The sequence below is a fragment of the Priestia sp. TRM10 genome, from assembly GCF_057808375.1.
Window position 1 is genome coordinate 1 of sequence record NZ_JBJZOT010000010.1, and the last position, 92,030, is coordinate 92,030.

The 92,030-nt window shown below is 38.6% G+C and carries 97 protein-coding genes, 1 rRNA gene and 2 other annotated features; of the genes, 88 read left to right on the forward strand and 10 right to left on the reverse strand.

Annotation, left to right across the window (positions count from 1 at the left end; translation table 11 throughout):
- Positions 1-134: 134 nt before the first annotated feature.
- The 67 genes from rrf to rpsI all read left to right on the forward strand — a co-directional run bounded on the left by rrf (position 135) and on the right by rpsI (position 52,879).
- Positions 135-250, forward strand: a 5S ribosomal RNA gene (rrf, locus tag ACK3CR_RS07950).
- A gap of 198 nt (positions 251-448) precedes the next feature.
- Positions 449-910 carry a CtsR family transcriptional regulator gene (locus ACK3CR_RS07955; protein WP_243515955.1) on the forward strand — a complete coding sequence of 154 codons (462 nt, stop codon included), beginning with the start codon at positions 449-451 and terminating at the stop codon, positions 908-910.
- A gap of 75 nt (positions 911-985) precedes the next feature.
- On the forward strand, positions 986-1,525 hold the full coding sequence (gene mcsA, locus ACK3CR_RS07960) for a protein-arginine kinase activator protein McsA (RefSeq protein ID WP_040056366.1): 540 nt from the start codon (positions 986-988) through the stop codon (positions 1,523-1,525).
- 3 nt (positions 1,526-1,528) lie between these two features.
- Entirely contained in the window at positions 1,529-2,617 is a 1,089-nt protein-coding gene (gene mcsB, locus ACK3CR_RS07965) for a protein-arginine kinase McsB (RefSeq protein ID WP_019394099.1), read from the forward strand.
- Positions 2,614-5,049 carry an ATP-dependent protease ATP-binding subunit ClpC gene (clpC, locus tag ACK3CR_RS07970; RefSeq protein WP_243515952.1) on the forward strand — a complete coding sequence of 812 codons (2,436 nt, stop codon included), beginning with the start codon at positions 2,614-2,616 and terminating at the stop codon, positions 5,047-5,049. Before mcsB ends, clpC begins: the two co-directional genes overlap by 4 nt.
- A gap of 86 nt (positions 5,050-5,135) precedes the next feature.
- Positions 5,136-6,515, forward strand: a complete 1,380-nt coding sequence (radA, locus tag ACK3CR_RS07975; RefSeq protein WP_040056365.1) for a DNA repair protein RadA — start codon at positions 5,136-5,138, stop codon at positions 6,513-6,515.
- A gap of 8 nt (positions 6,516-6,523) precedes the next feature.
- Complete coding sequence (gene disA / locus ACK3CR_RS07980; RefSeq protein WP_243515949.1) at positions 6,524-7,597, forward strand: DNA integrity scanning diadenylate cyclase DisA; 1,074 nt, start codon at positions 6,524-6,526, stop codon at positions 7,595-7,597.
- Between the two features lie 123 nt (positions 7,598-7,720).
- Positions 7,721-8,812: a PIN/TRAM domain-containing protein gene (locus ACK3CR_RS07985; RefSeq protein ID WP_019394095.1), complete on the forward strand. Its 1,092-nt coding sequence runs from the start codon at positions 7,721-7,723 to the stop codon at positions 8,810-8,812.
- Positions 8,813-8,840: 28 nt separating this feature from the next.
- Positions 8,841-9,545, forward strand: coding sequence for a 2-C-methyl-D-erythritol 4-phosphate cytidylyltransferase (gene ispD, locus ACK3CR_RS07990; RefSeq protein WP_243515947.1), 705 nt, complete (start codon positions 8,841-8,843; stop codon positions 9,543-9,545).
- Positions 9,542-10,021, forward strand: coding sequence for a 2-C-methyl-D-erythritol 2,4-cyclodiphosphate synthase (gene ispF / locus ACK3CR_RS07995; protein WP_243515945.1), 480 nt, complete (start codon positions 9,542-9,544; stop codon positions 10,019-10,021). The genes ispD and ispF overlap by 4 nt, the downstream gene beginning before the upstream one ends.
- A gap of 124 nt (positions 10,022-10,145) precedes the next feature.
- Positions 10,146-11,603, forward strand: coding sequence for a glutamate--tRNA ligase (gene gltX / locus ACK3CR_RS08000; RefSeq protein ID WP_488975217.1), 1,458 nt, complete (start codon positions 10,146-10,148; stop codon positions 11,601-11,603).
- Between the two features lie 66 nt (positions 11,604-11,669).
- Positions 11,670-11,894 (forward strand) — a binding site (T-box leader).
- A 54-nt stretch (positions 11,895-11,948) separates the two neighbouring features.
- Positions 11,949-12,617, forward strand: coding sequence for a serine O-acetyltransferase (gene cysE / locus ACK3CR_RS08005; protein ID WP_019394091.1), 669 nt, complete (start codon positions 11,949-11,951; stop codon positions 12,615-12,617).
- Positions 12,598-14,001, forward strand: a complete 1,404-nt coding sequence (gene cysS, locus ACK3CR_RS08010; protein ID WP_243515940.1) for a cysteine--tRNA ligase — start codon at positions 12,598-12,600, stop codon at positions 13,999-14,001. The genes cysE and cysS overlap by 20 nt, the downstream gene beginning before the upstream one ends.
- 2 nt (positions 14,002-14,003) lie before the next feature.
- Positions 14,004-14,420: a Mini-ribonuclease 3 gene (locus tag ACK3CR_RS08015; RefSeq protein ID WP_243515938.1), complete on the forward strand. Its 417-nt coding sequence runs from the start codon at positions 14,004-14,006 to the stop codon at positions 14,418-14,420.
- Positions 14,413-15,162: a 23S rRNA (guanosine(2251)-2'-O)-methyltransferase RlmB gene (gene rlmB, locus ACK3CR_RS08020; RefSeq protein ID WP_019394088.1), complete on the forward strand. Its 750-nt coding sequence runs from the start codon at positions 14,413-14,415 to the stop codon at positions 15,160-15,162. The genes ACK3CR_RS08015 and rlmB overlap by 8 nt, the downstream gene beginning before the upstream one ends.
- A 2-nt stretch (positions 15,163-15,164) precedes the next feature.
- Positions 15,165-15,677: an NYN domain-containing protein gene (locus tag ACK3CR_RS08025; protein ID WP_019394087.1), complete on the forward strand. Its 513-nt coding sequence runs from the start codon at positions 15,165-15,167 to the stop codon at positions 15,675-15,677.
- A 104-nt stretch (positions 15,678-15,781) separates the two neighbouring features.
- The gene (gene sigH / locus ACK3CR_RS08030) at positions 15,782-16,432 is read left to right on the forward strand and encodes an RNA polymerase sporulation sigma factor SigH (protein WP_243515936.1); all 651 of its coding nucleotides are present in this window, start codon (positions 15,782-15,784) and stop codon (positions 16,430-16,432) included.
- A 117-nt stretch (positions 16,433-16,549) separates the two neighbouring features.
- Positions 16,550-16,699: a 50S ribosomal protein L33 gene (rpmG, locus tag ACK3CR_RS08035; protein WP_243515934.1), complete on the forward strand. Its 150-nt coding sequence runs from the start codon at positions 16,550-16,552 to the stop codon at positions 16,697-16,699.
- A gap of 38 nt (positions 16,700-16,737) precedes the next feature.
- Complete coding sequence (gene secE, locus ACK3CR_RS08040; protein ID WP_019394084.1) at positions 16,738-16,917, forward strand: preprotein translocase subunit SecE; 180 nt, start codon at positions 16,738-16,740, stop codon at positions 16,915-16,917.
- 133 nt (positions 16,918-17,050) lie between these two features.
- Complete coding sequence (gene nusG, locus ACK3CR_RS08045) at positions 17,051-17,587, forward strand: transcription termination/antitermination protein NusG (protein ID WP_019394083.1); 537 nt, start codon at positions 17,051-17,053, stop codon at positions 17,585-17,587.
- Positions 17,588-17,806: 219 nt separating this feature from the next.
- Complete coding sequence (gene rplK / locus ACK3CR_RS08050; protein ID WP_019394082.1) at positions 17,807-18,232, forward strand: 50S ribosomal protein L11; 426 nt, start codon at positions 17,807-17,809, stop codon at positions 18,230-18,232.
- A 114-nt stretch (positions 18,233-18,346) separates the two neighbouring features.
- Positions 18,347-19,045 (forward strand): 50S ribosomal protein L1, encoded by a 699-nt coding sequence (gene rplA, locus ACK3CR_RS08055; RefSeq protein ID WP_040056359.1) that lies wholly within the window; start codon positions 18,347-18,349, stop codon positions 19,043-19,045.
- A gap of 47 nt (positions 19,046-19,092) precedes the next feature.
- Positions 19,093-19,247, forward strand: a sequence feature (ribosomal protein L10 leader region).
- A gap of 50 nt (positions 19,248-19,297) precedes the next feature.
- On the forward strand, positions 19,298-19,798 hold the full coding sequence (rplJ, locus tag ACK3CR_RS08060; protein WP_019394080.1) for a 50S ribosomal protein L10: 501 nt from the start codon (positions 19,298-19,300) through the stop codon (positions 19,796-19,798).
- Positions 19,799-19,851: 53 nt separating this feature from the next.
- Positions 19,852-20,214: a 50S ribosomal protein L7/L12 gene (gene rplL / locus ACK3CR_RS08065; RefSeq protein WP_243515932.1), complete on the forward strand. Its 363-nt coding sequence runs from the start codon at positions 19,852-19,854 to the stop codon at positions 20,212-20,214.
- Positions 20,215-20,425: 211 nt separating this feature from the next.
- Positions 20,426-21,028: a class I SAM-dependent methyltransferase gene (locus ACK3CR_RS08070; RefSeq protein WP_410914188.1), complete on the forward strand. Its 603-nt coding sequence runs from the start codon at positions 20,426-20,428 to the stop codon at positions 21,026-21,028.
- A gap of 249 nt (positions 21,029-21,277) precedes the next feature.
- Positions 21,278-24,844: a DNA-directed RNA polymerase subunit beta gene (rpoB, locus tag ACK3CR_RS08075; RefSeq protein WP_328123616.1), complete on the forward strand. Its 3,567-nt coding sequence runs from the start codon at positions 21,278-21,280 to the stop codon at positions 24,842-24,844.
- A gap of 44 nt (positions 24,845-24,888) precedes the next feature.
- Entirely contained in the window at positions 24,889-28,482 is a 3,594-nt protein-coding gene (gene rpoC / locus ACK3CR_RS08080) for a DNA-directed RNA polymerase subunit beta' (protein WP_243515926.1), read from the forward strand.
- Between the two features lie 437 nt (positions 28,483-28,919).
- The gene (rpsL, locus tag ACK3CR_RS08085; RefSeq protein ID WP_019394075.1) at positions 28,920-29,333 is read left to right on the forward strand and encodes a 30S ribosomal protein S12; all 414 of its coding nucleotides are present in this window, start codon (positions 28,920-28,922) and stop codon (positions 29,331-29,333) included.
- 39 nt (positions 29,334-29,372) lie between these two features.
- Entirely contained in the window at positions 29,373-29,843 is a 471-nt protein-coding gene (rpsG, locus tag ACK3CR_RS08090; RefSeq protein WP_019394074.1) for a 30S ribosomal protein S7, read from the forward strand.
- Positions 29,844-29,896: 53 nt separating this feature from the next.
- On the forward strand, positions 29,897-31,975 hold the full coding sequence (gene fusA, locus ACK3CR_RS08095) for an elongation factor G (RefSeq protein ID WP_061802639.1): 2,079 nt from the start codon (positions 29,897-29,899) through the stop codon (positions 31,973-31,975).
- Positions 31,976-32,095: 120 nt separating this feature from the next.
- On the forward strand, positions 32,096-33,286 hold the full coding sequence (gene tuf / locus ACK3CR_RS08100) for an elongation factor Tu (RefSeq protein ID WP_040056353.1): 1,191 nt from the start codon (positions 32,096-32,098) through the stop codon (positions 33,284-33,286).
- Between the two features lie 356 nt (positions 33,287-33,642).
- Positions 33,643-33,951 (forward strand): 30S ribosomal protein S10, encoded by a 309-nt coding sequence (gene rpsJ, locus ACK3CR_RS08105; protein WP_019394071.1) that lies wholly within the window; start codon positions 33,643-33,645, stop codon positions 33,949-33,951.
- 35 nt (positions 33,952-33,986) lie between these two features.
- Entirely contained in the window at positions 33,987-34,616 is a 630-nt protein-coding gene (gene rplC / locus ACK3CR_RS08110; protein WP_019394070.1) for a 50S ribosomal protein L3, read from the forward strand.
- A gap of 30 nt (positions 34,617-34,646) precedes the next feature.
- A complete protein-coding gene (rplD, locus tag ACK3CR_RS08115; protein WP_019394069.1) occupies positions 34,647-35,270 on the forward strand; it encodes a 50S ribosomal protein L4 in 624 nt (207 codons plus the stop codon).
- Positions 35,270-35,557, forward strand: a complete 288-nt coding sequence (rplW, locus tag ACK3CR_RS08120) for a 50S ribosomal protein L23 (protein ID WP_019394068.1) — start codon at positions 35,270-35,272, stop codon at positions 35,555-35,557. Before rplD ends, rplW begins: the two co-directional genes overlap by 1 nt.
- Positions 35,558-35,584: 27 nt before the next feature.
- Entirely contained in the window at positions 35,585-36,415 is an 831-nt protein-coding gene (rplB, locus tag ACK3CR_RS08125) for a 50S ribosomal protein L2 (RefSeq protein WP_040056351.1), read from the forward strand.
- Positions 36,416-36,472: 57 nt separating this feature from the next.
- Positions 36,473-36,751, forward strand: coding sequence for a 30S ribosomal protein S19 (gene rpsS / locus ACK3CR_RS08130; protein ID WP_019394066.1), 279 nt, complete (start codon positions 36,473-36,475; stop codon positions 36,749-36,751).
- A gap of 20 nt (positions 36,752-36,771) precedes the next feature.
- Positions 36,772-37,113, forward strand: coding sequence for a 50S ribosomal protein L22 (rplV, locus tag ACK3CR_RS08135; RefSeq protein ID WP_019394065.1), 342 nt, complete (start codon positions 36,772-36,774; stop codon positions 37,111-37,113).
- A gap of 3 nt (positions 37,114-37,116) precedes the next feature.
- Entirely contained in the window at positions 37,117-37,773 is a 657-nt protein-coding gene (rpsC, locus tag ACK3CR_RS08140) for a 30S ribosomal protein S3 (RefSeq protein ID WP_019394064.1), read from the forward strand.
- A gap of 2 nt (positions 37,774-37,775) precedes the next feature.
- Positions 37,776-38,210: a 50S ribosomal protein L16 gene (gene rplP, locus ACK3CR_RS08145; RefSeq protein WP_040056350.1), complete on the forward strand. Its 435-nt coding sequence runs from the start codon at positions 37,776-37,778 to the stop codon at positions 38,208-38,210.
- On the forward strand, positions 38,200-38,400 hold the full coding sequence (rpmC, locus tag ACK3CR_RS08150; protein ID WP_019394062.1) for a 50S ribosomal protein L29: 201 nt from the start codon (positions 38,200-38,202) through the stop codon (positions 38,398-38,400). The genes rplP and rpmC overlap by 11 nt, the downstream gene beginning before the upstream one ends.
- Before the next feature lie 25 nt (positions 38,401-38,425).
- Positions 38,426-38,689, forward strand: coding sequence for a 30S ribosomal protein S17 (gene rpsQ / locus ACK3CR_RS08155; RefSeq protein WP_019394061.1), 264 nt, complete (start codon positions 38,426-38,428; stop codon positions 38,687-38,689).
- A 42-nt stretch (positions 38,690-38,731) separates the two neighbouring features.
- Positions 38,732-39,100 carry a 50S ribosomal protein L14 gene (gene rplN / locus ACK3CR_RS08160; RefSeq protein WP_019394060.1) on the forward strand — a complete coding sequence of 123 codons (369 nt, stop codon included), beginning with the start codon at positions 38,732-38,734 and terminating at the stop codon, positions 39,098-39,100.
- Between the two features lie 39 nt (positions 39,101-39,139).
- Complete coding sequence (rplX, locus tag ACK3CR_RS08165; RefSeq protein WP_019394059.1) at positions 39,140-39,451, forward strand: 50S ribosomal protein L24; 312 nt, start codon at positions 39,140-39,142, stop codon at positions 39,449-39,451.
- A gap of 29 nt (positions 39,452-39,480) precedes the next feature.
- Complete coding sequence (gene rplE / locus ACK3CR_RS08170; protein ID WP_019394058.1) at positions 39,481-40,020, forward strand: 50S ribosomal protein L5; 540 nt, start codon at positions 39,481-39,483, stop codon at positions 40,018-40,020.
- Positions 40,021-40,053: 33 nt separating this feature from the next.
- Positions 40,054-40,239 carry a type Z 30S ribosomal protein S14 gene (locus tag ACK3CR_RS08175; protein WP_019394057.1) on the forward strand — a complete coding sequence of 62 codons (186 nt, stop codon included), beginning with the start codon at positions 40,054-40,056 and terminating at the stop codon, positions 40,237-40,239.
- Between the two features lie 29 nt (positions 40,240-40,268).
- Complete coding sequence (gene rpsH, locus ACK3CR_RS08180; protein ID WP_019394056.1) at positions 40,269-40,667, forward strand: 30S ribosomal protein S8; 399 nt, start codon at positions 40,269-40,271, stop codon at positions 40,665-40,667.
- Between the two features lie 31 nt (positions 40,668-40,698).
- The gene (gene rplF / locus ACK3CR_RS08185) at positions 40,699-41,235 is read left to right on the forward strand and encodes a 50S ribosomal protein L6 (protein WP_061802642.1); all 537 of its coding nucleotides are present in this window, start codon (positions 40,699-40,701) and stop codon (positions 41,233-41,235) included.
- A 40-nt stretch (positions 41,236-41,275) separates the two neighbouring features.
- Positions 41,276-41,638 carry a 50S ribosomal protein L18 gene (gene rplR, locus ACK3CR_RS08190; RefSeq protein ID WP_040056348.1) on the forward strand — a complete coding sequence of 121 codons (363 nt, stop codon included), beginning with the start codon at positions 41,276-41,278 and terminating at the stop codon, positions 41,636-41,638.
- 20 nt (positions 41,639-41,658) lie between these two features.
- Positions 41,659-42,159 (forward strand): 30S ribosomal protein S5, encoded by a 501-nt coding sequence (gene rpsE / locus ACK3CR_RS08195; RefSeq protein ID WP_019394053.1) that lies wholly within the window; start codon positions 41,659-41,661, stop codon positions 42,157-42,159.
- Between the two features lie 13 nt (positions 42,160-42,172).
- On the forward strand, positions 42,173-42,355 hold the full coding sequence (rpmD, locus tag ACK3CR_RS08200) for a 50S ribosomal protein L30 (protein ID WP_019394052.1): 183 nt from the start codon (positions 42,173-42,175) through the stop codon (positions 42,353-42,355).
- A gap of 29 nt (positions 42,356-42,384) precedes the next feature.
- On the forward strand, positions 42,385-42,825 hold the full coding sequence (gene rplO / locus ACK3CR_RS08205) for a 50S ribosomal protein L15 (RefSeq protein WP_019394051.1): 441 nt from the start codon (positions 42,385-42,387) through the stop codon (positions 42,823-42,825).
- Positions 42,825-44,117 (forward strand): preprotein translocase subunit SecY, encoded by a 1,293-nt coding sequence (gene secY, locus ACK3CR_RS08210; protein ID WP_019394050.1) that lies wholly within the window; start codon positions 42,825-42,827, stop codon positions 44,115-44,117. The genes rplO and secY overlap by 1 nt, the downstream gene beginning before the upstream one ends.
- Positions 44,118-44,166: 49 nt before the next feature.
- The gene (locus ACK3CR_RS08215) at positions 44,167-44,820 is read left to right on the forward strand and encodes an adenylate kinase (RefSeq protein ID WP_111924233.1); all 654 of its coding nucleotides are present in this window, start codon (positions 44,167-44,169) and stop codon (positions 44,818-44,820) included.
- The gene (gene map / locus ACK3CR_RS08220) at positions 44,817-45,563 is read left to right on the forward strand and encodes a type I methionyl aminopeptidase (RefSeq protein ID WP_243515923.1); all 747 of its coding nucleotides are present in this window, start codon (positions 44,817-44,819) and stop codon (positions 45,561-45,563) included. The genes ACK3CR_RS08215 and map overlap by 4 nt, the downstream gene beginning before the upstream one ends.
- A 228-nt stretch (positions 45,564-45,791) precedes the next feature.
- On the forward strand, positions 45,792-46,010 hold the full coding sequence (gene infA / locus ACK3CR_RS08225; protein WP_010191517.1) for a translation initiation factor IF-1: 219 nt from the start codon (positions 45,792-45,794) through the stop codon (positions 46,008-46,010).
- 36 nt (positions 46,011-46,046) lie between these two features.
- Entirely contained in the window at positions 46,047-46,160 is a 114-nt protein-coding gene (gene rpmJ / locus ACK3CR_RS08230) for a 50S ribosomal protein L36 (RefSeq protein WP_003156543.1), read from the forward strand.
- A gap of 24 nt (positions 46,161-46,184) precedes the next feature.
- Positions 46,185-46,550: a 30S ribosomal protein S13 gene (rpsM, locus tag ACK3CR_RS08235; RefSeq protein WP_019394047.1), complete on the forward strand. Its 366-nt coding sequence runs from the start codon at positions 46,185-46,187 to the stop codon at positions 46,548-46,550.
- Positions 46,551-46,572: 22 nt separating this feature from the next.
- Positions 46,573-46,962, forward strand: a complete 390-nt coding sequence (rpsK, locus tag ACK3CR_RS08240; RefSeq protein WP_019394046.1) for a 30S ribosomal protein S11 — start codon at positions 46,573-46,575, stop codon at positions 46,960-46,962.
- Between the two features lie 174 nt (positions 46,963-47,136).
- Positions 47,137-48,081 carry a DNA-directed RNA polymerase subunit alpha gene (locus tag ACK3CR_RS08245; RefSeq protein ID WP_019394045.1) on the forward strand — a complete coding sequence of 315 codons (945 nt, stop codon included), beginning with the start codon at positions 47,137-47,139 and terminating at the stop codon, positions 48,079-48,081.
- A gap of 36 nt (positions 48,082-48,117) precedes the next feature.
- Positions 48,118-48,480, forward strand: a complete 363-nt coding sequence (gene rplQ / locus ACK3CR_RS08250) for a 50S ribosomal protein L17 (RefSeq protein ID WP_040056346.1) — start codon at positions 48,118-48,120, stop codon at positions 48,478-48,480.
- Between the two features lie 174 nt (positions 48,481-48,654).
- Positions 48,655-49,494, forward strand: coding sequence for an energy-coupling factor ABC transporter ATP-binding protein (locus ACK3CR_RS08255; protein WP_243515913.1), 840 nt, complete (start codon positions 48,655-48,657; stop codon positions 49,492-49,494).
- Positions 49,470-50,342, forward strand: coding sequence for an energy-coupling factor ABC transporter ATP-binding protein (locus tag ACK3CR_RS08260; protein ID WP_488975218.1), 873 nt, complete (start codon positions 49,470-49,472; stop codon positions 50,340-50,342). The genes ACK3CR_RS08255 and ACK3CR_RS08260 overlap by 25 nt, the downstream gene beginning before the upstream one ends.
- Positions 50,332-51,129 (forward strand): energy-coupling factor transporter transmembrane component T family protein, encoded by a 798-nt coding sequence (locus ACK3CR_RS08265; RefSeq protein WP_243515903.1) that lies wholly within the window; start codon positions 50,332-50,334, stop codon positions 51,127-51,129. The genes ACK3CR_RS08260 and ACK3CR_RS08265 overlap by 11 nt, the downstream gene beginning before the upstream one ends.
- A 12-nt stretch (positions 51,130-51,141) precedes the next feature.
- Positions 51,142-51,885, forward strand: coding sequence for a tRNA pseudouridine(38-40) synthase TruA (gene truA / locus ACK3CR_RS08270; protein ID WP_243515901.1), 744 nt, complete (start codon positions 51,142-51,144; stop codon positions 51,883-51,885).
- A gap of 143 nt (positions 51,886-52,028) precedes the next feature.
- Positions 52,029-52,466, forward strand: coding sequence for a 50S ribosomal protein L13 (gene rplM, locus ACK3CR_RS08275; RefSeq protein ID WP_019394039.1), 438 nt, complete (start codon positions 52,029-52,031; stop codon positions 52,464-52,466).
- A gap of 20 nt (positions 52,467-52,486) precedes the next feature.
- A complete protein-coding gene (rpsI, locus tag ACK3CR_RS08280) occupies positions 52,487-52,879 on the forward strand; it encodes a 30S ribosomal protein S9 (protein WP_019394038.1) in 393 nt (130 codons plus the stop codon).
- A 100-nt stretch (positions 52,880-52,979) separates the two neighbouring features.
- Here rpsI and ACK3CR_RS08285 read toward each other — a convergent pair whose 3' ends face one another.
- Complete coding sequence (locus ACK3CR_RS08285) at positions 52,980-53,222, reverse strand: helix-turn-helix domain-containing protein (protein ID WP_488975228.1); 243 nt, start codon at positions 53,220-53,222, stop codon at positions 52,980-52,982.
- A gap of 609 nt (positions 53,223-53,831) precedes the next feature.
- Here ACK3CR_RS08285 and ACK3CR_RS08290 point away from each other — a divergent pair.
- The 6 genes from ACK3CR_RS08290 to ACK3CR_RS08315 all read left to right on the forward strand — a co-directional run bounded on the left by ACK3CR_RS08290 (position 53,832) and on the right by ACK3CR_RS08315 (position 61,841).
- Positions 53,832-54,086, forward strand: coding sequence for a heterocycloanthracin/sonorensin family bacteriocin (locus ACK3CR_RS08290; RefSeq protein WP_480381037.1), 255 nt, complete (start codon positions 53,832-53,834; stop codon positions 54,084-54,086).
- Positions 54,087-54,244: 158 nt separating this feature from the next.
- Positions 54,245-56,200 carry a putative thiazole-containing bacteriocin maturation protein gene (locus ACK3CR_RS08295; RefSeq protein WP_243515897.1) on the forward strand — a complete coding sequence of 652 codons (1,956 nt, stop codon included), beginning with the start codon at positions 54,245-54,247 and terminating at the stop codon, positions 56,198-56,200.
- A complete protein-coding gene (locus ACK3CR_RS08300) occupies positions 56,197-58,143 on the forward strand; it encodes a TOMM precursor leader peptide-binding protein (RefSeq protein ID WP_243515895.1) in 1,947 nt (648 codons plus the stop codon). The genes ACK3CR_RS08295 and ACK3CR_RS08300 overlap by 4 nt, the downstream gene beginning before the upstream one ends.
- A 21-nt stretch (positions 58,144-58,164) precedes the next feature.
- A complete protein-coding gene (locus ACK3CR_RS08305; protein ID WP_243515893.1) occupies positions 58,165-59,742 on the forward strand; it encodes a SagB family peptide dehydrogenase in 1,578 nt (525 codons plus the stop codon).
- Between the two features lie 671 nt (positions 59,743-60,413).
- Positions 60,414-60,761, forward strand: coding sequence for a hypothetical protein (locus tag ACK3CR_RS08310; RefSeq protein WP_243515891.1), 348 nt, complete (start codon positions 60,414-60,416; stop codon positions 60,759-60,761).
- A gap of 30 nt (positions 60,762-60,791) precedes the next feature.
- Positions 60,792-61,841, forward strand: a complete 1,050-nt coding sequence (locus ACK3CR_RS08315; protein WP_488975219.1) for an LLM class flavin-dependent oxidoreductase — start codon at positions 60,792-60,794, stop codon at positions 61,839-61,841.
- Positions 61,842-61,872: 31 nt separating this feature from the next.
- Here ACK3CR_RS08315 and ACK3CR_RS08320 read toward each other — a convergent pair whose 3' ends face one another.
- On the reverse strand, positions 61,873-64,413 hold the full coding sequence (locus tag ACK3CR_RS08320) for a tetratricopeptide repeat protein (RefSeq protein ID WP_243515886.1): 2,541 nt from the start codon (positions 64,411-64,413) through the stop codon (positions 61,873-61,875).
- Positions 64,414-64,654: 241 nt separating this feature from the next.
- Here ACK3CR_RS08320 and ACK3CR_RS08325 point away from each other — a divergent pair, with 241 nt between their 5' ends.
- The 4 genes from ACK3CR_RS08325 to ACK3CR_RS08340 all read left to right on the forward strand — a co-directional run bounded on the left by ACK3CR_RS08325 (position 64,655) and on the right by ACK3CR_RS08340 (position 69,228).
- Positions 64,655-65,716, forward strand: coding sequence for an NAD(P)-dependent alcohol dehydrogenase (locus tag ACK3CR_RS08325; protein WP_488975229.1), 1,062 nt, complete (start codon positions 64,655-64,657; stop codon positions 65,714-65,716).
- 88 nt (positions 65,717-65,804) lie between these two features.
- Positions 65,805-67,205 carry a glycoside-pentoside-hexuronide (GPH):cation symporter gene (locus ACK3CR_RS08330; protein WP_243515882.1) on the forward strand — a complete coding sequence of 467 codons (1,401 nt, stop codon included), beginning with the start codon at positions 65,805-65,807 and terminating at the stop codon, positions 67,203-67,205.
- Positions 67,206-67,260: 55 nt separating this feature from the next.
- Positions 67,261-68,244, forward strand: a complete 984-nt coding sequence (locus tag ACK3CR_RS08335) for a carbohydrate kinase family protein (protein WP_328123620.1) — start codon at positions 67,261-67,263, stop codon at positions 68,242-68,244.
- A gap of 213 nt (positions 68,245-68,457) precedes the next feature.
- Entirely contained in the window at positions 68,458-69,228 is a 771-nt protein-coding gene (locus ACK3CR_RS08340) for an SDR family NAD(P)-dependent oxidoreductase (RefSeq protein ID WP_488975220.1), read from the forward strand.
- Between the two features lie 314 nt (positions 69,229-69,542).
- Here ACK3CR_RS08340 and ACK3CR_RS08345 read toward each other — a convergent pair whose 3' ends face one another.
- Positions 69,543-69,995 (reverse strand): Lrp/AsnC family transcriptional regulator, encoded by a 453-nt coding sequence (locus tag ACK3CR_RS08345; protein WP_019394023.1) that lies wholly within the window; start codon positions 69,993-69,995, stop codon positions 69,543-69,545.
- A gap of 278 nt (positions 69,996-70,273) precedes the next feature.
- On the opposite strand from ACK3CR_RS08345, the gene ACK3CR_RS08350 reads away from it, so the two are divergent.
- The 6 genes from ACK3CR_RS08350 (at position 70,274) to ACK3CR_RS08375 (ending at position 77,016) form a co-directional block, all read left to right on the forward strand.
- Positions 70,274-70,666, forward strand: a complete 393-nt coding sequence (locus ACK3CR_RS08350) for a thioesterase family protein (RefSeq protein WP_488975221.1) — start codon at positions 70,274-70,276, stop codon at positions 70,664-70,666.
- Between the two features lie 68 nt (positions 70,667-70,734).
- On the forward strand, positions 70,735-71,874 hold the full coding sequence (locus tag ACK3CR_RS08355; protein ID WP_243515873.1) for a Leu/Phe/Val dehydrogenase: 1,140 nt from the start codon (positions 70,735-70,737) through the stop codon (positions 71,872-71,874).
- 28 nt (positions 71,875-71,902) lie between these two features.
- Positions 71,903-72,970, forward strand: coding sequence for a pyruvate dehydrogenase (acetyl-transferring) E1 component subunit alpha (gene pdhA / locus ACK3CR_RS08360; protein ID WP_488975222.1), 1,068 nt, complete (start codon positions 71,903-71,905; stop codon positions 72,968-72,970).
- Positions 72,970-73,992: an alpha-ketoacid dehydrogenase subunit beta gene (locus ACK3CR_RS08365; RefSeq protein ID WP_268584151.1), complete on the forward strand. Its 1,023-nt coding sequence runs from the start codon at positions 72,970-72,972 to the stop codon at positions 73,990-73,992. The genes pdhA and ACK3CR_RS08365 overlap by 1 nt, the downstream gene beginning before the upstream one ends.
- 12 nt (positions 73,993-74,004) lie before the next feature.
- Entirely contained in the window at positions 74,005-75,288 is a 1,284-nt protein-coding gene (locus ACK3CR_RS08370) for a dihydrolipoamide acetyltransferase family protein (protein WP_243515867.1), read from the forward strand.
- Positions 75,289-75,639: 351 nt separating this feature from the next.
- Positions 75,640-77,016: an amino acid permease gene (locus ACK3CR_RS08375; protein ID WP_243515859.1), complete on the forward strand. Its 1,377-nt coding sequence runs from the start codon at positions 75,640-75,642 to the stop codon at positions 77,014-77,016.
- 360 nt (positions 77,017-77,376) lie between these two features.
- On the opposite strand, the gene ACK3CR_RS08380 is transcribed toward ACK3CR_RS08375, so the two are convergent.
- From ACK3CR_RS08380 to ACK3CR_RS08400, 5 genes are all read right to left on the reverse strand, one after another.
- Entirely contained in the window at positions 77,377-78,957 is a 1,581-nt protein-coding gene (locus tag ACK3CR_RS08380; protein ID WP_488975223.1) for a glycoside hydrolase family 32 protein, read from the reverse strand.
- A gap of 82 nt (positions 78,958-79,039) precedes the next feature.
- Positions 79,040-80,509: a glycoside hydrolase family 68 protein gene (locus tag ACK3CR_RS08385; RefSeq protein WP_243515857.1), complete on the reverse strand. Its 1,470-nt coding sequence runs from the start codon at positions 80,507-80,509 to the stop codon at positions 79,040-79,042.
- A 184-nt stretch (positions 80,510-80,693) separates the two neighbouring features.
- On the reverse strand, positions 80,694-81,968 hold the full coding sequence (locus ACK3CR_RS08390; RefSeq protein WP_243515855.1) for an ABC transporter substrate-binding protein: 1,275 nt from the start codon (positions 81,966-81,968) through the stop codon (positions 80,694-80,696).
- Between the two features lie 31 nt (positions 81,969-81,999).
- Positions 82,000-83,169 carry a response regulator gene (locus ACK3CR_RS08395; RefSeq protein ID WP_488975224.1) on the reverse strand — a complete coding sequence of 390 codons (1,170 nt, stop codon included), beginning with the start codon at positions 83,167-83,169 and terminating at the stop codon, positions 82,000-82,002.
- Positions 83,170-83,198: 29 nt separating this feature from the next.
- Entirely contained in the window at positions 83,199-84,962 is a 1,764-nt protein-coding gene (locus tag ACK3CR_RS08400) for a cache domain-containing sensor histidine kinase (protein WP_488975225.1), read from the reverse strand.
- Between the two features lie 489 nt (positions 84,963-85,451).
- On the opposite strand from ACK3CR_RS08400, the gene ACK3CR_RS08405 reads away from it, so the two are divergent.
- From ACK3CR_RS08405 to ACK3CR_RS08420, 4 genes are all read left to right on the forward strand, one after another.
- The gene (locus ACK3CR_RS08405) at positions 85,452-86,981 is read left to right on the forward strand and encodes an MDR family MFS transporter (protein WP_276517213.1); all 1,530 of its coding nucleotides are present in this window, start codon (positions 85,452-85,454) and stop codon (positions 86,979-86,981) included.
- An 87-nt stretch (positions 86,982-87,068) separates the two neighbouring features.
- Complete coding sequence (locus tag ACK3CR_RS08410) at positions 87,069-87,512, forward strand: DUF2521 family protein (protein ID WP_243515849.1); 444 nt, start codon at positions 87,069-87,071, stop codon at positions 87,510-87,512.
- Positions 87,513-87,578: 66 nt separating this feature from the next.
- Positions 87,579-88,292 carry an N-acetylmuramoyl-L-alanine amidase CwlD gene (cwlD, locus tag ACK3CR_RS08415; protein WP_243515847.1) on the forward strand — a complete coding sequence of 238 codons (714 nt, stop codon included), beginning with the start codon at positions 87,579-87,581 and terminating at the stop codon, positions 88,290-88,292.
- Between the two features lie 85 nt (positions 88,293-88,377).
- The gene (locus ACK3CR_RS08420; protein WP_488975226.1) at positions 88,378-89,430 is read left to right on the forward strand and encodes an Mrp/NBP35 family ATP-binding protein; all 1,053 of its coding nucleotides are present in this window, start codon (positions 88,378-88,380) and stop codon (positions 89,428-89,430) included.
- A 42-nt stretch (positions 89,431-89,472) separates the two neighbouring features.
- Here ACK3CR_RS08420 and gerD read toward each other — a convergent pair whose 3' ends face one another.
- Entirely contained in the window at positions 89,473-90,042 is a 570-nt protein-coding gene (gene gerD / locus ACK3CR_RS08425; RefSeq protein ID WP_243515843.1) for a spore germination lipoprotein GerD, read from the reverse strand.
- Between the two features lie 175 nt (positions 90,043-90,217).
- On the opposite strand from gerD, the gene ACK3CR_RS08430 reads away from it, so the two are divergent.
- A complete protein-coding gene (locus ACK3CR_RS08430; RefSeq protein WP_488975227.1) occupies positions 90,218-90,847 on the forward strand; it encodes a KinB-signaling pathway activation protein in 630 nt (209 codons plus the stop codon).
- Between the two features lie 37 nt (positions 90,848-90,884).
- Here the strand turns inward: ACK3CR_RS08430 and pdaB are convergent, their stop codons facing one another.
- The gene (pdaB, locus tag ACK3CR_RS08435; RefSeq protein ID WP_328123624.1) at positions 90,885-91,649 is read right to left on the reverse strand and encodes a polysaccharide deacetylase family sporulation protein PdaB; all 765 of its coding nucleotides are present in this window, start codon (positions 91,647-91,649) and stop codon (positions 90,885-90,887) included.
- Positions 91,650-92,030: the final 381 nt, after the last annotated feature.

The following is a 92,030-nucleotide window of genomic DNA, read 5'->3' on the forward strand; positions in this document are numbered from 1 at the left end:
TTAGAGGTGGAAGCATGGCGACATGTGGAGCTGACTAATACTAATCGATCGAGGACTTAACCTAAGAATTGATCATAATCGGATATGTTTTTCCTTGCCTTGTTATTTAGTTTTGAGTGAACAACTCTATATAGTCTGGTAACCATAGCCAAGAGGTCACACCTGTTCCCATGCCGAACACAGAAGTTAAGCTCTTGAACGCCGATGGTAGTTGGGACTTTGTCCCTGTGAGAGTAGGACGTTGCCAGGCACCATATAAAAAGGCTGATCTATAATAGATCAGCCTTTTTTGCATTCTATACAATAATTGTTATAAAGAACGTTTTGAAGTAATGAAAAGTGGAAACTATAGAAGTAGTACCTTGCGTTCGATTTTATTGCAATTTTACATAAAAAGCATTACTATTATTATAAAAGTCAAATATAGTCAAAGTCAGGAGGGGAAAGGGTGCGAAATATTTCTGACATTATTGAACAGTATCTAAAAGAAGTTCTAGATGTGAGTGACCAAGATATTGTAGAAATTAAACGTAGTGAAATTGCTCATAAGTTTCAATGTGTCCCTTCCCAAATTAACTACGTAATCAACACACGCTTTACCGTTGAACGCGGGTATGTAGTGGAAAGTAAACGTGGTGGTGGAGGCTTTATTAGAATTATCAAGGTACAATCTAATGACTACTTAGATCTTTTTAATCAAGTACTTGCAATGGTAAATGAACGAGTATCTCAATCAACTGCCGAAAGTTTGATTATTCGCCTAGTTGAAGAGGAGTTCATCACAAAGAGAGAGGCAAAAGTCATGTTAAGCGTTATTGATAATTCTGTTCTTAATGTTGATCCTCATCATCGTGATCAGCTTCGTGCTAGAATGTTAAAAGCTATGCTGCTAGCTTTACAGCATCGATAAGAAAATATGTTAATAAGATTAGAGATAGGTTAATGTATTTTTACAAAGTGACAAGAAGTGTGAGGTGAGTAAGGATTGATTTGTCAACAATGTCATATGAGAGAAGCTGCTATTCATTTTACTGAAGTATCAAATGGACAACAGCAGAAGATTCACCTTTGCGAAAAGTGTGCAAAAGAGCGAGGAGACTTGTTTATGCTCTCAGATCATGAAAACTTTTCTATGAATGATTTGCTTGCAGGGTTGTTAAACTTTGATTCTGCTTTTAAAGAAGCTGAAAAATCATTTCAACAAGCTCCATTACACTGTCCTCATTGTAAAATGACATATAAACAGTTTGCTAAGGTTGGACGTTTTGGTTGTGCTCATTGCTACCAAGCATTTCAACAAAAATTAACCCCTTTTCTAAAACGTTTGCAGGGGGGGAATTCTCTTCATCGTGGAAAGATTCCACAAAGAGCAGGCGAAAATATTCAATTAAAAAAGGAATTGGAAAATTTAAAAGCGAAGTTAAAACAATACGTAGAAGCAGAGGAGTTTGAAGAGGCTGCAAAATTACGTGATGAAATTAGGGAACTGAATCGTCAGCTAGATCAAAAGAGAGGAGAGTCTTAATCAATGTCATTACATCATTTCTTAAATCAGGCCATCAGTCCATGGATGAACAGTGATGGACCGGATTCTGACATTGTATTAAGCACAAGAATTCGGTTAGCACGTAACTTTGAAGACTATGTTTTTCCGTTAATTGCTCAAGAAGAAGGAGACAGTGTTGTAACCTTTGTAAAAGAAAAAATTATGAATCGTCCTACGAGATGGGATTTTGAATTGTTAGAAATGAAGGAATTAGAGCCTCTTGAAAAGAAAGTATTAGTAGAAAAACATCTTATTAGTCCCTATCTTGCTGAGCAGTCTGAAGAAGGGGCTTGTATTCTATCACAGAATGAATCAGTAAGTATTATGTTGAATGAAGAAGATCATCTACGAATACAATGTTTATTCCCGGGGTTCCAGCTTGATAATGCTCTTCGTTTGGCGATGGAGTTAGATGATTGGATAGAAGAAAGAGCTGGGTATGCTTTTGATGAGACAATGGGCTATTTAACAAGTTGCCCAACTAATGTTGGCACAGGACTTCGTGCATCTGTTATGCTACATTTACCAGCTTTAGTTCTAACTCAACAGATTAATAAGATTGTACCAGCTATCAATCAGCTAGGACTTGTTGTACGAGGGATTTATGGGGAAGGAAGTCAAGCTTTAGGAAATATATTTCAGGTTTCTAATCAGATCACTTTAGGGAAAAGTGAAGAAGACATTGTAAGTGATCTACAAAGTGTTGTAAAACAGCTTATTGCTCATGAACGATCAGCAAGGGAAGCCCTTGTACATACATCAAGTATTGAGCTTGAAGATCGTTTATACCGCTCATATGGAGTATTAACCAATGCGCGTATAATAGAATCTAAAGAAGCCGCTCAATGTTTATCGGATGTTAGACTCGGTATTGATCTTGGCTATATTGAAGGCATTACGAGAAGCATCCTAAACGAGCTTATGGTTGTAACGCAGCCAGGTTTCCTACAGCAATATGCAGGTGGACCTCTTCGTCCAAATCAGCGGGACATTAGAAGAGCATCTTTAATAAGGGAACGCTTGCAGTTAGAAAAAGACAATCGAAATCGGATGGAGAGTGATGAAGGATGATGTTTGGAAGATTTACAGAGCGCGCTCAGAAAGTATTAGCATTAGCCCAAGAGGAAGCACTTCGTCTTGGACATAACAATATTGGTACAGAACATATCCTACTAGGAATTGTTCGCGAAGGTGAAGGGATTGCGGCAAAAGCCCTACTTGCGCTTAACTTAGGTACTGATAAAGTTCAAAAAGAAGTAGAATCCCTAATTGGTCGTGGCCAAGAAGTAGCTCAAACTGTTCATTATACACCTCGAGCTAAAAAAGTCATTGAGCTCTCCATGGATGAAGCTCGTAAACTTGGTCATTCTTATGTAGGAACAGAGCACATTTTATTAGGTCTTATCCGCGAAGGTGAAGGTGTTGCCGCTCGCGTTTTAAATAATCTAGGAGTGAGCTTAAATAAAGCTCGTCAGCAAGTACTTCAGCTTCTTGGTAGCAATGAAGCAAATGCAAATCACCAAGGAAGTGGAACGCCAAATGCTAACACACCAACGTTAGATGGATTAGCACGTGATTTAACAGCTATTGCTCGTGAAGGAAGTCTTGATCCTGTTATTGGTCGTAGCAAAGAAATTCAGCGTGTCATTGAAGTACTAAGTCGTCGTACGAAAAATAATCCTGTGTTAATTGGGGAGCCTGGAGTTGGTAAAACAGCAATTGCAGAAGGATTAGCACAACAAATTGTAAACAACGAAGTTCCTGAGATTTTAAGAGATAAGCGTGTAATGACGTTAGATATGGGAACAGTTGTAGCTGGAACAAAATATCGTGGAGAATTTGAGGATCGCTTGAAAAAAGTTATGGATGAAATTCGTCAAGCTGGAAACATTATTTTATTCATTGATGAGCTTCATACACTAATTGGAGCAGGTGGAGCAGAAGGTGCCATTGATGCTTCTAATATTTTAAAACCTTCTCTAGCACGTGGAGAGCTTCAATGTATCGGAGCGACAACGCTAGACGAATATCGCAAATATATCGAGAAAGATGCAGCACTTGAGCGTCGTTTCCAACCAATTCAAGTTGATGAACCAACAGCAGATGAGTCTGTTCAAATTCTAAAAGGGCTTCGTGATCGTTATGAAGCGCATCATCGTGTATCAATTACTGATGAAGCTATTGAAGCTGCTGTTAATCTTTCAGATCGTTATATCTCAGACCGTTTCCTACCAGATAAAGCAATTGATTTGATTGATGAAGCAGGTTCAAAAGTACGTTTACGTTCATTTACAACGCCACCAAATTTAAAAGAGCTTGAAGTTAAACTTGAAACAGTTCGCAAAGAAAAAGATGCGTCTGTACAAAGCCAAGAATTTGAAACAGCGGCATCTCTACGTGATACAGAACAGCGTCTTCGCGAAGAGCTTGAACAAACGAAAAAAGAGTGGAAAGAGAAGCAAGGACAAGAAAACTCTGAAGTCACAGTTGATGATATTGCAATGGTTGTATCTAGCTGGACTGGAATTCCGGTTGTTAAACTAGCACAGGAAGAAACAGAGCGTTTGCTTAAACTAGAAGAAATCTTACATTCTCGAGTAATTGGGCAAGATGAAGCAGTTAAAGCTGTTTCAAAAGCAGTTCGTCGTGCTCGTGCTGGATTAAAAGATCCAAAACGTCCAATTGGTTCTTTCATCTTCCTAGGCCCAACAGGTGTTGGTAAAACAGAGCTTGCTCGTGCATTAGCAGAAGCAATGTTCGGTGAGGAAGATGCAATGATTCGAATTGACATGTCAGAATATATGGAGAAACATTCAACATCTCGTCTAGTTGGATCACCTCCGGGGTATGTGGGATATGAAGAAGGCGGACAGCTTACAGAGAAAGTAAGACGCAAGCCTTATTCAGTTGTTCTTCTTGATGAAGTGGAAAAAGCACATCCAGATGTATTTAATATTTTACTTCAAGTACTAGAAGATGGACGTCTTACAGATTCTAAAGGTCGTACAGTGGACTTTAGAAATACAGTTCTTATTATGACTTCAAATGTGGGTGCAGAAGCACTAAAACGAAACAAGTATGTTGGATTCAATGTGCAAGATGAAAATGAGAACTATAAGGACATGAAAGGCAAAGTAATGGATGAATTAAAACGTGCTTTTCGCCCAGAATTCCTAAATCGTATTGATGAGATGATTGTTTTCCACTCATTAGAAAAAGATCATTTACGTTATATTGTAACGCTAATGGCAGACCAACTTATCAAGCGTCTAAAAGAGCAAGATATTGAGCTTGAACTAACAGAAGAAGCGGCAAACAAAATTGCTGAAGAAGGATTTGATCCAGAATACGGAGCAAGACCGCTACGCCGCGCTATTCAGCGTCATGTAGAAGATCGCTTATCTGAGGAACTTCTAAAAGGGAATGTACAAAAAGGGCAGAAAGTTGTGCTTGATGTAAAAGACGGTGAATTTACCGTTAAAGCAGCACAGCCAAGTTCATAATATAAACATTTACACTAAGGCATACGGAGATAGTTAACGTATGCCTTAGTTGCTATTATTACTTCTTAGACAGAAAGGAACACAGTATGGCAAAGAAAAAGACAAAATTTATGTGTCAAGATTGTGGATATGAATCTGCCAAATGGATGGGGAAATGTCCTGGTTGTGGGAAATGGAACACAATGGTGGAAGAAGTAGAACATGTTCAAACAGGGAGACGAGGAGCGTTCTCTGGAGCTGTTTCTTCTTCAGTAAAAAGAAAACCAGAAGCTATTACAACAATTAAAACAGTTGAGGAACCGCGTATTTTTACTAAGTCCTCTGAGCTAAACCGTGTTCTTGGTGGAGGAATTGTAAAAGGGTCCCTTGTTTTAATTGGAGGAGATCCTGGGATTGGGAAATCTACTCTCTTATTGCAATGTTCAGCACAGCTTGCAGATCAAAAACATAAAGTTCTCTATATTTCAGGAGAGGAATCAACAAAGCAGACAAAGCTAAGAGCAGACCGATTAGGAGTTACAGCAGATCATCTCTTTGTTCATGCAGAAACAAATTTGGAGATGATTTTAGACGCTATCAATGAAATGAAGCCTGACTTTGTTGTAGTCGATTCCATTCAGACGGTTTATCATGCAGATATTACATCTGCTCCTGGAAGCGTTTCGCAAGTTCGTGAATGTACAGGTGAACTAATGAGGGTTGCTAAAACAAATAGTATACCAATTTTTATCGTTGGTCATGTTACTAAAGAAGGATCCATTGCAGGGCCTCGCTTACTTGAGCATATGGTAGATACCGTTCTTTATTTTGAAGGGGAACGTCATCATACGTATCGTATCTTACGTGCGGTTAAAAACCGTTTTGGTTCTACAAATGAGATGGGGATATTTGAGATGAAAGAAGCTGGTCTTCAAGAAGTATTGAATCCATCTGAAATCTTCCTTGAAGAACGTTCAAAAGGTGCAGCGGGATCTGTTGTTGTAGCTTCGATGGAAGGAACGCGCCCTGTATTAGTAGAACTCCAAGCCCTTATTAGTCCAACAAGCTTTGGTAATCCACGGAGAATGGCAACAGGAGTAGATCATAATAGAGTTTCGCTTATTATGGCTGTATTAGAGAAGCGAGTTGGTTTACTGCTCCAAAATCAGGATGCTTATTTAAAAGTAGCAGGTGGTGTGAAATTAGATGAACCTGCTATTGATTTAGCTGTTGCTGTGAGTATTGCTTCAAGCTTTAGGGATCAAGTTTCTAATCCTGTTGATGTTGTCATTGGTGAAGTAGGATTAACAGGTGAAATTCGCCGCGTATCAAGGATTGAACAACGTATTCAGGAAGCAGCAAAACTCGGGTTCCAGCGTGCCATTATTCCAGCCAAGAATATCGGAGGATGGGAAGCACCTGCCGGAATAGAAATTATTGGGGTTGAAACTGTATCAGAAGCACTAAAATACACGTTGGGAGGTTAGAACATAAGATGGATGGGGAAAGAATGAATGAGAAACAAATGACTGAAATTCTACAGTTTGTTGCTCCTGGGACACCAATTAGAGAAGGTATTGAAAACGTTCTGCGTGCCAAAACAGGAGGACTTATTGTGTTAGGCAACACTGAGGAAGTAAAAAAAATTGTTGATGGTGGATTTTCAATCAACTGTTCTTTCTCTCCAGCCCACCTTTATGAACTTGCTAAAATGGATGGAGCTATTATTTTAAGTGAGTCAGGAAATAAGATTTTATATGCCAACACGCAGCTGATCCCAGACCCTTCTATCTCTTCCTCTGAAACAGGAATGCGCCATCGTACAGCAGAAAGAACCGCAAAACAGACAGGAAATCTTGTTATTGCTATTTCCGAGCGTAGGAACGTTATTACTCTTTATAAAGGACAACTTCAATATGTATTAAGAGAGATTAGTGTTATTTTAGCAAAAGCAAACCAAGCGTTGGAGACACTAGAGAAATATAAAACAGTGCTAGATGAATCTGTTGATAGTTTAAGTTCTCTAGAATTTGAAGAACAAGTAACACATGCAGACGTTATTCAAGTCCTTCATCGTATTGAGATGGTATTACGGATTAAGCATGAAATTTTAAATTATGTAAGTGAATTAGGGATTGAAGGAAGACTTGTGAGGCTTCAAATGAATGAACTTCTTTCCCATTTCCAAGAAGAAGTAGTTCTGCTTGTTCAAGACTATATGTATGATCCTGAAAAAGATTCTTATAAGATTGTCAACAAACTCCAAGATTTATCTAATACAATGCTTCTTGATGACCAAACATTACTTCGTTTAATGGGATACCCTTTATATACAAGCCTTGATGATCAAGTTGCACCAAGAGGCTATCGAATGCTCCATAAAATCCCTAGACTCCCAAGTGTTATTATTGAAAATTTAATTCAAGAATTTGGTGGTTTAAAGCGAATTAGTGATGCATCTGTAGATAGACTGGATGAAGTGGAAGGTATTGGAGAAATTAGAGCAAAAAAAATTAAAGAAGGTTTAAAAACTCTGAAACAACAGCATCTATATAATCGTCATTTATAAAAGAAGAAAGTATTTGTCGAAAACTGTGTGAAACATGACAATTTATTTACAAATAATTGAATTTGTTAACTAGCAGGTTTTGAATGAGCTAAACTGTTTATAATGATAAAGGGAGGTGAATGTATGCTAAAACGTATAATTCAAATCTTCTTTCTTGTCACAGGTGGAACGCTTGGATTTGTTTTCGCAGATAACATAACAAGCTTGTTAGGACTTGAAGGAGTTACGTTTTTACAAAACTCATACGTTCTTGCTGTATTGGGAGCTATCATTTTTTATGCTGTAACTTTTTGGGCTGTCGATTATGTTGTTAATTTTATTAAAAGGGTTGAGGAATCTGTAGTCAAAGCTCCTGCAACAGATGTTTTATTTGGTAGTTTAGGACTTATTTTTGGACTTATTCTCGCATACTTAGCGGGCATTCCTTTAGGCAAGATTCAATTGCAAATGGTCGGTACTGTATTACCTATTTTCCTCACTGTTCTTCTTGGCTATCTAGGTTTCCAAGTTGGCTTTAAGAAACGAGATGAGCTTGTTAATTTGTTCTCAATTCCATCTCGCATGGGAAAGAAAAAGCAAGTGGAAGAGGAAACAACTACACAAGAAAAAACGTTCAAGATTTTAGATACAAGTGTTATTATAGATGGGCGTATTGCTGACATTTGTCAAACAGGTTTTCTAGAGGGAATTGTTGTCATTCCACAGTTTGTTTTAGAAGAGCTTCAGCATATTGCTGATTCATCAGATGTATTAAAGAGAAACAGAGGACGTCGTGGGTTAGATATTTTAAATCGCATTCAAAAGGAGCTTGCGATTAAGGTTGAAATCTATGAGGGTGATTTTGAAGATATTCAAGAAGTAGATAGCAAGCTTGTGAAATTAGCAAAGCTAACTTCTGGGGTTGTTGTCACAAACGATTTTAACTTAAACAAAGTATGTGAACTTCAAGGAGTTAGCGTACTTAATATTAATGATTTAGCAAATGCCGTTAAGCCTGTTGTTCTTCCTGGTGAAGAAATGCATGTTCTAGTGATTAAGGACGGAAAAGAACAGAATCAAGGTATTGCATATTTAGATGATGGTACAATGATTGTTGTAGAAGAAGGGCGCAACTATATCGGAAAGAGTATTGATGTTCTTGTAACAAGTGTTCTTCAAACTTCTGCAGGTCGCATGATTTTTGCGAAACCCAAGCTATTAGAGAAGGCTTTATGAAGGGATCAAAGGGAAGAGGAGAAAAAAGATGAAGTACGACGTAGTTATTCCCGCGGCGGGCCAGGGAAAAAGGATGAAAAAAGGGATAAATAAGCAATTTATTAACCTACAAGACCGCCCGGTAATTGTGCATACACTGCAAGTTTTTGAACAAGACCCATGGTGTAGAAAAGTCATCATCGTCGTTAACGAAAGAGAAGTAGATTTTTTCAAAGAACTTATTGAAGTAAACAATATTCGCAAAGTATCAGAAATTGTTAAGGGCGGAAGTGAACGACAGCATAGTGTTTACAACGGACTAAAAATCTTAACAGACGAAGAGGGAATTGTTCTTGTTCATGACGGAGCTCGTCCTTTCATTGAGCAAGAGCATGTCCATCGTCTCGTAGAAGAGGCAAGTGAGAGTAAAGCAGCTGTCCTAGCAGTCCCTGTTAAAGATACAATGAAGCGAGTGAGAAATGGCAAAGTCATTGATACAGTAGAGCGCTCAAGCTTGTGGGCTATTCAAACACCACAAGCTTTTGTTTTGTCATTAATTCAATATGCACATGAAAAAGCTCAAGAAAAAAACTACTTAGGTACTGATGATGCTAGTCTCGTAGAAGCAGTAGGAGAAGAAGTGACAATTGTTGAAGGAAGTTATAACAATATTAAGTTAACAACTCCTGAAGATTTAATTTATGCAGAAGCTATTTTACAAGCACAGAAGATAAAGGAGAGAAAACTAACATGAATATAAGAATTGGACAAGGATTTGACGTTCATAAATTTGCAGAAGATCGTCCTCTTATTATAGGTGGAGTAAATATTCCACATGATAAAGGCCTTATTGGGCATTCAGATGCAGATGTATTGCTTCATGCAATCTCAGATGCAATTTTAGGGGCAGTTGGAGAAGGAGATATCGGTAAGCATTTTCCTGATACGGATGAAGCATTTAAGGATGCTGATTCAGCTAAATTACTTCAGCATGTTTGGGGAATTGTAGAAGAAAAGGGTTATACATTAGGAAACTTAGATTGTACAATCATTGCTCAGAAACCGAAAATGGCTCCATATATTGAAGAGATTAGAGCACGCATTGCTGAGCTATTAAAAGCAACAAAAGATCAAATCAATGTAAAAGCTACAACAACAGAGAAATTAGGGTTTACAGGACGTGAGGAAGGGATTGCTTCACAGGCAGCAGTTCTTTTACAAGGGAAATAATTTTACAGAGTTTGAAAGATAAGCATTTGGTGATAAAATAGGCATATTACTATATCACTTCTAAAAGCATATAGCAAAAATTTTCATACTGCATTTATACGTAAATTACTGGAGGTTGAGTTTCATGTCAAACGAAGTTCGCGTACGTTATGCACCTAGTCCAACAGGTCATTTACATATCGGAAACGCAAGAACAGCGCTTTTTAACTATTTATTTGCAAGAGGACACAACGGTAAATTTATTATCCGTATTGAAGATACTGACCAAAAACGTAACATTGAAGGTGGAGAAGAAAGCCAGCTTCAATACTTAAAATGGTTAGGTATTGAGTGGGACGAAAGCATTGACGTTGGTGGCGAATATGGTCCATATCGTCAGTCAGAGCGCAATGACATTTATGCAAAATATACAAAACAGCTTATGGAGAACGAGCAAGCTTACTATTGCTACTGTACGGAAGAAGAGCTAGAAGCAGAACGCGAAGCTCAAATTGCGGAAGGCAAGCCGCCTCGTTATTCTAATAAATGTCGTCATCTTACAGCAGAAGATCGTGCAGCGCTGGAGGCAGAAGGCCGTAAACCAAGCATTCGTTTCAAAGTGCCAGAAGGGCGCGTATTCAAATTTGATGACATGGTGAAAGGCGAAGTTGCATTTGAATCAGATGGTATTGGTGACTTTGTTATAGTGAAAAAAGATGGTATTCCAACATATAACTATGCGGTTGCTATTGATGATCATCTTATGAAAATGTCTCATGTTCTTCGCGGTGATGATCATATTTCAAATACACCAAAGCAACTTATGATTTATGATGCATTTGGATGGGAAGCACCAAAATTTGGTCATATGACGCTTATTGTTAATGAAAGCCGTCGTAAACTGAGTAAGCGTGATGAGTCTATCATCCAATTTATTGAACAATACAAAGACCTTGGTTATCTTCCTGAAGCATTATTTAACTTTATTACTCTACTTGGTTGGTCACCAGAAGGAGAAGAAGAGCTATTCACAAAAGAACAGTTCATTGAAATCTTTGACCCAAGTCGTTTATCAAAATCACCGGCTCTTTTCGATATGAAAAAGCTAAAATGGATGAACAATCAATACATTAAAGAACTTTCAACAGATGAAGTTGTTGATCTTGCTTTACCACACCTTGTTAAAGCAGGTAAAGTAAAAGAAGAGATGAGTGATCAAGAAAAGCAATGGGTATATGATGTAATTGCTCTTTACAAAGAACAACTAAGCTTTGGAGCGGAAATTATTGAGCTTACAGATTTGTTCTTTAGAACATCTATTGAGTATGATGAAGAAGCACAAGAAGTGCTAAATGAAGAACAAGTACCAGAAGTAATGCAGGCCTTTGCCCAGGAAATTAACAGCCTTGAAGACTTTGAGCCAGCAAGTATTAAAAGTTCGATTAAAGCTGTTCAAAAAGCAACAGGACATAAAGGCAAAAAGCTATTCATGCCAATCCGTGTTGCAACAACTGGTCAAACTCATGGACCAGAACTTCCACAGGCAATTGCACTTTTAGGAAAAGAAACAGTACTTGCTCGTTTAGAAGGAGCAGTAAAATAAATTACTAATTTTTGCGCAAAATAGTTAACATCTCATTCATTCTGTAATATAGTGAACCATATCATTATTAAAACGTTGAGAAGGAGAAGTAAAAAACATTCCCATATTAGAGAGAGTCACCAAAGGCTGAAAGTGACTTATGGTTTTTATGTTTTTGAAATGCACCTTTGAGTCCTTTGCCCAAACATTTTATGGAGTAGGCAAAGGCGGATTCTCTTCCGTTATTAGAGTAGAGCAGGGGCTTTTATTAGCCTAAGCAGAGTGGAACCGCGCGAACGAAGCGTCTCTGTGTCATATGACACAGAGACGCTTTTTTAGTAGAGAAAAACATAGAGGGGGAGAAATGTGTTAAAGCTACTGAAAGAAGATATTGACGTTGTTTTTGAGCAAGATCCTGCAGCAAGAAGTTATATTGAAGTGATTTTAACGTATTCAGGTTTACATGCTATATGGGCACATCGTGTTGCTCATGCTTTTCATCGACGCAGATGGTTCTTTTTAGCTCGCATAATTGCTCAAATTAGCCGTTTCTTCACAGGAGTTGAAATTCATCCTGGCGCGCGGATTGGTCATCGTTTCTTTATTGACCATGGTATGGGAGTTGTTATTGGAGAGACGTGTGAAATAGGGGATAATGTGACGGTTTACCAAGGAGTTACTCTTGGGGGAACAGGGAAAGAAAAAGGCAAGCGCCATCCAACAATTAAAGATAATGTATTAATTGCAACAGGAGCAAAAGTGCTTGGTTCTATCGTTATTGAAGAAAATTCAAAAGTAGGAGCAGGTTCTGTTGTTCTAAAAGATGTTCCAAGTAACTCTACTGTTGTAGGTATTCCAGGAAGAGCGGTTATTCAAGATGGCATAAAAGTTAATAAAGATTTAAATCACTCTGATTTACCAAACCCAGTAGCAGATCGTTTTAAAGAATTAGAAGAAGAAATTAAAAGACTTCAACAAGAAGTTAAAGAGCTAAAAGAAGAAGGGAAGAAAAAACATGACAATCAAGTTATATAATACGTTAACACGCCAAAAAGAAATTTTTACTCCACTTGAAGAAAACAAAGTAAAAATGTACGTGTGCGGACCAACAGTGTATAACTATATTCATATTGGAAATGCAAGACCTGCCATTGTGTTTGATACAGTTCGCCGTTATTTAGAATATAGAGGGTATGACGTGCAATACGTTTCTAACTTTACAGATGTTGATGATAAATTAATCAAAGCAGCAAATGAGCTTGGAGAAGAAGTTCCCACTATTGCTGAGCGTTTTATTGAAGCTTACTTTGAGGATACGGAAGCATTAGGATGCAAAAAAGCGGATGTTCATCCACGTGTAACAGAGAATATGGATACAATTATTGAATTTATTGAAATGCTAATTGAAAAAGGGTTTGCTTATGAAGCAGGTGGAGATGTTTACTATAAAACACGTAAGTTTGATGGATATGGCAAACTATCTCATCAATCAATTGATGAACTGCGCTCCGGAGCACGTATTGGAGTTGGTGAGAAGAAAGACGATCCACTAGACTTCACGCTTTGGAAAGAAGCAAAAGACGGAGAAATTAGCTGGGACAGTCCATGGGGGAAAGGTCGTCCTGGTTGGCACATTGAATGCTCAGCAATGGCGCGTAAATACTTAGGAGACACAATTGATATTCATGCAGGAGGGCAAGATTTATCATTCCCTCATCATGAGAACGAAATCGCTCAATCCGAAGCAGCAACAGGAAAAGAATTTGCAAAGTACTGGCTTCATAATGGGTATATTAATATTGATAACGAGAAAATGTCTAAATCGCTTGGTAACTTTGTTCTTGTGCACGATATTTTAAAAGAAATTGAGCCTTCTTTACTTCGTTTCTTTATGTTAACTGTTCAATATCGCCATCCAATTAATTATAATCAAGAACTTCTAGAAGATACAAAAAGAGGACTTGAAAGAATTCAAACAGCATATGAAAATGTGCAACATCGATTAGAACATTCAACAAACTTAGCGACTCAAGGTGAGCAGTGGGAAGATAAAATCGCAGAACTTCATCAATCTTTTGTAACAGAAATGGATGATGATTTTAATACAGCAAACGCTATTTCTGTTCTCTTTGAGCTATCAAAACAAGCAAACCTTTACCTTGCAGAAGAAAATACATCAGAAGCTGTATTAGAAGCTTTTATCAAAGAATTTGAAACAATTACTGGTGTATTAGGAGTAGAACTAGCAGGCAAAGACGAAGAGCTTTTAGACGAGGAAATTGAGCAACTTCTTGAGGAACGCATTCAAGCACGTAAGGACCGCAACTTCCAGCGAGCAGATGAGATTCGTGATGAATTAAAGAGTCGAAATATCATTCTTGAAGATACGTCACAAGGTACACGTTGGAAAAGAGGGTAAGTATGTTAGACAACCAAATAGAAGTAAAACAATTAAACAGTCTTGCATTGGCTTATATGGGAGATGCAGTATTTGATCAGTATATACGTCATCATCTCCTGTTGAAAGGTAGTGTACGACCAAATATGCTACACAAACAGGCAAAAGAATATGTATCAGCACGAGCACAGGCGAAGATTGTTCATCAGCTGTTAGATGAAGGATTCTTAACTGAGGAAGAACAAGCCGTCTTAAGAAGAGGCCGAAATGCTAAATCAGGAAGTGTTCCAAAGCATACAGACGTACAAACGTATCGCTATAGCACAGCATTTGAAGCTGTGCTTGGCTATCTTTATCTTGGCAGTCACCAAGAACGCGTAACTGAAATTGTTGAGAAAGCGATTATGATTATTGAAAGGAGTGAAGAAAACGGTGAGTGAGAATCAAGAATTTATTGCCGGTAAAAATCCTGTCTTAGAAGCTTTAAAAGCAGAGCGGGACATTAATAAGATTTGGATTGCAGAAGGTTCACAGCGTGGCCAAATGCAACAAGTTATCAATACAGCTAAACAAAAGAAGGTGCTTGTTCAATTTGTTCCAAAAAAGAAAATTGATCAGCTAGTAGATGCAAACCATCAAGGAGTTGTTGCTCTTGTTGCTGCGTATCAATATGCGGAGATTGATGACATGTTTGCATTAGCAGAGAAGAAGAACGAAACACCGTTTTTCCTATTATTAGACGAGCTTGAAGATCCTCATAATTTAGGATCCATCATGAGAACAGCTGATGCTGTTGGCGCACATGGGATCATTATTCCAAAACGCCGTTCTGTAAGCTTAACAGCAACAGTTGCTAAAGCTTCTACAGGAGCTATTGAACATATCCCCGTTTCACGTGTAACAAATTTAGCTCGAACAATTGATGAATTAAAGGATCGCGGAATTTGGTTTTTCGGAACAGATGCTAAAGGAGCAGAAGATTACCGCACAATGGATGGGAAAATGCCGCTCTGTTTAATTATCGGCAGTGAAGGTAAGGGAATGAGTCGTCTTGTCAAAGATAAATGTGATTTTCTTATCAAACTTCCTATGGTTGGTCATGTAACATCCTTAAATGCTTCGGTTGCAGCAAGTCTGCTTATGTATGAAGTTCATCGCAAACGTCATCCACTAGGTAGCTAAACATGGAGAATATACTTCTTGTTGATGGTTACAACATTATTGGAGCATGGCCAGAGCTAAGAAGCTTACGAGACAAAGACTTAGAAAGTGCAAGAGATATTCTTATCGAGAAGCTAGCGGAGTATCGTGCATATACGGGGTACCAAGTTCTAGTTGTTTTTGATGCACATATGGTACCTGGACTGGAAAAAAAGCGAGATACACATAAAGTGAAAGTGATTTTCACGAAAGAGAATGAGACAGCGGATGAATGTATTGAAAAGTTAGCAAGCGAGCTTAACAATATCAAGACACAGATTCATGTTGCAACATCTGATTTTACAGAACAATGGGTGATATTTGGCCAAGGAGCTCTAAGAAAATCTGCTCGTGAACTTCGCAATGAAGTCATTGAAATTGAAGGGGAAATTAAAAAAAATGTCGATATTATTCGAGAAAAAAAACCAATAAGCCGGATTACCCTTTCAGATCAAGTATCCGAAGTGTTCGAAAAATGGCGAAGAGGGGAAAAGTAGTAAAAAAATTTAGAAAATATCTCTTTTTTCACACAATTCCGTTTGTCAAGTGAGAGTATCTACTGTATAATATTGCTATCTACTGCGCGTTCGGGGGGATCGATGTGGGCTTAAAACTTAGTTCAAAAGAAAGCGTTCAGTTACAACGTCAAGAAGATGAATTGGTTGTAGAGTTGGTTCACAGTGGTAATAGCGAAGCATTAGATTACTTGATTCACAAATACCGAAATTTTGTAAGAGCAAAAGCAAGATCGTATTTTTTAATAGGTGCAGACAGAGAAGATATTGTACAAGAAGGCATGATTGGACTTTACAAAGCCATCCGTGATTTTAGGGAAGATAAGCTATCATCTTTTAAAGCTTTTGCTGAGCTCTGTATTACAAGGCAGATCATTACGGCTATCAAAACAGCAACTCGACAAAAGCATATTCCGCTTAATTCTTATATATCATTGGACAAGCCTATTTATGACGAGGAATCAGACCGTACGCTTATGGACATTATTTCAGGAGCTAAGATTATGAATCCTGAAGAACTGATTATTAACCAAGAGAAGTTCGACGATATTGAACTTAAGATGGCTGAACTTCTAAGTGATTTGGAAAGAAAAGTACTTGTCCTTTATCTTGATGGACAATCTTATCAAGAAATTTCCGAAGAGCTAGATCGTCATGTAAAATCGATTGACAATGCCTTACAGCGCGTCAAACGTAAGTTAGAGAGATATTTAGAATTAAGAGAGATAACCTTATAAAAAAGTCGACATGGCATTCATATAGAATGCCATGTTGACATTTATTGTGTAATTATGATACTTTTTTAAGGATATTATATGTTATACCCATGGGTATTATGATAACAGGTGATAAAGATGCGTAAAAAATCTGTTTTGGCTTGTTCTGTTTGTGGAAGTCGTAACTATTCTACAATGAAAAATAGCAGTGCGGCAGGGGACAGGCTTGAAATTAAGAAGTTTTGCAAAACGTGTAACAGCCATACGGCACATTTAGAAACAAAATAGATTGATTCTACCCCTTTTCAACTGGAGGTTTCGTTTTAATGAAACGAATTGGAAGCTTTTTTAAAGATGTAGTACGCGAAATGAAAAAAGTCAGCTGGCCAACAAAAAAAGAATTAACTCGTTATACCATTACAGTTGTGACGACTGTAATTGTCATGACAGCGTTCTTTGCTGTAGTAGATCTAGGAATTTCTTCATTAATCCGATTGATTCCTTGAATAAGTAATGAATAAACATGGTATAATACAAAATAGATAAGCTATGTGAAAAGCCCGGAGACGGGTTTTTTAATTTGTCTTAAAATAGTTTCACTTCGAGTGAGTGGGAGGGAAAGGACGGAGGTCCTCAGCAATGGAGAAAAACTGGTACGTTGTTCATACCTATTCTGGTTATGAAAACAAAGTGAAAGCCAATTTAGAAAAGCGTGTCGAATCAATGGGCATGCAAGATAAAATCTTCCGTGTAATTGTACCGGAAGAAGAAGAAACAGAAACAAAGAACAACAAAACAAAAGTAACGAAGAAGAAAGTATTCCCAGGTTATGTGTTGGTGGAAATTGTCATGACAGATGATTCTTGGTACGTAGTACGAAATACACCTGGTGTTACTGGTTTCGTTGGGTCAACAGGTTCAGGATCAAAACCAACCCCATTATTACCGGAAGAATCAGAAGTAATTCTGAAAAGAATGGGTATGGAGCATGAGAAAGTAGATCTTGGTTTTGAACTTAAAGAGGTTGTTATGGTGAAAGAAGGGCCATTTGCAAACTTTGAAGGAACAATTGAAGAAATTGACTTTGATAAAAAGAAAATTAAAGTACTTGTTAACATGTTTGGTCGTGAAACACCTGTCGAACTTGATTTCCACCAGATTGATAAGATTGAATAGAAAGAGATTTAATGTGCTCTGAGACGATGACCTAGAAATTTCCTCATAAAAAACTTGCATTTCTGTTGAAACAGTGGTAACATTTCATAAGTCAGTACGTCTCAATTTTTGAGACTATACATTAAATATTCTTTATATTTTTTAATACGAGATAAAGAAGAATGAGTGGGAGGGGCTAATCCCCTATTACCACATCACGGACTTAAGGAGGTGTGTCTCGTGGCTAAAAAAGTAGTGAAAGTTGTAAAACTACAAATTCCTGCGGGCAAAGCAAACCCAGCTCCACCAGTTGGTCCAGCATTGGGTCAAGCAGGTGTAAACATCATGGGATTCTGTAAGGAGTTTAACGCTCGTACAGCAGATCAAGCAGGATTGATTATTCCAGTTGAAATTTCGGTATTTGAGGACCGTTCATTTACATTCATTACGAAGACTCCTCCTGCTGCAGTATTACTTAAAAAAGCAGCTGGTATCGAGTCAGGTTCTGGTGAACCAAATCGTAACAAAGTAGCAACAGTGAAACGAGATAAAGTACGCGAGATTGCTGAAACGAAAATGCCAGACCTTAACGCAGCAGACGTAGAAGCGGCTATGCGTATGGTTGAAGGTACTGCTCGTAGCATGGGAATCGTTATCGAAGACTAATTCCTATGTAAAACGTATTGGTAGTTGACAAGGTTGCGGGTATGGTTTTGCCATTTCGCAACCTTTATTCGTGGGAGGTTATTCCGCTAAAACCACATAAGGAGGAAATTTAAAATGGCTAAAAAAGGTAAAAAGTACTTAGAAGCTTCTAAGTTAGTAGATCGTACAGTTGCTTATGATGTTAAAGAAGCAATTGAACTGATCAAAAAAACAAGCACAGTAAATTTCGACGCAACAGTTGAAACAGCATTTCGTTTAGGAGTAGATCCTAAGAAAGCTGATCAACAAATCCGTGGCGCTTTAGTTTTACCACATGGTACTGGTAAAACTCAACGTGTATTAGTATTCGCTAAAGGCGAGAAAGCAAAAGAAGCAGAAGCTGCTGGAGCTGACTTCGTTGGCGATTCTGATTACATCAACAAAATCCAACAAGGTTGGTTTGATTTTGACGTAGTTGTAGCTACTCCGGACATGATGGGTGAAGTTGGTAAACTTGGTCGCGTATTAGGGCCAAAAGGTTTAATGCCAAACCCTAAAACTGGTACAGTAACATTCGACGTTGAAAAAGCAATCAACGAAATCAAAGCTGGTAAAGTTGAATACCGCGTTGATAAAGCTGGTAACATTCATGTACCAATTGGTAAAGTATCATTTGAAGATAACAAGCTTGTTGAAAACTTTACAGCACTTTATGAAACAATGCTTAAAGTTAAACCTGCTTCTTCAAAAGGAACTTACATCAAGAACCTAGCTGTAGCTTCTACAATGGGCCCTGGTGTAAAAGTTGATACGGCATCTTTTGGAATTAAATAATAAGGTATTGACTTTCTAACAGTCATTTAATATAATTTACCTTGTCTTAAAATTAAACATTATTGCCAAAGACAGTAGGTGCTTACTAAAGCTTAATTTCCTACCGAGGTGTATGATATAAAGCAGCGTTGCACGTCTGTACGCTCGTTTTAGAAAACCCTCTATGTCTTATTTATCACATAGAGGGTCTTCTTATGTTGCACCTTTTAAAAGGCATAAATGTGCATATCGAAATTTCCGGGAGGTGTAAAAATGAGCAGTGCTATCGAACAAAAGAAAGTGATCGTAGACGAAATTGCTGATAAGTTTAAAAATAGTAAATCAACAATCATTGTTGACTACCGTGGACTAAACGTATCTCAAGTAACAGAACTTCGTAAAAACCTACGTGATGCTGGCGTAGAATTCAAAGTATTCAAAAATACTTTAACTCGCCGTGCGGTAGAAAAAGCTGAGTTAACTGAGCTTAACGATGCATTAACTGGACCAAACGCAATTGCTTTCTCTAATGAGGATGTTATTGCACCAGCTAAAGTTTTACATGCATTCGCGAAAGAAAATGAAGCTCTTGAAATTAAAGCGGGCGTTCTTGAAGGGAACATTGCTTCAGTTGAAGAAATTCAAGCAATCGCAACTCTTCCATCTCGTGATGGCTTACTTTCTATGCTTCTTAGCGTACTTCAAGCTCCAGCTCGTAACTTCGCTCTTGCAACTAAAGCTGTTGCAGATCAAAAAGAAGAGCAAGGCGCTTAATTATAGCTAACGGTTTTAAAACTAAATTATAATCCAATGAGGAGGACTTTCAAATGTCTAAAGAACAAATTATCGATGCTATTAAAGAAATGACAGTTCTTGAACTTAACGACCTAGTAAAAGCAATTGAAGAAGAATTCGGTGTAACTGCTGCTGCTCCTGTAGCTGTAGCTGGTGGTGCTGGCGGAGACGCTGCTGCTGAGAAAACTGAATTTGACGTAGTACTTGCTGGTGCTGGCGGACAAAAAATCAAAGTTATCAAAGTAGTACGTGAAATCACTGGTCTTGGCTTAAAAGAAGCTAAAGAACTTGTTGACAACACTCCAAAAGCTCTTAAAGAAGGCGTTTCTCAAGAGGAAGCTGACGAGCTTAAAGCTAAACTTGAAGAAGTTGGCGCTTCTGTAGAAGTTAAATAATTTAAACATTACAGCATACGCTTAATGTTATAATAGAAGATAAGCGAGGTTTTCTTAGAAACCTCGCTTATCTTTATGTTTAAGGACAAAGGGGCTCGTCGTGAACGGCCTCTTTTGACTTTCTTAAAAAGCGAGCATTTCACATTAGGCTCATTCTTTTGTATAATGAAAAAAGTTACAGTATTATGGAAGTGAGGAGGAGCTACGTAAAATGACAGAGCACTATTTTTCATCAAACCCTTCTGCTCAAAGCGATCGACAAAGTTTTTCTTTCACGCTTCGTAATCATCATTTTAAATTTACAACAGATCATGGTGTATTTTCGAAGAAGGAAGTCGATTTTGGTTCTCGCTTGCTTATTGAAACATTTGAAGAACCAGAAGTACAAGGGGATTTTCTTGATGTTGGATGTGGGTATGGCCCAATCGGATTATCTTTAGCTAAACAATGGCCAAATCGTAAAGTAGATATGGTTGATGTAAATGAGCGAGCATTGGAGCTTTCAAGTGAAAATGCAAAAAGCAACGGTGTTGAGAATGTGAACATCTTCAAAAGTTCAGCATATGAAAATGTTTCATCAGATCAATATGCAGCTATTTTGACAAACCCGCCTATTCGAGCAGGGAAAAAGGTTGTTCATGAAATCCTTGAAGGGGCATCAACTCGATTAAAAGAAAATGGTGAGCTTTGGGTTGTTATTCAGAAAAAGCAAGGAGCTCCTTCTGCACTTGAAAAATTAGAAGAGTTATTTTCTGAAGTTTTGGTAGAAACAAAGAAAAAAGGTTATTATATTATTCGTGCAAAAAAAATTTGACACTGATTTTTCGATGTGTTAACATTATAAAATGCCAATATGTAATTATTCCATCTTAATAAAAAAATTATACCTAAAAAGGTATAATTTTAGTTTGTATGGAAAAGCTAATAAAATCAATAGTACGTTTTAACGAAATTGTGGTTTTTTAATGAAGAAACCATTTTTTCTTTTGTTTAATGATAGGTATTGTTACCTTTTTATCATTATAAGTTTCAATAATAACGCTTGATTTGAGGGGTGAATCAGTTGACAGGTCAACTAGTTCAGTATGGACGCCACCGCCAACGTAGAAGTTATGCTCGTATCAGTGAAGTTTTAGAATTACCAAACCTCATTGAAATTCAAACCTCTTCTTATCAATGGTTTCTTGATGAGGGTTTAAGAGAAATGTTCCAGGATATTTCTCCAATTGAGGACTTTACAGGTAGCCTATCTTTAGAGTTTATCGACTACAGCTTAGGTGAACCAAAGTATTCCGTAGAGGAAGCAAAAGAACGTGATGTAACGTATTCTGCACCTTTACGTGTAAAAGTACGTTTGATTCATAAAGAAACAGGAGAAGTAAAAGACCAAGAAGTGTTCATGGGAGATTTTCCTCTTATGACAGAAACAGGTACGTTTGTCATCAATGGTGCTGAACGTGTTATCGTTTCTCAGCTTGTTCGTTCTCCTAGCGTGTATTTCAGTGGAAAAGTAGATAAAAACGGTAAGAAAGGCTATACCGCTACTGTTATTCCAAACCGTGGAGCTTGGTTAGAGTACGAAACAGACGCAAAAGACGTTGTTTATGTACGTATCGACCGCACGCGTAAACTGCCAGTTACTGTGCTTTTACGTGCGCTTGGATTTGGAACTGATCAAGAAATCATTGATTTACTCGGAGATAATGAATATCTACGAAACACGCTTGAAAAAGACAATACAGAAAACACAGAGAAAGCTCTATTAGAGATCTATGAGCGTCTACGTCCTGGAGAGCCTCCAACAGTAGAAAATGCTAAAACTCTATTAGTTTCTCGTTTCTTCGATCCAAAACGCTATGATTTAGCAAATGTTGGACGTTACAAGATTAATAAGAAGCTTCACATCAAGAATCGTTTGTTCAATCAACGTCTAGCAGAAACGCTTGTTGATCCTGAAACAGGTGAGATTCTTGTTGAAAAAGATACTATCATTGATCGTCGTACACTTGATCGCATTTTACCAATGCTAGAAGGCGGCGTAAACTTCCAGACTCATGAGCCAGTAGGCGGAGTTCTTGAAGAAGAAGTATCTCTTCAGTCTATCAAAATCTATGCACCAGGAGACGCAGAAGGTGAGAAAGTTATTAATGTTTTAGGTAATACTTTCATAGATGAGAGTGTTAAAAACATTACGCCTGCTGATATCTTGGCTTCTATAAGCTATTTCTTCAACCTTCTTCACCAAGTTGGAGGAACAGACGATATTGACCACTTAGGAAACCGTCGTCTACGTTCAGTTGGGGAATTGCTGCAAAACCAATTCCGCATTGGTCTTTCTCGTATGGAGCGCGTTGTGCGTGAGAGAATGTCAATTCAAGATACAAATGCAATTACGCCGCAACAATTAATTAACATTCGTCCGGTTATTGCATCAATTAAAGAGTTCTTTGGAAGCTCTCAGCTTTCACAGTTCATGGACCAAACAAACCCATTAGGTGAGTTAACTCACAAACGTCGTCTTTCTGCATTAGGACCTGGTGGTTTAACACGTGAGCGTGCTGGTTTCGAAGTGCGTGACGTTCACTACTCTCACTATGGTCGTATGTGTCCGATTGAGACGCCAGAGGGTCCAAACATCGGGCTTATCAACTCATTATCTTCTTATGCAAAAGTAAACAAATTCGGATTTATTGAAACTCCGTACCGTCGTGTTGATCCTGAAACAGGAAAAGTCACTGACAGAATTGATTACCTTACAGCAGACGAAGAAGATAACTATGTAGTTGCACAAGCAAATGCTCGTCTTGGTGATGAAGGTGAATTTTTAGATGAAGAAATCGTATCTCGTTTCCGCGGAGAAAACACCGTAATGAAACGTGATCGCATTGACTATATGGATGTATCACCTAAGCAAGTAGTATCTGCTGCAACAGCTTGTATCCCATTCTTAGAGAACGATGACTCTAACCGTGCTCTAATGGGAGCGAACATGCAACGTCAAGCAGTACCATTGCTTAAACCAGAAGCACCGATCGTTGGAACAGGTATGGAGTATGTATCTGGTAAAGACTCTGGTGCAGCCGTTATTTGTAAACACCCAGGTATTGTAGAGCGCGTTGAAGCAAAACACGTTTGGGTACGTCGTTATGAAGAAGTAGACGGTCAAATGACAAAAGGTGACCTTGATAAATATAATATGCTTAAATTCATTCGTTCTAACCAAGGAACATGTTATAACCAACGCCCTATTGTTTCTGTTGGGGATGAAGTGAAAAAAGGTGAGATTCTTGCTGATGGTCCTTCAATGGACAAAGGTGAGCTTGCTCTTGGACGCAACGTTCTTGTTGGTTTCATGACATGGGATGGTTACAACTATGAGGATGCAATCATCATGAGTGAACGTCTTGTAAAAGATGATGTTTATACATCTGTTCATATTGAAGAATATGAGTCAGAGTCTCGTGATACAAAGCTTGGACCTGAAGAAATTACACGTGACATTCCAAACGTTGGTGAAGATGCACTTCGTAATCTTGACGAGCGTGGAATCATTCGCGTTGGTGCTGAAGTAAAAGACGGAGATCTACTTGTTGGTAAAGTAACGCCAAAAGGTGTAACAGAATTAACAGCAGAAGAACGTCTATTACATGCAATCTTCGGTGAAAAAGCACGCGAAGTACGCGATACTTCACTTCGTGTTCCACATGGTGGAGGCGGAATTGTGTTAGACGTGAAAGTGTTTAACCGTGAAGATGGTGACGAACTTCCACCGGGAGTAAACCAACTTGTTCGCGCGTACATCGTTCAAAAACGTAAAATCTCTGAAGGGGATAAAATGGCGGGACGACATGGTAACAAAGGTGTTATCTCACGCATTCTACCTGAAGAGGATATGCCATATTTACCAGATGGAACACCAATTGATATCATGTTAAATCCATTAGGGGTACCATCTCGTATGAACATCGGTCAGGTATTAGAGCTTCATCTTGGTATGGCTGCTCGTCAACTTGGCATTCATGTTGCAACTCCTGTATTTGATGGAGCACGTGAGGAAGATGTTTGGGCAACAATTGAAGAAGCAGGTATGGCTCGTGATGCGAAGACAGTTCTTTATGACGGCCGTACAGGAGATCCGTTCGACAACCGCGTATCTGTTGGTGTCATGTATATGATCAAACTTGCGCACATGGTGGATGATAAACTTCATGCTCGTTCAACTGGACCATATTCACTTGTTACGCAACAGCCACTTGGAGGTAAAGCTCAGTTTGGTGGTCAGCGTTTTGGTGAGATGGAAGTATGGGCACTTGAAGCATATGGTGCTGCTTATACACTTCAAGAAATCTTAACAGTTAAATCAGACGACGTTGTTGGTCGTGTTAAAACATATGAAGCCATCGTTAAAGGCGAAAACGTTCCAGAACCTGGCGTACCAGAATCATTTAAAGTATTAATTAAAGAGCTTCAAAGCTTAGGTATGGACGTTAAAATTCTATCTGGCGATGAAAAAGAGATTGATTTCATGGATTCAGAGGATGATCAAGATCAACCAAATGAAGCTATCATGAATGATGCTCAGCCAGAAGCACAGGCACAGCTGCAAAAAGACCCTGTCATAAAAGAGTAGAGGCAATAAGGGAAAACCTGTAGACTAAGAGGGAGGTAGGCCCCTTGTTAGATGTAAATAACTTTGAGTATATGAAAATTGGTCTTGCTTCACCTGATAAAATCCGTTCATGGTCTTACGGTGAGGTTAAAAAACCTGAAACAATTAACTATCGTACATTAAAACCTGAAAAAGATGGTCTCTTCTGCGAGCGCATTTTCGGTCCTCAAAAGGACTGGGAATGCCATTGTGGAAAATATAAACGCGTTCGTTATAAAGGCGTTGTATGTGACCGTTGTGGTGTAGAAGTAACTCGTGCTAAAGTTCGACGCGAGCGTATGGGACATATCGAGCTTGCAGCCCCAGTTTCACACATTTGGTATTTCAAAGGAATTCCAAGTCGTATGGGTCTTGTATTAGACATGTCTCCACGTGCATTAGAAGAGATTATTTATTTCGCTTCTTACGTTGTAACAGATACAGGAGATACACCACTTGAAAAGAAACAGCTTCTTTCTGAGAAAGAATACCGTGCATATCGTGAGAAGTATGGTCAAACTTTCCAGGCTGCAATGGGTGCAGAAGCTGTTAAAAAAATTCTTCAAGACATTGACTTAAATAAAGAAGTTGAACTTCTTAAAGAAGAACTAAAAACTGCACAAGGTCAACGTCGCACTAGAGCAATCAAACGTCTAGAAGTATTGGAAGCATTCCGTAACTCTGGAAACCATACAGATTGGATGATCCTTGATGTCCTACCTGTTATTCCACCAGAATTACGTCCAATGGTTCAATTAGACGGTGGTCGTTTTGCGACATCTGACTTAAACGATTTATATCGTCGTGTAATTAACCGTAACAATCGCTTGAAGCGTCTTTTAGACCTTGGTGCTCCAAGCATCATCGTTCAAAACGAAAAGCGTATGTTACAAGAAGCTGTTGATGCGTTGATTGATAATGGTCGTCGTGGCCGTCCTGTTACAGGACCTGGTAACCGTCCTTTAAAATCACTTTCACATATGCTAAAAGGTAAACAAGGTCGTTTCCGTCAAAACTTACTTGGAAAACGTGTTGACTACTCTGGTCGTTCCGTTATCGTTGTAGGTCCTAACTTAAAAATGTACCAATGTGGTTTACCAAAAGAAATGGCTCTTGAGTTATTCAAGCCGTTTGTAATGAAAGAGCTTGTTGCTCGTGGCTTAGCTCATAACATCAAGAGTGCAAAACGCAAAATTGAACGCGTTCAATCTGAAGTATGGGACGTTTTAGAATCGGTTATTAAAGAACATCCAGTTCTTCTAAACCGTGCACCTACACTTCATAGACTTGGTATTCAAGCATTTGAACCAACTCTAGTAGAAGGTAGAGCAATTCGTCTTCATCCATTAGTATGTACAGCTTATAATGCAGACTTTGACGGTGACCAAATGGCGGTCCACGTACCACTTTCTGCAGAAGCACAAGCTGAGGCACGCATTCTAATGCTGGCTGCCCAAAATATCTTAAACCCGAAAGACGGAAAACCAGTTGTTACGCCGTCTCAGGATATGGTATTAGGTAACTACTATCTAACAATGGAGCGTGTTGGCGCTGTTGGAGAAGGAATGACTTTCAAAGATTCAAATGAAGCCATTCTTGCGTACCAAAATGGTTATGTTCACCTTCATACACGTGTAGCTGTTCAAGCTAGTTCTTTAGACAACCAAACGTTCACTGAAGAACAAAGAAATCAGCTCCTTGTTACAACAGTAGGTAAGCTAGTATTCAACGAAATTTTGCCTGATTCGTTCCCTTACATCAACGAACCAACAAGATTCAATCTTGAAAACGAAACACCGAAGAGATATTTCGTTGATAAAGGTGCAAACGTACGTGAATATATTGAATCATTAGATGCTGTTGATCCATTCAACAAGAAGATTCTTGGAAATATTATTGCTGAGATCTTTAAACGTTTCAAAATTACGGAAACGTCTCGTATGTTAGACCGTATGAAAGATCTAGGTTTTAAATATTCTACAAAAGCCGGTATTACAGTCGGTGTAGCTGACATCGTAGTATTAGGTGAAAAACAAGAGATTCTTGAAGAAGCTCAACATAAAGTAGATAAAGTTCTAAAACAGTTCAAACGCGGTCTTATTACAGAAGAAGAACGTTATGAACGCGTAATCTCTATTTGGAGTGAAGCGAAAGACGTAATCCAAGGAAAACTAATGGCAACTCTTGACCGAAGCAACTCAATCTTCATGATGAGTGACTCTGGAGCCCGTGGTAACGCATCTAACTTTACGCAGCTTGCAGGTATGCGTGGATTGATGGCCAACCCATCTGGACGTATCATTGAGTTACCAATCAAATCTAGTTTCCGTGAAGGATTAACGGTATTAGAATACTTTATCTCTACACACGGAGCTCGTAAAGGTCTTGCCGATACAGCTCTTAAAACAGCCGATTCAGGTTACCTTACTCGTCGTCTTGTTGACGTTGCTCAAGATGTTATCGTTCGTGATGACGACTGTGGCACAGATCGTGGACTTCTTATTCGTTCTATTAAGGAAGGAACAGAAGAAATTGAGAGCCTTGAAGAGCGCTTAATTGGTCGTTATTCTAGAAAAACAATTAAGCATCCTGAAACAGGCGAAGTAATGGCTCGCGAAAACGATCTAATTACAGAAGATATGTCTAAAGCAATTGTTGAAGCAGGTATCGAAGAGGTTTGGATCCGTTCTGCGTTCACTTGTAATACACGCCACGGCGTATGTAAAAAATGTTATGGTCGCAACTTAGCTACAGGTTCACAAGTTGAAGTTGGTGAAGCTGTTGGTATTATCGCTGCCCAGTCTATTGGGGAGCCTGGTACACAGTTAACAATGCGTACATTCCATACAGGTGGGGTTGCCGGAGACGATATCACTCAAGGTTTACCTCGTATCCAAGAGCTATTTGAAGCACGTAATCCTAAAGGTCAAGCGATGATTTCTGAAATTGACGGTACAGTAACAAACATCCGTGAAATCCGCGACCGCCAGCAGGAAATTACAATTCAAGGTAGCATTGAATCTAAAACATATACAGCACCATATAATGCTCGCTTAAAAGTAACTGACGGACAATATGTTCTTCAAGGTCAAGAACTAACAGAAGGTTCTGTAGACCCTAAAGAGTTACTAAAAGTGAAAGATCTTATGGCTGTTCAAGAATATCTATTAAAAGAAGTGCAAAAAGTATACCGTATGCAAGGGGTAGAAATTGGAGATAAGCACGTTGAAGTTATGGTTCGCCAAATGCTTCGTAAAGTGCGTGTAATGGATTCTGGAGATACAACTGTTCTTCCTGGGTCATTACTTGATATTCACCAATTTACAGATGCCAACGAAAAAGTATTGCTTGAAGGCAAACGCCCTGCAACAGGTCAACCTGTATTGCTTGGTATTACAAAAGCATCTCTTGAAACAGACTCGTTCCTTTCTGCTGCATCATTCCAAGAAACAACACGTGTTCTTACAGACGCAGCAATCAAAGGTAAGCGCGATGAGCTTCTTGGCTTGAAAGAAAATGTTATCATTGGTAAGCTTGTGCCAGCTGGTACAGGGATGACACGTTATCGTCAAACAACGCCAAAACCAGCTCAAGACGCTGAGTTTATTACTGTAGATTAATGTAATCATTTTTTCCCAAAGGGATGTCACAAAAAACTTACGAGATTTTGTTGACATCCCCCCGGGAGAATGATACTATACAAAAGGTGCTCCTATCAGTAACCTACTACTTTTATTTTATAGAAGTATGTTAGGCTCAGATATCATTGTAGGAACGAAGCAAACAGCTCTTGCTTTCCAAAGATGGTATAGTCAACGATATTGTAATCGCTACTTTAAAGATCTCTTTAAAGTTAGTAATTAGAAACAATGTCGCTCTTTTCTATGTTAACTCAGTGAAAAGTGAAAAAGACTTGTGGGCCCCATTGATGGAACAGCATCTGTTGCCATAATGTAGTGAAACGTTTTTGAAATGAAAATTTCAAGAACTTTGTTTTTACTTTTAAATGAACCACCTGGATGAGTGGGCTTGAAAAAAGATGAAAGGAGGAAAAACAATGCCTACAATTAACCAATTAGTACGTAAAGGTCGTACTAACAAAGTTCAAAAATCAGATTCTCCAGCATTAAACAAAGGTTACAACAGCTTCAAAAAAGCTCAAACTAACCTTTCTTCACCACAAAAACGTGGTGTTTGTACTCGTGTAGGTACAATGACACCGAAGAAACCGAACTCGGCTCTTCGTAAATATGCACGTGTTCGTTTAACAAACGGTATCGAGGTTACTGCTTACATTCCTGGTATCGGTCATAACTTACAAGAGCATAGCGTAGTGTTAATCCGTGGCGGTCGTGTAAAAGACTTACCAGGGGTACGTTACCACATCGTTCGTGGTGCGCTTGACACAGCTGGTGTTGATGGTCGTATGCAAGGCCGTTCTAAATACGGTACTAAACGTCCTAAAAAATAATTTAACTATAACTAAACCTCAGTGAAAGGAGGAACTATAATGCCTCGTAAAGGTCCTGTTGCAAAACGTGACGTATTACCAGATCCAATTTATAATTCTAAACTTGTAACTCGTTTAATCAATAAGGTTATGTTAGACGGTAAAAAAGGAAAAGCTGAAGCTATCCTTTATAACTCTTTCGACCTTATCAAAGAACGTTCAGGTAAAGATGCTATGGAAGTGTTCGATGAAGCACTTAAAAACATCATGCCTGTACTAGAAGTTAGAGCTCGTCGTGTAGGTGGTTCTAACTATCAAGTACCAGTTGAGGTTCGCCCAGAGCGTCGTACAACTTTAGGTCTTCGCTGGTTAGTGAACTACGCTCGTCTTCGTGGTGAAAAAACTATGGAAGAGCGTTTAGCTAACGAAATCTTAGATGCAGCTAACAACACTGGTGCTGCTGTTAAGAAGCGTGAAGATGTACACAAAATGGCAGAAGCTAACAAAGCATTTGCTCATTATCGTTGGTAAGATTTTTACTACTATAAAAACCATTCTTAAAAAAAGGAAGGAGAAGTACCAAGATGGCAAGAGAGTTCTCCTTAGAAAATACTCGTAATATTGGTATCATGGCACATATTGATGCCGGAAAAACAACAACTACCGAGCGTATCCTTTTTTACACTGGTCGTATCCACAAAATCGGTGAAACTCATGAAGGAGCTTCACAAATGGACTGGATGGAGCAGGAGCAAGAACGTGGTATCACGATCACTTCTGCTGCGACAACAGCTCAATGGAAAGGTAACCGTGTAAACATCATCGATACTCCAGGACACGTAGACTTCACTGTTGAAGTTGAACGTTCTCTTCGTGTACTTGATGGTGCGGTAGCTGTTCTTGACGCACAATCTGGAGTAGAGCCACAAACTGAAACAGTTTGGCGTCAGGCTACTACTTATGGAGTTCCACGTGTAGTATTCGTTAACAAAATGGATAAACTAGGCGCGGACTTCCTATATTCTGTAGGTACTTTGAAAGATCGTTTAGGTGCAAATGCGCATCCTATCCAACTTCCAATTGGTGCTGAAGATGCATTCGAAGGTATCATCGACTTAGTAGAAATGAAAGCTTATTTCTATGCAGATGACCTAGGTACTCGTACTGAAGACCGTGAGATCCCTGAAGAATACAAAGAGCAAGCTGATGAATATCGTGCTAGCCTTGTTGAAGCAGTTGCAGATCTTGACGAAGAGCTAATGATGAAGTATCTAGAAGGTGAAGAACTAACAACTGATGAATTAAAAGCTGCAATCCGTAAAGGAACTTGTGACGTTGAATTCTACCCAGTTATCTGTGGTTCTGCCTTCAAAAACAAAGGTGTTCAATTAATGCTTGATGCAGTAATCGACTACCTTCCAGCTCCAACTGATGTACCAGCGATCACAGGTACTGTACCTGGTACTGAGGAAGAAGTAACACGTGAATCTTCTGATGAGGCGCCATTCTCAGCGCTTGCGTTCAAAGTTATGACAGACCCTTACGTTGGAAAACTAACGTTCTTCCGCGTATACTCTGGAACATTGAACTCAGGTTCTTACGTTAAGAACTCAACAAAAGATAAGCGTGAGCGTGTAGGTCGTATCCTACAAATGCACGCAAACCACCGCGAAGAAATCTCAACAGTTTACGCTGGAGATATCGCTGGTGCAGTAGGTCTTAAAGATACGTCAACTGGTGATACTCTATGTGACGAAAAGAATCTTGTTATTCTTGAGTCTATGGAATTCCCAGAGCCAGTTATCCACGTAGCTATCGAGCCTAAATCAAAAGCTGACCAAGATAAAATGGGTACAGCTCTTGCTAAGCTTGCTGAGGAAGATCCAACATTCCGTACTCGTACTGATAATGAGACTGGTCAAACGATCATCTCTGGTATGGGTGAGCTTCATCTTGATATTCTTGTTGATCGTATGAAACGTGAATTCAAAGTAGAAGCTAACGTTGGTGCTCCACAAGTAGCTTATCGTGAAACTTTCCGCAGTTCTGCTCAAGTAGAAGGAAAATTCGTACGTCAGTCTGGTGGTCGTGGTCAATATGGTCACGTTTGGATCGAATTCTCACCAAACGAAGAAGGCGCTGGATTTGAATTTGAAAATGCAGTTGTCGGTGGGGTTGTACCTCGTGAGTACATTCCAGCAGTTCAAGCAGGTCTTGAAGATGCATTAGATAATGGTGTTGTTGCTGGATACCCTCTAATTGACATTAAGGCGAAGCTTTATGATGGTTCTTACCATGATGTGGATTCAAATGAAATGGCGTTCAAAATTGCCGCTTCAATGGCACTTAAAAACGCTGCTTCAAAATGTAGTCCAGTAATTCTTGAGCCTTTAATGAAAGTTGAAGTTGTTATCCCTGAAGAATATATGGGAGACATCATGGGTGATGTTACTTCTCGTCGTGGACGCGTTGAAGGTATGGAAGCTCGCGGACCAGCTCAAGTTGTACGTGCATTCGTACCTCTTGCTGAGATGTTTGGTTATGCAACTGCATTACGTTCAAACACTCAAGGTCGCGGAACTTACACAATGCACTTCGATCACTACGAAGAGATTCCAAAATCACTTGCTGAAGAAATCATCAAAAAAAATAAAGGTGAATAATTGATTTTCACGCTTTATTCAAGTATAACTACTTATGTAGGCTGTGAAAGTGGAGCATCCTCCCTTTCACGGCATTCCATATGAAAAAATAGATCTTATATACTTAAGGAGGATTTTAGAATGGGTAAAGAAAAATTCGACCGTTCCAAAACACATGCTAATATCGGCACAATTGGTCACGTTGACCATGGTAAAACAACTCTAACTGCTGCTATTTCTACAGTACTTCATAAGAAATCTGGTACTGGTACTGCAATGGCATACGATCAAATCGACGGTGCTCCAGAAGAGCGCGAACGTGGAATCACAATCTCAACTGCACACGTTGAGTATGAAACTGACAGCCGTCACTATGCACACGTTGACTGCCCAGGACATGCTGACTATGTTAAAAACATGATCACTGGTGCTGCACAAATGGACGGAGCTATCCTAGTAGTATCTGCTGCTGATGGCCCAATGCCACAAACTCGTGAGCATATCCTTCTTTCTCGTAACGTAGGTGTACCATACATCGTTGTATTCTTAAACAAATGTGACATGGTAGACGACGAAGAGCTTCTTGAATTAGTAGAAATGGAAGTACGTGACCTTCTTTCTGAATACGACTTCCCTGGTGATGATGTACCAGTAATCAAAGGTTCAGCTCTTAGAGCTCTTGAAGGAGACGCTGACTACGAAGCTAAAATCTTCGAACTTATGGATGCTGTTGATAGCTACATCCCAACTCCAGAGCGTGACACTGACAAACCATTCATGATGCCAGTTGAGGACGTATTCTCAATCACTGGTCGTGGTACAGTTGCTACTGGACGTGTTGAGCGTGGACAAGTTAAAGTCGGTGACGAAGTTGAAATCATCGGTCTTCAAGAAGAAAACAAAAAGACTACAGTTACAGGTGTAGAAATGTTCCGTAAGCTTCTTGACTATGCTGAAGCTGGAGACAACATTGGTGCTCTTCTTCGTGGGGTTGCTCGTGAAGATATCCAACGTGGTCAAGTACTTGCTAAACCAGGTACTATCACTCCACACAAAAAGTTCAAATCAGAAGTTTATGTTCTTTCTAAAGACGAAGGTGGACGTCATACTCCATTCTTCTCTAACTACCGTCCTCAGTTCTACTTCCGTACAACTGATGTAACTGGTATCGTTGTTCTTCCAGAAGGCGTAGAAATGGTTATGCCTGGAGACAACACTGAAATGACTGTTGAGCTTATCTCAACAATCGCGATCGAAGAAGGTACTCGCTTCTCTATCCGTGAAGGTGGACGTACTGTTGGATCAGGCGTTGTTTCAACAATCATCGAGTAATCGATAATATAAAAAGACGAGCTTTAAAGCTCGTCTTTTTTTTATGTTTATACCTTGTTTCTACTATATAAATAGAAGAAAACTAATTTTACAGGTAATTCCTTTTATATTTCTTCTTTCATTACTTGAATTGATAGGCTAACGTATGTATAATAGAAAAAGTGTAAGAGACCGAAAACATATAAAAAAAGTCTTGCAATGCAGGTGTTTTTTCTATATAATAGCTAATGTTGGTCTTTCAATGCGATGATGTAGGAGGTTGCTGACACACCCGGCCGCTTTGCCACGGCGAGTGGTGAGGAAATTCCTACGGAGAATGTCTATTTATGAAAATAGGCGAAAAAGGAGGGAAAATAATGGCAAAAGAAAAGATTCGTATTCGTTTAAAAGCTTATGATCACAGAATTTTAGATCAATCTGCTGAGAAGATTGTTGAAACTGCAAAGCGTTCGGGTGCTAATGTATCAGGTCCGATCCCACTTCCAACTGAGAAGTCTGTTTATACAATCTTACGTGCGGTGCACAAATACAAAGATTCTCGTGAGCAATTCGAGATGCGTACACACAAGCGTCTAATCGATATCGTGAACCCAACTCCACAAACAGTTGATTCACTAATGCGTCTAGACTTACCATCAGGTGTGGATATTGAAATCAAACTTTAATAAATAAAACCCAACAATTACAGGAGGTGTGACAAATGACCAAAGGAATCTTAGGAAAGAAAATCGGTATGACACAAGTATTTGCTGAAAATGGTGAGCTTATCCCAGTAACAGTAATCGAAGCTGCTCCAAACGTAGTAGTTCAAAAGAGAACTGTAGAAACTGACGGATATGAAGCTATCCAATTAGGTTTTGATGACCTGCGCGAAAAGCTAGCTAACAAACCTAAAAAAGGCCATTTCGAAAAAGCTAATACTGCTCCTAAGCGCTACACTCGTGAACTTCGCGACGTGAACGTGGAGGAATACGAAGTTGGTCAGGAAGTCAAAGTTGATATTTTTGCAGAAGGTGACGTAATTGATGTGACAGGTACGTCTAAAGGGAAAGGTTTCCAAGGTGCTATCAAGCGTCATAACCAATCTCGCGGACCTATGTCTCATGGTTCCCACTATCACCGTAGCCCAGGTTCAATGGGTCCAGTTGATCCGAACCGCGTTATGAAAGGTAAAGCATTACCTGGACAAATGGGTGGCGAACGCGTTACTGTACAAAACTTATCAATCGTGAAAGTTGATACAGAGCGTAATCTTCTTTTAGTAAAAGGTAATGTACCTGGATCTAAAAAATCACTAGTAGTAGTGAAAAGCGGAGTTAAAGTAAAATAAAACACTCTTCTAGGAAAGGAGGAATAACCAATGCCAACAGTAGCATTGTTTAACCAAGGCGGCGAAAACTTAGGTAACATTGACTTAAACGAAGCCGTTTTTGGAATCGAACCAAACGAAAGTGTACTATTTGACGCGATCTTAATGCAGCGTTCTGCAACTCGTCAAGGTACTCATAAAGTTAAAAACCGTTCTGAAGTAAGAGGCGGTGGCCGTAAACCATGGCGTCAAAAAGGTACTGGTCGTGCTCGTCAAGGATCAATCCGTTCTCCACAATGGAGAGGCGGTGGGGTTGTATTTGGTCCTACTCCACGTAGCTACAGCTACAAGTTACCTAAAAAAGTACGTCGTCTAGCAATCAAATCTGCTCTTTCTTCTAAAGTACAAAGCAATGATTTTGTAGTATTAGAAGACTTAGCATTACAAGCACCAAAAACTAAAGACATGGTAGCAGTTCTTTCTAACTTATCTGTAGATAGCAAAACGCTTATCGTTACAGCTGATGTGAACGAGAATGTTACTCTTTCTGCTCGCAACATCCCTGGTGTTAACGTTATTACTGCTTCAAGCGTAAACGTTCTAGACCTAGTTAGCGCAGAAAAAGTTGTCTTCACTAAAGGTGCGGTTCAAAAAGTAGAGGAGGTGCTTGCATAATGAAAACTTCTCGTGATATTATTAAGCGCCCCGTCATTACTGAACGTTCAACAGACGTAATGGCTGATCGTAAATATACTTTTGAAGTAGATGTTCGTGCTAACAAAACAGCTGTTAAAGATGCTGTTGAAGAAATTTTCGACGTGAAAGTTGAAAAAGTGAACATCATGAACTATAAAGGTAAGTCTAAGCGCGTAGGTCGCTATACAGGTCTTACTAACCGTCGTCGTAAAGCAGTTGTTACTTTAACAGCTGATAGCAAAGAAATCGAATTATTCGAAGCATAAGTCTTATAAAGAAGGAGGGAAATTCACATGGCGATTAAAAAGTTTAAACCAACCACAAATGGTCGTCGCGGCATGTCAGGTTCTGATTTCGCTGAGATCACTACTGACAAGCCAGAGAAATCGTTACTTGCGCCTTTAAACAAAAAAGGTGGACGTAACAACCAAGGTAAACTGACAGTTCGTCACCAAGGTGGTGGACACAAACGTCAATACCGCATCATCGACTTCAAACGTGACAAAGATGGAATACCAGGACGCGTTGCTACTATCGAGTATGATCCAAACCGTTCGGCTAACATCGCACTTATCGTTTATGCAGATGGTGAAAAACGTTACATTCTTGCTCCTAAGAACTTAACAGTAGGTACAGAAGTTATGACTGGACCTGAAGCAGATATTAAAGTAGGTAATGCATTACCACTTCAAAATATCCCAGTAGGTACTGTAATTCATAACATCGAGCTTAAACCTGGTAAAGGTGGTCAGCTTGTACGTTCTGCAGGTACTTCTGCTCAAGTACTTGGTAAAGAAGGTAAATACGTACTTGTTCGTTTGAATTCTGGTGAAGTTCGCATGATTCTTGCTACTTGCCGTGCTACAATCGGTCAAGTTGGTAACGAACAACATGAACTTATCAACATCGGTAAAGCTGGTCGTTCTCGCTGGTTAGGTAAGCGCCCAACTGTTCGTGGTTCTGTAATGAACCCTAACGATCACCCACACGGTGGTGGTGAAGGTCGCGCACCAATCGGACGTAAATCACCAATGTCACCATGGGGTAAACCAACTCTTGGTTACAAAACTCGTAAGAAGAACAACAAGTCTGATAAATTCATCGTTCGTCGTCGTAAAAAATAACGGGATTGAGCTACGGTTCAAAAGAACCGTAGGGCAATCACGAAGGGAGGTTCATTTATGGGTCGCAGTTTGAAAAAAGGACCTTTTGTGGATGATCATTTAATGAACAAAATCGAAAAATTGAATGAAGCTGATAAGAAACAAGTTGTTAAAACTTGGTCTCGTCGTTCAACAATTTTCCCACAATTCATGGGTCATACGATTGCTGTATATGACGGTCGTAAGCATGTACCTGTTTACGTTACTGAAGACATGGTAGGACATAAGCTTGGTGAATTTGCACCAACACGTACTTATAAAGGCCATGGTAATGACGATAAGAAAACAAGACGCTAATTAAGAGAGGAGGCATTCAAATGCAAGCTAAAGCTGTTGCAAAGACAGTTCGTATTGCGCCTCGTAAAGTTCGCTTAGTCGTAGATTTAATTCGAGGAAAGCAAGTAGGAGAAGCTGTAGCGATTTTAAAACTTACGCCAAAAGCTGCTTCCCCAGTTGTGGAAAAAGTATTAAACTCTGCTATCGCAAATGCAGAACACAATTATGAAATGGATGCAAACAACTTAGTTGTTTCAGAAGTGTTCGTAGACGAAGGTCCAACACTTAAACGTTTCCGTCCACGTGCTATGGGACGTGCAAGCCAAATCAACAAACGCACTAGCCACATCACAGTTGTGGTATCAGAAAAGAAGGAGGGATAATCGATGGGTCAAAAAGTGAATCCAATTGGTTTGCGTATCGGCGTCATTCGTGACTGGGAGTCAAAATGGTACGCTGAGAAAGACTACGCAAATTTACTACATGAAGATTTAAAAGTTCGTGAATACATCAGCAAACGCTTAAGTGACGCTTCTGTTTCTAAAGTAGAAATCGAACGTGCTGCTAACCGTTTGAACATCACGATCCACACTGCAAAACCTGGTATGGTAATTGGTAAAGGTGGTACTGAAGTTGAAGCACTTCGTAAAGCTCTTAACCAACTAACAGGCAAACGTGTACACATTAACATCCTTGAAGTTAAAAGAGCAGATATCGATGCTAAACTTGTAGCAGAAAACATCGCTCGTCAACTTGAAAATCGTGTGTCATTCCGTCGTGCTCAAAAGCAAGCTATCCAACGTACTATGCGTGCGGGTGCTAAAGGGATTAAGACAATGACATCTGGTCGTTTAGGCGGAGCAGACATCGCTCGTGCTGAATACTACAGTGAAGGTACAGTTCCTCTTCATACTCTTCGCGCTGATATTGACTATGGTACAGCTGAAGCTGATACAACTTACGGTAAAATCGGTGTAAAAGTATGGATTTATCGTGGAGAGGTCCTTCCTACTAAGAAGAACTCTAAGGAAGGAGGAAAATAATTATGTTATTGCCAAAACGTGTTAAATATCGTCGTGAACATCGTGGTCGCATGAAAGGTCGTGCAAAAGGTGGTACGGAAGTTGCATTTGGTGAATATGGTTTACAAGCTTTAGAAAATTCTTGGATTACTAACCGTCAGATCGAAGCTGCTCGTATCGCAATGACTCGTTACATGAAGCGTGGCGGTAAAGTATGGATTAAAATCTTCCCTTCTAAACCTTACACTGCAAAACCTCTAGAGGTCCGCATGGGTTCCGGTAAAGGTGCTCCAGAGGGCTGGGTAGCAGTTGTAAAACCTGGAAAGATTATGTTTGAAATCGCAGGTGTAAGTGAAGAGGTTGCTCGTGAAGCACTTCGTCTTGCTGCACACAAACTACCTATCAAATGTAAGTTTGTAAAACGTGAAGAAATTGGTGGTGACTCAAATGAAGGTTAATGAAATCCGTGATCTAACCACTGCTGAAATTGAACAAAAAGTTAAGTCTTTAAAAGAAGAATTGTTCAACCTTCGTTTTCAATTAGCGACTGGACAATTAGAAAATACTGCACGTATTCCTGAAGTACGTAAGTCAATTGCTCGTATGAAGACTGTAATCCGTGCAAGAGAGATTGCTGCTAGTAAATAATTAAGTCTGAAGGGAGGCTTTCAGAATGAGTGAACGTAACCAACGTAAAGTTTACACTGGGCGTGTTGTTTCTGACAAAATGGATAAAACAATCACAGTTCTAGTTGAAACTTACAAAACTGATTCACTTTACGGCAAACGCGTAAAGTACTCAAAGAAACTTAAAGCACATGATGAAAATAACCAAGCAAAAATTGGCGATATCGTGCGTATTATGGAAACTCGTCCGCTTTCAGCTACAAAACGTTTCCGTCTAGTTGACGTCGTTGAAGAAGCTGTAATTATCTAATGATCGGATAGTGAGGATTGATCCGAAGGGAGGTAAAACTAGATGATTCAACAAGAATCTCGTTTGAAAGTTGCTGACAACTCTGGTGCTCGTGAAGTTTTAACAATCAAAGTTTTAGGTGGATCTGGTCGCAAAACAGCTAACATCGGTGATGTTATCGTTGTTACGGTGAAACAAGCAACACCTGGTGGCGTTGTTAAAAAAGGTGATGTCGTTAAAGCTGTAGTAGTTCGTACTAAACGTGGTGTTCGTCGTAAAGATGGTTCATACATCCGTTTCGACGAAAATGCTTGCGTAATTATCCGTGACGATAAGAGCCCGCGTGGTACTCGTATCTTCGGACCAGTTGCACGTGAACTACGTGACAACAGCTTCATGAAGATTGTGTCCCTTGCTCCAGAAGTTCTTTAATAAATGATAAAATGATGGTCCTTAAGGAGGTGCGAAAAGATGCATGTCAAAAAAGGTGACAAAGTAGTGGTTATCTCTGGTAAGGATAAAGGCAAACAAGGCGTAGTTCTTACTGCTTATCCGAAAAAAGACCGTGTGATTGTTGAAGGTGTGAATATCGTTAAGAAACATTCAAAACCATCTCAATTAAATCCACAAGGTGGAATCAACAGCCAGGAAGCACCTATCCATGTATCCAACGTAATGCTGTTAGATCCTAAGACTGGCGAACCAACACGTGTTGGTTACAAAGTTGAAGACGGCAAAAAGGTACGTGTAGCAAAAAAATCTGGTGAAACTTTAGATAAATAATATTAGTCAGTGAAAGGAGGTACTCATTGATGAACCGCCTGAAAGAAAAATTTCAGAAAGAAATCACTCCTTCTCTAGTAGAGAAGTTCAATTATACATCTGTAATGCAAGTTCCTAAACTTGAAAAGATCGTAGTAAACATGGGAATTGGTGAAGCTGTACAAAATGCTAAAGCATTAGACAGCGCTGTTGAAGAGCTAACAGCTCTTACAGGTCAAAAACCACTAGTTACTCGTGCTAAGAAATCAATCGCTACTTTCCGTCTACGTGAAGGTATGCCAATTGGTGCAAAAGTTACACTACGTGGAGAGCGTATGTATGAGTTCTTTGACAAATTGATCTCTGTATCTCTTCCTCGTGTACGTGACTTCCGTGGAGTTTCTAAAAAATCATTTGATGGTCGCGGAAACTACACTCTAGGTATTAAAGAACAATTAATCTTCCCAGAGATTGATTATGATAAAGTAAACAAAGTACGTGGTATGGATATCGTAATTGTTACAACTGCAAACACAGACGAAGAGTCTCGTGAGCTATTAACTCAATTCGGAATGCCATTCCAGAAATAATTCTGGCCAACGTTAAGCAGAGGAGGCGAAATTGTGGCTAAAAAATCAATGATTGCGAAACAAAAGCGTCAGCCGAAGTTTGAAGTTCAAGCGTACACTCGTTGTGAGCGCTGCGGACGTCCACACTCTGTAATCCGCAAATTTAAGCTTTGCCGTATTTGTTTCCGTGAACTTGCTTATAAAGGTCAAATTCCTGGTGTTAAAAAAGCTAGCTGGTAAAACCCAAGCATGGGAAGGAGGTAAAAAATATGGTTATGACTGATCCAATTGCAGATCTTCTAACTCGTATTCGTAACGCGAACATGGTTCGTCATGAAAAACTTGAAGTACCTGCTTCTAACTTAAAGAAGCAAGTTGCAGAAATCCTTAAACGTGAAGGTTTCGTTCGCGATGTAGAATATATCGAGGACAACAAACAAGGTATCATCCGTATCTTCTTAAAATACGGTTCAAACAACGAGCGTGTAATCACAGGTCTTAAACGTATTAGTAAACCTGGTCTTCGCGTTTATGCAAAAGCTGACGAAGTACCACGTGTACTAAACGGTCTAGGTATTGCAATCGTTTCTACTTCACAAGGTGTATTAAGCGACAAAGAAGCTCGCCAAAAACAAACTGGTGGAGAAGTATTAGCATACGTTTGGTAATTAATTTATAAAGCGATCGGAGGTGTAACGTATGTCACGTGTCGGTAAAAAAGTCTTAGAAATTCCGTCTGGTGTTACAGTAACAAACAACAACAATACTGTAACTGTAAAAGGTCCTAAAGGTGAATTAACTCATACATTCAACCCGGACATCACTATCAACGTGGAAGACAACATCCTTACTGTAAGTCGTCCAAGTGACCACAAAGAACACCGTGCCCTTCATGGTACAACTCGTAGCCTTTTAGGTAACATGGTTGAGGGTGTTACTAACGGCTTCCAAAAAGGTCTTGAACTAGTTGGGGTAGGTTACCGTGCTCAAAAGTCTGGTAACAAACTTATCCTTAACGTTGGTTACTCTCATCCAGTTGAAATTGAGCCTGAGCAAGGACTTGAAGTTGAGGTTCCATCTCAAACTAAAGTTATTGTTAAAGGTATTAGCAAAGAACGCGTTGGTGCTTTAGCAGCTAACATTCGTGCGGTTCGTTCACCTGAGCCTTACAAAGGTAAAGGAATTCGCTACGAAGGCGAATATGTACGTCGTAAAGAAGGTAAAACTGCTAAGTAATAATGCAGTTCGTTCTAGTTAAAGGAAAGGAGTGACTAAGATGATCACTAAAGCTGATAAGAATAAAGTACGTAAGAAAAGACATACTCGTGTTCGTTCAAAATTATTCGGTACAGCTACTCGCCCACGTTTAAATGTGTATCGTTCAAATCAACACATTTATGCACAAGTGATTGATGATTTAAACGCAGTAACACTTGCTAGCGCATCTACTCTAGATAAAGACTTATCTGTTGAAGCTGGTAGCAATGTAGACGCTGCTACAAAAGTCGGTGAACTAGTTGCAAAACGCGCAGTTGAAAAAGGCGTGAAAGAAGTTGTTTTTGATCGTGGCGGATATCTATATCATGGTCGTGTGAAAGCTCTAGCTGACGCAGCTCGCGAAGCTGGACTACAATTTTAACCGTAAAAGGAGGGAAAATGATGCGTCGTATTGATCCAAGCAAATTAGAACTTGAAGAGCGTGTGGTTACGGTTAACCGCGTAGCGAAAGTTGTAAAAGGTGGACGTCGTTTCCGCTTTGCTGCATTAGTAGTTGTTGGTGACAAAAATGGTCACGTTGGTTTCGGTACTGGTAAAGCTCAAGAGGTACCAGATGCGATCCGTAAAGCAATCGAAGATGCTAAGAAAAACCTTATTACTGTTCCAACAGTAGGAACAACTATTCCTCACGAAATTCTAGGCCAATTTGGTGCAGGTCGCATCTTCTTAAAACCAGCATCTGAAGGTACTGGAGTTATCGCAGGTGGACCAGTCCGTGCGGTACTTGAATTAGCAGGTGTAGGTGATATCTTATCTAAATCTCTAGGATCTAACACACCAATCAACATGGTTCGTGCTACAATCCAAGGTTTAAGTGAACTAAAACGTGCTGAAGAAGTAGCTAAGCTACGTGGCAAATCTGTCGAAGAACTGTTAGGATAAGGAGGGAAACAAAATGGCAAACAAATTAGCGATTACCCTCACTCGCAGCGTAATTGGTCGCCCAGAAAACCAACGTGTAACAGTCAAAACGTTAGGTCTTCGTAAAATGCATCAAACTGTGGTTCACGAAGACAACGCAGCGATTCGTGGTATGATCAACAAAGTTGCTCACCTTGTTACAGTTAAAGAACAATAATAGAATTGTAATCAAAAGGAGGTGTCTCCATGAAACTTCATGAGCTAAAACCAGCAGAAGGTTCTCGTAAAGAACGTAATCGTGTAGGTCGTGGTATGGCTAGTGGTAACGGAAAAACTTCAGGACGTGGACACAAAGGTCAACGCGCTCGTTCAGGCGGTGGCGTACGTATCGGTTTTGAAGGTGGTCAGAACCCACTATACCGTCGTTTACCAAAACGCGGTTTCACAAACATTAACCGTAAAGAGTTTACGGTTGTTAACCTTGAAACATTAAATCGTTTCGAAGATGGAACAGAGGTAACTCCGGAACTTCTTCTTGAAACTGGTGTTATCAGCAAAGTTAGAGCTGGCGTGAAAATTCTTGGCAATGGCGAAGTAAGCAAAAAGCTAACTGTTAAAGCTAACAAATTTTCTGCTTCTGCAAAAGAGGCTATCGAAGCTGCAGGCGGTAAAACTGAGGTGATTTAATGTTTCAGACAATCTCCAATTTGATGCGCGTAGGTGAAATTAGAAATAAAATTCTTTTCACCTTGCTAATGCTTGTAATTTTTCGAATCGGAACTTTCATTCCAGTTCCAAACGTAAATACTGATGTTTTGAAAGTGCAAGATCAGCTAAATGTATTTGGAGTACTAAATACATTTGGCGGTGGTGCACTTCAAAATTTCTCTATTTTAGCAATGGGTATTATGCCATACATCACAGCATCCATCATCGTACAGCTGTTGCAGATGGATGTTGTTCCTAAGTTTACAGAGTGGTCAAAACAAGGTGAAGTTGGACGTCGTAAATTAGCTCAATTTACTCGTTACTTAACAATTGTTTTAGGTCTTGTTCAAGCTGTTGGAATGTCCATCGGCTTTAACAATATGGCTCAAGGCCAACTCATTCAGAACCCAGGAGCAATGACATATGCTGTTATTGCGATTATTTTAACTGCAGGAACAGCCTTTTTAATGTGGCTTGGTGAGCAGATTACAGCAAAAGGCGTTGGTAATGGAGTTTCTATTATCATTTTTGCAGGTATGGTAGCTGGTATTCCAAATACATTGAACCAAATTTATGCGCAGCAATTTGAAGATGTTGGCGATCAGCTTTTCTTGCGTATTGCAACAATGGTATTACTAGCAGTAGTCGTATTGGCTATCATTGTGGGAGTTATCTTCTTCCAACAAGCGCTTCGTAAAATTCCGATTCAATATGCAAAACGTCTAGCTGGCCGTAATCAAGTGGGAGGACAATCAACGCATTTACCGTTAAAGGTTAACGCGGCGGGTGTTATTCCAGTTATTTTTGCGGTTTCATTTATCATTACGCCACCAACGATTGCATCGTTTTTCGGCTCAAATGATGTAACAGAATGGATTCAAAAAACATTTGATTATACACAGCCTATTGGCATGAGCGTTTACGTAGCCCTAATTGTAGCATTTACTTACTTCTACACTTTTGTTCAAGTAAACCCAGAACAAGTGGCAGAGAACTTACAAAAGCAAGGCGGTTATATTCCAGGCATTCGTCCAGGAAAGAACACGCAAGAATTTATTACAAAGGTGTTGTATCGCTTAACAATAGTTGGTGCACTTTTCCTTTCAATAATTGCGATTTTACCAACCCTGTTTATTAAGTTTGCTGACTTACCTTCTTCTGCTCAAATTGGTGGTACTGGATTGTTGATCATTGTCGGGGTTGCCCTTGAAACAATGAAACAACTAGAAAGTCAGCTCGTTAAACGTCATTACAAAGGCTTTATTAAATAAAAAGAGTTGTAAAACTCTTATATAGAGAAGAGACTGAGGGGGAAAGTCAATGAACTTAGTATTAATGGGTCTTCCTGGAGCTGGGAAAGGCACACAAGCTGAACAAATGGTCGAATACTATAACATCCCTCATATCTCAACAGGAGATATGTTCCGAGCAGCGATCAAAGAAGGAACAGACTTAGGAGTAAAAGCAAAACAGTTCATGGATAAAGGTGAGCTAGTACCTGATGAAGTTACAATCGGTATTGTACGCGAGCGTTTAGCTAAGGACGATTGCAAAGAAGGCTTCTTACTTGATGGATTTCCAAGAACTGTAGCGCAAGCTGAAGCTCTGGAAAACATTCTTGAAGAATTAAAACGTCCACTTGACTATGTAATTAACATTGATGTGGATCAAGATATTCTAATGGAACGTCTAACAGGTCGTCGTATTTGCAAAAATTGTGGAGCAACTTACCACCTAGTGTTCAATCCACCAAGTCAAGAGGGGACTTGCGACAAATGTGGTGGAGAACTTTATCAACGTGAGGATGACAATCCTGAAACAGTATCAAACCGACTCGCTGTCAATGTTAAGCAATCTCAACCACTTCTTGATTTCTACAATCAAAAAGGCTACTTGCGCAACATTAAAGGTGACCAAGATATTACTAAAGTCTTTGAAGACATTCGTGCATTGCTCGGAGGCGCAAGCAAATGATTATTTGCAAAACGCCACGTGAACTTGAAATCATGCGTGAAGCTGGACGGATTGTTGCGTTAACGCATCAGGAACTGCAAAAACATATCAAACCTGGTATTACTACTAAGGAATTGGATAGAATTGCAGAGAAGATTATTCGCCAGCATGATGCAGAACCTTCTTTTAAAGGTTATAATGGTTTTACAGGCAGCATATGTGCTTCTGTTAACGAAGAACTTGTTCACGGTATTCCTGGTGACCGCAAGCTAAATGATGGAGACATCATCAGCATTGATATCGGTGCATATTATAACGGGTATCATGGTGATTCAGCTTGGACATATGCAGTAGGTTCTGTTTCTGATGAAGCAGAAAAGTTGTTAAAGGTGACTGAAGAGTCTCTTTACAAAGGATTAGAAAAAGCGATTCCTGGTGATCGTTTATCAAATATTTCTCATGCTATTCAAACATATGTTGAAGAACACGGTTTTTCTGTTGTTCGAGAATATGTTGGGCATGGAGTGGGGCAAGACTTACATGAAGATCCACAGATTCCTCATTATGGTCCCCCAAACAAAGGTCCTCGATTAAGACCCGGTATGGTGCTTGCAATTGAACCTATGGTGAATGCTGGAAGCCGTTATGTGAAAACATTGGCTGATGGTTGGACTGTAGTTACACAGGACAAAAAGTACTGTGCACATTTTGAGCATACTATCGCAATTGTTGAGGATGGATATGAAATACTGACCAAGCTTTGAATATAGAACAGGTCTCTATCGTTAACCCTAGACAGTTGTAGTCATAGTCAACAAGATTGTTAGTCCATGTTGTCTGATTCGTTACAAAAATGGCAAAGCTGTACGTGAAAACGTAGTTTGCCTTGTATTGGATGATTACGTTTCTCCGAATGTTCAGAACAGGTTAGTAAATTTTGTTACATTAGAATAACTGCCTTGTTGCTGGGGCAAAGAAAGGAGAGCAATTGTATGGCGAAAGACGATGTAATTGAAGTAGAAGGTACCGTGATTGAGACTTTACCAAATGCAATGTTCAAGGTAGAATTAGAAAATGGTCATACAGTGCTAGCTCATGTTTCTGGTAAAATTCGCATGCATTTCATTCGTATTTTACCTGGTGATAAAGTTACTGTTGAGCTATCACCATATGATCTAACTCGTGGAAGAATCACGTATCGTTTCAAATAAACTATGCACTCCGTATTACTAAGGAGGTAATAACACATGAAAGTAAGACCATCAGTCAAACCAATCTGCGAAAAATGTAAAGTTATCCGCAGAAAAGGAAAAGTAATGGTTATTTGTGAAAATCCAAAGCATAAACAAAAACAAGGCTAATTCTCAAGGAGGTGCACTTTTCTTATGGCACGTATTGCAGGTGTAGATATCCCTCGTGATAAGCGCGTAGTTATCTCAATGACTTACGTTTTCGGAATCGGTAAAGTAACAGCTCAAAAAATCTTAGCTGAAGCTGGCGTTTCTGAAGATACTCGCGTTCGCGATCTAACAGAAGATGAATTAAATAAAATTCGTGAAATTGTTGACGGATATAAAGTAGAAGGAGATCTTCGTCGTGAAGTTTCTCTAAACATCAAACGTCTAATCGAAATTGGTTCTTACCGTGGTCTTCGCCACCGTCGTAGCTTACCAGTTCGTGGTCAACATACTAAAAACAATGCTCGTACACGTAAAGGTCCACGTCGTACAGTAGCTAACAAAAAGAAATAATAAGTAAGGGAGGTTATCCAACATGGCTCGTAAAACAAACACTCGTAAACGTCGTGTGAAAAAGAATATTGAGTCAGGTATCGCTCACATTCGTTCAACTTTCAACAATACGATTGTAACGATCACTGATATGCAAGGTAATGCGATTTCTTGGTCTAGTGCTGGTGCACTTGGATTCCGTGGATCTCGTAAATCTACTCCATTCGCTGCACAAATGGCTGCTGAAACAGCTGCTAAAACAGGTATGGAAAATGGTTTAAAAACATTAGAGGTTACAGTTAAAGGCCCTGGTGCTGGTCGTGAAGCAGCTATCCGTGCTCTTCAAGCAGCAGGACTTGAAGTAACAGCAATTAAAGATGTTACACCAGTACCTCATAATGGATGCCGTCCGCCAAAACGTCGTCGTGTATAATTAATTCATCTGTATATATTTCATTTTATCGTCTATAATGGGATATGATACAGATTTTTTTCCGGTCAAATGTTGTGCACATTCGGGAACTGTCTAAGAGGGAATTTCGGTTAGATCATTTAGGATCTAAATGATCTAACTGGGGTTTCGACGTTTTGAAGGAGGGTTTAATAAATGATAGAGATTGAAAAGCCAAAAATCGAAACGGTAGAAATCAGCGATGATGGAAAGTTCGGTAAGTTCGTCGTCGAACCACTTGAGCGTGGATATGGTACTACTTTGGGTAACTCCTTACGTCGTATCCTATTATCCTCTCTCCCTGGTGCTGCTGTAACATCTATTCAAATCGATGGTGTTTTACATGAGTTCTCAACAATTCCTGGAGTTGTTGAAGACGTAACAAACATCATTTTAAATGTGAAGAAGCTTGCATTAAAAATCTACTCTGATGAAGAGAAGACGTTAGAAATTGATGTTCAAGGCAAAGGTGTTGTAACTGCTGCTGACATTCAAGGAGATAGTGATGTTGAGATCTTAAATCCAGATCTTCATATTGCAACACTTGAAACAGATGCACAGTTCCGCATGCGTCTAACAGCTCAAACAGGTCGTGGTTATGATGCTGCGGTTGAGAACAAGCATGAAGATCAACCAATTGGTGTAATTCCAATTGATTCAATCTACACGCCTGTTACGCGCGTCTCTTACTATGTTGAAAATACACGTGTTGGTCAAATGACAAACTTCGATAAGCTTACGCTTGATGTTTGGACTGACGGTAGTATTGAGCCTGAAAAAGCTGTAGCACTAGGTGCTAAAATCCTAACAGAGCATTTAAACATCTTTGTGGGATTAACAGATGAGGCACAAAAAGCAGAGATTATGGTTGAAAAAGAAGAAGATCAAAAAGAGAAAGTTCTTGAAATGACGATTGAAGAACTTGACCTTTCTGTACGTTCTTACAACTGCTTAAAACGTGCTGGCATCAACACAGTACAAGAGCTTGCGAATAAAACAGAAGAAGATATGATGAAAGTACGTAACTTAGGACGTAAATCTCTTGAAGAAGTGAAAGCTAAACTTGAAGAGCTTGGTCTTGGACTACGTAAAGACGATTGATAGATAGCGAATTAGTAACGAAGGAGGGAAATACTCATGGGATATCAAAAATTAGGTCGTACAAGTGCACAACGTAAAGCACTTCTTCGCGATTTAGCAACTGACTTAATCATCAGTGAGCGCATTGAAACAACAGAACCAAAAGCAAAAGAACTTAAGTCTGTTGTAGAAAAACTAATCACTCTTGGTAAACGTGGAGATCTACATGCTCGCCGTCAAGCTGCAGCATACATCCGCCACGAAGTAGCAAACGAAGAGACTGGTCAAGACGCTGTTCAAAAACTTTTCAGCGACGTGGCTACTCGTTATGCTGACCGTCAAGGTGGCTACACTCGTATTATGAAACTTGGACCTCGTCGTGGTGACGGTGCTCCAATGGCTATCATCGAGTTAGTTTAATATATGAAGTTCTTAGGGCGTATGGATTCTCTTCTTTTTTAAAGAAAGTGTCTGACGCCCATTTGAACAATATAGGTGCTACAAGGGCGTGACAGTTATTCTCAACTGCTCAATGCCCTTTTTTTATATGTTGAAACGAATTAGCTTAGAGGAGCATAGTAGAGGGGGCTGTATATGTCAAACTCAGTCATAGAAGTGAAAGACTTGTATTTTCGGTACGAAGAAGATGGACCTTATGTGCTAAACAACTTATCTCTTAACGTTTATAAGGGAGAATGGCTTGCAATTGCAGGACATAATGGCTCAGGGAAATCAACGCTTGCTAAAATTTTAAACGGCCTCATTCTACCTGAACAAGGTTCTGTGAAAGTAGCAGATCTTATGCTTACAGAAGATTCTGTATGGGATGTACGTCGCCATATTGGAATGGTATTTCAAAATCCTGATAATCAATTTGTAGGTTCAACAGTTGAAGACGACGTTGCTTTTGGGTTAGAGAATAATGGCTTTCCGTATGAAGAAATGAGAAAAAGAGTAGGAGAAGCAATTGAAGTGGTTGGAATGAAAGGGTTCGAGAAGTATGAGCCGCATCGTCTATCTGGTGGTCAGAAGCAGCGAATTGGTATTGCTGGTGTTGTTGCAATGGCACCTGATGTTATCCTTTTAGATGAAGCAACATCAATGCTTGATCCAAAAGGACGTAGTGAAGTTCTCGAAACCATTCGTTTGTTAAAAAATCAACGCAATCTAACGATTATCTCCATTACCCATGACCTCAATGAAGTAGCGAAAGCTGATAGAGCAATTGTCCTCAATAAAGGAGAACTTTTTGCAACTGGAACACCTTCAGAGATTTTTGAACTTGGCAGCAAATTGACTGAGATTGGCCTTGATTTTCCATTTGCTAGTCAAATTAGTCATGTTCTAAGAGACAAAGGAATTTCTTTAGAATATATTCATTTAACAACGGACAACTTAGTGGAGGAACTATGGAGATTATATTCAAAAATGTAGAACATCGTTATCAGCTTAAAACACCTTTTGAACGATTAGCATTAGAAGATGTATCACTATCCATTCCCTCTGGTCAGTTCGTATCGTTAATCGGTCATACAGGCTCTGGTAAGTCAACAGTTATCCAGCATTTGAATGCCCTTTTGAAGCCAACTAAAGGGAGTATTCAAATAGGAGATCGTACAATTGAAAGTGGTAAGAAGGAAAAGCATTTAAAAGAAATTCGCAAACGCGTTGGCGTTGTCTTTCAGTTTCCTGAACATCAGCTCTTTGATGAGACTGTTGAAAAAGATATTTGTTTTGGTCCGATGAACTTTGGGGTTTCAGAAGAGGAAGCGAAAAAAAGGGCAAATGAGCTTGCTACAATAGTTGGTTTGCCAAAGGAAGTTCTGCAGAAATCACCGTTTGATTTAAGCGGTGGACAGATGCGCCGTGTGGCAATTGCAGGGATTTTAGCGATGGAACCGCAAGTGCTTGTTCTTGATGAGCCAACAGCAGGACTTGATCCAAAAGGGCGTAATGAGATTATGAATTTAATCTCCTCTTTAAATAAAGAACAAGGATTAACGATTGTACTTGTAACGCACAGTATGGAAGATGCAGCACAATATGCAGATCGCATTATTGTAATGGATAAAGGGAAAGTTTCAATGAGCGGAACACCAAAGGAAATCTTTAAGCAATATGAAAAGCTTAAAGAGATTGGATTAGATATTCCAGAGCCTCTGCAGTTCATATTGGATCTAGAACAGCGTTTGGGCGTCTCCCTTAGTCACGGGGCTATTACATTTCAAAAGGCCGTAGAAGAGGTCACAAAGCTTTTTGGAGGACAAGCTCATGATGAATAATATGATTATTGGTCAGTATGTTCCAGGAGATTCTTTTATTCATCGTATGGATCCTCGTGCAAAGCTTATTATCGTTTTTTTCTATGTAGCTGTTATTTTTCTTGCGAATAATATTGTAAGCTACAGCATTATTGGTTTGTTTGCTATTTTAGCAGTACTTGTAAGTCGAGTTCCGATTTATTTTATTATTAAAGGGCTAAAGCCAATATTGTTTATTATTATTTTTACCTTTCTCCTTCATATTTTTATGACGAGGGAAGGAGAAGTAATCGCAGATATTGGTTTTCTGAAGATCTATGAAGGCGGAGTTATTCAAGGGATTTATATTTCGCTTAGGTTCTTATTTTTAATTTTACTTACAACCCTGTTAACTCTTACAACAACACCAATTGAGGTAACAGATGGCATGGAGACACTTTTACATCCATTAAAGAAAGTCCGTTTCCCTGTTCATGAATTAGCACTTATGATGTCTATTTCGCTTCGTTTTATTCCCACTTTGATGGATGAAACAGACAAAATCTTGAAGGCTCAAACAGCACGTGGAGTAGACTTTTCGAGCGGGCCTCTTAAAGATCGTCTAAAGGCCGTTGTGCCACTCTTAATTCCGCTTTTTATTAGTGCTTTTAAACGTGCAGAAGAGCTAGCAACAGCTATGGAAGCAAGAGGGTATCAAGGTGGAGAAGGACGGACAAAGTATCGTCAGCTTAGCTGGGGGGCTATTGATACCATGGCCCTTATCATATTTGTTATTGTTGCTGCTGCTCTATTTATCGTAAGAGTCTAGGAGATGTGAGAGATGCGAAGAATTCAATGTACTGTAGCATATGACGGAACACTTTTTTCAGGCTATCAAATTCAGCCTAATGCCCGTACTGTGCAAGAAGAGATTGAAAAGGCCCTTACCCGTCTCCATGGAGGTAAGGAAGTAAAAATCCATGCCTCAGGCCGCACAGATGCGTCTGTCCATGCTAAAGGGCAGGTGTTTCACTTTGATACTATAAGTACTATCAGCGTAAGCCAGCTTGAGCGAGGAGCCAATGCGCTCTTGCCAGAAGATATTGTAGTAGTTGATACAAAGGAAACGTCAGAAGATTTTCATGCTCGTTTTAGCGTGAAAAAAAAGGAATACCGTTACAAAGTGCTTTGCAGCAAAAGTCGCGATGTGTTCTTAAGGCATTATATGCACCATGTTCCATACGAGTTAGATCGTAAGGTGATGAAGGAAGCTATAAAGAGCGTAATTGGTACACATGATTTTACAAGTTTTTGTTCAGCAAAGACGGAGATAGAAGATAAAGTGAGAACAATCTATGAAGCGGAAATTATTGAAGAAGGAGACGTGCTTACATTTAGATTTGTAGGAAACGGATTTCTTTATAATATGGTCCGAATTCTAGTGGGAACACTTCTTGATCTTGGTAGCGGAAAAAGTTTCACAAAAGATATTTCAGGGATGCTAGAGGCGAAAAATCGCACTCTAACAGGCAAAACTGCACCTGGACATGGGCTATACTTGTGGAAAGTTTACTATGACAACTAAACCTGGTGTAACATCCTCTTGACATTGGGAATACAACAGGCTAATATAACATATGTATGTAATTTTAAACCCACGATTAGCCCCGGAAATTAATCGTGTTTAAAATAAAACGTTCGAAAGTTGAAATTCTAGGAGGGTAAAACATGCGTACAACTTATATGGCGAAAGCAAGTGAAGTAGAGCGCAAATGGCTTGTAATTGACGCAGAAGGTAAAACTTTAGGTCGTCTTGCTAGCGAAGTTGCTTCTATTCTACGCGGGAAACACAAACCAACTTACACACCACACGTTGATACTGGTGATCATGTAATCATTCTTAATGCAGCAAAAATCGAATTAACAGGTAAAAAATTGACTGACAAGATTTACTACCGTCACAGCCAACATCCAGGCGGACTTAAATCTCGCACGGCTCTTGAAATGCGTACTAACTATTCAGAGAAAATGCTTGAACTAGCAATCCGTGGAATGCTTCCAAAAGGTAGCTTAGGTCGTCAAATGTTTAAAAAATTACATGTGTTTGCAGGAGACACTCATCCACATGAAGCACAAAAACCAGAAGTTTACGAACTTCGCGGATAATACGTAAGGAGGGAATTATATTGGCACAGGTACAATATTACGGAACAGGTCGTCGTAAAAGCTCTGTTGCTCGTGTACGTCTAGTACCAGGTAACGGAAACATCGTTGTTAACGGTCGTGAAATCGAGAACTATCTTTCATCTGCAGCACTAAGAGAAGTTGTAAAACAACCTCTTGCTGCAACAGAAACTCTTGGGAACTATGATGTATTAGTAAACGTAAACGGTGGAGGATTCACTGGTCAAGCTGGAGCAATCCGCCACGGTATCGCTCGTGCACTATTACAAGCAGACCCAGAATATCGCGCAACACTAAAACCTGAAGGTCTATTAACTCGTGACGCTCGTATGAAAGAACGTAAAAAATACGGTCTTAAAGGCGCTCGTCGTGCACCTCAGTTCTCAAAACGTTAATATTTTTTATATATCAACGTTTTACAACCCTTTCTCGGATTTTCGAGAAAGGGTTTTTTATTTATTTAGATGTAAAATGACTACCCTTTGAATCCCCAACCTAAGAAATTAGATTCTTGCTGTTATTATGTTCTAATCTGATAAAAAGAGAATATAGCTCCTCACCATATTCAATAAGTTCCTCAATTTTGGAATTAGTTGCTTCTAGTATTTTATCTAATGTATTAAATTGAATTCCATTACTTTTACCATTTGAAATAAGGCTCAAAGCATTCTGAGAGATTTCTGTAATCTCATACAATTCAGTCATAGTTATACCTTTTTGTTTTAACAGTTGCTTCAGATAATAATATCTTTAATGTATTTTTAATAGAAACTTTACGTAATAAAGCAAGGAAAAAACAGTATTCTACAGCTACAAAGGAACTTTTATTTAACATAAAAGAGTCCAATTTTACTGAGAAGGATATCAGCGCGGTGGAAATGAGTATTTTATCAAGTGTAGAGACTTTAACCGTCCAGTCCCTTGGTTCTTTACGATGCTCCAAAGCGTCCAATTGCTTAGTGCAATGCTTATGTTTATATTTGTCGCGAGGCTGTCGATTGGAGCAAATAAAGCCGTTGTTGAAGGTAAAAGTATTGAGCATATGAATAGCTAAAAATAATACACCAGTTTTGATGATTCAGCCGCCGATTCAGGCGTTTTTTTTATAATCATCCTGTTTTCGTTTTGAACGGCTTTTTCCAGTTTCTTTAAATTAGGCTTTTGTATCAGTAACAATACCCATCTATTGTACATAATTTGTTGAAGAGTATTTGAAACATTTAATGTATTCATCTGGTGTACAGTTTTTTCTATTTAACTCGGTTGTTCCCGTTTTAAATTGCTGGCACCTTTGTTAATTTATTTGAGGAGGAAAAGAAAATGAATGATTTCCAAAATGAACTTCAAATGTTGAATGTTGGTGATTTCCAAGCGACTCAGGCAGTCACTTGGGATCAAAATCAGTACTATACTGATCAGGATCGACAAATTGTTGGTGTGGGATTTGGTTTTGGCCGATGCTTTAGATGCTTTAGCTGTTTTAACTGTTTTAACTGTTTTAACTGTTTTAACTGCTTTAATTGCTTTAATTGTTCTCGTTGCTCTAGATGCGGCGGTGGTGGCCGTTGTGGTGGCGGTGGCCGTTGTGGTGGCGGCAGCTAAGCCGGTTAGTAGTTTATTTTTCTATTTGAGAAGGACCCCTGCATTGTTGCAGGGGTCTTTCTCTATAAGATGAGACATAACGGACAAATTGCTGTACATACGATGATAATGGTAGTGATATTGAACATTTATGGTTACAAGGGGTAAGGAGGAGAGAGATGACAAATTTGAACCCTTCTATGCGTCTGAAAGTGAAGAGGGACACGTTCTATCTCCCTGAACCAAACAGAGGTGTGTATTTTCGAAACAACTTAAGTTCATTCCGTATCGAAGGCAGTGGGATCGATCAGTGGATTGAAAAGTTGTTACCGATGTTCAATGGGGAGTATACTTTAGGGAATTTGACTAACGGATTGCCTGGACCATATCGGGAACGGGTATATGAAATCGCAGAAGTGCTGTATACGAATGGGTATGTTCGAGATTTAAGTCAGGACCTTCCGCATCAATTGTCAGGTTATCAACTTAAAAAGCATGCATCTCAAATTGAATTTGTGGACAATTTAGTTGGTTCTGGGGCGGCCCGTTTTCAAGATTTTCGTCAGAACAAAGTGCTGGCAGTTGGCTCTGGTCCTATTTTAAATTCATTGGTTTCTTCGTTGATTGAATCTGGTTTGACTAAGGTCCGAGTGCTAATCACAGATGAGGTTCCCACCAATAGACAGAGATTAAAAGAACTTGTGGAACATGCACGAAAAATAGACTCAGAGGTTGACTTAAAGGAGATTCCACAAAAGAAGGAGGGATGGCGAGAAATAGTGAAGCCCTTTGATTCGATTTTGTATGTGAGTCAGGAGGGAGAACTTGAGGAACTTAGACATCTTCATATAGTTTGCAGGGAAGAGAAGAAAATGTTTCTCCCCGCTATATGTCTGCAACAGGTAGGTTTAGCAGGTCCATTAGTACATCCAGATTCCGAGGTGTGTTGGGAGACAGCATGGCGCCGTTTACACCATTCTGCCTTATTCAAAAATGGGCAATTCCCTGCCTTCTCTGCCACTCCGGGATCGTTGTTAGCCAATGTGATCGTATTTGAATTGTTTAAAGAGGTTACAGGTGTCATGGAATTGGAACAGAAAAATAGGGTTTTTCTTCTGAATTTAGATACATTGGAGGGAAACTGGCATTCGTTTTTACCTCACCCACTGGTAACAAGCAGTATATCTGCAGAATGGGTTGAAGATGTCGGAAGCCGTCTCCAAGTAGGCTTAGAGAAAGTTGAGTCAGGTAAATTACTACTTTATTTCAACCAGTTGACATCAGAGGAATCGGGAATATTTCATATTTGGGAGGAGGGAGATTTAAAGCAGCTTCCGTTAGCTCAGTGCCGCGTTCAGGCAGTCGACCCGTTGTCGGAGGGACCAGCTGAGTTGATGCAAGACATTGTCTGTTCAGGTTTGACTCATGAGGAGGCACGAAGAGAAGCAGGACTAACTGGGATTGAAACGTATGTGTCACGAATGGTCAGTTTGATCGTTAATACTCTGCCGCTAAATAAAAATGTTGATGGAAGTGTAGTAGTACCGGAGGATATTGTCGGGGTTGGAGCTGGTGAATCTTTTGTGGAAGGTGTTGGCCGTGGATTGCAAAAGTGTTTGGCAGAGGAACTTAGCAAGCAACAACTTAATCAGAAGTATTCTGTTTCTCGAGTACAGTTGAGTGTTATAGAAGATGAGAGATGCCGGTTCTATTTAGAGGCACTGACTACGATGCAGGGAGCACCAATTATCGGAAGAGGAAAGGAATTATTCGGTTTTCCTGTAGTATGGGTAGGTACAAAAGATGGATGGTATGGCAGTGCAGATTTAAATATAACAATGGCGTTACGGAAGGCATTGCAACAGGCACTTATCAAAGTGCAAAACAAACCGGATTCCTCTAATGAACTAGCCTGTGAGGTAACGTCCGTACTTTTGGAAGAGAAAATGCCAATTAGTCTTAGCATTCCTGCATGTGACGAGAGGATACAAGCGGATATCCTAAAGGAAGCTATGGAAATATTGGAGCATAAAGGAAAAAGGGTCTTAGTATTTGAATTAGGGATCGAACCTGTTTTTAAAGAGCAACTAGACGGAGTGTTTGGTGTTTTGCTGCGAGAGGAGGAATCACATTGAGTTCCTTCGTGCTGGTTGTCGGAGAAGGGGTGCTGGCGGACCTTGTAAGCGAAGAACTGTCAGCACACCATCTAGTTATTCGTAAGCCCAATTTTGAGGAAGGCGTGCCAAAGAATACTGATTTGGCTCTTTTTTTGGATGACGATTGGGAACCCTCTGTTCATCAAAAGGCGGAAGAAGTGTTACGAAAGACTGGTACTCCCTGGCTCAGAGGCTTCGTTTCATTTGGAGAAGGTGTAGTTGGTCCGCTCGTACGACCAGGTGCAGCAGGTTGCTCCCAATGTGCGGACATGAGACGTCTCATGGGAGGACGTGATCGCACAGAGATGCAACAGGTGCAACAGAGGCTGGCTGTGACCGGAGGAATAGGAAGTGACCCGTGGGCTTCAAGTACCGGCCTTTTGCAAATGGCTTACCTGATTGGGGTTGAGGTACAGAATTTATTACAAGGTAATCAGGCTTATTCGGAAGGTAAGATATATCTAATTGACTTGAAAACACTGAATAGCTCATGGCATTCTTTTCTGCCGAACCCGTTGTGTTCGGTCTGTGGTCGATTACCCGACGATTCACAGACATTAGCCCGAATTTCACTGCAGCCAAGCCCGAAACTCAGTTCCAGTATTTTTCGATGCCGTCAGTTGGATGAGATGAAAAAAGTTATTGTCAAAGACTATCTGGATAATCGTACCGGCCTTTTGAATAGTAAAATGTATGACCTAGTGACTCCATTTGCTGATGCGAGTGTTAATCTTCCTATGTTTGACGGGGACGAGGGAACAGCTGGCCGGACTCATTCATATGCAGAAAGTGTGTTGACAGCCATTTTAGAGGGATTGGAGCGACATTGCGGTTTAGAACCACGTGGCAAACGGACAGTGATCCATGATAGTTTTCATAACCTGGAAAATCAAGCGCTCAATCCATTGAAGGTAGGCGTACATGCAAAAGAACAATATGCGCAGCCTAGTTTTCCATTTAAATCGTTCGATCCTGATCGTTCTATTAATTGGGTATGGGGTTATTCGTTGTTAGAAGGGCGTCCAATTCTAGTTCCAGAACTCCTTGCCTATTACAGTGTTGGATGCGCGTCACAAGGTTTTATCTATGAAACTTCCAATGGATGTGCGCTAGGAGGAAGTTTAGAGGAGGCCATTTTCTACGGAATTATGGAAGTGGTCGAACGTGATTCATTCCTGATGACTTGGTACGCGAAGCTGAACCTTCCGCGACTGGATCCTTTTACAGCTGGCGACCAGGAATTAGAATTAATGGTCGAACGGATGCGAGCGGTTGCTGGGTATGATTTGTATTTGTATAACTCCACAATGGAACACGGTATTCCAAGTATTTGGGCAATTGCTAAAAACAGAAAGGAAAAGGGATTGAATCTCATCTGTGCGGCCGGAGCTCACCTGGATCCGGTACGGGCGGTGAAAAGCGCAGTTCAAGAGCTTGCTGGTATGATGCTGAATCTTGATGAAAAATTTGAGGCGAACCAGGAGGAGTATGAAAGAATGCTGCATGATTCTTCCCTAGTGCGGCAGATGGAGGACCACGGCATGCTGTACGGTTTGCCGCAAGCAGAAGAGCGCTTAAGCTTTTTGCTTGACGACAATAGCCCAATGCGATCTTTTAAAGAGGAGTTTAGGTGGAAGTCAAATCATACCGATCTTACCGATGATTTGCAAGACATCCTTCAGGTGTTCCGTCAGTTAAACCTTGATGTAGTTATAATAGACCAGACGACACCGGAAACGATACGAAACGGATTGTATTGTGTAAAAGTACTGATTCCGGGGATGTTGCCGATGACATTCGGGCATCACCTTACCCGCCTGACGGGTCTTGAGAGAGTATTCCGAGTCCCCATGGAGCTTGGGTATACGAATAAACCATTAACACCCGAACAATTCAATCCACATCCGCATCCGTTTCCATAAGCAGTGATTAGGAGGTAGAGGATGAGTCTGGAAGAATTTCTATACAATCTGCATTTTGATATTGATAAGGCAAATCAGCCGAACTGGGAAGCAGATTGGGAGGATGCACCGCTTGCATATAAGCTCTATCGTGGATTACCGGTTGTTCCACTGTCCACGGAAGTACCGCTGACGCTTACTGGAGGAGAACCTCCCGCAAGATTGGACCTTAATAGAGTCGGTCATTTTCTCTGGTATGTATTTGGTTTTACTCAATTGAGCCAATCAGCCTTTCCAATGGATTCCACGGAGCAAGATTCCTACCCTTTACAGTCGTATCGGCGGTTTGCTCCTTCAGGTGGAGCGTTGTACCCTAATGAATTGTACGTATATTTGAAGGTGGAGGGACTCCCTGATGGGGTCTACCATTATGATGTAGCACACCATAGCCTGGTATTGCTGAGGGAAGGGAATTTCGATTCCTATTTAGCCAGAGCTCTAGGCAATCGGTGTGACATCTCCTCGTGTTTTGGTATTGTCTTTGTGTCGACAATGTTCTGGAAAAATTTCTTTAAATACAACAACTTTGCGTACCGACTCCAAGGGTTGGATGCTGGTGTGCTGCTTGGACAGCTAATGGAGGTAGCGAAACGGTTTGGCTTCGCCTCAGGGGTGTACTTTCAATTTCTTGATACCGCAATCAATCATCTGCTTGGACTATCCGAGCAAGAGGAGAGCATATATAGTGTAATCCCACTATCGGTGGAAGCCACCATTTGGTCTCCTACCGGAAGGAACCTATACGAAAATATTATATCGGAAGAATTGAGAAAAGAGCTACCAGCGATTCAACCAGAACATTTCGAGAGGTCACTTAGTGTTAAAGAATATCCGATGATAACTGCAATGAACGCAGCTTCTAAGCTGGATTCCACACGTTCATTTCGGGTGATGGGGGGGAGGGGAACTGCAGAACGTGTGGATCCCGCGGTGGCATTGCCTCACATAGAGCCTCTGTCATATGATCTGGCCGAGGCCTGCAGAAATCGGTTTTCTCCCGACATGGATTTCGTGTTGGGGATGGTGAGTCAACAACAACTAGCCACCCTTTTCCGAGAAGCAACGGCTTCTTTTTCATACCGAAATGATTTAGATGAAGCATATAGGAGTAACGTCCCTCGTGTAACAATTTACAGTTGTTTATATAATGTTGAAGGTATTTCAAATGGGGCGTACTATTATGACAGCACGAAACACATGTTAAGAGAAATATGCCCAGGAGACCATCGACTCCATTTACAGACTGGGATGTCTCTGGATAATGTGAATTTGCTCGAGATACCGCTTTGCCTGCATGTGGCTGGGGACAAGGAATTTTATAAAGCAGAATTAGGATACAGGGGCTACCGAATCCAACAGATGGAAGCAGGCATGCTCGTGCAACGATTGCTTTTGGCAGCACAAGCTCTCGGGATGGGAGGGCATCCGCTTCTTGGATTTGACGCGAATTTGAGTGATGAACTCTATAAAATGGATCAACAAGGAAAGACCAGCCTAATCCAAATTCCAATTGGTCCCTATCGCCCTCGTCCTTGGCTGAGGGGAAGTTTGCACAGCTAATTAAGGTATAGGGCGATATTTACTTAGTTATAGGTTAAGAAAACTACTCCCATTAAAGTATCCACATATTTAACATAAAATAAAATGATATCCATATTTAAAACAGCACTCCACCTTCTGGAAAGTGCTGTTTTTTTACTTGGTTTTAAGAGGGAAAGACAGTGGAGTTATTTAGGACAAACGATTTACTCAAGTAGATTTATAGAGGATTGACTAATCGCCTATGAAAAAACTAATCAGTAATCAATCCTAATTAACGGATAACATCGAATTCTCTTTTAATATATAAATAAAAAAACGTAAAAATACGGTCTTTTTCTCGGATTTCCGAGGAAGGGTTTTTGTTTATTTAAATAAATTTCTTTTCTTTAACAATGTATGCAATGGTATTAAAAACTAGCCGCTGTTTCTCTAACTACAAATTATTATTTTAAAACACGTGAGTATATTGCTTTTTTATTGGCACATGAGGCCTTATTATTAAGATTACAGTGTTAATTAGAATAAACAAAAGGAGAAATTCAACATACATTTTATTTAAGACAAGTACAGAATCTATGAATACTCTTTCCAATACATATAAGCTATTGCTACTTGGTCTGTAAATACAGTTGTTAGGGCTTATGTACAAGATAGTATAAAGGTTAAATAACATAAGGAGAAGAATCGTGGTGAGCAAAATTATAGAAGATGAACATTATTACAATAACTGCTACAAAGTTATAGACGATATATTAGAATTTGAACGAGTATATATGGTGGATGAATACCAATTTAATAAAGAGACATATGAAATGCTAGGGAAGGTATACAAGAGCTTGCCATGTTATTTAAGAGATCACGTTGATTCCCCTCATTGGTATGGTTGTGAAGAGAAAGGGGATCCATATTTTATTAGTGTTTCATTTGAAATGTCTGGACTACAGTTCTGGGGCAAAGTGCCCATCACACAATTTTCACAATGGGAAAAAGCTTTGCATAAGGGGATAGAAGACTTTCCTTTTAAATATCAAGTATAAAGACCGTGATTCTGAAGGAGGATACGATAAATGGAGATAGGAATTAGCACCTTTGTAGAAACAACTCCAGATGTAAGGACAGGAGAAGTAATTAGTCATGCACAACGCATTCGAGAAGTAGTAGAGGAAATTGTTCTGGCAGACCAAGTTGGATTAGACGTATTTGGGGTAGGAGAGCATCATCGTGAAGACTATGCTGCTTCTTCTCCTGCTGTTGTATTGGCAGCAGCGGCTTCACAGACCAAGAATATTCGCTTAACAAGCGCTGTTACTGTTCTTTCCTCAGCAGATCCTGTTCGCGTTTTTCAAGACTTTGCAACGCTTGATGGCATTTCAAATGGGCGTGCTGAGATTATGGCAGGGAGAGGGTCTTTTATTGAGTCATTTCCGCTCTTTGGTTATGATTTAAGAGATTATGAAGAACTGTTTGATGAAAAGCTAGATTTGCTTTTAAAGCTACAAACATCTGAGAAGATTACATGGAGCGGAAAGCATAGACCAGCTATTGAGAATTTAGGTATCTACCCAAGGCCTGTCCAAAAACCGTTACCAATTTGGATTGGAAGTGGAGGAAACCAAGAGTCTGTTATAAGAGCAGGGCTTCTTGGGCTTCCACTTGTGTTGGCGATTATCGGGGGCAGCCCGCTTCATTTTGCCCCGCTTGTGGAGCTATATAAAAAAGCAGCAGAGCATGCAGGTCATGATTCATCCAAATTAAAAGTAGCTTCCCATTCTCATGGGTTTATTGCAGATGATACAGAAACAGCTGCTGATAAGTTTTTCCCTCCTACACAATATGCGATGAACAAGCTTGGAAAAGAACGTGGCTGGGGACCTTATAACCGCTCAAGCTTCGATGCGGCCCGAAGTTTTGAAGGAGCTCTTTACGTAGGGGATGCAGATACAGTAGCGGAGAAAATTATTCATCTTCGTAAGAATGTTGGAATAGAACGCTTTATGCTTCATGTTCCAGTTGGGACAATGCCACATGAAGACGTTATGAGAGCCATTGAGCTCCTAGGGACAAGAGTAGCGCCGAAAGTGAAGGAAAAGGTTGCGCGCTGGGAATCAGTCCAATAAAGAATGTTCAAAATACACATATAAGGGATAGCTAGATGCCATCCCTTATATGTGTATTTTTTAGTAAGTTTTCATTCATTGATTTATGAAATTTCTCTACTTCCTGGCGGATATTAATAGTTGGTTCCCATGAGTGAATTAAATTAATGACCTTTTCATTTAAATCATATGCTTCCTTGTACTTTCTTTTTCGAGCAAGTATTTGAGCTTTGCCATAATAGCAGTAGATGAGCTCAATTTGATTGGGTTTATTTTGATTATAAAGAAGGTTATTGAACATCTTTTCTGCTTTTTCATAGAAATCGCAATGCATATAGGCTAAGCCTAGGTTGAAGTATGCTTCAATCGTTTTTTCGCCTCCGTATAACATACTTTTCTCATTTGCTAATTCATAAAAATGAATAGCTTCTTTATAATTTTTAGTCAGTAAACAAAAATCTCCTTGCATTAATAAAACACGATGTTTGATAACAGGTGCAACAGGGACATTACATATTTTCTTTAATATGTTCTTTGCTTCTTCTATCCGCTCCGTTTTTAAAAAAAGCTTTGATTTTAAGGCAAGTCCCCAAATCTTAAGATCGTGCCCTTCTTGATGAATCTCATCTGTTGCTTTTAATATGAGGAGTCCTTCTTCTATTTGACTATATGCTTCTTCTAATTTATTTACTTCCATAAGTGCCCATCCAATAATATCAATTCGAATCAAAGCCTCAGAAATCTTATCATTCATTTGATGAGCGTAATTAGCAGCCTCTATCCCGTACTGAATTCTTAGCGGTAGATTAACGCGACTTAGAAAATGGCTGAGGCGGAGAATTAAATTCATTACTAATTCTTTCTCAGCATGTTTACTTGCCCATTCTAAGGCTTTTAAAATATTGGGCCATTCTTGTTTAATTTTCTCTAAATCCCGTCCAAGTAAGTAACTCCAATATATGAATTGTGGTTGTTCTCGTTTTAAATGAGTATCTAAATACTGAATATAATACTGACTCCAACGCTTTCTTGAGTTTTTCTCAAAATCTTCATCAGCATCTAAATGTTGTTTACCATAAGTTACTACTGTTTGATGTGCTAAATAATGTGGTTTATCCCCAATATAATTCTGTTGTACAAGAGCATGAGTTCGCAACTTCTCAACAGCATAATAAAATTTTCGAGAGTCCAACCCAGCGGCTGTAGCCCAACTTTTCTCATCAGGGGGGCTATGAAAGAAACAGAGCACTTGCCAAAGTCGTTGAGTATCTTCATTACACTTGTCCCATGTACTGCCAAATAAAAAATCAAATAGCTCAACAAGAGAGTAACCGGCATTTCTTATTTTTTGGATAAGCTGTTCAACAGGGATATTATTATCTAGAATATAAGCAATACTAAGTGATAGTGCTTTAGGATTGCCGGCAGTAGCTAAAATAAGCTCCTTTTGAACATTTAAAGGAATATTTGATAATTGCTCTATCTTTGTTTTTTTACTTGAGGAAAGGTAAGTTTGGAGATGTCGACTTATTTCATAAGAGAAAAAATCTCCTGCTTCTCCCTCCTCAAACCCTTTAAGTTGAATCGTATTTATTTCTAAAAAGCCTGCTTTATATTTTTGATTTAAATTTTCCCGAGCGGTTAAAATGACCTTCACTCCTTGAGGAAGACCCATGACAAATTCATAAATCTCACTTTCAGCTTTGTCGATACTATCTACAATAAGAAGTAGAGGCTGTTGTTGAGAATAAATGGCCAAGACATTCCGAACAACAAGGCGTTTTTCTGCAATAGATTTGTCAATTTGCTCTGCACGTCCTAGTTGGTAGGCAATCGTATCTAAGAAGTCATTAAAACTTAATCCTTTCCAATCGCCATTAATCCAAATAATACGTTTAAACACAGGCCATTCCTGGTTTCTGTTTAACTGTTCAATACATAAATATGCAGCTTCAAGGGCTATTGTAGTTTTGCCCATGCCTGCCCATCCTGCAATAAGACAAACTGGGGAAGGAGAATGAATCCATTGTCTAATAACTTCTAGTTCATGGTGACGACCAATAAATTGTCCTGATCCTCGGGTAGGCAAGTTATGCATTAACGGTTCTTCCTTTATTTCAGGATTTGGATGAGAGGGAGGGGAATCAAATAGTTTAGAAATAACCTCGTTGATTTCTTCTTCATTTGGTGGACCAAATGAAGAATCATTTCTTAATATCTTTGCCTTCCTAAAACAAGAAGTTATCCAAACAGGAATTGGCGGTGTAATAGTAGGAATTGAAGTTGTTGCTAATACATTTGTGAACCATTCTTTGTTCATATACTCTTCCTTGATAATAGTCCACAAGATCCCAAAAAGTTTTCCATCATCTATCCGCCCTGGAATATATTTTAAACCCATTTGTCCCATCCAACTCTTAAGAGTGTTAGAAGAAACACCTATTTGATACGCAATCTTATCTAAATAAGATTGACCTAAAGAAGCGCTCTCACTTCTGTTTCTTTTTATTTTGTAATTAGGGTGATGCTTTAATGACTTAACACCCTTTGATAGCAAGGCGGCAAACTCCTCATGCCGTTCAAGTTCAGCCATATTGCCCACTCCTGTCTTGGTTATAAGATGAAAAGTACAGTGAGACTGTACTTTTATACAGCGTAAAAAGCTACTGTATATCTAGATAAATATATAGAATGAAATTGTATAATACAGATTCCAAAATGTATGCACTTACATCATAATTCTAGGGAGTATGATAGTCAACTTGAGAAACAAAGAGTGTTATATAGAAAAGGGATCCACATTCTTAACTCTTTTATTAGAAAGGAAAATGATGATGACTAACAATGTACCTACAACAATGAAAGCAGCGGTTATGCATAGTATAAGAGATATTCGAATTGAAACTTTACCAGTACCACAACTAAAGGATGATGAGGTTTTAGTTAAAGTAATGGCTGTTGGAATTTGTGGTTCTGATTTACATTACTATACAGATGGAAGAATTGGTCATTATAAAGTAGAAAAACCAATTATTCTTGGCCATGAATGCGCAGGAGAAGTGGCCGCTATTGGAGCTAATGTTAATCGGGTAAAAGTTGGGGATCGTGTTGCAGCTGAACCTGGTGTCACTTGTGGTGCATGTGAAGCCTGTAAGGAAGGAAGATATAATCTTTGTCCAGATGTAGAGTTTTTAGCAACTCCTCCTGTTGATGGAGCATTTGTTCAATATATAAAAATGAGACAGGACTTTGTTTTTCAAATTCCAGATACCCTTTCATATGAAGAAGCAGCTTTAATTGAACCTTTTTCAGTAGGAATTCATGCGGCAACAAGAACAAAGCTTCAAGCAGGCGAGATAGTAGTTATCATGGGAATGGGACCAGTTGGTTTAATGGCTGTTGCGGCAGCTAAAGCAGTTGGGGCAAGTAAAATTATCGTAACAGACTTAGAACCATTACGACTTGAAGCGGCAAAACAAATGGGAGCAACACATACAATTAATATTGCAGAACAAGATCCTGCTGGTGAGATTAGCAAGATTACAAGTGGCAAGGGCGTAGATGTTGCGTGGGAAACAGCGGGAAACCCAGCTGCTCTTCAATCTGCTCTTTCTTCATTACGGCGTGGTGGAAGACTTGCAATTGTAGGGCTGCCTGCTCAAAATGAAATTCCTCTTAATATTCCATTTATTGCAGATAATGAAGTTGATATTTATGGTATCTTCCGTTATGCCAACACATATCCAAAAGGAATTAATTTTCTTTCTTCAGGGATAGTTGATGCTAAAAAATTGGTTACTGATCGATATGGACTAGAGGATACGATGGAAGCTATGGAACGAGCACTCAACCATAAAAATGAATGTTTAAAAATTGTTGTGTATCCAAATCAATAACTAGAAAAGGGAAATAGATGTGCAGGTTAATATCTTTTAATCTGCATTACAAAACATAACAATGAAAACGGATTCTAGGGGTGTAGTTATGATAGAGAGAGAACGAACCGTAATACAAGAAAATTCGAATAAGAGGCTGTCTTATTCAAATTCTCGCTTATCATGGTTAGAACGATTTGGGTATGGACTTGGGGATATGTCCTACAATATTATCTTTCAATTTGTAAATGCTTATCTACTTTTTTATTACACAGATATTGGTGGAATCTCACCGGGGATTATTGCAACATTATTTATTGTTGTGCGTGTACTAGATGCTATCTTTGATCCTATAATGGGCGTCATTTTAGATAAAACAAATACAAGATGGGGAAAAGCAAGACCATATTTATTATGGGTTTCCATTCCTTTTGGGTTATTCACTGTACTATGTTTCACAACACCGGATTTTGGCGCAAATGGAAACATAGCCTATGCTTATATTACGTATATTCTATTAGGGATGACATTTAGTATGCAAACAATTCCTGTTAACAGTTTAACAGGGCGCATTACAAACAACATCCAAGAAAGAACTCTATTAACAACAACACGTATGATTCTTGTTTATATTGGAATCCTTCTGTCCATCTCATGTGCAACACCACTTGCAACTGCCTTAGGAGGAGAGAATCAAGCTGTTGGGTTTCAATTAACAGCTATCATTTATGCAGCAGTAAGTATTGTCCTAAATCTTATGAGTTTCTTTACCGTTCGCGAGAGAGTTAAACCGAAAAAAAGTAAGAAATACGGTATTAAGAAAACGTTATCAGTATTATTTAAAAATAAGCCATTACTTATTCTAGCTTCATCCTTTTTAGCCTTTGCAATTGGATTTAATATTAAGTTAAGTACAATGGTGTACTACTTTACGTATAATGTTGATCGTAAAGATTTAGTGTTTATGGGAACATTGCTATTTTTCGGGGCTGCTTTAATTAGTAATCTATTTATTCCGTACTTCTCTAATCGGTGGGGAAGAAAGAACGTTATGATTGTAACAGCAGCACTATCGCTGTTTACTTATGCTGGACTGCAGTTTACATCATATTCGTCTCTCACCTTCATCTTTATTTTACTCTTTGCTTCAGGCTTTTTTACAACACCTTTGAATACACTTGCTTGGGGGATGGTTGCAGATTGCGTAGACTATGCAGAATGGAAAACAGGAGTAAGAGCAGATGGGGTAGTAATCTCTAGTATGAGTTTTACAAATAAACTAGGGGTTGCCTTAGCAGGATCGTTTGCAGCACTTTATTTAGGAAAGAACGGATATGTAGCAAATACAGAACAAACCCTCCATTCTTTAGATGCTATTAAAAATATGAATGCATTAGTGCCAGGAGTGTTTATATTACTATCCATTATTATTATTTGTTTCTATCCTTTAAATGAGAAGAAGTATAAAAAGATGATGGAAGAGTTAAATCAAAAACCTTCCCATAAATAAGAAGAAACATATGCTATGCCTTTTTAAGGTTAAAAAATAAAATGAGAGTGATAAAATGCAAAAGACCATAAAGAAAAACTCATCAGTTGTTTGTATTGGGGAGCTACTAATTGATTTCTTTTGTACAGATATTGATGTTGATTTAACAAGAGGAAAACAGTTTTTAAAAAATGCTGGTGGTGCACCTGCTAATGTCTCTGCTGCCATTGCTAAGCTAGGTGGAGATGCCTTATTTAGTGGAAAGGTAGGGGCTGACTCTTTTGGCTACTTTTTAAAACAAACATTAGAGAATCTCAATGTAGATACTTCAATGCTTGTGATGGACAAGGAAGCAATAACAACTCTAGCATTTGTTTCTTTAACAAACGATGGAGAGCGAGATTTCATGTTCCATAGAGGAGCAGATGCGTTGCTCACAATAGATGATATTAATCAAGATAAAATAGATAGTGCCAAGATTCTACACTTTGGGTCTGCAACAGCATTATTAGAAAATCCTTTTCAAGAGACATATTTAACACTTATGAAAAAAGCTAATGAGGATAGAATATTCACCTCTTTTGATCCAAATTATCGAATTGATTTGTGGAAAGGAAGAATAGGTGAGTTTGTAGATCTCGCAAAAGTAGCTATTTCTTCAAGTGACTTTGTTAAAGTAAGCGAAGAAGAATTACACCTTATTACAGACACTACAGATGATCTAGCAGGTATTGATTTTCTTCATGGTCTTGGTGCTAAAATTGTTGCCGTTACTCTAGGTAAAAGGGGGACGCTTCTATCTAATGGGAAGAGAGCAGAGCTTGTTAAAAGCCTTCCAGTCGTTGCTGTTGATTCTACAGGAGCGGGAGATGCCTTTGTTGGAGCAACATTATATAAACTAGCAGGTAAAGAAAACCTTGAAGATATTTATACGAATTTTGAACAGCTGTATGAAATTATTTCTTTCGCCAATAAAGTGGGTGCTCATGTTTGTACAAAAATAGGAGCAATAGCAGCCTTGCCAAGTATTGAGGAACTTCATGAGTTGAGTATAAGTTAGTTGATATAGACAAACATATACAAAGATAAAAGACTAAGCAATGTACTATTTCTTTGCTTAGTCTTTTGTCTTTATTTTTATAACTGCCTAAGGTAAGAAGGAAAGTATAAACGTTAGCATGAAAGTATTTAAAGGGTAAATATTATGTAAGAGGTCTTTAGGGGAGCTCATAAAGGAACATAATAAACGCAGAATATTGGAGGGAATCACACATTGAAAGCAAATTTTGACTTAACAGGTAAAGTCGCATTTGTTACAGGGGCTGGAAGAGGAATAGGAAGAACAATAGCTGAAGGATTAGCAAGTGCTGGAGCTGATGTTATCCTTTTAGCAAGAACGGAAGGTGAAGTTGGGGAGGCTTCTGCTGATATTGCTGAAAAGACAGGAAGAAAAACTTTACCGATTGTGTGCGATGTAACGAACAGTTCCTCTATCCAAGAAGCTGTTGATTTTGCTCTTCAGCAATTTCATAAAATCGATATTTTAATTAATAATGCTGGAACAAGTGTGAGAAAGACGAGCTTCGAGCTGTTAGAAGAAGAATGGGACACTGTAATAGATGTGAACTTTAAATCTGTTTTCTTGCTTTCAAAAGTTATTGGAAAGCATATGGTGGAACAGAAATGGGGCAGGATTATTAATATAGCTTCTGTTGCTTCTTCTTTAACATTATCATCTGGAACTTCATATGGACCAAGTAAAGCTGGAGTTGTTCAACTAACACGTCAGTTAGCAAATGAATGGGCTAAGGAAGGGATAACAGTAAATGCAATAAGTCCGTGGTTCTTTAAAACGTCCTTGAATGAAGAAGCTTTAGATAATAAGGATTTTAGAACAATGATAGAAAATCGCACCCCTATGAAGAGATTAGGAAATCTTGAAGAATTGATTACACCTGTTATTATGTTTTGTGCAGATGGAGCAGGCTACATAACAGGACAGAATTTATTTGTAGATGGGGGAGTAACGCATTACGGCTTTTGATAATAACTAAGTAGGAAGAGTTATTTATTTACCGTAATCGTTTTAAATGAAGAATGCATGACAATATAATGATATAAGGAATTCTGAATTATTGTAGAGAAAATGCACCAAATCATTATGATTTGGTGCATTTTCTGATTTAAGTTATTACTGTTGATATTTTAGAACTAAAACTGGGCTTTAAGTATGGAAGTGTTCCTATCTTAATTTTGCTTTTTTACAATTGAAAATTGTTAAGGGAAGATACCCTCAACTCATTATTTTTGAAGTATGGAAGAATTTTTAGATTTTCTTTCCGATACTTTTAAGAACTCTTATTCTTGATGAGCTATATCAGGAACAATGCATTTAAAAGGAATGGGTGATGAAAGGACAATAGATGTATTAGCATGACCAAATGGAAGCAGGGAATCTATAAGCTGACTTAAATGCTTCATACTTGAAACAGCAGCTTTCAATAAATAGTTAACAGAACCAGTTAATCGATGGCATTCAATAATATTAGGATTTTCTAAAATCCACTTCTCAAATTCTGAATAGGATTTTATTCGTAGGTCACTTAGCTGGATAAATACGAGAATATCCCTTCCAATTGCTGAAGTAGCCACGCGTGCACTAAATCCCTCAATAATGCCTTTTTCTTGTAAGCGCTTTAATCTTTCAGAAATACTAGGACGACTTAGAGATAAACTTTTGGATAATTCACTGATTGTAATACGACCATCAAGTTGAAGAATTTCAAGAAGGCGAATGTCTAATTGATCCACTATATACTCCCCTTTTAAAATGAAGTTAAATGACCAAAAATTCGTACAGAATATAACACTTGTGATCAAAAAAATATTCTTTTTGTTATATAATTCGCTTTAATTATACCTTATCCTTAATGATATAAATATAGTTTTATAATAATTGCATTGGCAAAAGTTCAATTTTACCAATCAAGGTTAGGTAATATACACTTTATGAGTTTGTTGAAGACACTCTGTTAAAATCTTTTTTCTTAAATAAGCTACTGTTCGGTTCGATAAGAAGGGGGAAAGGAATGAAAAAGGGATTAGAAGTAGGAGAAGCTGCTATTGTAACTGATAGAGTAACAAAGGAGATGTTCGCTCAGTTTGAGGGGCAAGTTGTTCATCCGGCTTATTCGACGGTTTCTATGGTTTATCATATGGAATGGGCATCTAGAAAAATTATTTTACCCTATTTAGAAGAAGAGGAAGAAGGAGTTGGTGGAGCTGTATCTGTGAAGCATATTGCACCCACAGCTGAAGGTTCTCTTGTAACTGCTGTGGCTACTATAAAGAACATTCAAAGTAACATCATTACCACTAAAGTAGAGGTGCGAAATGAGGAGGAAGTAATTGGGGTAGGAGAAGTCAAACAAGTTATTCTTCCTAAAAGGGAGCTCGAAAAGAAACTGCGTCCTAGAAATTGAATAGTGTAAATTTCATCTTTTTTGAAAGCGTTTTCTATTATAATTGTTGCCATAATGGAGGTATAGTGATGAATGTAATGAAGCAATCTGTTCAAACTACGGAAACTATTTTAGAAAGAACACATGAACATGAACAAATCATTTTTTGTAACGATCCAGAAACAAATTTAAAGGCTATTATTGCTATCCATAATACAACGCTTGGTCCAGCATTGGGCGGTTGTCGTATGCACCCCTATCGCTCGGTGGATGAGGCTTTGGAAGATGTGCTTCGTTTATCTAAAGGCATGACATATAAGTGTGCAGCTGCTGATGTAGACTTTGGTGGGGGAAAAGCTGTAATTATTGGGGATCCAGCAAAGGATAAAACACCAAATATGTTTAGATCTTTCGGTCAGTTCGTCGATTCTTTAAATGGCCGTTTTTATACAGGTACAGATATGGGAACTTCAACAGATGACTTCATCCATGCTTCAAAAGAGACAAATTGCATTGTTGGAATTCCTGAAGCATATGGAGGAGGCGGTGATTCCTCTATTCCAACAGCTCTTGGAGTTATTTATGGTTTAAAAGCAACGAATAAAGCGGTTTTTAATACAACTGATCTTTCTGGTAAAACATATATCATTCAGGGCCTAGGGAAAGTCGGTTACAAAGTAGCGGAGCAACTGCTTGAAGCAGGTGCTGATTTATATGTAAGTGACATCAATCAAGAAGCAGTGAAAGCTATTCAAGAACGTGCAAAACAAGTGGGAAGCATTGCTCGCTTTGTAAGAGGAGATGAAGTTTATTCGGTAGCTGCTGATATTTTCATTCCGTGTGCGTTCGGGGGAGTTATTAATGATGAAACAATTGAAAAATTAAAAGTAAAAGCAGTTGTGGGGTCTGCTAACAATCAGCTTCTTTTAGAAAGTCATGGGAAATTGCTAAAACAAAAAGGAATTTTATATGCTCCTGATTATATTGTAAACGCTGGCGGCTTAATTCAAGTGGCAGATGAACTGTACAACTATAATAAAGAGCGGGTATTAACGAAAACAAAATCTATTTATACATCATTACTAGAAATTTATAAGGAAGCTGAGTTGGATAATATCACGACTATCGAAGCAGCTAATCGTTTTTGTGAAAAGCGTATAGACGAACGTAGAAAGCAAAATAGCTTCTTCACTCATACAAAGCGTCCTAAATGGTCTATTCGCAAGTAATAAAAATTTTTATAAATGAGGTGATGATATGAAATTAGAATTTCCAATATTCAGAATTGTCAATGAAGAAGGACAGTTAACAGATGAAAAGTATAAAGAGAGAATGACGGAGGACCTTGTAAAGAAATTCTACTATAACATGGTTCGAATTCGTACATTTGATCGAAAGGCTATTAGTTTACAGCGACAAGGGAGGCTTGGGACATATGCTCCGTTCGAAGGTCAGGAAGCTTCTCAAGTAGGAAGTGCCCTGGCTCTTGAGAAAGATGATTGGGTATTTCCTACTTATCGTGACCATGGTGCTACGCTGACGTTTGGTGCCAATATGGCTCGTACGTATTTATATTGGAATGGACGTGTTGAGGGCTGTGTGCCTGAAGCAGGAAAAAAGATATTTCCTCCTGCTGTTCCAATTGCTACTCAACTTCCCCATGCAGCAGGCGCTGCAATGGCGGAACAAAGAAAAGGAACGAAAAATGCAGCAATTGCTTACTTTGGTGATGGAGCAACTTCAGAAGGAGATTTTCATGAAGGTTTAAATTTTGCCAGTGTTTTTCAAGCTCCTGTGATCTTTTTTAATCAAAATAATGGCTTTGCTATATCTGTACCAATTGAAAAACAGATGAATTCTAAAACAGTTGCCCAAAAAGCAATTGCCTATGATATGCCAAGTATTCGAGTTGATGGAAATGATGTTTTTGCTGTTTATTTTCAAACAAGGGAAGGACTTGATCGAGCTCGTGATGGAAGAGGGCCTACTTTAATCGAAGCAATAACATGGCGATATGGGGCTCATACAACCGCAGATGATCCAACTAAGTACCGCGATCAATCAGATAGTGATAAAATTCGTGAGACTCAAGATCCTCTTCTTCGTGTGGAACGCTATATGAAGAGAAATAATTTGTGGGATGAAGAATGGATAGCGAAAATAATAGGGGAAGTTACAAGTGAAGTAGAGCAGGCAATCAAAGAAATGGAAGCCTTTCCAAAACCGAATGTAAATGATTTGTTTGATTATGTATTTGAGAAGCCAGTATGGCCCATTACAAAACAAAAAGAACAATATTTTCAATTAAATGGGAGGGAAGATTGATGGCTATCAGTAGAGAGAAACTAGCAGAAGTCTATGATTCAAAAACTCACCAGTTAACCCTTGTTCAGGCTATAACGGATGGTTTGTCTATTATGCTAAAAGAGGACGAAAAAGTTCTTTTGCTTGGAGAAGATATCGGGAAAAACGGAGGGGTGTTCCGCGCTACAGATGGTTTACAGAAACAATTTGGAGAAGGAAGGGTCATTGATACACCACTTAGCGAAGCAGGAATTATTGGTACATCTATTGGTATGGCTATCAATGGATTCAAACCAGTAGCGGAAATGCAGTTTCTTGGGTTTATTTATCCTGCATATGAACAAATTATGACCCATGTATCGCGTATTCGCATGAGAACGATGGGCCACTATACAGTTCCAATGGTCATCCGTGCTCCATATGGGGCAGGTATCCGTGCTCCCGAAGTTCACTCAGACAGTGTAGAAGCTTTGTTCACACACATGCCTGGTATTAAGGTTGTATGTCCGTCTTCCCCTTATGATGCAAAAGGATTGCTTATTGCAGCAATTGAAGATCCCGATCCAGTTTTATTTTTAGAGTCAATGAGAATCTATCGTTCTACACGTGGAGAAGTGCCAAAGGAAAAATACACTGTCAAGATTGGGAAAGGAAGAAAGCTCAAAGACGGAGATGATGTCACCCTTATTACTTGGGGAGCAATGGTACCTGTTGCAATGAAAGCTGCCCAGCAGGCCGAAAAACAAGGGATGAAGTGTGATGTTATTGATTTACGCACTTTATATCCCATTGATAAAGATATCATAGCAGAATCGATACAAAGAACAGGCCGTGCTGTCATTGTACATGAAGCACATGAAACAGGTGGGTTGGGCAATGATATTGTTTCAATTATTAATGATACTTCCTTTTTGTACATGAAATCACCGATTGAACGTGTAACAGGATTTGATGTACCAGTTCCATTCTTTGCATTGGAAGAGCATTATCTTCCAACTCCTCAGCGAGTATTTAAAGCAATTGAAAAAGTGATGCATTTTTAGGAGGGATGAACAGTGGTTGAAGTAAAACTTCATGACATTGGTGAAGGAATGACAGAAGGAGAAATTATTCACTATTTTGTTAAGGCAGGGGATACGGTCACAGTGGACCAACCTCTTTTAGAAGTTCAAACAGATAAAATGGTTGCAGAGCTTCCTTCTCCAGCCTCAGGGAAAGTTAAAAATATTATCATTGATACAGGCGATACGGTAGAAGTTGGTACAACACTTCTTGTGCTAGAAACAGAAGAAGGAAAGGCTGTAGAGTCAAAAGAAGAGAAGTTATTAGCAGAGCTTCCTTTTGAAAAAGGAGAAGAACTACCAACACCATCAAATCAAACAATTCCTGTCACTCAAAATACCGAAAAGAGATTTATCATTGCAGCACCTTATACAAGAAAAGTTGCACGTAAGTTTGGTGTAGATATTAGTGAAGTTACAGGTACAGGAAAATCAGGGCGTATTACAGTAGAAGATGTGCACAACTTTGTAAAAAAACGTGATGAAGGATCTTCTTTAGAAGAGGGGAAAGAGACGTCTTCTAAAGTGAGTGAAGCGGAAGCTGAATTAAAACACCACATTCAAAGGCAAGGAGTACAAAATGAAGGAAAAGAAACGATTCCATTTAGGGGGCGTCGTAAACAAATTGCTAAAAAGATGACAAAATCTCTTTATACAATTCCTCATGTTACGCACTTTGAAGAGGCGGATTTAACCGAACTGCTTGCGTACCGAAATGATCTAAAAGAAATGAATATGAATATTTCCGTAGCTGCTTTCTTTATTAAAGCCATTGCTGTAGCATTGAAGAAATTTCCGGTTTTTAACGCCAAGCTTGACGAAGAAAATGAAGTTATTTGTTTAGAAAAAGAGTATAATATCGGAATTGCTACAGATACAGAAGAAGGCCTAATTGTACCTGTTATTCATCATGCTGATAGACTGTCAGTCAGTCAGATTCATGAAAAACTGAAGGAGTTAACGAGAAAAGCACAAGAAGGTAAGCTTACAATGGACGATATGAGAGGAGGAACATTTACAGTTAGTAATGTTGGTCCTTTAGGAAGTATTGGCGCAACTCCAATCATTAATCATCCGGAAACTGGATTAATTGCATTTCATAAGACGAAAAAAATGCCTGTTGTAAGAGAGAACGACGAGATTGTAATTCGTTCGATTATGACAATGTCCATGGCGTTTGATCATCGAGTAGCGGATGGTGCTACAGCTGTGGCTTTTACAAATCGCTTCAAGTATCTGATCGAAAATCCAAAGTTATGGCCAATTGAATTAGCTTAAAGATAATACAGATTCAAATAACAGGGGGCTTCCCCCTGTTATTAAGCGATGTGTGAAAGGAACGAAAACGTTGGAGAGTGAGAAGGCCAATATTAACATATGCTCAAAAATTAGATTTTTTAAAGCAGTGAATGATTGAAAACAAAGTTTGTTATAACCCAGCAAATGTTCATGAATTCATTGCAATCTCATATTGATTGGAGCCACTAGGGAAATAGACTTTAACAAATTTGACTAAAAAGACAAATCATTACTTAGTACTTGGAAAGAAAAGAACTATCATTCATTTAAAAAATATTCTCAATGCACAGTGAAAGGGATTCATTTAATAGAATCAAGGGGGAATAAGCGATGGGATCAAGCAATTCACCACTTCAAAAGAAATTACTTCCACGACATATAAGTTTAATGGCAATGGGGGGAGCAATAGGGACTGGAATCTTTAAAGGAAGTGCTGAAACAGTAACGTTAGCAGGACCAGGTGTTATTTTTACTTATATGTTTGCAGGGATTTTGCTTCTAGTTGTTATGGGGGCTATAGCAGAGATGGCTATTGCTTATCCAGATACTAATATGAAAGGGTTTGTTCGTCTAGCCTTTGGTAAGCGGGTGTCTTTTGTAACAGGTTGGTTGTATTGTTTTATGTGGCTCTCTGTATGCGTTATTGAAGTAATTGTAGCAGGGAGCTTTTTTCAATATTGGTTTCCTAATATTCCGCTTTGGGTATTGAGTTTGGGCTGTGCAGTCTTAATTATTGGGATTAATATGATGAATGTTAAAAATTACGGGGAGTTCGAATTTTGGTTTGCTGGTATTAAGATTGCGATGATTATGATATTCATCGTTTTGGGAGCAAGTATTCTCTTTGGAATTACCCCAAGTAACCAGTCGAATTACTTGCAAAACTTTACAGAGCATGGGGGTTTTTTCCCAAATGGATCAATGTCAATCATCTCGGCATTGTTAATTGTGATGTTTTCATACGGGGGATCTGAATTAATAGGATTAACTGTAACAGAAGCAAAAGATGCTGAACGTATTTTACCTAAGGTTATTAAAAGTTTTATTTGGAGAATTGTCTTGTTTTATACGCTACCAATCCTCATAATTTGTGGTTTAATTCCTTGGAATGAAATAAGTGACCAATCAAGTCCATTTGTCCAAGTATTATCAATGTCTGGTTTGCAGGGAGCAGCCCATATTATGAATTTCATTTTAATCACGGCTGTTTTATCTGCTGCTAACTCTGGCATATATGGTTGTACAAGAATGCTCCACTCTTTAGCAATGGGAGGGGAAGCTCCTAAGACTTTCTCTTATGTATCTAAAAATGGCGTTCCGTCATATAGCTTAATGTTAAGTGCAATTGTATTAATCATCGGCTCTATGATTACTTATGTTGCACAAGACCAGGTATTTACTATATTAATGGCGGTTCCTGGTTTTGTCGTATCATTAATATGGATTAGTATTTGCTTATCGCAACTAAAACTTCGTAAATCATATCCTAAAGAACCAAGCTTCAAATTATGGGGCTTCCCTTATGTAACAGCATCTACAGCAGTAGTCTTAATTATTATTTGTATCATGTTTGTATTAAATGAACAGAATCGGACAAGTATTATTGCCTGTCTCCTTGTTTTAGCTATATTAGTTGGAGTTTCGATTATAAAATTTAAACGTTTTGATGCACAGAAGGCTGATTCAGGAGAAAAGAGGATAATGTAGATTTGTAATATGTCTTAGGCCCTTTAGTTTTATGGAAATAGAGAAATGAAACTGCTGTGCTGAAATAATATTTAAGATAACACTTGCTTTAGTTATATATGGAGTTCAAAACTTGAGGGGATTAAAATAAAGTGAAAGCCCAAAGGAAAATGTCTTTGGGCTTTTTAAATTTATAAATTCATTGTCAAAAGAGTAAGGTTACAGCTCCATTTTCATTTGTTGTATTAATAGGATTAATACTGTATTGTTTAAATTCGTTTAAAAGAATTTAAGAATATTATACCATTTTTGGAAGAGTAGTGGCGAATTACACTTCTTACAATGAACTCTTTCTTTAGATAAAAAGAACACAGGGCTTACTCATTTTTTATTCGATTTGTATATAGATTGATAATGTTTAATCTCTATATTTTTAAAAGTAGCGGTTCCACCTTCAGAAAAGAGAGTTATGCCGTCATCTTCTAAAGGAGGGAATACTTGACTAGAGTGAACTACTTTTCCATCATCTATAAATACTTCAACAGTCGTTTTATCAACAAGTATTTCCAAATGAACTTCTTTCTTATTTGGATCAAAAGGAGCTTTGCTTTCGATATATTGATTACTCTCGTCTGGCTGGTGTGTTAATCCTCGATTTACATAAGAGTAGGCTCCTTTAGCAAAGATACCAACGTCAACATGTCGCTTTTCATCAGAAGATTCGCGGAGACGTAATCCAACATTGTGAAGGTCTGCCCATGAAACATCTGCTTCTAGTCTGTAGGCAACCCCTTTAGTATCAAGCTTGTTTGATCCATCCACTTTAATCTCTTCATATTGGTCCGTAGTCTTAGTTAACTCATTCAAGTTTTCGTTAGGCTGTGATGCTAAGTAGTAGTTGTCGTCATCTTGCTTTTTCAGCTCTATTCGACGGACGATAGAATCAATCCCATTGAATCCTTCTTTTATAGTAGGCGTGTTGTTTGCATAGTCCCAGTTGTTCATCCATGCTAGGGCATATCGATGGTCTAATTTGTCGTCATTTAATCCATCTTCGAAAGTGACACCGCCATACCAATCAAATCCATGGTCAAGCCACTGGGGCTCTTCTTGGTCTGGCGCAAATTCTTTTCCATTGTATTCACCAGTCCAATAAGCATAAGTATTCGGTTTTCCGGTCTCTTTACCATTTGCGCTTGCTCCAAGAATCCATTTGATTGATCCATCGTCTGCGCGCATCATATATAGATCAGGACATTCTATAAGCCCGATGTTTTTTGTTTCAAAGCCTCCTGTATACTTCCAATCTTTTAAATCATCAGATTCATAAAATCCAATCTTTGTTCCTTCTGCCATAAGCATGACCCACTTATTTGCTCCGTCATCCCAAATGATTTTTGGATCACGGAAATCTTTTGTATCAGGATTTTTTAAAACAGGTTCATCACTATAAGATTTGAATGTTTTTCCTTTATCTTTGCTGTACCATAGGAACTGTTCTTGCTGACCACTCGAAGAAGGTTGGGTCACAATGGCAATAACACTATTCTCACCGAACCCTGCCGTATTCTGAGCATCTACTACAACTGAACCTGACCATGGATCGCCGTTTTTATTTGTATACTTAGGTATTGCTACACCTTCATCTTTCCAATGAACAAGATCAGTAGATGTTGCATGTCGCCATTCTGTTCCATTCCCATCAGGATAATCTCCATTATAAAGATAGTAATAGTGATATTTTCCATCTAGATAAATTGGCTTCTGAGGATCGTTTTTCCACTTGTCAGGGCTTGTGAAATGATAGTTGGCACGATATGTTTTTTTATCTGTCACTTTATGTTCATCCTCTTTTTTAGGTTCTGATTGCTTGATTAGAAATCCACCAATAGCAAGAAGAAGGCAAACAAGAGAAACAAATATCCATTTCTTTGATTTTGTATTTGGTATGCTTTTTGTCATATAGAGTCACCACGCTTTAATTCTAGGTTGTATGGGATAATAAAAAGAAAATACCAATAAGCATTGGTATTTTCCTTTTTTATTATTTATCAACTGTAACTTGTCCTTGCTCAAGGATGCTATCTTTTACAACAGAAGATTTATTTCCATCAAGAGAAAGTTTGAAGCTTGGAGCAAATGTTGATTTATGATCTGCAAAGTATCCTCTGTTTGTCATATAGCTTGTGACAACAACGTCGTCGCTGTTCTTTTGAGGAATTGCATAGTGAGCATAGTTCCAAGTCACATCGTTCGGATCAAGGTCTTGATGTAGAACAATTCCTGTTTTGTTCATTGGCTTGTAAGGGCCTGTGAGAGAGTTAGAAACATATCCTAGCATATAAATATCTTGGTCATCAATGCCATCAATCGTCATTTTAGATCCACGACTGCTTGTGAATAAGTACCATTTTCCATCTTTTTTGAAGACGTTTGGACGCTCAATTTCATCTGTTACTGTATTTGAAGTGATTAATGGTTTCATGACTTTTTTAAGTGTATAATCGTCATTAATTTCAATGATTCCCATTGCACCGTTTGCTAATTCAGCATATTCTTTTTTAGGACTTTGTAATAGTTTACTTTTTTCGTCTTGGAAGAAGGCATTGCTCTTACTATAATAAGCTCTGTTATATAAAGAGTCTTCTCCTTGATAGCCTGTATCCTTTCCTGTATTAGCTTCAAATACAAGATATTTATGGCCATTGTCTTCAACATAGTGAGGATCTCTAAGCGTGTGGTTATCTTTAAAATCTACATTACCTTTGCTAAAAGCTTGTTCAACCTGTTGGTAAATTGATCCGTCTCCATCAAAAATTGATTTGTGATCTTCTACACCGTCGACGTTAAGTGTGCCGTCTTTTACTTCAGATACGTTTACTTGTGCTGTTGTGAGCGTTTGTTTACCGAAAAGGTTTTTGCTTTCATCAAAGCCTGTTCTGTTTGTATAGAATAAACGAATTTCTCCATCAGAAGTAAACGTTGCAGAACCTGACCATTCTTCAGCTTGATCTTTTAAGTTTTCATCATTTGCTTTGAATTTATCACTATCATCAAACACGCGACCAGCATTTTTCCAAGCACCTAAGGAATTGTCACCAACTTTTTTATAGAACATGTAAATAAATGTGTCACTAGCATTTTTCGGATCTCCAGCTAAACCAAACACAATGTTGTAACCTTTGTATTCAGCTACTGTACCATCTGCATTTTGTAGTGGCCATGTATCCCAAACATCCATCTCAATTTTATTTCCATTTTCATCAACTTTCGTTGCTGAAGGAATGTTTTTGATTTTAGATGCATCGAATTGAGGCACCGTAAAGTTTGGATTTCCATGTTGATTGATCATGTTTTTCATATCAAGTCGAGTCATATGAGAAAATCCATAATCTTCGTTATGATCCTGAGCAGCTTTTGGTGCTGCATGGGCAATTGCTCCGCTTCCTCCTGCTAAAATTGCTGTACTAAGGGTAATTACGCCTGCTTTTTTCGCCAAACCTTTGAAGTTCATATTCTTCCTCCTATGTAGTGGTAGGGGACGGAATATTACCTTTCTGCTTGTCCGTCCATGTGTTAACAATTAAATTATAGGGGAGCGCTTGCTTGCTGAATATGGAGGATATTGATTGAAATTTAGTCTTGAATTGATATATGAGGAAATAAAAAAGGGAGGCTTAAGGAAAATAAGGTATCTCTTACTCTCCTTGAGCACTCTCCCAAGCATATTGATATCTTTTTAATAGCTGAGTTTGGGTTAATCTTTTTGCGACATATTGCTGTGTAGCAGCTCCGAATTGTTCTCTGACTCCAACAGGGAAATATAGCGTGCTAGCTGATACTGTTCTGCCTTCTTTATAATAACGAAGTGTTTCAGTAGCTAATGGGCCAGATTGATTTGACGGGATGTGTTTAAAAGCAGGGATAAATCTAAACTGCTTTGTCATAAATTCTTGACCCTCTTTAGAGGTTACCATCCAGTCTAGAAACTTTTTAGCTGCCTGTTTTTTTTTCGGGGTCGTTTGTTTATTGATAACCCAGTAATTCGGAGTGTTCACAATTAATGATTGTTCACCGTGATTATTACTAAGAGGAATAGGCATAATACCAACATTCAGATTAGGAGAACGTTGATCAATTAACGGTTGAATCCAATTTCCTTGTAAGACAATCGCTGCTTCTCCTTTGGAGAATTGATTCATTTCCATGGTGTAATCTGTTTCAAGCGGGTCACTGTTTCCATATCTCAGTGTTACATCTAAAAGGTGGGTAAGATCTTTGAACTTTTGGTTATTCGTAATCGTTTTTGACCCGTTATTTAATTGAGTAATATAAGCATTTGGATCTTTTTGTTGAAGGAACGCAATATTCATCAAATGATCGCCTAGCTGCCACTTTTCATAATAACCTAAAGCAAAAGGAGTGATTCCTGCCTTCTTGAGTTTTTCCGCTGTTGTTTCTAACTCATTTAATGTAGTCGGTAACTGCTGAATACCTGCTTTTGCAAATAAATCTTTATTGTAGATAAACCCGTACCCTTCTAAATTCATAGGCATACCGTATACCTTTTCACCTGATCTGATAGGAGATAGCGTTTCTGGTAAGGCTTGAGGTACCCAAGATTCTCCTGATAAATCTTCTAAATAATCATGCCACAATTCAGCGCTTTTTCCGCCTTGATTTGTAAAAATATCAGGTCCTTCACCAGCAGCTAATTCTGCCTTCAAATCAGATAAGTCATCGATCGCGCCTCCAACAGTATGAACTTCTATATTAATATGAGGATGCTCTTTTTCATAAGCTTGCACCATCTCTTCAAACGGAGCCGCAATTTCTACTTTAGGATTTCGAATACTTAAAGTAATCTTATCTTGTTTCACTTCTTGAGTCTCTTTCTTGACCTTTTGTTGACACCCGTATAAAGATAAGCTAAGCGTTCCAATCAAACATATACTTAATAGCTCTTTTTTCATTTTGTCACTCCTGAAAACGATCGGTGTCTAACTATCTACTTATTACTGTTAGTTTTTTCTCTTTTCTATATTCAAAGGGAGTTAATCCAACTACTTTTTTAAATAGTTTAGAGAAGTATTTTTCATCTTGATAACCGAGCAGTAAAGAAATGGAGTAAATTGTTTCTTCGGTATCTTCTAACCACTGCTTTGCTCGTTGGATTCTTAATTTTGTCATATATTTAGAAAGCGGCAATCCTGTTTCTTGTTTGAACTTCCGTGAAATATGCTCCCGGCTAAAGAAAAACAGGTTCGATAGCTTCTCTAAACTTAATTCTTCCATATAATACATGTCTACATATGAAACAATGTCTTTCATACGACGAGCAGCATGAAGCTCATCTAACTTATGAATCGAACGATACTGGTGATTGTCTAATGCCTCTTGTAAGAACTGAAAAGCATCTAAGATATGAGATAACGACGATAACGATCTCCCGCTCACAAAGCGAACGGGAATATCAAATTTCTGACTTATCCATTCTTCAACTGTTAACCATTCATTGCGTACTGTGATGATAACACAAATGTTTCGATCACTTTGAAGGGAAAAGGCATTTCCTAGCTTTCGTTCTTTCAGCTCATCAGATAAGGCTTTAATATAAGGTTCCGCATAATGCATTTGATAGAAAGAAATTAAAGCCATCTCATATTGATCAGAAGAAGGAAGATAGGGAAGAATGTCTGTTGATTTGTATGTTTCTCCCATACATGCATCTGTTATTAACTGCTCAATACGGAGTTTTTGGAAGTTTTTATCAATTATTTCCTGCCCACTATGGGAATGCTCGTTTTCCCATGCTTGGACAGCTTCTGCTAATGTATGATTAAAGGGTTCTTCTTCAATTGGTTTTAATAGATAATCGAAACTACGATGTTTAATGGCTTGTCTCATAAATGAATAATCGTTATACCCAGTCACAAAGATTACTTTACCTGGATATGAGATGCTATCTAACCATTCAATCATTTCTATTCCACTCATTTTAGGCATCTTGATATCTGTAAAGATAATTTCTGGTTTTGTAGCTTCAATAATATGTTTTGCTTCTTCGCCATTACTTGCTTCTAAAATATCAGTTATGCTGTACTTTTCCCATTGACCTAGATAACGTATAACTTCACGTACATTCACTTCATCATCAATAATTAAAGCCTTCACACTTTTTCCTCCTTACAAAAATCCATCAATTAATCTTCTTTTAAACGTTTTTCTTCAAGCGGGATGGCAATTTTAACAATAAAGCCATCTCCGTTGTTTCGATCAATTTCTAGATGTGCTTGCGTTCCGTAATTTAGAATAAGTCGATCATGGATATTTTTTAGACCGATATGTTTGTGCCCTTGAGAAGAGGTAAGAGAAGAATGATAAATATTTTCCTGCAATCTCTTGAGTTCTTCATCCGTTATACTAGCGCCATAACTTTCGACAACAAGTTGTAAAAATGATTTCTGCATTTCTCCATAAATGTTCAGTGGGGCATCATAGAAACCTTCTTCATAGCTATGTTTAAAAAAGTTTTCAACAAGCGGCTGAAGAATCATACTAGGAATTTGCATATTTAAAATAGGATCACTGATATGAATAGAATAATGAACTTCTTTCCGAAAGCGTTCCATTTGAAGAGTAAGGTAAGCTTTGATATATTCTACTTCTTCTTGAACTTTGACCCACTTGTTTGCATTAATTGAATAGCGCATCATCTTAGATAAAGATGTAATTAAATGATAAACGCGTGGAGCATTGGATCTTAACGCAACAGCACCTATTGATTGTAGAGCGTTGAAAAGGAAATGAGGATTCACTTGTGACTTTAAGGCTCTTAATCGATTTTCCTTGTTCTCAATTTCAAGTTTGTATTCCCGATTAATATGGAGATTAATTCGCTCCATCATTTCTTTTATATGAAGTTCTAAATAACCAATCTCGTCTTCTCTTTTATCATTAAAATCAATATTCATATTGCCACCTTTTATGGTCCGTACTTTTTGGGTAAGAAGCTTAAGTGGATGGGTAATCTTATAGGAAATCAAGCTAATCATTAATACTCCAAGTAAGCCAATAATGATTCCGACAATAATAAAAGTATAGGAAGTTTTTCTAGCATCATCGAATAGGATATGACTTGGCGTAATCTTAACAAGCTTCCACTGATCAAGTGGTCCGGATAAGGTGTTAGCTAAGATAATATCATCACCTGTTTCAGCGTTTCTCTCTATTTTCTGTTGTAAATGAGGCGAAACTACTTGTCCAATAAGCTCAGTATCATTCGCATAGACAATCTTATTATCTTCGTTGATAAGCAAGACAGATTCTTGATCTTCACCAATTAAATTGTTACATATGCGTGCATACATTTCATAATCTACATCCATTGAGATTGTGCCAAGAAATTCATTAGATAATACATCAACAATCTTATGATGGAATGTAATTACTTTTGTCTTGTCAGATTGAGGAACAATAGCTGAATTATTGTAATTTTGGATGGAATGTGGTGGCTGAATAACGTATTTTATGTTTAAATTGTAAAGCTCTTTAATAAAGGGCTGCTGTAAGAAATTAGGCCTGGATTTACGCGCACTCGCAGTGGCATTATAGACAGTTAACGCCTCTTTATCTTTATCCATATAAAACTGAATTTGACGAATCTCATTCCGCATTAATGAGAAGTTCTCCAAACTTTTTTCTAAGTAACTTGAGTCCTCAACTTCATTATTTAAAATCTGAAATAGTTTAGGATCACGATATAAAATATAAGGAAGGTTAATCATTTCCTCGAAATATTGTTGAAGCTCTGTTGAATTTTCGCGAAGCTGTTCATGGCTATTTTTCAGTTCTTGCTGCTCTACGCTATGTTTGGTATAGCTATAAATAAAAAAGACAGATAGAAAATAGGGTAAAATGATAAAGATTAGTAACATGAGCAGTAGGCGGTTCTGGATGCTCTTCATAGAAGCTCCTCCTTGTATTCAAGAAACCAATTATAGAGTGTAGAGAAGTAATTCTTCTAGAGTAGAATGTGCTAAAACCAGTAGCTTCTTACAAGGAGAGTAACAGAAGCCCCTTTACGATCAGTAAGAATGTTTTAGTGTACAACACATTTAGTACCTCAACTATAACAAATCACTTCCAAGCGTCAATCATACATAAGAATGAGTGAAGATTTACCTATAGTATGTGAATTTTTAACCAACAGGAGCACTAATTTCATAACTCTGAGATTTATGTTTGTACAACTTAATAAAGAGAAGAAAAAGTTCTTTATTTTGATTCTTCACTAGGATTAGCGAAAGTTATGTAGAAAAGGATATATTCTTCCTTTTATTTATGTTTTAAGTTAGCACATTTCGATAAAAGGGATAAACTTCAAATTAGAAGTAGCTCTTATGTAAAAATTTCACTATAATTAACTTTGTTAAACATTAGAGAGGAGTGAGCCTGTGGTTTCAAAAGACTCACAATTAAAGCTTGTTGTAACAGGACTATTATTGGCTATTTTAATGGCTGCAATGGACAACACTATTGTTGCAACGGCAATGGGGACTATTGTTTCTGATCTTGGTGGATTAGATAAGTTTGTTTGGGTGACCTCTGCATATATGGTGACTGTAATGGCTGGAATGCCTATTTTTGGTAAATTGTCTGATATGTACGGTCGCAAACGTTTTTTTATTTTTGGTCTTTTAGTATTTTTATTAGGTTCAATTTTGTGTGGTACAGCAACAAGCATTGAGCAGCTCAGCATTTATCGAGCAGTACAAGGTGTTGGAGGCGGAGCGCTTATGCCGATTGCTTTCACAATTGTATTTGATATTTTTCCTCCCGAGAAACGTGGTAAGATGACAGGTCTTCTTGGAGCAGTATTTGGAGTTTCAAGCGTGTGTGGTCCTTTGCTTGGTGCTTATATTACAGAGTATATTAGCTGGCAATGGATTTTTTATGTAAATGTACCACTTGGTATTGTATCTCTTCTTTTAATTATTAAAGCTTATAAAGAATCAACAGAGCGGAAAGAACAAAGGGTAGATTGGATAGGAGCTGCAACACTTGTTATTGCAGTTGTCAGCTTGATGTTTGCTCTTGAGCTTGGTGGCAAAGAATATAGTTGGCAATCACCACAGATTCTAGGGTTGTTCGGATCTTTTATTTTATTTTTCATTATCTTTATTTTTACAGAACGAAAAGTGTCAGATCCAATCATTTCTTTTTGGATGTTTAAAAACCGTCTTTTTGCAACAGCTCAAATCTTGGCTTTCCTTTACGGAGGCACATTTATTATCTTAACAGTATTTATTCCTATCTTTGTTCAAGCTGTTTATGGCGGTTCTGCAACAAATGCAGGGTTGGTATTAACACCAATGATGTTAGGATCTGTTGCAGGAAGCGCAATCGGTGGGATTTTTCAAACGAAAACAACATTCCGAAATCTTATGTTTCTTTCAATTGTCTCCTTTGCAGCTGGCATGGTGTTGTTAAGTACAATGACTCCTGAGACAGCAAGATGGATGTTAACTATCTTTATGGTATTAACAGGTTTTGGGGTTGGTTTCTCATTTTCAATTTTACCAACAGCATCAATTGAAAAACTGGATGTGCGCTACAGAGGATCCGCAAACTCTACAAACTCTTTCGCTCGTTCTCTTGGAATGACAATTGGCGTAACTGTATTTGGGACAATTCAAAGTAGTCACTTTACAAGTGAATTAAAAGAAAGCTTTGGAAGTGCAGGAAGCAGTGGAGCAATGGCAAATGTTGAAAACCCAAGCGCTCTTTTTGAGGGAGGCGCTCGTGCAATGATTCCAGAGCCTGTTCTATCAAAAATTGTGCATGCTATGTCAACCTCTATTACAGATGCTTTTACATTTGCTCTTATTCCAATTGGTCTTGCTTTTATTACAGTACTTATGATGGGAAAAGCCCGCATAGCTGTAAGAAAGCCTGAAGTGAAAGAAAATATACTAAACAAGTAGAAGGCAGAGAGTAGAACTCTCTGCCTTTTTGTTCCTGTGTATAAAGTTAGCGGTCGGTCACAATAAAAGAAAAGGAGGATGGAGAACGTGACCGTAATTACAACATTCAAAGAACGAAGAAGAGAAAAAGAAATGAAGTATGAACGAAAAGTGATGAGCGGAATTTCACTTGAGAAACTATATAAGGAAATGATGCGCTATTTTCAGCCGCTCATGTTTTATTCAACAAAAAATAACCGCTCTGTTGAGGAAGGGTGCTTAGATATAGCAGTTGAAGCTTTCTTGCTTGGAGCAAAATATAGCAGGTTTGGTTATTATGGAGAACAGGAAGAGAAAGTACGTGTAAGATCTGAAAGAGAGGGGAAAAAGCTTGTTTCTGCTCTTTTCGATTATCTTTCCTTTTGGACAGAGGATCATTATGAGCTGCCAACAGGTGATGGTTTGTATATGCTTTGTGAAGCCTACGTTGATGACTGGTGGACAGAAGGTTTTCGGTTTGGAAAGAAAAGATATGGCTTAAAATTGTCCTAAAATAATCATAAATCCTCTCCGCTCACCATATAGAAAATAGTAGGTAGGACGAGCGGGGGGAGCACGATGAAAAAAAAGCTTTGGTTAGGGACTGTTATTATCGTTATCTGTTGTCTTTTTCTAGGCGTTCAGCATTACTTTACAAATAAAGGCTCAATCGGTTCATGGAATCTCCCGTTAAGTGGTAAAATTATTGTCTTAGATGCAGGCCATGGAGGCGCTGACGGGGGAGCAGTTGGTAAAGATGTTTTGGAGAAAGAAGTAACGCTCTCCATTTCCTTGATGATTAGGGATTACCTTCAGGAACAAGGAGCACTTGTTATTATGACGCGTGAAAAAGATGAAGACTTAGCAGACAAAGATACAAAAGGGTATAGCAGACGCAAAGGAGAAGATTTAAGAAAGCGTCTAGAAATTATCAATCATTCCAGTGCTGATATGTACTTAAGTATCCATCTTAATGCAATTCCTTCTCCAAAATGGAGCGGAGCTCAAACGTTTTACAATGGATCAAAAGAAGAAAATAAGAACTTAGCTACATGGATTCAATCCGAATTCAAAGGAAACTTGAATAATACGAATCGAGAAGCAAAAAGAATTCAAAATATTTATCTTGTTGAAAATGCTGATATTCCAGGAGCGCTTGTTGAAGTTGGCTTTCTTTCCAATCCAACAGAGCATGATCTTTTAAAAACAGAAGAATATCAGAAGAAAGTGGCTGCTTCAATCTATAGAGGGATTTTACAGCACCTAACAGCAAAAGCACCTCCGAAAGAGTGAGGTGCTTTTTGTTTGCGTTCACGAAACAAAGGGAAAATATGATATAATTCAGAATGTAAACGAATTCAACGGGGAAGGTGAAAACATGCTCACAGAAAAGGAAGTTCACGCACTATTATCAGGGGTAGAAGAGCCGTTTTTACATAAAACATTAGGAGAGTTAGACGGCATTCAAGAAATTAAAATTAAAGAAGAGAAAAAACATGTGAGCGTTAAACTGCTTGTGGCTAAAACAGGAACAGCAGAGCAGATGCAACTTCAAGGAACAGTAGTAAATTTATTAAAAGAAGCAGGTTTTGAAACAGTTGGTCTCCGCTTTGAAGCACTGCCGCAAGATAGCGTGGCAGCGCAAGAGCAGCCATCACTTTTAAATACAAAAGATACAACATTTATCGCAATTGCCAGTGGTAAAGGAGGCGTTGGAAAATCAACCGTTTCTGTTAACTTAGCAATTGCTCTTGCAAGGCTTGGAAAGAAAGTCGGTTTGATTGATGCTGATATTTACGGGTTTAGCGTCCCTGATATGATGGGAATTGAACAACGTCCAACTGTTGAAAATGATCGAATTATTCCAGTTGATCGTTTTGGTGTAAAAGTTATTTCAATGGGCTTCTTTGTCGAAGACAATGCACCTGTCATTTGGAGAGGCCCTATGCTTGGTAAAATGTTGACAAGCTTCTTCCAGGAAGTAGAGTGGGGAGAGTTAGATTACCTTCTGCTCGATTTACCTCCAGGAACAGGCGATGTTGCGCTTGATATTCATTCTATGCTTCCTGCGTGTAAAGAAATCATTGTATCAACTCCACATCCAACAGCCGCTTTTGTAGCAGCAAGGGCTGGGGCGATGGCTATTCGTACAGAACATGAAGTCTTAGGTGTTGTAGAGAACATGGCGTACTTTGAAAGTGAAGTTACAGGAGAGAAAGAGTACGTGTTTGGCAAAGGTGGAGGAGAAAAGCTAGCAGAGGAACTAGCTGTTCCACTGCTTGGAAAACTTCCGCTACAGCAACCAGATTGGAATGAAGAAGAATTTGCTCCATCTGTATATGGCGAAGATCACCGTTTAGGAAAGATCTATAGTGAAATTGGCGAAAAAGTTATTTCTCTTTGCACACAACAACAGGATCATAATGTATAAAGGTAAGAGGCGTTGCATATATGCAACGCCTCTTTACTCCACTTATTCTTCTTTCTTTTCTTCAGATTCTGCTTCTTTTACAGCTTTGTCTATCATTTCTTGAACTTTCCCTTTATATGTTGGACTTTCAAATGTTTCAGTTATAACGGTTTGAAGATGTTTTCGATATTCTTTACTTTTTAACAGCTTTGTGACCTCTTTTTCCATTTCAGGATTTTTAAGAACATCCATTAGCATTTGCTGATATTCAGGATCTTTCATAAGCTTTTTAATAATTTCTTCATGCTCATCTTGAAGAGATGTAGCAAGTGTTTTGGCAAACTTAGGATCTTTGAAAGCTTCAGTCCAGAACTTTGAACCTTTCTCAGATGACAGTGTATCTTGAATTGTTTCTTTGATCAATTTCTCATCTATAACGATCTCTTTTTTTACTTCATCATCCTTTAGCACTTGCTTTAGTGCTTCTTTTCCATCGTCTGTTTTAAGGATATCTACTACCATCTTTTTCGTTTGATCGTAGTCCATTTCACTTCCTTCTGCCTCTTGCGGGGCACACCCAGATGAAGAAAAAACAAAGATTAGGGCATATAGGAGCAAAAGAGCTCTTCCCATAATTGTAACGCTCCTTTCAGATACCTTCTGTAAAATGTCTTATTCTTAATATGAAAGGAAATAGAAAAAATATTCACGTTCTAAAGTCGTTAACAGGAATTACATTTTCTTTGTGGTAAATAAGATATAAGGGGACTTACATGAAATAAAAAGAACAATTAATGGGGGAGAACAGATGAAAAGTCGAAACCTTGTACGTTTCTTTTTATCAACGCTTTCAGTTGGGGCTGTCATAACAGTATTTGTTGGATTTACATTGAACTGGGGAGAATATAAGGACCTTTTTATTCAAGGTGAAATAGGTGAGATAGTAGCAATTGCTATTTGGCTAATTGGGGTAGGTTGCATTTTTAGTTTAATTAGTCAGATGGGCTTTTTTTCTTACTTGACTGTTCACAGATTTGGACTCGGTATCTTTAAGTCCTCATCACTTTGGAATTCAGTACAAGTTGTTCTTATTCTTTTTGTCCTATTTGATCTTGTGTATTTTAGATACACATTTTTTGCTGAAGCAGGAGAATCAATCATTAATTACTTCTTCCTTGCTCTCACACTTTTAGTAGTTGGGATTGCCTTCTCATATGTAAAAATGAAGCAAACAAACCGAACAGCATTTATCCCAGCTTTATTTTTCTTAACTGTTGTGACGATTGTCGAGTGGTTTCCAGCGCTAAGAACAAATGAGCAAAGTTGGCTGTATCTTATGCTAATCCCATTGCTTATCTGTAATATCTATCAACTTTTGATACTTCCGAAATTTTTGAAATCTCCTTATATAATAAAAGAAGTGAGAGAAAGTAAGTAAAAAAAAGCCCCATCCTTCAATAAGCGAAGGATAGGGGTTATTTAATTTCTTCACTTTTAGAAGTAGCGCCAGAAATCAAACTTGAAACTGTTGTTGTTTTTAATTTCTTCTTTGAAAGTTCTCTAATAATAGAAGGAAGAGCTTCATTTGTTTGCTGAGCAGAATCAGATGCATGAAGAAGAACAATGTCACCGCCTTTAATTTTCTCAGTTGCATTTCTTACAATCTTATCTACACCAGGATTTAACCAGTCTTCTGTATTAAGACTCCAATGAACAATTGTATAATTATGGGCTTCCGCAATTTTTAAAGTTTCTTTATCAAAATGTCCATTAGGTGGTCTAAGTAGTTTGATCTTGTCAACACCAAGTGTTTTAAATGCTTTTTCAGATTTAGCGATGTCTTGGCGGATTTCTTGTGCTTCTAAACTTGTATAACTTTCATACGCGTAACCCATAGAACCAATCTCATGTCCATCTTCTTGAATTCGCTTTACAATTTCAGGGTGTCTCTCTGCCCATGAAGCAGATAAAAAGAAAGTAGCATTCTCAATATCATGTGAGCGTAAAGTATCTAAAATCTCTTCAGCCTTTTCATCTCCCCAACTAATATTGAATGTAAGAGCAACTTTGTCTTTAATTGTCCCATTCTCATAAATTGCTTTTGGGCCATCTTTAGTTGAGAAAACAGGAATGTGAAATAACGTCTGAGTAAGTAGAAAACCACCTGCAAAAAATGATAGTATTAAAACCAATACAATCTGTTTTGCTCGACTTCCATTAATCGTATAGAAAAAATTCATGTTTACCCCCTTATGAAACAAGCTATCTTGTCTCATAATATGTAGAGGTTCAGTCCTTCATAACATGATTTTAAAAAAAGAATAAAAAAAATGAAATTTAGTGTTGACGTTTCTTTTGAAACTTGATATATTATTACTTGTCGCTGCTACGGTAGCGCAAAACGAACAAAATCAAAAAACATTTTCAAAAAAGTTGTTGACACACTTCGAGAGAAGTGATAAGATATAAAAGTCGCTGTTAACGACAAACGAAGTGATTGACCTTTGAAAACTGAACAAAATACGTCAACGTTAATTCTATTTTATTTTTAAAACAACGTTTCTTATAAGAAACAAAAAGCTATGGACATCGAAAGATGAAACCAAACTTTCTATGGAGAG

What these genes read in the sequence shown, in the direction of transcription:
- mcsB (WP_019394099.1), top strand. Translation starts at nt 1,529, where the DNA reads ATGTCATTACATCATTTCTTAAATCAGGCCATCAGTCCATGGATGAAC.
- clpC (WP_243515952.1), top strand. Translation starts at nt 2,614, where the DNA reads ATGATGTTTGGAAGATTTACAGAGCGCGCTCAGAAAGTATTAGCATTA.
- radA (WP_040056365.1), top strand. Translation starts at nt 5,136, where the DNA reads ATGGCAAAGAAAAAGACAAAATTTATGTGTCAAGATTGTGGATATGAA.
- disA (WP_243515949.1), top strand. Translation starts at nt 6,524, where the DNA reads ATGGATGGGGAAAGAATGAATGAGAAACAAATGACTGAAATTCTACAG.
- ACK3CR_RS07985 (WP_019394095.1), top strand. Translation starts at nt 7,721, where the DNA reads ATGCTAAAACGTATAATTCAAATCTTCTTTCTTGTCACAGGTGGAACG.
- ispD (WP_243515947.1), top strand. Translation starts at nt 8,841, where the DNA reads ATGAAGTACGACGTAGTTATTCCCGCGGCGGGCCAGGGAAAAAGGATG.
- ispF (WP_243515945.1), top strand. Translation starts at nt 9,542, where the DNA reads ATGAATATAAGAATTGGACAAGGATTTGACGTTCATAAATTTGCAGAA.
- gltX (WP_488975217.1), top strand. Translation starts at nt 10,146, where the DNA reads ATGTCAAACGAAGTTCGCGTACGTTATGCACCTAGTCCAACAGGTCAT.
- cysS (WP_243515940.1), top strand. Translation starts at nt 12,598, where the DNA reads ATGACAATCAAGTTATATAATACGTTAACACGCCAAAAAGAAATTTTT.
- ACK3CR_RS08015 (WP_243515938.1), top strand. Translation starts at nt 14,004, where the DNA reads ATGTTAGACAACCAAATAGAAGTAAAACAATTAAACAGTCTTGCATTG.
- ACK3CR_RS08025 (WP_019394087.1), top strand. Translation starts at nt 15,165, where the DNA reads ATGGAGAATATACTTCTTGTTGATGGTTACAACATTATTGGAGCATGG.
- rpmG (WP_243515934.1), top strand. Translation starts at nt 16,550, where the DNA reads ATGCGTAAAAAATCTGTTTTGGCTTGTTCTGTTTGTGGAAGTCGTAAC.
- secE (WP_019394084.1), top strand. Translation starts at nt 16,738, where the DNA reads ATGAAACGAATTGGAAGCTTTTTTAAAGATGTAGTACGCGAAATGAAA.
- nusG (WP_019394083.1), top strand. Translation starts at nt 17,051, where the DNA reads ATGGAGAAAAACTGGTACGTTGTTCATACCTATTCTGGTTATGAAAAC.
- rplA (WP_040056359.1), top strand. Translation starts at nt 18,347, where the DNA reads ATGGCTAAAAAAGGTAAAAAGTACTTAGAAGCTTCTAAGTTAGTAGAT.
- rplJ (WP_019394080.1), top strand. Translation starts at nt 19,298, where the DNA reads ATGAGCAGTGCTATCGAACAAAAGAAAGTGATCGTAGACGAAATTGCT.
- rplL (WP_243515932.1), top strand. Translation starts at nt 19,852, where the DNA reads ATGTCTAAAGAACAAATTATCGATGCTATTAAAGAAATGACAGTTCTT.
- ACK3CR_RS08070 (WP_410914188.1), top strand. Translation starts at nt 20,426, where the DNA reads ATGACAGAGCACTATTTTTCATCAAACCCTTCTGCTCAAAGCGATCGA.
- rpsL (WP_019394075.1), top strand. Translation starts at nt 28,920, where the DNA reads ATGCCTACAATTAACCAATTAGTACGTAAAGGTCGTACTAACAAAGTT.
- rpsG (WP_019394074.1), top strand. Translation starts at nt 29,373, where the DNA reads ATGCCTCGTAAAGGTCCTGTTGCAAAACGTGACGTATTACCAGATCCA.
- fusA (WP_061802639.1), top strand. Translation starts at nt 29,897, where the DNA reads ATGGCAAGAGAGTTCTCCTTAGAAAATACTCGTAATATTGGTATCATG.
- tuf (WP_040056353.1), top strand. Translation starts at nt 32,096, where the DNA reads ATGGGTAAAGAAAAATTCGACCGTTCCAAAACACATGCTAATATCGGC.
- rpsJ (WP_019394071.1), top strand. Translation starts at nt 33,643, where the DNA reads ATGGCAAAAGAAAAGATTCGTATTCGTTTAAAAGCTTATGATCACAGA.
- rplC (WP_019394070.1), top strand. Translation starts at nt 33,987, where the DNA reads ATGACCAAAGGAATCTTAGGAAAGAAAATCGGTATGACACAAGTATTT.
- rplD (WP_019394069.1), top strand. Translation starts at nt 34,647, where the DNA reads ATGCCAACAGTAGCATTGTTTAACCAAGGCGGCGAAAACTTAGGTAAC.
- rplW (WP_019394068.1), top strand. Translation starts at nt 35,270, where the DNA reads ATGAAAACTTCTCGTGATATTATTAAGCGCCCCGTCATTACTGAACGT.
- rplB (WP_040056351.1), top strand. Translation starts at nt 35,585, where the DNA reads ATGGCGATTAAAAAGTTTAAACCAACCACAAATGGTCGTCGCGGCATG.
- rpsS (WP_019394066.1), top strand. Translation starts at nt 36,473, where the DNA reads ATGGGTCGCAGTTTGAAAAAAGGACCTTTTGTGGATGATCATTTAATG.
- rplV (WP_019394065.1), top strand. Translation starts at nt 36,772, where the DNA reads ATGCAAGCTAAAGCTGTTGCAAAGACAGTTCGTATTGCGCCTCGTAAA.
- rpsC (WP_019394064.1), top strand. Translation starts at nt 37,117, where the DNA reads ATGGGTCAAAAAGTGAATCCAATTGGTTTGCGTATCGGCGTCATTCGT.
- rplP (WP_040056350.1), top strand. Translation starts at nt 37,776, where the DNA reads ATGTTATTGCCAAAACGTGTTAAATATCGTCGTGAACATCGTGGTCGC.
- rpmC (WP_019394062.1), top strand. Translation starts at nt 38,200, where the DNA reads ATGAAGGTTAATGAAATCCGTGATCTAACCACTGCTGAAATTGAACAA.
- rpsQ (WP_019394061.1), top strand. Translation starts at nt 38,426, where the DNA reads ATGAGTGAACGTAACCAACGTAAAGTTTACACTGGGCGTGTTGTTTCT.
- rplN (WP_019394060.1), top strand. Translation starts at nt 38,732, where the DNA reads ATGATTCAACAAGAATCTCGTTTGAAAGTTGCTGACAACTCTGGTGCT.
- rplX (WP_019394059.1), top strand. Translation starts at nt 39,140, where the DNA reads ATGCATGTCAAAAAAGGTGACAAAGTAGTGGTTATCTCTGGTAAGGAT.
- rplE (WP_019394058.1), top strand. Translation starts at nt 39,481, where the DNA reads ATGAACCGCCTGAAAGAAAAATTTCAGAAAGAAATCACTCCTTCTCTA.
- rpsH (WP_019394056.1), top strand. Translation starts at nt 40,269, where the DNA reads ATGGTTATGACTGATCCAATTGCAGATCTTCTAACTCGTATTCGTAAC.
- rplF (WP_061802642.1), top strand. Translation starts at nt 40,699, where the DNA reads ATGTCACGTGTCGGTAAAAAAGTCTTAGAAATTCCGTCTGGTGTTACA.
- rplR (WP_040056348.1), top strand. Translation starts at nt 41,276, where the DNA reads ATGATCACTAAAGCTGATAAGAATAAAGTACGTAAGAAAAGACATACT.
- rpsE (WP_019394053.1), top strand. Translation starts at nt 41,659, where the DNA reads ATGCGTCGTATTGATCCAAGCAAATTAGAACTTGAAGAGCGTGTGGTT.
- rpmD (WP_019394052.1), top strand. Translation starts at nt 42,173, where the DNA reads ATGGCAAACAAATTAGCGATTACCCTCACTCGCAGCGTAATTGGTCGC.
- rplO (WP_019394051.1), top strand. Translation starts at nt 42,385, where the DNA reads ATGAAACTTCATGAGCTAAAACCAGCAGAAGGTTCTCGTAAAGAACGT.
- secY (WP_019394050.1), top strand. Translation starts at nt 42,825, where the DNA reads ATGTTTCAGACAATCTCCAATTTGATGCGCGTAGGTGAAATTAGAAAT.
- ACK3CR_RS08215 (WP_111924233.1), top strand. Translation starts at nt 44,167, where the DNA reads ATGAACTTAGTATTAATGGGTCTTCCTGGAGCTGGGAAAGGCACACAA.
- map (WP_243515923.1), top strand. Translation starts at nt 44,817, where the DNA reads ATGATTATTTGCAAAACGCCACGTGAACTTGAAATCATGCGTGAAGCT.
- infA (WP_010191517.1), top strand. Translation starts at nt 45,792, where the DNA reads ATGGCGAAAGACGATGTAATTGAAGTAGAAGGTACCGTGATTGAGACT.
- rpmJ (WP_003156543.1), top strand. Translation starts at nt 46,047, where the DNA reads ATGAAAGTAAGACCATCAGTCAAACCAATCTGCGAAAAATGTAAAGTT.
- rpsM (WP_019394047.1), top strand. Translation starts at nt 46,185, where the DNA reads ATGGCACGTATTGCAGGTGTAGATATCCCTCGTGATAAGCGCGTAGTT.
- rpsK (WP_019394046.1), top strand. Translation starts at nt 46,573, where the DNA reads ATGGCTCGTAAAACAAACACTCGTAAACGTCGTGTGAAAAAGAATATT.
- ACK3CR_RS08245 (WP_019394045.1), top strand. Translation starts at nt 47,137, where the DNA reads ATGATAGAGATTGAAAAGCCAAAAATCGAAACGGTAGAAATCAGCGAT.
- rplQ (WP_040056346.1), top strand. Translation starts at nt 48,118, where the DNA reads ATGGGATATCAAAAATTAGGTCGTACAAGTGCACAACGTAAAGCACTT.
- ACK3CR_RS08255 (WP_243515913.1), top strand. Translation starts at nt 48,655, where the DNA reads ATGTCAAACTCAGTCATAGAAGTGAAAGACTTGTATTTTCGGTACGAA.
- ACK3CR_RS08260 (WP_488975218.1), top strand. Translation starts at nt 49,470, where the DNA reads ATGGAGATTATATTCAAAAATGTAGAACATCGTTATCAGCTTAAAACA.
- ACK3CR_RS08265 (WP_243515903.1), top strand. Translation starts at nt 50,332, where the DNA reads ATGATGAATAATATGATTATTGGTCAGTATGTTCCAGGAGATTCTTTT.
- truA (WP_243515901.1), top strand. Translation starts at nt 51,142, where the DNA reads ATGCGAAGAATTCAATGTACTGTAGCATATGACGGAACACTTTTTTCA.
- rplM (WP_019394039.1), top strand. Translation starts at nt 52,029, where the DNA reads ATGCGTACAACTTATATGGCGAAAGCAAGTGAAGTAGAGCGCAAATGG.
- ACK3CR_RS08290 (WP_480381037.1), top strand. Translation starts at nt 53,832, where the DNA reads ATGTTGAATGTTGGTGATTTCCAAGCGACTCAGGCAGTCACTTGGGAT.
- ACK3CR_RS08295 (WP_243515897.1), top strand. Translation starts at nt 54,245, where the DNA reads ATGACAAATTTGAACCCTTCTATGCGTCTGAAAGTGAAGAGGGACACG.
- ACK3CR_RS08305 (WP_243515893.1), top strand. Translation starts at nt 58,165, where the DNA reads ATGAGTCTGGAAGAATTTCTATACAATCTGCATTTTGATATTGATAAG.
- ACK3CR_RS08315 (WP_488975219.1), top strand. Translation starts at nt 60,792, where the DNA reads ATGGAGATAGGAATTAGCACCTTTGTAGAAACAACTCCAGATGTAAGG.
- ACK3CR_RS08320 (WP_243515886.1), bottom strand. Translation starts at nt 64,413, where the DNA reads ATGGCTGAACTTGAACGGCATGAGGAGTTTGCCGCCTTGCTATCAAAG.
- ACK3CR_RS08325 (WP_488975229.1), top strand. Translation starts at nt 64,655, where the DNA reads ATGACTAACAATGTACCTACAACAATGAAAGCAGCGGTTATGCATAGT.
- ACK3CR_RS08330 (WP_243515882.1), top strand. Translation starts at nt 65,805, where the DNA reads ATGATAGAGAGAGAACGAACCGTAATACAAGAAAATTCGAATAAGAGG.
- ACK3CR_RS08335 (WP_328123620.1), top strand. Translation starts at nt 67,261, where the DNA reads ATGCAAAAGACCATAAAGAAAAACTCATCAGTTGTTTGTATTGGGGAG.
- ACK3CR_RS08350 (WP_488975221.1), top strand. Translation starts at nt 70,274, where the DNA reads ATGAAAAAGGGATTAGAAGTAGGAGAAGCTGCTATTGTAACTGATAGA.
- ACK3CR_RS08355 (WP_243515873.1), top strand. Translation starts at nt 70,735, where the DNA reads ATGAATGTAATGAAGCAATCTGTTCAAACTACGGAAACTATTTTAGAA.
- pdhA (WP_488975222.1), top strand. Translation starts at nt 71,903, where the DNA reads ATGAAATTAGAATTTCCAATATTCAGAATTGTCAATGAAGAAGGACAG.
- ACK3CR_RS08365 (WP_268584151.1), top strand. Translation starts at nt 72,970, where the DNA reads ATGGCTATCAGTAGAGAGAAACTAGCAGAAGTCTATGATTCAAAAACT.
- ACK3CR_RS08375 (WP_243515859.1), top strand. Translation starts at nt 75,640, where the DNA reads ATGGGATCAAGCAATTCACCACTTCAAAAGAAATTACTTCCACGACAT.
- ACK3CR_RS08380 (WP_488975223.1), bottom strand. Translation starts at nt 78,957, where the DNA reads ATGACAAAAAGCATACCAAATACAAAATCAAAGAAATGGATATTTGTT.
- ACK3CR_RS08385 (WP_243515857.1), bottom strand. Translation starts at nt 80,509, where the DNA reads ATGAACTTCAAAGGTTTGGCGAAAAAAGCAGGCGTAATTACCCTTAGT.
- ACK3CR_RS08390 (WP_243515855.1), bottom strand. Translation starts at nt 81,968, where the DNA reads ATGAAAAAAGAGCTATTAAGTATATGTTTGATTGGAACGCTTAGCTTA.
- ACK3CR_RS08400 (WP_488975225.1), bottom strand. Translation starts at nt 84,962, where the DNA reads ATGAAGAGCATCCAGAACCGCCTACTGCTCATGTTACTAATCTTTATC.
- cwlD (WP_243515847.1), top strand. Translation starts at nt 87,579, where the DNA reads ATGAAAAAAAAGCTTTGGTTAGGGACTGTTATTATCGTTATCTGTTGT.
- ACK3CR_RS08420 (WP_488975226.1), top strand. Translation starts at nt 88,378, where the DNA reads ATGCTCACAGAAAAGGAAGTTCACGCACTATTATCAGGGGTAGAAGAG.
- gerD (WP_243515843.1), bottom strand. Translation starts at nt 90,042, where the DNA reads ATGGGAAGAGCTCTTTTGCTCCTATATGCCCTAATCTTTGTTTTTTCT.
- ACK3CR_RS08430 (WP_488975227.1), top strand. Translation starts at nt 90,218, where the DNA reads ATGAAAAGTCGAAACCTTGTACGTTTCTTTTTATCAACGCTTTCAGTT.
- pdaB (WP_328123624.1), bottom strand. Translation starts at nt 91,649, where the DNA reads ATGAATTTTTTCTATACGATTAATGGAAGTCGAGCAAAACAGATTGTA.